Below are 115,343 nucleotides of genomic sequence, written 5' to 3'. Positions count from 1 at the left end.
CATGTGCGCGAGCAACCGGCAGACGTATTCGCACACCAGGTCGGCCTTCAGCGTCCAGGACGCGTTGGTGTAGCCGATGACGAACGCGAAGTTGGGCACCCCGCTGAGCATCATCCCCTTGTACGCCATGGTCTCGGTGAGGTCGATGTCGCGGCCGTCGACGGCGAGTGTCATCCCGCCGAACGCGAGCAGGTTCAAACCCGTTGCCGTGACGACGACGTCGGCGCGCAGCTCGTCGCCGGACTTCAGCGTGATCCCGGATTCGGTGAAGGTGTCGATGTGATCGGTCACGATCGACACTTCGTCGTTGCGGATGGAGCGGAACAGATCCCCGTTGGGCACGAGGCACAGTCGCTGATCCCATGGGTTGTACCGGGGCGTGAAGTGCTTGTCGATGTCGTAGCCCTTCGGCAGCCACTTCTCCTGCAGTTGCCGGATGCGGCCCTTCATGAATTCCGGGTACCGCTGGCACAGTTGGTAGATCGCCGTCGCCACCGACGCGTTCTTGAGTCGTGTCAGCGCGTAGGCGAGCCGCGTGGGCAGGTGGCGCCGCAACTTGTTGGCCAGCTTGTCCTTGGCCGGCATCGAGATGATGTACGTGGGCGAGCGCTGCAGCATGGTCACATGCGCGGCCTCGGCGGCCATCGACGGTGCCAGCGTCACCGCGGTGGCCCCGCTGCCGATGATGACCACCCGCTTGCCGGCGTAGTCGAGGTCCTCGGGCCACGTCTGCGGGTGCACGACCTGCCCGGCGAACCGGTCGATGCCCGGGAACTCGGGGGTGTAGCCCTCGTCGTAGCGGTAGTACCCGCTGCAGGACATCAGGAAATCGGCGGTCAACCGGACCGTCTCACCGGTGTCGGTGCGCTCGGCGTCGATCGTCCAACAGGCGTCCGGGGTCGACCACTCGGCGCGAACGACCCTGTGCCGGAACCGGATGTTCCGGTCGATCCCGTGCTCGGCCGCCGTGTCCTTGACGTACTCGAGGATCGAGGGACCGTCGGCGATCGACTTGTCGTTCTCCCACGGCCGGAAGCGGTAGCCCAGCGTGTACATGTCGGAATCGGACCGAATGCCGGGGTAGCGGAACAGGTCCCACGTGCCGCCGATCGACTCGCGGCTCTCCAGGATCGCGTAGGTCCGGGCGGGGAAGCTGACCTGCAGGTGGTACGCGGCACCGATCCCGGACAGTCCGGCCCCGATGATCAGCACGTCGAGATGTTCGACGGGAGCCTTCGCGCCGGTGGTGTCGGCGGCGGTATCGGTGTGTGACATAACTACTCTCTCGCTGGGTAGGACGGGGGCTACTTCGGGTCTACGGCGACGTCGTCGAGAGCGACATTACGTGCGCTGGTGGAGCGGCCGAGTTTCACGACCTCCTCGTCCATCAGCGGAAGGATCCGGGGGACCGGCGCCATCAGGGTGCGATCCCCGATCCGCGACGTCACCACTGCCTTCAGCCAGGCGAAGATCCCGACCCACCGCGGCACGTAGACCCGGCGCTTGCGCCCGGCCAGGCCGTCGACGAACGCGGCGGCACACGCGTCGACCGAGGTCGTCTTGCCGAGCGGTCCCGGCAGGGACGCGAGAAATTGGTTGAACGAGGTGAGGTCGTCTTTCGCGTCCTGCACGAGCGGGGTGTCGATCCACGACATGTGGGCCGAGCCGACGGTGACGCCGCGGTACGCGACCTCGAGACGCAGGGCGTTGGCGAAATGTTCGACCCCGGCCTTGCTGGCGTTGTAGGCGGTGAGACCGGCTGCGGGTGCGAACGCGGCGAGCGACGAGACGACCAGGATGTAGCCCTTCCGCTCGATCACGGACGGTAGCGCGGCCCGGACGGTGTGGAAGACGCCGAGAATGTTGATGTCGATGACCCGCTTGAACGTGGCGGGATCGACCTGCATCACCGAGCCGAAGCTGGCGATGCCGGCGTTCGCGAGAACGAAGTCGATGCCGCCGAACTTCGCGATTCCGGAGTCGACGGCCTTCTGCATGGCGGGCAGGTCGCAGACGTCCGCGGCCACGGCGAGCGCGACGCCGTCACCGAGTTCGGTGGCGAGGGCCTTCAGTGGTTCGGCGTCCAGGTCGATCAGGATCAGTTTGACGCCCTTGCGGGCCAGGGCGCGGGACGTTTCGGCTCCGATGCCACGCGCGGCGCCGGTGACGAGTGCGACTTTGTTCCTGAGCGTGGGCATGCGATCTCCTGGCGTGTGATCTGGCACCGTTCAGTGTCAGTTTGTATCTGGAACTGTGCGGTGTCAATATTGGGGAGTGAGTTCGCCCAGCCTCGACGAGACGGGCCGCACCTACCGCGGTGCGGGCCCTCGCCAGCGTCAGGAAGAGCGCCGCGCGCGCCTCGTCGACGCCGCGGTCGAAGTGTTCGGGACCAGCGGATACCGGTCCGCCACCGTCGAGAAGATCTGCGCGACCGCCGGGCTCACCAAGCGCTACTTCTACGAGTCGTTCGACGACAGCGAGGCCCTGCTGCTGGCGGCGTACGCGAGCGTGACCGACCGTCTCCGGGACAGCGTCCTGCGCGGCGCGGCGGACGGGGGCGCCGATCTGGACGCCAGGGTGCGCGGGGCGCTGACCGCGTTCTTCCGGTCCGTCGCGGACGACCCGCGGATCCCGCGGATCGCGTTCCAGGAGGTCCTCGGCATCGGTCCGGAGGTTGACAACGCCTATCGCCGCGTCACTCGGTCGTTCGTGGACGCCGTGCTCGTCGTCATCGGTCCGGCCGTCGACCGCACCGCGTTCCCCGACCCTCACCTCCGCACTCTCGCAACAGGCCTGGTCGGGGCGGTGCTGATGATCGCCCAGCAGTGGGTGCTGTCGGAGAATCCCCAGCCGATCGAGACGGTCATCGCCAGCGCGCACACCATTCTCTCGGCCGTCCTGGGTGAACTCGGCCCCACGTGAGTGGCGTCGTGTGCGGGGGCACTCTTTAGCACTCACGTGGGGGAATCCAGGCAAACCCCTGACGCCATCACATATATGTTGTTAAATACCTGACATGCCCGGTGCTGTGCACTGCCAATCACCTCGGGTCTGCCACACGACGATCCGCGGGGTGCTCGTCGCGTTGCTCGGGGTCCTCGCGTTGACCGGTCCGGCGCCGAATGTCGCGCACGCCGCCGGCTACGCGGACCTCCTCGACATCACGCCCGCGAACGCGGCGGCGGAGTCGATCGGCGGGCTTGACCCCCGGCTGCCCACCGACTCCACCGCACTCGGTGCCGCGCTGTCCGCCGCCCGCTCCGACGGCGTCGCACCGACCAGGTATTCAGCTCTGCTGCAGCAATATTGGCTGGCGCGAGGGTCCGAGGCGTCCGGCATCGACCTTGCCGGATGGGATCCGAACGCCGGGCTGATCGCCAACGCGGCGGTGGTCGACCGGGTCTACGAGAACTACGGCCGGTATCAACTCCAACGCACCGAGCTCTATTGGTCCGGTATGGCCGGGCTGGCGGGCGGCTCGTTCGCCGCCGGCTTCTGGGACCTCGACCTCGGCCGGACCGTGCTCGGAGTCGACGCCGTCCACACGCTCGGCAACGCCGTCGCGTCCACGGTCCGCGGACTGCCCGGCGAGGCGACGACGCTCCTGCCCCCGGACCCGAGAACTCTCGCCACCGTCGGTCCGGCGATGACGGCGGGCGACCTGGACTGGTATCAGAAGCGCCTGCTGATGATGCAGAAACACATCTACTTCGACATGGTGCCCATGCACGAGGCGTACCTGAACGACGGCAGGCGCGCCGTCGAGGAGATGGCCGCCGCGGGACTGCTCGACGAGAATGCCGAGATCGCCTGGAACGGCATCTTCTCCGGCACCCCGGCGGGATACGCGGACGCTCTGTTCCGGATGGCGTCGCGTGAGCAGAATCAGATCATCGCCGACCAGTGGGACGTCACGGCGGCGGCGCACGACGGTGTCGGCCGGGCGCTCACGTACGCCACCACCCTCGCGGCGCAACCCTCGGTCCCCGGCGCGCGGGCACCGGGGCACGTCGTGCCGATGTCGGTGACGGGGGACGTCAACGGCACGGACTACCGGCTGCGGGCACCCTTGCCCGGTTTCAACTGGGCCGACCGTGAACCGCGCTGGCAGTACATCGTCAGCGACATCGCGTCGTCCTACCAGCGGCTCGCCGAGGGTCGTCCGGGCGAATTGCGGGCTCTACTCGCCATCCCGTTCCGCGACTTCGTCGAAAGCCAGCGGGTGCTGCGGCGAGTGCCGGACCTCGCCCGCGACATGAGCACCGGCTGGGAGTTGTCCCCGGCGTAGCGGGGGGCGGGGCGGGGCGGGCCGGGGCGGGTGACCGGGTCTTCCTCAACGCCAGGGGTGTCTGGCTGATGACCAAACACGTGGTGCCCCACATGATCAGGAGGAAGAAGACACCGGCACCGAACTCGTCGTCGACGGTGGTTACACGGCGCACTGACGCCGTCAGCCGAAGTGCCGCGCCAGACGCCGGTGCCGGTGCCCGAAGAACGCGCCCAGGACGCGGGCGAGCACCGGCGTCAGCGGCACCAGCGGAAGCCTCGGCTCGAATGTGATCCGGTCGTGGACGCCGGTGCTGCCGTCGTCGAACGGCCGGAGCGTGCGTTCGTGCTCCCACCGGCGCATGCTGAGCATCGTCGACTTCTCGTGGAACCGCAGACCCGGTTCCAGTTCCGCGATGGTCAGGTCGTCGTAGTCGAACGGGACCAGCCCGAACAGTCGCAGCCACGCCCGCCCGAGCGGTTCACCGACCGCGACCGAGTCGATGCTGATCGACTCCTGACCGCGCGGGATGCTCATCGTCATCCACGGACGCATCTCGTCGTTGATCCCCTCCGGGTCGACGACCCTCGCCCACACCTGCCCGATCGGCGCGCCGACGACCGAGCTGCGTTCGATGATCACTGTCCCATCATCGTCGCGCCCCGCGACGGGGTGCAACGGGTTCAGTGCTGACGCAGGGCGCGCTTGCGGTCGGCGCGGGCCTGCATTTCGGCGAGGTCGAGGCGCTTGATCGGGCCGACGACGAAGATGTACGAGACGACGGTCAGCAGTGCGCACACACCCACGTAGACGAGGGCGAGTTCGAAGGAGCCGTAGCTGTCGACGATGTAGCCGATGACGATTGGTGTGGTGATGCTGGCGACCGATCCGAAGGTGTTGAAGACGCCGCCGCCGAGGCCGGAGATTTCCTTCGGCGAGATGTCGGCCATGACGGCCCAGCCGAGCGCGCCGAGGCCCTTGCCGAAGAAGGACACGCACATCAGGACGACGACGAGCCAGGAGGCGTCGACGAAGTTGCAGCCGATGATCGCGGTGGCGAGCAGCAAACCGGTGATGATCGGAGTTTTGCGAGCCCTGGTGAGGGACCAGCCCAGGCGCAGCAGCGCATCCGAGATCAGGCCACCGCTGATGCCGCCGACGAAACCGCAGATCGCGGGGAGGACGGCGATGAAGCCCGCCTCGAGGATGCTCATGCCTCGTTCCTGGACGAGGTAGACCGGGAACCAGGTGAGGAAGAACCAGGTGATGGTGGTGATGAAGAACTGGCCGACGAATACGCCGAGTGTCATCCGGTTGGTCAGCAGGAGTTTCATGTAGCGAAGCTGATCGGATCCGGCCTGCTGTTTCTGGCCGGGCTGGTCCATGTCGACCAGCGCGCCACCGGCTTCGATGTACTCGAATTCGGGCTTCTTCAGGCGCGGGTGCCTGCGGGGGCTGTAAATGACCTTCGTCCAGATCAATCCGAGGGCGATGCCGATGCCACCGATGACGGTGAAGACGTGCTCCCAGCCCATGGCGGTGACGAGCCACCCCATGATCGGGGCGAAGACGATGGTCGAGAAGTACTGCGCGGAGTTGAAGATCGAGGCGGCGGTCCCGCGCTCCTTGGCCGGGAACCAGGCGGAGACGATCTTGGAATTGCCGGGGAAGGCAGGGGATTCGGTGAGCCCGACAAGGAAGCGGAGGGCGACCAGCAGACCCACCGCGGTGCCCATGCTGAAGCTCCCGAGGAATCCTTGCAGGACGGTGAAGGTCGACCAGGTCACGATCGCCCAGCCGTACACCTTCTTCGCGCCGTAGCGGTCGAGAAGCCAGCCGCCCGGAATCTGCCCGATCAGGTACGCCCACCCGAAGGCGGAGAAGATGTACCCGAGGGTGACCGAGCTGATACCGAATTCGTCCTGGATCGAGTCGCCGGCAATCGAGATGGTCGCGCGGTCCGCGTAGTTGATCACGGTCACCGCGAAGATCATCGCCAGGATCGTGTATCGGACCTTGCCGATCTTCAAGGTCGAGGCGATGGTCGACTCTTCGACCGATCGACTGAGAGTCATGACTGAGGGCTCCTTCGGAGGGGCGTGAAGAATGGTGCCGGCGAATGGACCGTGTCGTGAGTCACATCCGCGAATGAACCGAATGTACAGACGCCGACGTATGCGCGTCCAAGCCCGAAATCGCATCAAGTCATCCAAGTTAGGTATCGGACGCGGCGGCTTGCGGAGCCGGGTCCGCGGGCGTCTCGGCAACCAACTTCGCGAGCAGGCGCGCCAAGGCCGGGTTCTCGTTGTCGATCCGCCACACCAGGTCCAACTCGACCTGGGCGGGACGCGGGGTGGTCAACGGTCGGTACGTGACACCGTCGAAGTGCATCTTGCTCGCCGATTCCGGCACGAGGGCGAGACCCCAGCCGAGATTGACCAGGGCGAGCATGCTGTGGAACTGGTGCATGTACTGGACGACGACGGGGGCAACCGAGGCCTCGTGGAACACCGAAGACAGCAGTTCGAAGAAGTACCGCGACTCGATGGGCGTGTACATCACTACGTCGACCCCGTGCAGGTCGGTGACGTCGACGGGCCTGGTCAGGCCGGCCAACTCGTGCTCGATGGGAATGGCGACGACGAGCGGTTCGCGCAGCAGCGGGTGTGAGGCCAGGTCGGGCCGCGTTAACGGTGGACGGACCAGGCCCAGGTCCAGCGAGCCCTCCGACAACGCCTCGAGCTGATCCATGGTCACCAATTCCCGCAGTTCGACCTCCACGTCTTCGATGGTCGCCTGGGCGGAAGTCAGCACCGTCTCGAGGCCCGAGTAGACGCTGCCGCCCGTGAATCCGACCCGGAGAATGCCCGTCCGGCCCTGGGACGTCTTGCGCACGGACAGCGCGACGCGTTCGGACTGTTGCAGCAGCCTGCGAGCATCGGCCAGGAACGCCTTGCCCGCAGGAGTGAGTTTGACCGCCCGGCTCGAGCGGTCGAAGAGCAGGACGTCGAGGTCCTTCTCGAGGAGCTGGATCTGCCGGCTCAGCGGTGGCTGAGTCATGCGCAGCCGATTCGCGGCCCGCCCGAAGTGCATTTCTTCGGCGACGGCCACGAATTGCGTCAGCTGATTGAGAGAAAACATCCGATACCTTTCCTGTATCAAATGATTCTAAAGAAGTGTTGGACTTGAATAGTACCTAGTTCCTAGCCTTGTGGATCAGTGCACACGAAGCGCACGATTGTCGATGAGGAGACCCACACGCCATGACCACCGCCTCGCCCCAGGAGATCGCCCGCAAGCTCGGCTCCGGTCTGTTGTCGTTCCCGGTCACGCACCTACACGAGGACGGGTCGTTCGACGAGGCGGCCTACCGCGAGAACATCGGCTGGCTCAGCCAGTTCGACGCGTCGGGACTGTTCGCGGCCGGCGGCACCGGTGAGTTCTTCTCCCTCACCCCGGTCGAAGTCGAGCAGGTCGTCACCGCCGCGGTCCGGGAGGCCCCCGAAGGCCTGCCGGTGATCGCCCCCGCCGGCTACGGCACCGCGACCGCGGTCGAGATGGCCCGGTCCGCCGAACGTGCAGGCGCGCACGGAATCCTGTTGCTTCCCCCGTATCTGACCGAAGCCAGTCAGGACGGTTTGGTCGCGCACGTCAAACAGGTCTGCGCCGCCACCGATCTCGGCGTCACCATCTACTCCCGCGCCAATGCCGTCTACACCGAGGCGGCCGTCGCCGAACTCGTCGACAGCTGCCCGAACCTGGTGGGGTTCAAGGACGGGGTCGGCAACATCGAGCAGATGACCCGCATCTACGCCGGCATCGGGGACCGCCTCACCTACGTCGGCGGGTTGCCGACCGCGGAGATGTTCGCTCTGCCGTATCTGGCGCTCGGTGTGACGACGTATTCGTCGGCGATCTACAACTTCGTCCCGCAGTTCGCACTCGACTTCTACAACGCCCTCCGCAGCGGCGACAACGCGTTCGTCATCAACGCCCTCAACGAGTTCGTGATTCCGTACTGCAACCTGCGCAACAAGAAGCAGGGATACGCGGTCAGCATCATCAAGGCAGGCATGAAGGTCATCGGCCGGCCCGCCGGCCCCGTCCGCAGCCCGCTCACCGACCTCGACGATGTCGAACTCGCCGAACTCGCCGACCTGATCAAGAAGGTGAGCTGATCGTGACCGCCTCGCACACAATAGAACTCACCGGCGCCTCTCTCATCGGCGCGGACGACATTCCCGGCACCCGGTCGCCGTTCCGGGCCACCGACCCGGCCACCGGCGCCGCACTGGAGCCGATCTACCACGAGGCCGACGAGGCCGCTGTCGAGAGGGCAGCCGAACTCGCCTGGGCGGCCTTCGGCAGCTACCGGCACACCAGCTTCGAGCAGCGGGCCGCGTTCCTCGACACGATCGCAGCCGAACTCGACGACCTGGGTTCGGTGCTGATCGACCGGGTTCACGCCGAAACCGGTATCCCGACCGCGCGGGTGCAGGGTGAACTCGCCCGCACGACCGGCCAGCTTCGACTGTTCGCGGCTGTGGTCCGAGAGGGCAGCTGGACCGGCGCCCGCCTCGACACCCCGAACCCAGACCGCACGCCGTTGCCGAAGCCGGACCTGCGTCAGCGCAAGGTGCCGCTCGGCCCTGTCGCCGTGTTCGCCGCCAGCAACTTCCCGCTCGCATTCTCGGTCGCCGGCGGCGACACCGCCTCCGCGCTTGCCGCCGGGGCACCGGTAATCGTGAAGGCGCACTCGGCGCACCCCGGCACCTCGGAACTGGTCGGGCGGGCGATCCGCAACGCGGTCCGCGCGCACAACCTGCCCGAGGGCACCTTCTCCCTCGTGTTCGGCTCGGGTCAAACCGTCGGCATCGCGCTCGTCACCGACCCGCGCATCCGTGCAGTCGGATTCACCGGGTCCCAGCAGGCCGGGATCGCCCTCACCGCCGCCGCGGCGGCGCGCCCGGTGCCCATCCCGGTGTACGCCGAGATGTCGAGCATCAACCCGGTCTTCGTCCTGCCCGGCGCCCTCGCCGACCGGGCCGAAGAACTCGGCTCGGGATTCATCGCATCGATGACGACCGGTGTCGGTCAGCTCTGCACCAGCCCCGGCCTCGTCTTCCTGGTCGATGCTCCCGGCGCTGACCGGTTCGTCCGGGCGGCGTCCGAGGCTGTGCGGGCCGCGACGCCGGCGCCGATGCTCTATCCCGGCATCGCGACGTCGTTCGCCGACGGCGCCCGCCGACTGACGGCGAACGAGAACATCGACACCGTGGCCGTTGCCGACACCGCTCCCGCTCCGGCCGGATGCTCCGGGGTGCCGCAACTGTTCGTCACCACCGGCGAGCAATTCCTCGACGATCACCAGCTCCAGGACGAGGTCTTCGGCCCGGCTTCGGTGATCGTCCGAGTCGCCGACGTGGCACAACTGACCGCGATCATCGACCGCCTGGAGGGGCAGCTGACCGCCACGATCCAGGCCGCCCCGACCGATCACGCGCACGCGCGGGTCCTGGTCGACCGGCTCGAACTCATCGCAGGCCGGGTGCTGTTCAACGGGTGGCCCACCGGTGTCGAGGTCGGCCACGCCATCGTGCACGGCGGGCCGTTCCCCGCCACCACCGCGCCGTCGACGACGTCCGTCGGCAGCCGTGCCATCGAGCGTTTCCTGCGCCCGGTCGCCTACCAGAACGTCCCCGAGGATCTCCTCGCCGACGAACTGCGCACCGACAATCCGCTCGGCATCTGGCGGCGCATCGACGGCGCCGTGACGCAGAGCTGACCGAACGCTCCCCACCCCCGGCCACGACGCCACCCCTTGAAGGAGAATCACCGATGTCCACCAATTCCCTCGCGAGCCGCCCGACCAGCGCGCTGGCAGCACCCGACGCCGCGATCACGGCACTGGCGGCCGGTGCGGCCACGCTCGACCGCATCGAGTCGGTGAAGCTGTCCTCGATCACCCTGCCGTTGAAGAACCCCATCAGTGATGCCAAAGTGCTTACGGGCCGGCAGAAGCCGATGACCGAGGTCGCGTTCCTGTTCGCCGAGATCCGCACCGAGCAGGGCCACGAGGGCATCGGATTCAGCTACTCCAAACGAGCCGGTGGCCCCGCCCAATTCGCCCACGCGCAGGAGATCGCGCCGGTCCTGATCGGTGAGGACCCCAACGACATCGCCAAGATCTGGACCAAACTGGTCTGGGCCGGAGCCTCCGTCGGGCGCAGCGGCGTCGCCACCCAGGCCATCGCCGCCGTCGACATCGCACTGTGGGACCTCAAGGCCAAGCGTGCCGGTCTGCCGATCGCCAAACTGCTCGGCTCCCATCGTGATTCGGTGCAGACCTACAACACGTCCGGTGGTTTCCTCCACACCCCGATCGAGCAGGTCCTCGAGAACGCCTCGGCGTCGCTGGCCAGCGGCATCGGCGGCATCAAGATCAAGGTCGGACAGCCCGACTGGAAGCAGGACATCGCCCGCCTGGAGAAGGTCCGCGAACACCTCGGCGACGAGGTCCCGCTGATGGTGGACGCGAACCAGCAGTGGGACCGCCCCACCGCGATGCGGATGGGTCGAATCTTCGACAAGTTCAACCTGATCTGGATCGAGGAACCCCTCGACGCCTACGACGCCGAAGGCCATGCGCACCTCGCACGCAGCCTCGACACGTCCATCGCCACCGGTGAGATGCTCGCCAGCGTCGGCGAGCACGTGCGCCTGATCGAGGCCGGTGCGGTCGACATCATCCAGCCCGACGCACCGCGTATCGGTGGCATCACCCAGTTCCTGAAGCTGGCCACCCTCGCCGAGCAGAAGCATTTGCAGCTCGCGCCGCACTTCGCGATGGAGATCCACCTGCACCTCGCCGCGGTCTACCCCTACGAGCCCTGGGTCGAGCACTTCGACTGGCTCGATCCGCTGTTCAACGAGCACCTCGAGATCCGTGACGGCCGCATGCACCTGTCCGACCGTCCCGGCCTCGGCTTCACCCTCAGCGACCAGGCCCACGCCTGGACCGTGGGATCCGCCGAATTCGGCAATTAAGCCCGGACCCGCCGGGCGGAGTGAACCATGTTTCCTTCGCCGTCCGGCGCCGCAACGGGGGTGACGTGCGACGAGATCGGTAGCGCCCGCATCCGATCAGCCGATCTCGCGCACGTCACGGTCGCTATTCGGCGGAGATCCGCGCACCCACGGTGTGGACGACGAGTAGCCGGGGGTGCCAGGGCACGAGGGCGTCGACGGAGTTCTCGAGTGCGCTGATCGGGGGCAGTTCGGCCGGGCCGAGGACGGAGACGGTCGCGGTATGACCCTGCCAGGACACGTCGGTCACCTGGGCGCCGGGTACGTCCTCGAGCCATTGCTGCGCCGCTGTCGTGATCTGCCCGGCCCACACCGACGCCAGTGAGTTGACCACCATCGGGATGGCTACGGCCACCAAGGCCGCCGCGAGCACCGTGTACGCCCGGACCCGACTGCTGCCGACTGTCGTCTCGACCTCGGCCGCGTACCCCGCGCCGACGAACACGACGCTGGCGGTGATGATCATCGCTAACACGTTCGACGCGAACAGCACCGCCGCGCCCGCCGCGAGGGCCGGTGCGCCGGAGCCCAGGCAGACCCCGACCACCGCCAGCGGAGGTACCAGGGAAATCGCGATGGCAACGCCGGGCAGTACGTCGCCGACGTCCCGCCTCGCCGCAGCGATGGCGCCGACGAGTCCCGTCGCGAGCGCGGCCGTCAGATCCATCAATGTCGGTGACGTACGCCCGAGCACCTGCGAGTTGGTAAGCACGTCGGTGGTGTTGGGCACCAGCTGGACGATCCCGGCCCCGAGGACGACGACGAGTACCGCGCCGAGCGCCACCACGAGGAGACTTTTCCCGATCAGCGAGGCCCGCCCGGTGGTGATGCCCAGCCCGACACCGAGTATCGGCGTCGACAGCGGCGCGACGATCATGGCACCGATGACCGTCGCGGTGGAGTCCGCGACGACGCCGGACACCGCGATGACCGCCGACAGGGTCAACATCACCCAGAACGCGGACCGTTTCGCCGCACGATCACCGGTGAACATGTTGAAACGCTCATCGAGCTCAGCCGACGTTCGACGTTGCGTATCCGGAATCAACATCTCGGATCCACTCCTGTCCGGAGCCGCCGGGCGACGGCAGGCACGTATGTTCGCCCTTCTCTGATACTGGCGGTCACCGACCGTCCGTGGCCTCACCCGACGCGGATGAACCCGCCGACGGCGAGAAACCCGATGATGACGGCACCGGCGGGACTTCACATGCGGCGGAGACGTTGGTGAGCGTCGGTGTATTCGCGATCGAGGCGTTCGACGATCTGTGCTGCCGGGACGACGGCGTCGACGGCGCCGATGCCCTGTCCGGCGCCCCAGATGTCGCGCCAGGGTTTGGCTTCGGACTTCGCGGCGGTGTCGGCGTCTTCGCCGACGCCGAAGTTCATGTTGGTGGGGTCGGAGACGGCGAGGTTGTCGGGGTCGAGTCCGGCGGCTTCGATGCTGCCGCGGAGGTAGTTGCCGTGTACTCCGGTGAAGAGGTTGGAGTAGACGATGTCGGATGCGGTGGAGTCGACGATCATCTGCTTGTAGCGCTGGTCGGCGGTGGCTTCNTCGGTGGCGATGAANGCGGAGCCGATGTAGGCGAGGTCGGCGCCNGCNGCCTGGGCGGCGAGGACGGAGCGGCCGTGGGCGATGGAGCCNGACAGCAGGACCGGNCCGTCGAACCATTCGCGGATTTCCTGGAGNAGTGCGAANGGGGANAGGGTGCCTGCGTGTCCGCCGGCGCCTGCGGCGACGGCGATGAGTCCGTCGGCGCCCTTCTCGACGGCTTTNTTGGCGAAGGTGTTGTTNATGACGTCGTGGAGGACGATGCCGCCGTAGCTGTGGACGGCGTCGTTGACGTCGGTGCGGGCGCCGAGGGAGGTGATGACGATGGGGACCTGGAATTCGACGATGGTGGCGAGGTCTTCGTCGAGGCGGTCGTTGCTCTTGTGGACGATGAGGTTGACTGCGTAGGGGGCGGAGGGTGTTTCGGGGTTGTTGGCGTCGTGTTTGGCGAGTTCTTCGGTGATGCGGGTGAGCCATTCGCGCAGNACGGGTTGGGGGCGGGCGTTGAGGGAGGGGAACGATCCGACGATGCCGGAGGTGGACTGGGCGATGACCAGGTCCGGGCCGGAGACGATGAACATCGGCGACGCGACCACGGGTAGGCGGAGCCGGTCTTGCAGGATCGGGGGCAGGGTCACAGGGAATTCTCCTCGAGTGTCGGGAAACGCGGGGCGGCGCCGTGCCATCGAGGACGGCGCCGCCCCGGGATGCGGTGCGTTGCCGGTTACGCCGGGAGAGATTCGAAGATGGTGGCATTGGCCATGCCACCGGCCTCGCACATGGTTTGCAGCCCGTATCGCAGGCCCTCGGTGTGCAGGTGGTGCACGAGCGTGGTGGCCAGCCGGGCACCGGAACCGCCGAGGGGATGCCCGAGGGCGATGGCGCCGCCGAGGGGGTTGACCCGTTCGCGGCGCGCGCCGGTCGCGGCGAGCCAGGCCTCGACCACGCTGGCGAAGGCCTCGTTGACCTCGAACGCGTCGATGTCGTCGAGATCCAGTCCGGCCATCTCCAGCACCTTCCGCGTGGCCGGGATGGGGCCGGCCAGCATGGTGACGGGGTCGTCGCCGACAGCGGTGGCGGTGTGCACGCGGGCCAGGGGAGTCAAACCGAGTTGTCGTGCTCGCTCACTGGTGGTGACCAGTAGTGCGGCGGCTCCGTCGGAGATCTGGGAAGCGTTGCCCGCGGTGATGCGGCCGTCGGCGGCGAAGGCGGGTGTGAGGGAGCCGAGTGCGTCGAGGGTGGAGTGCCGCCGGATGCCCTCGTCGACCGTGAGGGTGGTGCCGTCGGGTAGCCCGACCGGGGTGATCTGTTTGACGAATCGGCCGTCGTCGACGGCCTGCCCTGCGCGGCGGTGTGATTCGAGGCTGTACTCGTCGAGTCGGGTGCGGCTGAGGTCGTACCGCTTCGCCAGGATTTCGGCGCCCGTGCCCTGATTGAAATCGACGTTGTCGTAGCGACGGGATACCGCGGGGCCGAACGGGACACCCGGTCCGGCCTTCCGGGCCGAGCCCATCGGTATCCGGGACATCGATTCGACGCCGCCTGCGACGACCACGTCGGCGTGGCCCGCGATGACCGAGGCGGCCGCGAAGTGGAGCGCCTGCTGGCTCGAGCCGCACTGACGGTCGACGGTGGTGCCGGGAACGTGTTCCGGCCAGCCTGCGGCGAGGACCGCGCTGCGGGCGATGTTCGCCGATTGTTCCCCGACCTGGCCCACACATCCCCACACGACGTCGTCGACGGCAGCGACGTCGAGCCCGGTGCGTTCGGCCAGGGCGGTGAGCACCACCGCGGACAGGTCCACGGGATGGATGTCCTTCAAGGCGCCGTTGCGGCGTCCGACGGGTGTGCGTACGGCTTCGACGATGACTGCGTCACGCATGACAATTGCCCTTACTGGATGGTCGGTGGGTGGTCGGTCTCGCCGGACCGGTGTTCATCGCGGAGCCATTCGGATGGCGCCGTCGAGGCGAATGGTTTCTCCGTTGAGCATGCCGTTTTCGACGATGTGTGCGGCCAGGGCGGCGAACTCGGAGGGGTCGCCCAGCCGGCGCGGATGCGGTACCGAGGCCGCGAGCGACGCCCGGACATCGTCGCGTGCCCTCGCCAGCAGGGGAGTGTCGAACGTGCCGGGGGCGATGGTGCAGACCCGAATTCCCGCGCCGGCGAGGTCCCGTGCCGCGGGTAAGGTCATTCCCACGACGGCGGCCTTGGCTGCGGCGTAGTTGATCTGGCCGATCTGCCCCTCGAACGCCGCGACGGATGCGGTGAGTACGCACACGCCACGGTCACCGTCGAGAGGCTCGTTACCGGCCATGGCCTGGGCGGCGAACCGCAGCACGTTGAAACTGCCGATCACGTTCAGCCGGATCACCGATTCGAACGGCTCGAGTTCGGCGGCCGTGCCCGACTTGTCCAGCACCCGCATGGGACGGCCACGCCCGGCGCAGTGGACGACGGCACGCAGCGGTCCTTGTTCGGTGGCAGCGGCGAAGGCCGCGGACACGTTGTCGGCGTCCGTGACATCTGCCGCGACGAATCGGGCACAGGGGCCGAGGTCTTCGGCGCGGGCCGCACCGTCCGAGGTGGGCAGATCGACCACTGTGACGGTGGCGCCGCCGTCGATCAGGCGGGTGGCCGTGGCCAGTCCGAGACCGGAGGCTCCGCCGGTGACGACGGCATTGATTCCCTTGACGTCCACGGTCACAGGCCCAGGGATCGGGAGATGACGCTCTTCATCACTTCGCTGGTACCACCGAAGATTCGGGTGACCCGGGCGTCGGCGTAGAGCCGGGTGATCGGGTATTCGCGCATGTAGCCGTATCCGCCGTGCAGTTGCAGGCATCGATCGATCACGCGGGCCTGCATCTCCGTACAGAACAGCTTCACCTTCGCGGCGTCGGCCACCGACAGGGTGCCGTCGTCGAGGGCGACGAGGGCTCGGTCGACGAGGGCCTGCCCGGCTTCGAGTTCCGTCGCGCAGTCGGCGAGGACGAATTTGGTGTTCTGGAAGTCGGCGACCCGTTGCCCGAAGACCTTGCGGTCCTTGACGTAGTCGGAGCCGAGGTTCAGCGCGGCCGTCGCCGTGGCCTGTGCGTTCACGGCGATCGTCAGCCGCTCCTGGGGCAGGTTGCGGGCGAGCATCGAGAAGGCGGCGCCTTCCTCGCCCAGCAGGTTGCGGGCAGGAACCCGGACGTTGTCGAACAGCAGTTCGGCCGTGTCCTGGGCTTTGAGGCCGAGCTTGTCGAGGTTGCGGCCGCGGGTGAAACCATGCATACCGGCCTCGACCACGAGCAGCGACAGCCCGTCACGCCGGTTGGCGACGTCGCGGTTCGTTCGGGCCACGACGATGATCAGGTCGGCGTTGATGCCGCCGGTGATGAACGTCTTGGCTCCGTTGAGGATCCAGTCGTCACCGTCGCGCACGGCGCTGGTTGCCATGCCGGCCAGATCCGATCCGGTGCCGGGTTCCGTCATCGCGATCGACGACACGAGGGTGCCGTCCGCGAATCCCGGGAACCACCTGGACTTCTGATCGGCGTCGGCGTATTCGAAGAAGTACGGAAGCACGGTGCTGAGGTGGACCTGCAGTCCGCCGAGGGTGGCTGCGGCGTATCCGATTTCCTCGATGACGATCGCGTTGAACAGGAAGCTGTCGATTCCGCCGCCGCCGAACTCTTCGGGCACCTGGAGGCCGTTGATCCCGATTTCCGCCGTCTTGGTGAACAACTCGCGGGGGACGAGTCCGGCGGCCTCCCACTCCCCGATGTGGGGCACGACCTCCTTGCCGATGAATTGCCTCACCGTATCCCGGAATGCGTCGTGGTCGGAGTCGAAGATGTTGCGTTGCATGGTTGTACCAATCCTTTGCAGTGATCGAGCGGGCGCGTCCAGGCGCCGCGCATTGCCGTGTTCTAGCGGCAGTGAACGACACCCGCGTCGGTGAGGGCGTCGATGGTGGAGGTGGCATAGCCGAATTCGGTGAGCACTTCGGTGGTGTGCTGGCCCAGCGCGGGAGCGCCGGCGGTCGAGAATCGGGGGACGCTGCCGAGGTGCCAGGGCGAGCCGAGCGTGGTGTGCTCGACGCCGTCCGGGTCGATGACGTCGATGAAGATGCCGGTTGCCTCGACGTCCGGGTTCTTGCGGACCTCGCCGTAGGAGCTGATCCTGCCCGCGACCACCCCGTTCGGGGTCAGCAGTGCCATCGCGTCGTCGCTGGTCATCTCGGCGAACTCGGCTCGTAATTCGGCCAGGAGCGCCGGGCGGTGGTGAACCCGGCTTTCGTTGGTGGCGAATCGAGGGTCGGAGGCGAGTTCGGGTCGGCCGAGCAGGGTGCAGAGCCGGGCGAAATGTACCACCGAATAGGCGGATACGACGATGGCGCCGTCCCGGGTGGGCATCACGTCCGCGGCGGGCGCCACGGTGGGCTGTCCGTTGCCCTTGCGCATCGGTTCGTTGCCGGTGAGCAGGTACTCGCCCCAGTTCGGTCCCTGCAGGTGCACGGCGACCTCGAGGAGGGAGGTCTCCACGGTGTCGCCGTCACCCGTGCGGAGGCGTCGGATGTACGCGCCGAGGATGGCTTGGGCGAACACGTGCCCGGCAGCGGCATCGACGGCGGGGAAGCCGACTCGCTGCGGTTCTCCGTCCGCCTCGCCGGTGACCCACATGATGCCGCTCTCGGCCTGCGCTGCGATGTCGAGTCCTGGACGGTACTTCGATGGTCCCTGCAAGCCGAATCCGCTCACGGTGGCGTAGATGATGCTCGGATGCGCGGTGCGGACGTCCTCGGCTCCCAGTCCGAACGATTCCATCACTCCGGGGCGCAGGTTCTGCACGACGATGTCGGCCGACGCGATCAGATCCCGGGCGATCTGCTGTCCGCGCTCGTCTTTCAGGTCGAGTGCGATGCAGCGTTTGCTGCGGTTGTAATTCCGCAGGATCGCCTCGCCGTAGGTGCCGATCAGTCGCGACGATTCGCCGTGCACCGGTTCGACTTTGATCACGTCGGCGCCGAGGTCCACCAGAATCTGGGTGGCCGCCGGGGCGGCGATGAACTGTCCGAAATCGACGACGCGGACGCCGTCCAACGGTCCGGTCATGCTGCGTTCTCCTTCGTTCGAGCGCTGAGCCTGGCGGCGTCGCGTTCGGGACGCACCAGGAAGGTGGCGGCGGCGCCGCCGAGGGTCATGAGGATCCCGGTCAGTGCGAAGCCGTGGCCGTAGCCGGTGATCTTGTCGGTGGCGTTGCCGACGAAATAGCCGAGCACCAGGGGCGCGAGTACCCCGGCCATGCTGTAGAACGCCACCAGGAATCCGAGGATCGGTCCGCGCTTGCCCGGGTGCACGATGTCGGCGATCGCAGTGAACGCAACCGCGTAGGCGGCGGTGTTGAGGGAGAACGCCAGCGTGATGAACACCATCTGCGGCAGGCCCGCGGACAACAGCGTGAATGCGACCATCGAGACGCCGGCCGCGACGATCAACCCGCCCGCCAGAAATCCCCGGGAGACCCTCCGGGACACGCCCCGGACGGTGAGCCAGTTCGACAGAAACCCGGCGCCGATCGCGCCTGCAGCGGCAAAAGCATACGGCAGCATGATGAGCCGGCCCGCCGTGATCGTGTCGTATCCCAATCCGTCGGACAGGTAGACGGGGAGCCAGGCCACCTTCAACGTCGTCGACCAGTACGAGAAGAAGGTCAGGAGAGCAATGCCGACGACGGTTCCGGTGGTCAGCAGCGTTCGATACGACGCGTCGGCCAGTTCCACGGTGCCGTCGGCTGCGGCGGTGTGCGAGGGTGCATTCTTGCCGAAGATCATCCAGACCACGGCCCAGGCGCCGCCCAGGACGATGAGAACGCCGAACGCGGCGTGCCACGACCAGGTGACGATCACCCAGGTGAGGACCGGCGCCGCGAGGAGTGGCCCCACCGAGGCGCCCGCGGTCACGATCCCGCCCGGGAGGGCCCGCTTCTCGGGCGGGAACCAGGAGTGCACCGAGTGCGTGGCCAGCGCGTACGCCGGGCCCTCGGCGAAGCCGAGGACGACCCGGCACGCGAGCAGGACGCCGAAGCTGACCGGTCCGAGCAGGGGCACCATCGTCACGATCCAGATCAGCATCAGCACTGCCAGCAGCCAGCGCACCCCGATACGTGAGGAGAGGGCGCCGAGCACGATCGCGCCGACGGCGAACAGCCAGAAGAAGGCGCTCTGGACGAGTCCGAACTGCTGCGGGGTGATGCCCAGATCCTTCTGGATGTGGAGGCCCGCGAAGCCGAGCACGGCCTTGTCGGCGAAGTTGAGTACCAGGAACGCAAACAGCAGTGCGGTGACGAGCCAGGCGCGCGACCGAGACGGCGGTGCGACGGCCGTGGTGTTCCGCGTGAGTGTTTCAGACATGGGCGGGCTCCGAACGGACGAGGTGGACAGGGCAGGGCGGCGTCGGGTCAGCGGCCGGTGAACGACGGCACGCGCTTGTTCAGAAACGCGTCGGCGGCCTCGTGCGCGTCGCCGGAGTGGAAGCACTGCACCATTCGGTCCACCTCGGCGAGCAGATAATCGCTCAGCGATGTGGTGGACGCCTGGAGCAAATTCTGTTTCATCGCACGCAGGGCGAGGGGAGCCGACGACGCCAGCCGATGGGCCAGGTCCCGGGCTTCTGCATGCAGCGACTCCGTGCCGGTCACCGTGGTGACCAACCCGAGATCCAGCGCGGCCTGCGCCGTGAGTTTGCCTGGTGTCAAGAATAATTCGCGGGCCTTGGCCCCACCGAGCAGCTTGGTGATCAGCCAGACACCGCCGAGATCACCGGAGAGGGCGGCGTTCACGAAGGCCGTGTTGAAGACGGCACGATCGGAGGCGATCCGGAAGTCGGCGGCGGCCGCAAGCGACAACCCTGCTCCGGCGCAGGCGCCGTCGATCGCCGCGATGGTGACCTGCGGTAGATGGTGGAACCGGTGCAGGGTGGAACTGACCTGCCGCAGTCGCGCGGTGTCGGCAGCGATCGAGTCGCGGCGCAAGGTGCGGGAACCGGCGGGCGCGGCCAGATCGGCGCCGACGCTGAAGTCCGTGCCCTGCCCCGTCAGGATCACCACGCGCACGTCGGGTGCGCAGGACAGGTCGGTGATCGCCGAGCCGAGTTCGTCGAAGACGGTGTGGGACACCGCGTTGCGCCGACCGTGGTTGTCGATCACGACGTATGCGACGGCATTGTCGACGGTGACGTGGACACAACCGGTCATGAAGTCCTCCTCGAATGGGTTGCGCCTGTGAGGTGGCGCACTTCCATTGAAGGTGCGAGGAATGACTACGTCAAAGTCCAGAAATCACCCGAATTGAGTGCAATTGCCTATAGGTTCGGACGGACCTCGGTGTCGACGCGGCTGCGATCGCGGATTCGGTGATCGGCCGCCAGCGCCGCCATCGCGGCCGCTTCCACCAACGAGTGACCTTCGCTCCGGTGGCCGGCAATGGCACGGACCCAAGCACGGAGAGACCGCTTGGAGTAATTCAGGAACTCGGTGGTCGCCGGGGTGATGCGGCCCTCCCGGTACACCACTTCGAGGGGGCGAGCCAACCCCGGCACCAGTTCGCGCACGACCCCGCCGCGATGTCGCGCGTCGAGGCCGATCCGCAGTGGGACGATGGCCGCTCCGCCCCCGGCCAGCACGATCGGCAGGACGGCCCCGCGCTGGGGTACTTCCACCACGATGCGCGGTTCGACCCCGTGCGCGCGCAGTGACTTCTCGATGTAATCGCGGGTCGCGGTGCCGTGTTCACCCATCACGAATGGCACCTGGGACAGAGACTCGATCGGAACGAGGTCCGGCCAGTACGCCTCCGTTCCGGGTGGGCAGACCAGGACGAACTTCTGCTCGACCAGATGCTCGCTGATCAGATCCTCGCCGGGTGGTGGCGACGCGAGGAACCCGACCTCGCAGGAGCCGGATCGGACGAGGGTGACCACGTCCGAAGCGTCGTCGCGCTCCTCGATGTGGAACCGGACGTCGGGGAAACGTGTGCGGAACCTCGCCACCCACACCGACAGCGGGTCCATCGACATGTCCGACAGGGTGGCGATGTCGACCCGTCCGCCGCGCACCTGCCCGACGCTTCGGACGGCGTTCTCCGCGGCCTCCGTCTCCCGCAGGATCATGCGAGCCGGTCCGATCAGCGCCTCCCCGGCGGGAGCGAGGACGAGGCCGCGACCCACTCGGTGGAACAGTTCGGTGCCCAGATCCTTCTCGAGTTTGCGCACCGCCTGCGACAGCGAGGGCTGTGCAACCCGCAGTGCCGCCGCTGCGCGGTTGACGCCCCCGTGATCGACCACGGCGAGGAAATACTCCATCTGACGCAGGTCCATGAAGCAAAGCTAGCGGCCTGCCGCGGACGGGGAAGTCGGACCTGGGTGGGAACCCGCGTGTTGCTACGCGTGCAGCATCCCGGCGACGGAGACTCCGGCCGCGAGGAGGGCGGTGAACGCCACGACGGACGCGGTGCGCAGCAGCGTGGGCCAGGTGTCGTTCGTCGAGGTCTCCCGTGCGGTGCCCTTCGGGAAATGGCGGATGCCGAGATAGCCGACGATCGTGCTGTTGACGACGGCGCCGAGCGCGAGCATTGGTGCGCCCAGGCGGTACGCCGCGAACCCGATCGCCGCGGACGCCGCGAGCACCGACAGGCCGGTGCGCTGCCACGCCAGTGCGGTGCGCTGTGGTTGGAGACCCGGGTCGGGTGTCATCGCGAGTTGACGGTGGTGACGACGGCGAACACTGCCAACCCGATCGAGAGGACGACAAGTCCCCCCGCCAGCCAGGCGAGGGGGATCGGTGCGGGGAGGGGCTGCTGAAGTCGCAGGGCTCGCTCGTTGCGTTTCCACGACCACAGCGCGACGGCCGCGAGAATCCCCCCGGTGCCGCACGCGAGGATCGCGACCAGATGGACGACCAGGTCGGCACCGGTGACGCTGGCCAAGGTGGTGAGGGTGACGCCGCCGGCGACCAGTGCCAGGGCAGTGCGCACCCAGGCGAGTGCGGTGCGTTCGTTGGCCAGCGAGAATCGGACATCCGGTTCTTCGCCCACGGAGTAGACGGCGACCGGACGGCGTTGGGGAAGGTCTACGTCACTGTTCATGAGTGTTCCCTGCAGGTTGGGGTCGGTGTCGATGACATAATGTTCTGACACCAGATAGTTCTGTAACAGAAGTAGGTTAACGGATGGACGACAGTCGAGCGATTCCGCTCTCCGCCGGAGCGGCCGGGAGCGGGGAGGGATGGGCCCTCACCGAGGTCATCACGCGCTTGCGGAGGGCGTTGCGGTCGAGCGTCCGGGAGGAATTCGCCTGGGAGTCGTTGCCGATGGCGCAGGTCGAGTTCCTCCAGCGACTCTCCTCCGAATCAGGTTTGCGGATCGTCGAATTGGCACGCAAGCACCGAATGGCCACCAACACCGTCAGCACCCTCGTGCAGCAGATGGTCGAGACCGGTCTCGTTGTCCGCTCGCCCGATCCGCGGGATCGCCGGGCCGTGCAAGTGGAACTGACCGACGCAGGCCGCGAACGCCTGGACGCGTGGATGCGGGCGAACGAGCGGCGCATCTCTTCTGCGTTCGGGCGCCTCGATGCGGACCACCGTACTGCGATCGGCGCCGCATTACCGGCTCTCGCGGCGCTGGCGGAACTCCTCGACACCGAAGAAACACAGGCACCGGACCCGAAGGGGCGCGACCGTGACCTGGGGATATAGGCAAATCCGTACGGTCCGACCGCGTTCTGCTGGTTGATCGGCATCGGGCAAACCGGTCTGATGAGGGCATGCACCCTGTGGTTCCAGTCACTACCGGTGGTGCCCCTCAATCAGCCGAGACATTCCCGGAGGTCGTCATGGTGACTACGCAGTCCCGAGAACGCGGCATCGGTCAGCGCCCCAAGGGAGCCGTCGATCGGCGCGCCTGGGGCATCGTCCTCTTCCTGTTCCTCTTCTTCACTCTGAATTTCGCCGACAAGGCAGCAGTGGGATTGGCCAGCAAGCCGATTCGTGCCGATCTCGGTCTCACGGCCAGTCAGTACGGGTTGCTCAGCAGTGCCTTCTTCTGGCTCTTCGCGATCGGCGCGGTCACGCTCTCCGCCGTTCTGCGGAAGATCTCGTACACCTGGGGCGCCGCCCTGTTGATGGTGACGTGGATCGTGAGCATGGCCCCGCTGACGATTCCGACCTCGTTCGGAGTTCTCATCGCCTGCCGAATTGCGTTGGGGTTCTTCGAAGGACCCGCACATGCACTGTGCCAGTCGATCGTCGCCGATCGATTCGCCCCGGACAAGCGCGCGACGGCCGGCGCCGTCGTCAACGCCGGCTCCTCGGTCGGCCCGCTGATCGCCGCGCCCACGTTGACATGGGTGATCCTCACCTGGTCGTGGCACGCCGCCTTCGCCGTCCTCGTGGTGACCGGTGTGTTGTGGCTGATCGGCTGGCTCTGGTACTCGGACCGGTTGCCGTTCCGCAAGCCCGAGCCGAAGACCGGGGACGGCACGAAGGTCGATGACCCGAACGGTGACATCGTGGTGCCCTTCCAGCGCCTGCTGATGCTGCGAAGCTTCTGGGGACTGGTGCTGCTGTCGTTCGCCGGGTACCTGATCTCCTCGCTGAAGGTGTCCTGGTTGCCCGCCTACATGAACGAGGGGCTCGGATACTCCGCGAGCACGGTGGGAACGCTGGTGACGATTCCGTACGTCGTCGCGGTCGTGTTCCTGCTGAGCGCGGGCATGCTGTCGGGCCGGTTGCTGCGGGCAGGCCGCTCGTCGCGGGTGGCCCGCGGCTACCTCACGGGCGCGTTCCTGCTGTTCGGCGGTCTCTCCATGATCATCTTCAGTCAACTCGAGCCCGGACCGGTGCAGTTGGTGTTCGTGGTCTGCGCGTTCGCGGTCAACAGTGTGGCCTTCTCGGTGGCCTTCGCCGGCGCGTCGGACTTTCTCCCCGCACACCAGCGGGTGGCGTTCTTCGGGTGCATCATCGCTGCGTACAGCGTCGCGGGGATCGTCGCACCCTATGCGCTGGGGCTCATCGTGGAACGCGCGGCCACCGCCGCGGCCGGATATTCGACCGGCTTCATGTTCGTCGGCGCCGTGGTGTGCGTCCTCGGCGTCGCCGGCGGCGTGATGCTGAACCCGGAGAAGGCCCGCACCCAACTCGAGCGCATGACTGCCGAGTACGCGAGCAGGGAAGGGCGATGAGTGTGATGGGTGGACCGCTTTCGGGCATCCGGGTCCTCGACTTCGGCCAGTACATCGCCGGTCCCAGCGCGGCCCAGACCCTCGCGGATCTCGGTGCGGACGTGATCAAGGTCGAGAGCCTGCGCGGTGATCAGGCCCGCGGTATCGGAACGTTCGGCGAGGCGATGGTCCGCGCCTACAACCGCGACAAGCGCAGCATCGGACTCGATCTCGCCCGGCCCGAGGCGAAGACGATTCTGCATCGGTTGCTGGCGCAGACCGATGTCCTGGTGCAGAACTTCCGGACCGGCTCCGCCGACCGGATCGGCCTCGGACCCGACGACCTACGCGGCCGGTATCCGCGCCTGATCTACGCCAACGTGACCGGATTCGGATCCCGCGGACCGTCCCGGCACCGCCCCGGCCTCGACATTGCGGCCCAGGCGGAGTTCGGGTTGATGCACGCCACCGGCGAGACCGACAGCGAGCCACAGCGTCTCGGGCTTGCCGCCGCGGACGTCACCGCGGCCAATGCCCTCGCGACCGGGATTCTCGCAGCGCTCTACGAGCGGGAGTCGACCGGCCGCGGCGCGCACGTGGAGACCTCGCTGATGGAAGCGGTGCTGTCGATGCAGGCCGCGTCCTGGGGCGAGTACACGCTCACCGGTCGTGCGCCGCGGCGCAAGGGAAACGGCCAGGCACTCGCCGCCCCTGCGGCGGACGTCATCCGGGCAACCGACGGAATGATCGTGCTCTCCGCGTACACGGCCGAAAAGTGGTCCGCGCTCTGCAATCTCGTCGGAAGACCCGACATGATCGACGACCCACGGTTCGTCGACAATCCTGCGCGGGTAGCGCACCGGGCCGAGATGCTGACCGCCCTCGACGAGGCGTTGGGGAGTATGACCCGGGACGAGGCGGTCGTCCTCCTGCAGTCCGCGCACATCGTGTGCGGCGCGATCCGCTCGTTCGACGAGATCGCCGACGACAAGGACGTCCTCGCCTCCGAGATCCTCGTCGACGTCGCCGGCCCCGGCGGGGCGTCGTTCACCAGTCCCGGCCTGGCCTTCACCCTCGACGGCCACCGCCGCACCGTGTCCACGTCCGCGCCCGCGGTCGGACAGGACACCCTCTCGGTGCTTCGCGACCTCGACTTCCCGGAAGACGACATCACCGCCCTGATCGACAGCGGCGTCGTCACCGCCTCCCACACCACTCTCACCCCGGAAAGGGCTTCCTCATGATCGACCCGGACATCCTCGGCTACGACTTCCCGACCTACCTGAAGACGATCGCCGAGTTCACCGAGAACGAACTCGTCCCCGCCGAGAACGAGATGGTCGAGGCCGGCGAGGTCCCCGCTCGCCTCCTCGAACGAATGGCCGCTCTCGGACTGTTCGGCATCTCGATCCCACGCGCGTACGGCGGCCTGGAGTGGACGATGGAGCAGCAGGTTCAGCTCACATTCGAGTTCACGCGCGCCTCCTGCGTCTACCGGTCACGCTTCTCGACGGTGATCGGCCTCTGCTCGCAGGCGATCCTCGACCACGGCACCGACGAGCAGCGCCGGCGGATGCTGCCGGCCATGGCGGCAGGCGAACTGGTCACCGCATTCGCGCTCACCGAGGACCAGGCCGGGTCGGACGCCGCGCACCTGCAGACCACGGCCGAGCGCCGCGGCGACGTCTACGTGCTGAACGGGAGCAAGCGGTACATCACCAACGCGGCATGGGCCGACGCGTTCATCGTCTTCGCCCGCACCGACACCTCCGACCCCGGCGCGGGCGGAGTCTCGGCGCTCATCGTGGACACCGCCTCGCCGGGCGTGCGGACGGCGTTGCCGACCATCATGAACGGGCACGCGGAAGCGCCGGTGGGGGAGATCTACTTCGACGGCGTGGAGGTGCCCGCGGAGAATCTGCTCGGCGGGGTCGAGGGTCAGGGCCTGACGATGGCGTTGCGCGGCATCAACCACGCGCGCCTGCACGTCGCGGCGACCTGTGTCGGGCAGGCGACCCGCATGCTCGAGGAGACGGTGGCGCATGTCAACGGCCGCAAGCAGTTCGGCGCTCCTCTCGCCGAACTCGGTGCGGTGCAGGCCACGCTGGGCGAAAGCTTCGCGGAACTCGAGGCGGGGCGCGCCCTCACCGTCGACAGCGCACGGACCTTCGACAGCGGCGAGATCCCGCGCCACCGCATCGCCGCCGCCAAGCTGTACAACTCCGAGATGGCGAGCCGAGTCGCCGACCGCTGCGTCCAACTGCTCGGCGGCGAGGGAATCGTCGGACCACACCCGGTCCCGCGGATGTGGCGTGACGTGCGAGCCCTGCGCATCTACGAGGGCTCGTCGCCGGTGCACCAGCGAAACCTGGCCAAGGCGATGATCCGTCAGGTGGCGGCCGACGGCACGCTGCCGAACTCGTACCGGGTCTGACTCGGGGGCGGAGGCACTCGTACCGGCCGCCCGCCGGGGGAATGATGGGGACATGGACATCCGCCAGCTCGAGTATTTCCTCGCCGTCGTCGAGCACGGCGGAGTCAACCGGGCGGCAGGACACCTCCATGTGGCGCAGGCGTCGCTGTCGCAAGGCATTCGTCAGCTCGAACGGGAGCTGAAGCTGACCCTGTTCCACCGCACCGGCCGCAATCTCGTCCTCAACCCGGCCGGGCAGCTGCTGGTCGAACCCGCACGCAAGGTGCTCGACGACCTTCTCGCGGCCCAGGACATCATGCGGGGCGCTCGCGAACTCCACGTCGGGTCGATCACCATCGGAACGATGCCCGAGATGTCGAGCGAGGCGGTGGCGGCGTGGAGCGGAACCTTCACCCGTCTCCATCCCGACATCCGCATAGATCTGTCGGAGTACGCGAGTGCCGCGGACCTGTGCGACGAGGTGCTCACCGGTCAGTGCGAGTTGGGATTCACGACGTTCCCCGTGCCGACCGACAATCTCGAAAAGGTTCAGCTCGGTGTCCAGCGGCTGCTCCTGGTGAGGCCGCCGGGAACGCCGGCCGACGGCGAGGCGGCGCCGTTCGATCTCGCACGCCTCGAGCAGATCCCACTTGTGACGAGCAGCGCGGCACTGCGGGAAAACGACATCGTCGCAACGATATTGCGCCGCGAATCGGTGGTGCCCCGGATCAGCGCCCGGGTGCCCAACCGACATGCCCAGCTGACGCTGGTCCTCAACGGTTCGGCCAGCGCGTTCCTTCCCTTGAGGATGGCCACGGCAGCACACCGGTTGGGCGCCCACGTATCGGAGACACGGCCGGCGATCCGCACCCCGTTCGGTATCGTTCACCGCCCCGGAGCGCTGAATCCGGCGGCGAAGAGCTTCGTGATCCAGAGTCACGCAGACCTGGCGCAGTGGAACAGACTGATCGCCGAGCATCAAGAATCCGGCGCCTCGCTACTCGAGGCGGCGCTGCTCGCCGACGACGAAATCCACGCCCGAAGGGACAATCGAGAGGTCTGACCGTCTGCGTATTGACGTTTCAGGCCGGTGCACTCGACCGTGTGACGGCCGGGGGCTCCCACGTCCCGTCGAGAATTGCCTGATCCGGCCAGTACGCGCGCAGGTAGATCGTGAACTCGTCGTCCGGTGCCGGCAGCCAGTTCGCCAGCCGTGCCGGGTCGGTGGGTGCCGCGCCGCCCACGGTCAGGGTCAGGGTCAGCGAACCGTCGTCTCCGTAGGCGAGGTTCTGGTTCTTGGTGCCGAGTGAGAAACGGTCGAGGTCGTTCGGGTGGAAGAAGTGGTGCTTGTTGTAGACCGTCAATGACCAGAACCCGCGCACCGGCGGCAGCTGACCGGCCGGGAACGCCACGGTGTAGGTGCGCGAACCGTGGAGGCGGTCACCCGTGTCGTCGAGATCCTGGTAGTAGTAGACGGTTTCGTTCGGTGTGTTGACGAAGATGTTCGACTTGCCGATCGCGGTGCGCGACAGATAGTCGGTGCCGAACGCGGCACCGGTGCGTTGCGTGGTCCAGTTGTGCGCGACCGGGATTCCGATGTTGCGGAACTCGAACAGTTCCCCGACGACGGCGTCGGTGTCTACCGCCGACTGGCGCAGTGCTTCGGCGATACCCGGGTCGTTCCCGGCGGCGGCGAGCACCGAACGGAACCAGCCATACATCGCCTCCTCGCCGGGCAGCGCAGGCACCTCGTCGAGCACGTCGCCGAACACCTCGAAGTACTTCTCGGGGTCGACCCATTGGGTTTCGGCCTGATCGCCGGTGGCATCACCACCGCCGAAGGACGGGACTTCCGCCCAGTCCTTCACCTTGACCGTGCCGTCGAACTCCGACAACGGATACACGCTGATGCGGTCGACGAGCGGTGCGATCGCTTTCCGGTCCTCCGCGGTGTCGTCCATGAACACCCGCGGGATCACGACGCCGACGCGGGTGTCGTACCGGAACACGTCGGTGATGCCGTCGGGCACGTCACCGTCCCACGCGGTGGGTGCGAGGAGGTAGAAGCCGGGCGTCGTTCCATACATCTGTCCGAGCCGGACGAACGAGTCGGTGCGCTGGTCGACGACCTGGTACACCCAGAAGCGGTCACCGAAATCGGGAACCTGAACCACCGACGGCCCGCGAACGGAATCGAGGACGCCGAATCCGTAGGCGACGTCCTGGTTGGGGCACGCAACCACGCGCTCCTCCGGCCGGATGTAGTCCCGCAGCATCCCGATCGTTCCCGGCGGACCGGCCGGAACGATGCCCGCCAGCAGGCCGGGCTCCGGTAGCTGCTCCATCAGGGTTCGTCGATTGTGCATGTTCACCAGCGGCCAACCCCACAAATACGCGACTCTGCCGACCGACCGGGCGTACTCGGCAGTCATCTTCGAACGGCTGAACTGATCCATCCCAGACATACATCGCTCCGTCTCGCGCATCGACTACAGGCGAACAGTCACGACGCTACGGACGACCGCGCTCGGGCGATTCACCCAGAGGAGATGAGCTTCGACCAGCCGACCCATCGCCCGACGGCCGAGCGAAAGTGACCCTTGACACATCACGGAAAATGACCGAATGTGAATCCGTAGTAAGTGCGTTGGACCGCTTCTCCGTGTCAGCATTCCCGCCGGGAAACGTTAACTAGGAGTAAGTCCCGGCCCGGTCATCGAAACACCATCGCTGAATGCTGATTTTCAGATAACCCGAGCCTGGAGCGCCCGGGGCGATCCAGTTCCCTCGTTCGGCCCGATTCCGGGCCCAACCCCCTCACCATGCTCGTCAATGATCCGAAAGGGATTAACGGTGACAACACGCGAGAACACTTCTCGACACCCACTGCCGACACATTCGAGCACTTCCGATCGGCCGATGCGGGCGTGGGGTTTCACCTCCCTGCTCGTGTTGCTGACGGTGGTCAACTGGAGCGACAAGGCTGTTCTCGGAATCATTGCGCAGCCGCTCGCCAAGGAGTTGAACCTGACGGCGGCGCAGATCGGTCTCGTCGGCAGCCTGTTCTTCTTCACCTTCACCATCGGCGGCTTCTTCTCCGGCGCGGTGAACACGCTGCTGTCGCTGCGGTGGGCCCTTGCCGTGCTGGCGTTGGCCTGGTCGGCGGCGATGCTGCCGATGGTGTTCACTGCCAGTTTCACGGTGCTGCTGGCCAGTCGACTTCTCCTGGGACTGTCGGAAGGACCGAGCGGCCCGCTGACGCACACCGCGACCTTCTCGTGGCATCCACCCGCGAAGCGGGCCTTGCCGGGCGCCCTGCTCGCCGGGTCCGCCTCGCTGGCGAAGATCGTCGTCGCGCCGGCATTGGCCTTCGTCACCGTGTCCTGGGGCTGGCGCGCCGCGTTGGTCTGCCTCGCCGTCCTCGGAGTGCTGTGGTGTGTGCTGTGGTTGTCGACGTGGTCCGAGGGACCCCACATCCGAAGCGGGAAGGGGCATGCCGGCACCGAGTCCGGCACCGCGGCAGACGAGCCCGCGGTGCCGTGGATCCGCATCTTCCGGACCCCGACCTTCCTCAGTTGCATGCTGCTGATCATGGCCATCTACGCGTTGGTCGCGATCGTTCTGACGTGGCTCCCGTCGTATTTCGAGGTAGCCCTGGGCTACAGCAGGTTGCAGGCCGGGTCGATGTTCGCCTTCCCCAGCATCGCGGGTCTGACCCTCATGCTGCTGCTGGGCGCAACCGGTGACCGGCTGACCTCCCGCGGGGCGACGTCCCGGACGGTGCGGATCATCATTCCCGTGGCCGGCGTGATGATCAGCTCGGCGATTCTGGTGACACTGCCCTACGTCGGTGTTCCCGCACTGGCCGTTCTCATCGTGTCGGTCGGCTACGGCTTCCTCGCCTCGGGTTACCCGCTGATCATCGCCACCATCACGGAGTTGTGCCCGCCGCGCCAGACGGCAGGCACCCTCGGAGTGTTCATGGCGATGATGGGGATCGGCGGGCTGGTGGGGCCGTACATCACCGGACTGATCGTCGACGCGGCGGACAACCCGGCAGCGGGATACGCGACCGCGTTCCAGGTCTTCGGAGTGGTCGCGCTGGTCTTCGCGCTCGGCGCCCTCGTCTTCGCGAATCCGGAACGGGACAAGCGTGCCGTGCGGGGGTTGACAAGCGCGCACCGCCGAGGCAATGTGAATAACCAGTAACCGTTCACACCGAATCGATCCGCGCCGGCGCTCCTGTCGTAACCGCAGTAAGAGGCCAGTTTATGGGCGAACAGATCGAGTGTGATTCGGAATATTCAGACAGACTTCTTGGAAGGCAATGCGATGGGAACACTCAGCGGCAAGACCGCCCTCGTATCGGGTTCGGGACGCGGCATCGGACGTGAGATCGCCCTGAAGCTGGCCCGCGAGGGCGCGGCGGTGGTAGTCAACGACCTCGATCCGGAACCGGCCGCGCAGACGGTGGACGAGATCGCCGCGGCCGGCGGCCGTGCCGTTGCCTGCACCGGATCGGTGTCCGAGGACGGGTTCGCCGAGCGATTCGTCGAGACCGCGGTCGACACGTTCGGCGGTCTCGACATCATCGTGAACAACGCCGGCTACACGTGGGACTCGGTGATCCAGAAGATGACCGACGAACAGTGGGACACCATCCTGGACGTCAACCTGAAGGCGCCGTTCCGGATCCTGCGGGCGGCGCAGCCGTTCATCAAGTCCGCGCCCACCGACTATCACCGCAAGGTCGTCAACATCTCTTCGGTGTCCGGGTTCTACGGCAATGCGGGCCAAGCGAATTACGGCGCGGCAAAGGCCGGCCTGCTCGGGCTCACCAAGACCCTCGCCAAGGAGTGGGGCCGCTACAAGGTCAACGTGAACGCGGTGGCCTTCGGTCTCATCCTCACCCGGATGACCGAGGTCGCCGCCGACACCGACACCACCCTGAACATCGACGGCCGCGATATCCGCGTCGGCATCAACCCCGATCGAATGGCGATGTCGTCGAAGATGATCCCGTTCGGGCGCGGCGGCACCCCGACCGAAGCTGCCGGGGCGGTGTACCTGCTGTGCACCCCCGAATCCGACTACGTCAACAGCCAGTGCCTCGTGGTCGACGCCGGCCGCGTCTGACCCGCACCGAAGCAACAGCCCAACCCGTCAGGAGAGACGATGAAGCGCACCGTTTACACCGAAGAGCACGAAGCATTCCGCGACACCATCCGCACCTTCATCGCCAAGGAGGTGTCGCCGTACTACCCCGACTGGGAGAAGGCGAACCAGGCGCCGCGTGAACTGTTCCACAAACTCGGAGCCTTGGGCGCCATGAGCTTCGACATTCCCGAGGAGTACGGCGGGCCCGGACCCACGAGCTTCAAATTCCAGGCCGTCATGCAGGAGGAGACCGCCCGCGCCGCAGTCACTCTCGGGCATTTCACCGTGACCACCGGCATCGTGTTGCCCTACCTGCTGCGCCTGGCGAACGAGGAGCAGAAGAAGCGCTGGCTTCCCGGTGTCGCCACCGGTGAGACGGTGCTGTGCATCGCGATGACCGAACCGGGCACCGGTTCGGACCTGGCAGGCATCCGCACCACCGCCCGGCTGTCCGAGGACGGCACCCATTACGTCCTCAACGGCGCGAAGACGTTCATCACCGGTATCCGCAATTCCGAACTGTGCGTCGTCGCGGCCCGCACCTCCGCACCCAACGACGACCGCCGGTTCGGTCTGAGTCTGCTCGTCGTCCCGACGGACAGCCCCGGCTTCGAATTCGGACGCAAGCTCGACAAGATCGGCATGAAGGCCAGCGACACCAACGAGATCTCCTTCACCGACGTGTTGGTGCCCGTGGAAAATCTTCTCGGCAAGCAGGATCAGGGTTTCTCCTATCTGGGACAGAACTTGCCCCGCGAGCGGCTGTCGATCGGCGTCGGCGCCGTCTCCACCGCGACGGCGGCGATCGACTTCGCACGCGAGTACGTGCGGGAGCGGCAAGTGTTCGGCAAGCCGGTCGCGCATTTTCAGAACACCAAGTTCGTGCTCGCCGAGTGCGCCGCGGAGGTCGCCGCCGGGCAGGCCCTGGTGGACCGGGGACTCGATCTCGACGAGGCCGGTGCACTCACCCCGGCGGACGCCGCCCGCATCAAGCTGTTCTGCACCGAAATGAGCGGGCGTGTGATCGACAAGTGCCTGCAGTTGCACGGTGGCTACGGCTACATGCTCGAGTACCCGATCGCCCGTCTGTACGCCGACGCCCGGGTCAACCGCATCTTCGGCGGCACCAGCGAGGTCATGAAGACCATCATCGCCAAGGACCTGGGTCTGTAGACCCCGAACCATGCTCCCTGCAGGAGGTTTCATGCGTGATGCAGTGATCGTCGACGCGGTGCGCACACCGGTCGGCAAGCGTGACGGGGCCCTGTCGCGGATGCACGCGGTGGCGGTGTCCGCGCACGTGCTCGGCGCCCTCACCGAACGCACCGGACTGGAACCGGGTCTCGTCGACGACGTCATCTGGGGCTGTGTGGGAACACTCGGCATGCAGGCCGGATGCATCGCCCGCTCGGCCGTGCTGGCGGCAGGGTGGCCGGAGCACGTCCCCGGAGTCACCGTCGACCGGCAGTGCGGTTCCTCGCAGCAGGCCGTGCACCAGGCGGCCGCCGGGGTGATCTCGGGCCAGTACGACATCGCCGTCGCGGGCGGGGTCGAGATGATGAGCGTCGTTCCCCTCGGCGCCGCCGCCCGCGCCGGTGACTACGGACCCATCTACGGGCCGCAGGTCCTCGGCCGCTACAACATCGACCGCTACGACCAGGGCCGCGGCGCCCAGATGATCGCCGACAAATACGGCATCACCCGCACCGAGATGGACCGGCACGGCCTGGACTCGCATGCGCGGGCGGCCGCCGCGACCGACGCGGGCCGGTTCACCGGCCAGATCGCTCCGATCGAGGTCGTCGACGCCGACGGCAGCACGCGGATCTTCGACACCGACGAAGGGATCCGCCGCGGAGGCACCCTCGAGAAGCTCGCGACGCTGCCGTCCCCGTTCGCCGAAGACAGTGACATCACCGCGGGCAACGCGTCGCAGGTGTCCGACGGCTCGGCCGCACTGCTCGTCACCACCAGCGAGATCGCCCGCAGGCACGGCTGGCGTCCGATGGCCCGCATCCACACCGCGGTGGTCACCGGCACCGACCCGGTGACCATCCTCGAGGGCCCCATCCCCGCGACGGCCCTGGCACTGAAGAAGTCCGGGTTGACACTCGACGAGATCGGCACCTTCGAGATCAACGAAGCATTCGCGTCGGTGTCGCTGGCGTGGCTGCGTGAGACCGGCGCGGACTACGCCCGCATGAACCCCAACGGCGGGGCCATGGCCATCGGGCACCCGGTCGGCGGATCCGGTGCGCGGCTGATGACGACGATGGTCCACCACATGCGCGCCGAAGGCCTCCGTTACGGACTGCAGTCGATGTGTGAAGGCGGGGGCATGGCCAACGCCACCATCCTCGAACTGCTCTGACACGTGAAACCCCCACCTCCCCAACGAACTGGAGTACAGAAATGAGTCGCAGAGTCTTGGTCGCAGGCGTCGGTATGGTGCCGTTCGCCAAACCGGGAAAGAGTGAGGACTACTTCGACATGGGCGCGAAGGCGATCCGCGCCGCCCTGTCCGACGCCGGTCTCGGTTACGAGACGATCGAACAGGCCTTCGCCGGGTACGTCTACGGCGATTCGACCAGCGGGCAGCGCGCGATCTACAACGTCGGAATGACCGGCATCCCGATCGTCAACGTCAACAACAACTGTGCCAGTGGATCTTCGGCGCTGTGGCTGGCGCGGCAGGTCGTCGAGTCCGGCGCCGCCGAGTGCGTCCTGGCCGTCGGATTCGAACAGATGCGGCCCGGACCGCTACTCAATGCGTGGGGCGATCGGCCAGTCCCGATGGGCAGGCACCTCGAGGTGCTCGACCGCACGTACGGTGTCGACCGGGACAACCCGTCCAACGCCATGCAATTCTTCGGCGGCGCGACGCAGGAGTACTGCAAGCGCTACGGAGTGTCCCCGGACCTGTTCGCGAAGATTTCGGTCAAGTCCCGCAAACACGCCGCCAACAACCCGTACGCGGTGTTCCGGGACCCGGTCACCGAGCAGGAGGTCCTCGACTCGCCCGCACTGTACGGCGGGCTCACCCGTCTGCAGGCGTGCCCGCCCACGTGCGGGGCCGGCGCGGCGATCGTGTGCAGCGACGAGTTCGCCCGCAAGCACGGCATCACGCCGACCGTCGCGATCGCCGCGCAGGCCCTGTCGACGGACTTCCCCGACCTGTTCACCGCCGACGACATGCTCAAGGTCGTCGGTGCCGACATCACCAAGGCGGCAGCCGCCCAGGTGTACGAAACCGCGGGTGTCGATCCCCGCGACATCAAGGTGGTGGAACTGCACGACTGCTTCTCGATCAACGAGGTGCTCTGCTACGAGGCCCTGGGCCTGGTCGAGGAGGGCGGCTCGGAGAAGTTCATCCTCGACGGCGACAACACGTACGGCGGCCGCGTGGTGGTCAACCCCAGCGGCGGGCTGCTCTCGAAGGGTCATCCACTCGGTGCGACCGGGCTGGCGCAGTGCGCCGAATTGGTCTGGCAGCTGCGCGGTGCCGCCGACGCCAGGCAGGTCGACGACGTGACCGTGGCCCTGCAGCACAACCTCGGGCTCGGTGGGGCCGGGGTCGTCACCCTCTACGAAAAGGTTTCCTGACCAGCCCCGGTCAGTTTCCGCACCCTATTTTGAAAGGCAAGACAATGGGACAATTGGACGGACGCGTGGCGATCGTCACCGGCGCCGGTGCCGGCATCGGCCGCGAGCACGCCCTGCTGATGGCGGCCGAAGGAGCGAAGGTGGTCTGCAACGACCTCGCCGACGCCCACAGCACGGTCGCCGAAATTCTCGCGAACGGCGGTCAGGCCGTGGCGGTCGAAGGCAACATCGGCGAGATGGCCGTCGGTGCGGCGCTCACCGACGCCGCCGTCGACTCCTTCGGTGATCTGCACGTACTGGTCAACAACGCCGGAATCATTCGCGACGCGATGATCTGGAACATGACCGAACGCGACTTCGATGCCGTGGTCAACGTGCACTTGAAGGGCACGTTCTCGGCCACCCAGGCGGCCGCACGCTATTGGCGCGCCCGGTCGAAGGAAGGCGTCACGGCGGACCGCTCGATCGTCAACACCAGTTCCGGCTCCGGCCTGCACGGCAACTTCGGGCAGTGGAACTATTCGGCGTGCAAGGCCGGCCTCGCCATCCAGGTCGTGAACGCCTCCCGCGAGCTGGGCAAGTTCGGGGTTCGTGCCAACGCGATCGCACCGGTGGCGCGTACCGCCCCGGTCGCCGCCACTCCCGGCATCAGCGAACTCGTCGGTGAACCGGTCGACGACGACGTCTTCGACCGGTACAACCCGAAGAACATCTCCCCGCTGGTCGCCTACCTGGCCACCGAGTCCTGTGACTTCACCGGCCAGACGTTCGGCGTCTACGGCGGATACGTCGGGCTGTACGCCGGCTACTCGATCGCGCACGAAGTCCGCGCGGACCGGCAGTGGGACGTCGACGAATTCGCGACGGTCATGGGTTCGGACACGTTCCCCCGGTCCGTCGAAACCCGCCGCGCGGGAATCCCCCCGGTGCAAGGAGCAACCAAATGAGCTACGAATTTCCCCTCGACTACAGCAAGATCCGTGAGTTCGCGCGGGCGGTCAAGACCGACGACCCGGCCCACACCGGCACCGAACCGGTGATCCCGCCGACGATGCTGACCAGCGGGCGGATGATCTGGGAACCGGCCGAGCAGTCGGGCTTCGTCAAACTCGGATTCGACCGCCGCCGGATCCTCCACGGCGAGGAGGAGTACGTCTTCCACGGACCGCTGCCCCGCGCGGGACAGACGCTGACGGCCGACACCCGCATCGGTGAAAGCTTCGAAAAACCCGGCAAACGCGGTGGGGTGATGACGTTCGCGAAGATGATCACCGAGTTCCGGGACGACAGCGGCCGATTGGTGGCCACCCAGAACAGCACCATCATCCAGACCGCGACCACGGGCAACTCGGAAGGGAGCAAATGATGACGACCGTGACGACCACACCGGTGATCGGCCACGCGGCCCCGCCGCTGACGTACCCGCCGCTGACCCGCACCGACTTCGTCAAGTACCAGGGTGCGTCCGGTGACTTCCACCCGCTTCACCACGACGAGTCCTATGCACTGGAGACCGGCTTTCCGTCGGTGTTCTCGGTCGGCATGCTGCAGGCGGGCCTGCTCGCCAGCTACGTCACCGACTGGCTGGGGGTGGAGAACCTGCGCCGCTTCAAGGTTCGATTCGCCGAGAAGGTCTGGCCCGGTGACGAACTGACGTGCTCGGCGAAAATCGTCGACGTCTTCGATGCCGAGGACGGCCGCCGGGTGCGGATCGAGATGACCTGTGCACGTCAGACCGGGGTGAACGCACTGGTCGGTGACGCAGAGTTCCTGCTCGACTGACCACGGCTCGTGCTGCGCACCCGACCCCACCGACACAACTCCCGAGGAGTACGTGAGTCATGCACCTGACACACCTGTTGCACAAGGCGGTTCAGCAACAACCCCGTCAACCGCTGACCGTGTACGGTGCACGCGAACGCACCGCCGGTCAGGTCGCCGAGCGCGTGGCGCACCTGGCCGGTGCGTTGCGGGAGCAGGGGGTGCAACCGGGAGACCGGGTGTGCATTCTCGCATTCAACTCGGACCGCTACTTCGAGGCACTGATGGCCACTTGGTGGCTCGGTGGGGTGGTCACCCTCCTCAACTGCCGCTGGTCCCCGCGAGAGATCGCCGACGCCGTCGCCGACGCGGGCAGCCGTTGCATCCTCGTCGACGACGACTGCATGCCGCTGATCGCCGGCCTGGAAACAGGCCCCGTGATCGTCCACGTCGGTGACGGCCCGGCACCCGCGGGCACGGTCGGCTACGAGGATCTCGTCGCGGCCGGCCCGGCGGTGGACGACGTGCGGGCCGACGGCGACACCCTCGCCGCCCTCATCTACACGGGCGGCACCACCGGCACAGCGAAAGCGGCCATGCATTCCCACCGCTCACTGTCCACCGCCATCCTCGGCAGCATGGGGTACGCCCGATCCAGCGAACCGGACGGCTCCACCCTGGTGATGGCCCCGCTGTTCCACATCGCGGCGCTGCTCGGCATGATGGCGCAGGCCCTCGTCGGCGGCACGCTGGTGTTCGCGAATCGGTTCGAACCGGGCGAAGTGCTGCGTCTGCTCGGCAGGCACCGTGTCACGACCATGACCTCGACCCCGGGCATGCTGCAACTGCTGCACACCCACCCCGATTTCCCCACCGCCGACACGACGTCGATCTCCACGATCGTCTACGGGGCGGCCCCGATGCCCGAAGCCGTCCTCACCCGGGCGATGGCGGCCTTCCCGAACGCCCAGTTCGTGCAGGGCTACGGGATGACGGAAACCGCCGTCATCGCCTCACTCCTCGGTACCGACCACCGACTCGGGGGACCCCGCCTGAAGTCGGCCGGCCGCGCCACCCTGCACGCACAGATCATCATCGGCGACGAAGCGGGACACGAGGTTCCCCGCGGGACCGTCGGGGAGATCCTCGCCCGGGGCGACAACATCATGCTGGGGTATTGGAATCGGCCGGAGGAAACCGCGGCGGCGTTGCGCGGTGGATGGCTGCACACCGGCGACCTCGCCTACATGGACGACGAGGGTTACCTCTTCATCGTCGACCGTGCGAAGGACATGATCATCACCGGTGGCGAGAACGTCTACTCGACGGAGGTCGAGAACGCGATCTGTCACCACCCTGCGGTCCTGCGCTGCGCGGTGATCGGCGTTCCGGACGAGCAATGGGGGGAGCGCGTCCACGCGATCATCGTCCCGGCACCCGGGCAGAGCGTCACGATCGAGGGCATCCGCGCACACGTCAAGACCGGCCTCTCCGGCTTCAAAGCGCCGCGCACCATCGAACTCGTCGAGGCACTGGCCACCACCGCCACCGGCAAGGTCGACAAGCGCGCACTCCGCCACCACCACACCTGAGGAGCCGACGTCGTCGGCCGAGGAGCTTTCCCATGAAGCGCACAATTTTCAACGACGAGCATTACGTCTTCCGAAGAATGTTCCGGAACTTTCTGGACCGGGAGGTGGTGCCCGAGTTCCCCAAGTGGGAGGAGCAGGGTTACGCACCGCACGAGTTCTACCGCAAGCTTGGGGCATTGGGCGTGATGGGCTTCGACATCCCGGACGAGTACGGCGGAGCCGGGCCCACCAGCTACAAATACATCACGATCATGACCGAAGAAGCCGCCCTCGCCGGTGTCTCCCTCGGAAACTACGGCGTCACAACCGGAATCGTCCTGCCGTACCTGCTGACACTCGCCGACGACGAGCAGAAGCGGCGGTGGCTGCCCGGCTGCGCAGCCGGCGAGACGGTGCTGGCGGTGGCGATGACCGAGCCCGGCACCGGATCCGACCTCGCCGCCATCCGCACCACCGCCCGGCGCGACGGCGACCGCTACATCCTGAACGGTGCAAAAACGTTCATCACCAACGGATCCCAGTCCGACCTCATGGTCGTGGTGGCGCGCACCGCTCCCGTGGACGCCGACGATCGGCGGGGTGGTCTGTCCCTGTTCGTCGTCGACACCACTTCGGACGGCTTCGAGGTCGGCCGCCGACTCGACAAGATCGGCCTGAAATTCAGCGACACTTGTGAAGTGTCGTTCAGCGACGTCCGGGTTCCCGCGTCCGATCTGCTCGGCGAGGAAGGCGCCGCGTTCTCCTACCTCGGTAACAACCTGCCCCGCGAGCGTCTCGCCATCGCGGCAGGCGGGTGTGCCACCGCCCGCGCTGCGATCGGGCACACCGTCGCGTACACCCGCGACCGGCAGGTGTTCGGCAAACCCGTCGCCGCGTTCCAGAACACCAAGTTCGTGCTCGCCGAATGCGCGGCCGAACTCGAAGCAGCCCAGTCCATGGTCGACAAGGCGATCGAACTCGACGACGCGCACCAACTGTCCGCTGTCGACGCCGCCCACTGCAAACTGTTCAGCACCGAGATGGCCGGCCGTGTCATCGACAAGTGCCTGCAACTGCATGGCGGCTACGGATACATGCTCGAATACCCGATCGCTCGCCTGTATGCCGACACCCGGGTGTCGCGGATCTACGGCGGCACCAGCGAAGTGATGAAAACGATCATCGCCAAGTCCCTCGGACTGTAGGAGACGACACGTCATGCACGACGTCCTGCACCTCGACAATCCCCACCCGAACACGTTTCTCGGCATCTGTTCCACCGGCGGCCGCGGCCGAGCCTACGGCGGGCACATCGCGGCGCAGGCGTTGCTCGCCGCGCACCGCACCGTGGCACCCGAGCGGGCCGTGCACTCACTGCACGGCTACTTCCTCATGATGGGGCGCCCCGGCGAACCGGTGCAGTACGACGTGCACCCCGTGCGCGAAGGCGGCACCTACGCGTTGCGGCAGGTGAGCGCACACCAACACGGAAACGAAATATTCACGCTCACAGCATCCTTCAAGACGGCGGAGACAGACACGGACCGGCACGTGCGAATGCCACCGGCGCCCGACCCGACGACGCTGCCCCCGCACAGTGCGGCTGCGGACCGGTTGTGGTCCGGCATCGATCCCTCCTCACCGATCCGCCGGGTGGTGGACGTACGTCCCGTCCTGGGAGACATCGACGACGACATCGGTACCGTCGAACACGGCGGGCAACGCCGGCGCATGTGGTTCCGGATCCGCCCGGACCTGCCGGACGATCCCGCCCTGCATGCCGCGGCGTTGACGTACTGTTCCGACCTGACGGTGGCCCGCACGGCCGCGCTCGGGCACCTCCGCGCCACCGGGACGGCCGGAACCCCGGCACAGACCCTGTACCTCGCATCACTCGATCACGCGATTTGGTTTCATCGGCCCTGCCGCGCCGACGACTGGCTCCTGTTCGTCCACCACAGTCCGACCTCCGGTGACGGCCGGGGACTGACCACCGCTCAGGTGTGGACCCGCGACGGCGCCCTGGTCGCCACCGTCAACCAGGAGGTGCTTCTCCGTTCGCGTCGACCGACTACGTCGCCGGCACCTGTGCTGGTCCCGTAGCGGCGGCAAGGTCGTCCGGTGCCGAGGTGTCGAGCAACATGGCCGTGCCGATCTCGGTGAGTCGGTCCGCCAGATCGGCGCGGCTGCGGAAACGTCCGGTTCGGGCGGCGTTGGCCACGACGGTCATCACCGCACTGATCGTGATCAGCGCCTGCGCCTCGTCCAGTCCGGGGCGGACCGCGTCGAGGACCCGTGCCCACAGGTCGAGGTAGTCACGCTGCTCCTGCACGCACGCCCTGCGGACGTTGTCGGGGAGGTGGCTGAGTTCGGTGGCCATCACACCGATCAGATGACCGTCCTCGAGCACGAAGGCGATATGTGCGCCCAGTAGGTACGTGAGCGCCTGCCGTGGGTCACCGGCGCGCGTCAGGGCTTGGCGGGCGGCCAGCGCGCGGCGATCGAAACCGCGGGTGGTCGCCGTGACGAGGAGATCGATCTTCGCGTCGAAGTGGTTGTACACGTTGGGCCCGCTCATCCCGCAGGCCTCACCGATGTCCTCGTTGTTCACGGTGTGATAGCCGCGTTCGTCGAAGAGCCGGGTCGCTTCGGTCACCAGTTGTTCTCGGCGCGACAACGGAATCGCCATCCCCGCGTCCGGTCGGACCGCATCCGGTGCACCGGTGCCCAGGGGACACCGTGCGACGCGTTCGGACAGCCCGAGCAGGACCGCTTCCATGCGGCGCCGCGGCAACGTGAAGCGGTGAGCCGAAACGCTGCCGAACACCGCGAGAACCGACACCCCGAGCAACTCGCAATCGTTGGCGGACAAGTCCGTTCGGTCGCCGGCAACCAACCGGGACACCCGGGACGTCACCTCTCGCAGTCGGGTACGCAACTCCGCCCGCGGCTCGTCCCCCAGATAGCGAGCCTCACGCTGCCACAGCACGGCCAGACCCCGACGTCCTGTCGACGTCACCGATAGAGTCGACAACAGAGAATCCAGGTCCGTCGAACCGTCCACCGATTCCTGGAGGGAGTCCAGGCCGGCGAGAACGGCGTAATAGAGCAGGTCGTGCTTGTTCCGGTAATGGCGGTACAGGGCGGACGCCGCGATGTCGACCTTGGTGGTGACGTCGGCGACCGATACATTGTGGTAGCCCTGCTCGCGGAACAGTTCACTCGCGGCAGCGAGGATCTGCTGCTTGCGGTCGCGAGGCCGACGAGTAGCCACAATCGGTCCCTTTCCGAAATCCGCCGATACGATGTCATATCCATTATTGCACTTTCACAATCTCGGATGAACTACCATGTACGGTTCGGTGTACGAATTCGCCAATGGTTATGCACGGTTCGCTCGGTGTGATGAGAATGCGAGGGCACATGGAGATCCGATGGATGCGGAGCTTCCTGGCCGTGGCGGAGGAATTGAACTACAGCCGGGCCGCGGAGCGTCTGCACATCGTTCAACCCGCAGTGACGCAACATATTCGCCAGCTCGAGCGTTCGGTGGGGACGCCGTTGTTCGTCCGGACTACCCGCTCGGTGGCACTCACTTCGGCGGGTGAGGCCTTCCTGGAACCGTGTCGTCGCGCCTTGGCGCAGATCGAGACCGCGGAGCGGCTTGCTCGCGCCGCCGCGGACGGGCACGCCGGGCACGTCCGGATCGGCTTCGCCGGGATCTTCGCCAGCGCAGGCATCGCCAGGATCGCGCGTGAGGTGCGCGAGGCCGAACCGGACATCACGCTCGAGATCCGGCCGTCGTCGCACAACGCTCGACTGCTCGAAGAACTGCTCGACGGCAGCATCGACATCGGCCTGTATTCGGCACTGTTCACGAGCGAGGGGATTCGCCAGTGGGAGACCCCGCCCGTTCGACTCGGGGTCCTCGTCGCGCCCGCGCACCCGCTCACGCAACGGGCGAGCATCGACATCGGCGAACTTCGCACGGAGCCGTTCGTGCTCACCGACGCGTCTGCAGGTCTCGTCCTGCGCGACACCATCCTCGAAACCTGCCGCAGCGCCGGATTCATGCCGATCATCGCTCAGGAGAGCGGCGACGCGTACTCGGTCCTCACCCTCGTCGCGGCCGGGATCGGGATCAGCCTCGGACCGGATGTTCCCGAGGTGTACCCGTCCGGGGTTCGCTTCATCCCCCTCCTACAGGAGGGACCCTCGCTGACCAGCGCCCTCGGCACCGCCGCCGCAGGTCCGTCCGCGGCAGCAATCCGTGTGCTCGACATCGCCCGGGCGGCCCTCGGTATCGATGGGAACGATGACGCCCACCACACCGAGCATTGATCACGCAGCGTGATTACTTGATGGCAGATTGATATTTCCGTGAGCCCGGTCATGCCGGACACAATCGAGCGACCCGGAACACTCTCGCCCGAAATCGAGGAACGCCCACGATGTCCCCAACCATCTCCACGCCCGACGCGTCCAGAAGAGCGGCGCTGGCCAGCTTCCTAGGCAGCGCCGTCGAGTACTACGACTTCATGATCTACGGCACGGCCTCGGCGCTGGTGTTCAGCACGGTCTTCTTCCCGGACGTCGATCCGGTTCTCGGGACGCTGTCCTCGGTGGCCACGTTCGGTGTCGGCTACGTTGCCCGGCCGGTCGGGTCGATCATCCTCGGGCACTTCGGTGACCGCGTGGGCCGCCAGAAGATGCTGATGTTCACCATCGTGCTCATGGGCGTGGCGACGTTCCTCATCGGTTGCCTGCCCGGGTACGACCGGATCGGTGCGCTCGCCCCCGCCGCCCTCGTTCTTCTCCGGATCTGCCAGGGGTTGTCGGCGGCCGGCGAGCAGGCCGGTGCGAACGCGATGACCCTCGAGCACGCTCCCGAAAAGAAGCGGGCGCTCTACACGAGTTGGGCGATGGCGGGGACCCAGACGGGAATCCTGCTCGGAACACTCATGTTCATCCCGATCGCCGCACTGCCGGACGACGCGCTCTACAGTTGGGGCTGGCGTGTTCCGTTCCTCTTGAGTGCCGCGCTCGTGCTCGTCACGGTCTGGATTCGGCGCAATGTGCCGGAGCCCGAGATCTTCACCGCCTCGAAGGAATCCGGCGACATCGCACGCTTCCCCGTCGTCTCCCTCGTGAAAAATCACTGGGCCAGCATGATTCGCGTCATGCTGTGCAGCTTGCTCGCGGTCATCGGCACCGTCATGCAGGTGTTCGGTCTCGCCTACGCGACGAAGACCGTCGGGATTCCCGCCGGCGACATGCTGACCGTCACCGTCGTCACCTCGGTCGTATCTGTAGTCACGATTCCCCTATGGGCCACGGTGGCGGACCGGATCGGACGTAAGCCCGTCTTCGTCGGTGGGATGCTCGTCGCGGCGGTGATGATCTTCGGATATTTCTATGCCCTGAGCACCGCCAACATCTGGTTCGTCTTCGCCGCAGCACTTCTCATGAATGTCGGCGCCTCCGGTGCCGGGGCGCTGCAGCCCGCGCTGTACACCGAGATGTTCGAGGCGAAGGTCCGGTTCTCCGGCGTCGCAGTGTCCACCCAGTTCGGTGTTCTGCTCGCCGGCTTCGCACCCGCCATCGGCTACGCCATCCTGGGCTCGGGCCAGTGGGGTTGGATCCCCGTCGCGATCTTCACTGCGATCTGCTGCCTCGTCTCGGCCGCATCCGCGGCCACCGCCCGCGAGACGAAGTCCGTCGCCCTGCACGACCTCGGCAGCGCGCAGTCCCCGGTTCTGCGGGAGGCACACGCCCCCCTCGACCACGTCAACGTCACAGCAGGTGAACGATGAGCCGTCTCCATACCACTGCAGGCCCCCTCACCTGGGGCTCCGAGGCCTACCCGGTGCCCCGGCCGCGACGGAGCGAGACCGGCGAACTCGTCTACGACGGCCTCGCGTACGCGGTCCACGAAGGCTACCGGCCGCTGTTCCTCGATCTGCGTCTGCCCGCGGAGCAGACCGGCCCGACCCCCGTCGTCGTCTGGATCCACGGCGGCGGGTGGGTGCATGGCTCGCGCCGGCGGCAGTCACCCAACATCGACGACCACCGGGTGCTCGAGAGCATCACCGCAGCCGGATACGCGGTCGCCGTGATCGACTACCGCCTCATCCTCGAGGCCGCGTTCCCTGCCGCGCTGCTCGATGTGCGCGACGCCGTCGACTGGCTCCACCTGCACGCCGATCATTTCGGGCTCGACCGGACTCGCATCGCGCTCTGGGGTGAATCCGCCGGGGCACACCTCGCGATGATGGCCACCTGGTGTGACGACGCCACCCTCCTCGGCTCGAGCACCGTTCCTTCCGTCGCAGCCGTCGTCGAGTGGTACGGACCCTCCCGGATGGTCGGGCACAGCGGATTCGCAGACGACCGGTCGGGCGAAACTACCGGCTATGTCACCAATCCCATGGTCAACATCATCTCCGGCAGCGGCTGGTCAGCAGAGCAACTGTCACCGCTCACGTGGACCTCGGCCGCGCGCTGCCCGGTGTTCATCGCGCACGGGCGGCACGACGAACTGTCGGTCGCCGACAGTGTCGAGTTGCACGCGGCTCTCCGTACCTACGGAGTCGACACCGAACTCCTCGTGGTGGACGGTGGTCACGTGTTCGTCGGCTCCGACACCATCGACGACGTCGTCGCCTGCAGCATCGACTTCCTCGACCGCGTGATGCCGACGTCTACTGTGGCTCTCGACGCCACCGAAGTCGAGAGCGCTGATGGCATGGGTCCGACTCTGCGGGTGGCCGAATTCGCGATCGAAGGGCCGAATCGCCCCATCCGTGCCCGCATTACCGAACCCGAAACCTTCGGTGGCGGCGTAGTTCTCCACGTCTGCGGTTCACAACAGGAACACGCCGCGATGATCGCCGAGGGAACGTCGAGTGTCGTGGTCGAGCTCGATCTTTCATCGTCCGAGGACAACCCGGGCCTCGTGGCCGGGGACGTCGTCGCGGCCGCGGAATGGATCCGGACGCACGCGCACGAGTTCCTCGTCGACCCCGTGCAGCTGGTGCTCGCCGCAGATGGCGCGGGTGCTGCCCTCGCCGTCGCGGCCGCACTCGACTGCGCCGTCGAGGAGATTCCCGTGCAGGCACTGTTCCTGCTCTCCCCGATCACCGATCCGGCGCTCGCAGGTCCCCTCGAGTCCCTGCCCACCACGATCATGACCACCGGTGGGTGCGACCATCTCGACTTCCGTTTCGCGCGCCGGCTCCGAGAGGCAGGCGTGCCGGTCCTGCACCGAGTCGAGCGCCCGGGCTCGTCAGCGGCACAGGTGATCTCCGCGATCACGGACGACCTCGATCGCTTTCTGCGCCGGAGCCGGTCCCGATACGGCGAACCAGCCGCCCAAACGTGGTCGGAGCGAGAGGCGATGGTCGCCGAAAGTCGGAGGTGATCAAGCACTTTTGTCGCGGTCCCTACATCTCCAGCGGGATGTGCTCGGCGGCGGTGCCGTCCGGGTGGAGCAGCTGCCCCATGCGTTTGACGGTGCGCAGGGTCACGGTGCGTGCGGTGATGCTCAGGCCCGGGATCCGCTCACCGAAATGACCCTCGAGCCGGGCGGTCTCCTCCGCCGAGCGTGACCACACCGACACGAGAAGGTTGCAGTTGCCGGTCACCGCGGCGCACAGGCGCACGTCGGGGAGGGCGGAGAGTTCGCGGGCGGCGCCGTCGAGACGATCGGCAGGCACATTCATCCGGTAGGTGGCGAGGAGTCGCCAACCCGCAAGCTGCTGGGCGAAGTCGCAACGAAAGAGGATCTCGCCCTGGCGGATCATCCGCTGCAACCGGCGTCGCGCGGTCGGCTCGGCGATGCCGGTGGCGGCGGCGAGTTCGGCGTAACTGCGGCGGCCGTCACCACCGAGTGCCCGGAGCAGGACGAGGTCCGGGCTCGAGGATGCATCCGGGTGCGTCCACGCCGGACGCGTGCCCAGTTGAGCGCGCTGGTCCCTGTCCAATGCGCGCACGCGCCAACTGCTGCCCTCCCGGTAACCGCGCAGCGACACCCGGGTGTTCACCGACAGCGCCCCGTCGTGTGCGCCGAGGTCGTGGCTCAGGAAGCGCGCGAGCGCGGCAGGCCCGCGCGTCACGACGCTGAGGAACAGATCGAAGTCACCCGCCACCTGCTCGAGGCTGAACACCCGCGGATCGGCGACGAGCTGGTCGATCAGTGGCTCGATCGCGCCGGGACTGCAGCGGACTTCCACGTATGCGACGCAGTGATCGTCCGACGGCGTCGGATACGCGGTGACCCAGGACAGCCCGAGTTCCGTCAGGCGGTGCCAGCGGCGGGCCGCGGTGGTCGCCCCGATGCCCAGCGCGGTGCCGACCTGCGACCAGGGCGCACGTGGACTGGTCTGGAGGGCGTCGATCAGGGCCAGGTCCAGCTCGTCGAACGGTGGACGCCCACCCGTCGACGATGCCTCGTCGCCGCGTCGACTGTCGGTTTCCGGCATGCCCGACGGTGTGGTGACGGAATCCTGCGTATTCGTTCTCGCGACCCTCATGGTTCCTAGTCTTCACCCAGTGCGCGGCGGCAGTGTCGGAGGCGCCGTCCGCAGCATCGTCAGAACCGGCACGGCGAAGCCTGTGCCGAGGCGTCGACTTGGTGTGTCGGTGATCCGCCGACCCTGTCATCCGGGAGAAACTGTGAAACATCCAGCAGACGAACACCGCGCCACCGCCGGTCGGACCCCACTCGACCGGGCAGCGCGGATCACGGTGATCCTTCTGTTCGCCGCGTGGGTCGTCGACTACATCGATCGCCTCGCGATCAACCTCGCGCTGCCCTCGATCGGTGCCGAGTTCGGTCTCGGCCACACCCAGCAGGGCATGGTCATCTCCGCGTTCTTCCTCTCCTACGCGCTGTGCCAGATCCCCGGCGGACTGCTCGCCGACCGGTTCGGTTCGCGACGGGTGGTCTCCTGGTCGCTGCTGATCTGGTCGCTGTTCACCGCCTTGACCGGCACTGCCTGGGCGTTCGCCGTGCTGCTGGCGATCCGGTTCGTGTTCGGGGTGGGGCAGGGGGTGTATCCCGCGGCGGCCATGAAGGCGGTCGCCGAGCGCACCGCACCGGGCCAGCGCATGACGGCGACCGGATGGGCGCAGAGTTCCAACGCCTTCGGCGCGGTGCTAGCCCCACTTATCGCGGCGCCGATCATCGCCGTGTGGGGCTGGCGGATGTCGTTCTTTGCGGTCGCCGGACTCGGGGTACTGGTCTGGGCGGCGATCCAACTGTGGCTGCCCGCCACGTTGTCGCAGTCCGACGAAACCGAGGTCCGACCGGACGGACAGGGCGGATTGCGGACCGTTCTCGCTTCCGGGGTCATGTGGCGGTTCACCCTGATGTTCTTCGGCTACGGCATCATCGTGTGGGGCTTGAATTCCTGGATCCCGTCCTATCTCCAGACCGAACGCGGCATCTCGCTCACGGGTTCCGGGTTGCTGTCCGCGATCCCGGCCCTGGTCGGTGGCGTCGCGATCATCGTCGGCGGCAAGCTCATCGATCGTCTCGGCGGCCGGCATCGGGTGATCGTCCTCCCCGCGATGACGGTCTGCGCGGTGTGCATCCTCTTCCTGAACCGGGTGACGTCGCTGGCCGAATTCGTCGCGCTTCTGTCGCTGGCCACCGCGTCCGCCACGCTGTGCTACATGCCGATCTTCGCGATACCCATGCGCACGCTGCCTGCCGGGCTCGTCGGCACCGGGTCGGGGATGATCAACTTCGGCGGTCAGGCCGCGGGGTTCATCACCCCGATGGTGATGGGCGCGTTGGTCGATCGCTATTCCTACACCGCCGCGTTCGGCTTCCTCGTCGTCGGTGCCGTCCTCGCGGGCGCGTTCGCGTTCGGAACACCGCAGCGTCCCAACGCTTTCAGTGCATCCATTGCGCCCCGCGAGCCACAACGCCCGAACTCACCCAGCCATGACAATGTAAGGACCCCACGATGACCGAGTTCTCCCAGACCGTCGTTCTGCCCACCGGCACTCCCGCCAAGGCCGGGCTGGAGGTATTGCTGCCCGCGCTCACCGACCTCTACCGCGATCTGCACGCACACCCCGAATTGTCCATGCAGGAGAACAGGACCGCGGACATCGTCGCGGCGGTGCTGCGTGCGCAGGGCTGGGAGGTCACCGAGGGCGTCGGCCGGACCGGCGTCGTCGGTGTGCTCCACAACGGCGACGGGCCCGTGGTGCTGCTGCGCGCCGACATGGACGGACTGCCGGTCCGCGAGGACACCGGACTCGACTACGCCTCCACCGACACCGGGATCGATCCCGACGGGGTGACGGTGCCGGTCATGCATGCGTGCGGTCACGACGTGCACGTCACCTGTCTTCTCGGCGCCGCCGCGCTGTACGCCGCGGACCGCTCCCTGTGGCGCGGCACTCTCGTGGTGGTCTTCCAGCCCGGCGAGGAGACCGCGCAGGGAGCTCGGGCGATGGTCGACGACGGTTTCGTCGAGCGCTTCCCCCGACCGAATGTATGCCTGGGCCAGCACGTCGGACCGTTCCCGCCGGCACGATCGTCACCCGCCCCGGAACATTGATGGCTGCCGCCGACAGTTTCCGGATCCGGCTCTTCGGGCGCGGCGGGCACGGATCGGCGCCGGAGCACACCGTCGATCCCATCGTCATGGGCTCGGCCGTGGTGGGGCGGCTTCAGGCGGTCGTGTCGCGTGAGGTGGCCGCGGGTGATTCGGCAGTAGTCACCGTGGGTTCGTTCCACAGCGGCCACAAGGAAAACATCATCCCCGACGAGGCGGAACTGAAGATCAACGTCCGCACGTTCGATCCGCAGGTGCGGGACCGGGTACTGCCCGCGATCCGCCGCGTCGTCAACGCCGAGGCCGCCGCATCCGGTGCGCCGAAGGACCCGGAGTTCAGCCCGCTCAACGACTTTCCGCTGACGATCAACGACAAGGCTGCCACCGAGCGGGTCGTCGCCGCACTCGCCGGCGCCTTCGGTTCGGACCGGATACTGCCGATGCCACGTCCACTCGCCGGCAGCGAAGACTTCGGTCTGTTCGCCACGGCCGCCGGATGTCCCTCCGTCTTCTGGCATTTCGGGGGCGCCGACCCCGCGGCGTTCGCCCACCTGGACCTCACCGCCACGGCGTCCGTGGCACTGCCCGAGGGAGTGCCGACCAACCACTCGCCGCAGTTCGCCCCGGTGATAGACCCGACCCTCGACACCGGGGTGCGGGCCCTACTCGCCGCGGCGGCCGCCTGGAACGCAGCGAGCTGAGACGGTTCGGCTTCACCGCGGGACGGCGAGTGGTGGATCCGGGGCTCAGCCGACGGGGCTGTCCGCGAGCACCTCGATCGCCTCGACCACTTCGGGAACGGCGGTGATGTGGACGTCGTCGAGGCCGGGCACCGACCGGTAGCCGGCCCGGACGGCGCCGTCGGTGCAGTCGTACTCGACGATGCCGAGTTGGTGGAGCGGGCCGGCGAAGGTGTCGTCCTCGCCGGCGACGAAGGCGGTGGCCGGTGCCCATACCTCGATCGCCTCGCCGCGGCGGGTCTGCCGGTAGCAGTGCAGGTGTCCGCTGCCGACTGCGGCGAGTGACACCGTCTCGAGCAGTTCCAGCAGGCGGGCGCGGGAGTCACCGATGTCGAAGGCGTGCTCGCTCGGCTCCGGGATCGCCTGCCAGATCGGCTTGTGCAGGAACACGATCACCCGCTGCGTGGCCGGAATGTCGCGGATCGTGTTTTCGATCCACGTCCACTGTTCGGTCTCCCGGTCCAGTCCCGAGCCGAAGAGTTCACTGTCGAGGCCGAGGACGGTGAAGCCTTCGGTGTCGTGGCGCCAGTGGTCGGGGCCCCACACCTTCTCGAACGCGGAGATTCGCTCGTCGGTGACGCCGATGCCCTTCCAGGGGGTCGCGCCGGGCTCGCCGATGTCGTGGTTGCCCGGCACGACGAGGACCGGGGCGGTGAACTTCTGCATCAAGGTGTGGGCGTGGGTACGGTCGGCGTCGTCGTCGGGGTGGATGATCACGATGTCGCCGGAGTGCACGACGAGGTCGGGCCTGACCGTGTTGTTGACGTAGTCGACGACGCGGTCGAAATTCTCCTGGGTGCGGCCACCGCGCGCGGTCAGGTGGGTGTCGCTGATCTGGACGATCTTCACGGAAAGCTCCTTCGAAGGGGGAATGGTGAAACGAACGACTATTTGAGGCCGGAGCGCACGAACGCGTCGCGGACGTAGCGCTGCAGGAATAGGTAGATGAAGAAGATGGGCAGGCACGCCATGCCGGACGCGGCCATGACAGCGCCCCAGTTGTTGCCCTCCTCGCCGAGGAATCCGCGGATTCCGATCTGGACCACGGCATTGGACTGCCGCATCACCAGCGAGGGCCACAGGTACTCGTTCCAGGCGGAGATGAACAGCATGATGCCCAGTGCCGCGAGCGCCGGTCTCATGTTGGGCAGCACCACCTTCCACAGGGTGGCCCACGAGTTCTGTCCGTCGATGAGGCTGGCGTCCAGCAGTTCCCGCGGAAACGCCTCCATGTGCTGACGCATCAGCAGGACCCCGAACGCCGAGCACAGGTTGGGGATCACGATGCCCGCCACGGTGTTGAGCAGACCCATCTGTGAGATCAGCAGGTAGTTTGGGATCATCGTCACCTGGAACGGCACCAGCCACGATCCGACGAACAGCAGGAACAGCACCTGCTTGCCGAAGAACGTCCACCGCGAGAACGCGTAGGCGGCGAGGATCGCGACCACCAACTGGCTCGTTGCCATCGCGAATGCCATGACGAACGTGTTGCCGAGCATCGACACCATCGGCAGGGTTTCCCACACGTAGCGGACATTGGCGAGGGAGAACGGCGAGGGAACCGGATTGATGGACAACGCGTCCTCCGGCGCGCGGAACGCGGTGGCGAACATCCAGTACACCGGGAACACGCTGAAGAGGGTCACCACGGCGAGGACCACGTGACCGGTCGCAAGCCGGGGCAGCGAGCGAGTGGCGACGGGAGCGTCGCCGGGATCGCGAGCCGGGGGTGCCGCGGTCGTGGCGACCGCGGGGTTGGCCGGCCCGTCGACGAGTACAAATGTCATGAGTGGTCCTCGTTCTCGATCTCAGTTGTCGTAGAAACTCAGTCGGTCCGACAGGCGGACGAACACGATCGCGATGAGCCCGAAGCCGAGGAAGAACAGCGTTCCCGCGGCGGCGGACAGTCCGGCGTCGAAGTTCTGGAACCCGAACTGGTAGAGCAGGTAGTAGATGTTCGTGGAGGCGCCGCTGGGTCCGCCCTGGGTGACGATGTCGATGATCGGGTAGGCCCACTGCGCCCCGAGGAGGATCGTCATCAGTCCGAGGAACACCAACGTCGGCGACAACAGCGGAAGGATGATCCGGCGGGTGATCGTTGCCTGCGAGGCGCCGTCGAGAGCGGCCGCCGACGCGTAGTCGGGACTGATGCCGGCCAGCCCGGCGGAGACAACGAGAACACCGAATCCGAGCATCTGCCACCCGACGATGAGCACCACACCGGCCAGCGCCAGCGAGGGTTCACGGAAGACGTTCCCCAGTTCGAAGCCCAGCGTTGCTGCGACCCGGGGAATCGTGCCGCCGTCGGGATTGAACAGCCAGCGCCAGATCGCGCTCCCGGCAACCGGTGTGACCAGGAACGGGACGAAGATCAACGCCTGGTACACGGTCTTCGCCCGCCCCGACACCCGGTTCGAGAGCAGCGCCACGACCACGGGGAGCAGCAACGAGAACACCATGAACGCGAGCACGTACACGACGGTGTTGCGCAGTGCCTGATGGAGTTCGGGCAGCGCGAGCACCCGCGTGTAGTTGTCCAGGCCCACCGGTGTTTTCGGGCTGGTGGGGACCATGTTCCACTTGTAGAACGAGAGCCCGAAGGTTTCGGCGAGCGGCTTGTAGATCCAGACGATCAGCAGCACGACGGCGGGCAGCAGGTACAGGTACGGGGTGAGACCGCGGACCACGCGGCCGGTACGGGACGGGCGGACGGTGGCCGCGCGGTCCGTATCGGACGGCGTGACCGGCGCGGCCACGGCGGAGACTTCGACGAACATCGGACTACCGCACCGCGCCGGTGGTGAGTTGCTCGATCGACGCGCGCATCTCCTCGGCGGACATCTCGTAGACGGTCGGCGACACCTCCAGCGGAACAACGGTGTGCAGGACGCGGTCCCGGTAGACGTGCACCATGTTGAAACCCTGGGCGCCGTCCTGACCGCGGAGACCGCCTTGGTCGACGAGTAGGTCCTGGGTGTAGCAGGTCGCGGACGCCACCGAGACAGGGATCCCGGCGAACGTGCACGTCGTCGAATAGTGCAGGTGGCCGGCGAGGATGCCGCGGACGTCGGTCCCTGCGAGCACCGTCTCGAGTCGATGCTGATCCTGCAACTCCACCTGCTCGATGGCGTCGAGCAGGCTCGGCACCGGGGGGTGGTGCAACGCGAGCAGGGTGCCGTGCGGCGCGGGTTCCGCGAGCACCTCGGTGAGCCATGCGAGCTGCTCGTCGCTGATCAGACCGTGATGGAACCCCGGAACCGTGCTGTCCAGAACGATGATCCGCAGCCCGTTGACGTCGACGACGGCGTCGACGGAGTCCTGGGTGGGTTCGGAGTCGAGCAGGCCGCTCCGGAAGGCCGGGCGGGCGTCGTGATTGCCCATCACCCAGATCACCTTCGCGCCGAGACGTTCGGCGGCGGGCTCGACGATCCGGCGCAACCGTACGTACGCCTCGGGCTCGCCCATGTCGGCGAGGTCGCCGGTGAACACGATGGCCTCGGGGCGCTGGCCGGTCTTCTCGAGCCGCTCGAACAGCCGGGAGAGGTTGGCGTCGCTGTCGACGCAGTCGTGCAGCAGGTCACCGTCGGTGACGAAGTGGGTGTCGCTCAGATGCAGGATGTAGTGGTCGGGTGGGCCGTACTGGGACATGACGGTGGTACTCCTCGAAGAAGGTGGGGGGTCAGGCGACGAGCGCGGCGCGCAGGTCGTCGAGTTCGGCCGCGGTCATGCCGTGGGCGAGCAGGTACTCGCGGACGCCGCCGTGCGAGTCGGTGATCGACTCCAGCGTCGCCTGCATGAGTGCCGCCGGGCTGGCATTAATCATGTGGTGGTCGGTACCGTCGGGGAGACCGCGGGTGCGCATCTTCTCGAGCATCGTGGCGGTCCAGTCCCCGGCCAGCAAGATCTCCGTCATCGCGTAGTCCGCGACGATGTCCCGCTGGTCGACACCGACCGCGGCGAGGGTCAGCGCGACGACCAGACCGGTGCGGTCCTTGCCGGCGGTGCAGTGCACCACGGTGGGCTCGTCACCCGAGGTGGCGATCGCGCGGACCGCACGGGTCAGCCGGCCGCCGTGGCGTCCGATCATCTCCCGGTACACGACCGCCAGGTCCAGGTTGGGGCGGTCGGGGTCGAGTGCGCCGTCGAAGACGGGCAGGTGCAGGACGCGGTGCCCGACGCCGTCGAGCGCGCTCGGACTCTCGTCCAACTCCTGCTGTTCGCGCAGGTCGATCACGAGGGCGAGGCCGCGCGCACAGAGGGCGTCGCGGGCGTCCTGGTCGAGTCGGTGCAGCGCGTCCGAGCGGAACAGCTTGTTCCATCTGGTGATCGCGCCCTCCGCAGTGGCGAACCCACCGAGGTCGCGAAAGTTGTAGGTGCCGTTCAGGTTCAAGCGCCGATGGTGTCGGGGCGCCGGAAGAGTACTGGTCATGGGTCGCGTCTCGTTCGATCGGAGGGATAGGTGACTACTGGATGAGTTCCTGCACGCGCTGCTGCGCGGCCGCCATGGTGGGCGCGGGATCCTTGCCGTAGAAGACCGCGTCCTCGATGGCCTGGGCGAGGATGTCGTCGGCCTGCACGTAGCTGTTGCCGGGGTAGGACTTCCACGGCTCGAGCCGGTCGAGCTGGCTCAGGTTGGGGGCGAGGAGCGGGTTGCCGTCGGCCCACGATTTCAAGGTGGCGGGGTCCTGGGTCAGCGAGGTCCGCAGCGGCAGGTAGCCGATCTTGCTGGAGATCTCGGTGTAGGCGTGATCGCTGGTCATGAATTTGATGAACTCCCACGAGGCCCGCTGCTTCACCGGGTCCTGGGAGAAGGTGAACAGTGCCGACCCGGAGTTGGTGGGCACCGCCTGCCGTCCCTCGAACGCCGGCATCGGGGCTGCGCGCAACTCCCAGCCGCCCGTCGTCGCCGCTTTCATGAACATGCCCTGCACGGCCGACGTCTGCAACTGGATGGCGACGTCGCCCTTGGCGAAGCTTTCGGCTTGCGTCGCCGAGCTGATGTTGGCGAGCACGCCGTCGTCGTACATCTGACGCAGCGCGGTCACGGCCGAAACTGCCTCGGGTTCACCGAATTCGATGGTCTTGCGGTCCGGCGACAGCACGTCGCCGCCCGCCGAACGGAACAGGGCCTGCATGCACCAGTTGCCGCCCTTCACCGAGCACGACACCGACAGTGCGGGCTTGCCCGTCGCGGCGGTGACGGCCTTGGCGGCGGCCGCCACCTTCGGCCAGGTGGACAGGTCGGCGTCGGCGGGCAGTCCCGCCTTTGCCAGCGCCGTCGCGTTGTAGAACAGAGTGGGGGTGGAGAACACGTACGGAATACCGTACGTTTCGCCGTTCCAGTCGCCGAGGGTCGCCGCCCGCGGGTGGAACGGGTGCGCGCCGGCGAAGTTCGCCTGCACGGCATCCTTGCCTGCCACCGCGTCGAGGGACTTCGCACCGAGCTGGTTGACGGCGAAGTCGAGGGTGTCGAAGGTCAGCTGGGCGACGTCGGGCGGCGAGCCGGCCAGCATCTGGGTCTGGACGCTGCTCGCCGTGCCCGAACCCACGGCGCCGCCGCCCTGCGGCGGCTGTCCCTTCACGTGGATGTTCGGGTGCTCGGACTCGAAGTCGGCGATCAGCCCGTTGATGGTGTCGGACCACAGGCCTGCCTGTGCCAGGTTGTAGGACTCGAAGACGATGTCCACCTGCTGGTTCGGGTCGAGTTCGGGCACCGGCTGATCGCTGCCCCCCGGCCCGGCGGCAGCCCCGCCGGTGGCACAACCGGCCAGGGTGGCCATGGCCACGGCCGCCACCAGGACGGCCGAGAGTTTCGTTCTACGCATCACACTGCTCCTGTTGCGAAAGATTCGGTGGTGGAACGGTTCACCGCGGGGTGAACCGGAGACGGAAGGTCGGTGTGTTCGGGCAGATCCACCCATTCCAGGCGGCGACCGGTCGCGCGGTCGAACAGGTGCAGGTGCGCAGCGTCGGCGGTGAGGACGGCGGACCGGTGCGGGCGCAACGCGATCGGTCGCGGTGCCCGCACGCAGACGGTGGACCCACCCACCTCGCAGTAGGCGACCTGCTCGCTGCCGAGGTTCTCGACGGAGGTCACGTCCACCGACAGTCGCACCGGCAGGTCGGCGCCAGGCTCTGTGATCCGGAGGTGTTCGGGGCGGATCCCCAGGACGATGTCGCGGCCCTCGGTCTGTCCCGGCCACAGCGAAGCATGGACGCCGTCTGTGGCGGCCACGACGCTGCCGCCGACGGTGCGGACCCGGGCGTCGATCAGGTTCATGGCCGGGCTGCCGAGGAAGCCGGCGACGAACACCGACGCGGGCCTGTCGTAGACGTCCTCCGGGGTGCCGAGTTGTTCGAGGGCCCCGTTGTTCAGCAGCGCGATTCGCGTCGCCATCGTCATTGCCTCGACCTGGTCGTGGGTGACGTACACGAAGGTCGCGCCGAGACGCCGGTGGAGTTCGGTCAGTTCGCGGCGGGTCGCGGTCCGCAGTTTGGCGTCGAGGTTCGACAACGGCTCGTCCATGAGAAACGCCTTGGGATTGCGGACGATGGCGCGGCCGACGGCCACTCGCTGCCGCTGTCCGCCGGACAGTTCCTTCGGCTTGCGGCCGAGGAGGTGAGCGATGTCGAGTTGCTGCGCGACGGCGTCGACGCGTTCGGCGGCGTCCGCCTTGCGCATCTTCTTCACCCGCAGCGGGAACGCGAGGTTCTTCGCGACGCTCAGATGGGGGTACAGGGCGTAGTTCTGGAAGACCATCGCCACGTCCCGCCTCCGCGCCGGCGCGATCGTGATGTCCTCGTCGTCGAGGAGGATCCGGCCGCTGGTGGGTTCGAGCAGGCCCGCGAGCATGCGCAGCAGCGTGGTCTTCCCGCAGCCGCTCGGCCCGAGTAGGACCAGGAAGTCGCCGTCCCGGATGTCGAGGTCGATGTTGTCGACGGCGGTGACGCCTCCGAATGTGCGACTCAGGTTCTCGATTCGAATCCTGCCCATGGCCTTCTCCCGATGAAATGCTGTTACCCGATCACGTCGAATCGGGAATTTTGGTTTCAGCGGAAGTTAGCCAGGCTAAAGTGAACGCGGGCCGAACGGACCGCCAAGCATCGGTGATGCTTGGCGCAACGTCCCGGCCGATCACGGATTGATCAGCGGCACAATCTGCTTGAATGTCGCGGCCGCCGCCTCCGCCGAACCGCCCCTCGCCTCGCAAACTGCGATCTGCAGTCCGATCAGGAACGCGACCTGCACGACCGTCGCCGACGCACCGAGCCCGCCCCACGGCCCGGTTCCGCCCCCGACGACCAGCGCGATATCGGACAACTCCACCAGTGTCGACCTGGCGTAGCTCGTTACCCCGATCACCGTGGCCCCCGCCGTCCGCGCCGCCTCGACGGGGCGGATGGTGACGGAGTTGAGCCCGCTGTCGCTGACCGCGAGCAGCACGTCCCGCGAGGTGAGCTGCCCCGCGGTGAGCTGCTGGATCACGGCGTCACTCGGCGCCTCTACGGGCCGTCCGTTGAGCATGAACCGGACCGCGACGGCCGCCGCGGACGGGCCCGAGCCGCCGTTCCCGACAACAAGGACCCGCTCCGCCGCGGCCAGCGCGCGGACCGCCCGGTCGAACGCCTCCTCGTCGAGCGGTGCGAGTGCGCCGCCGAGGTCGGTGGCCAGTTCGGTGAACACGGCTCGTAGCAGCCCGGCGCCGACCTGTGCGCCCGGCTCCGCATCCGCCGCGGGCGTGTTCGCTGCCCCGAGGTCGCGCAGCAGCAGCATCCGCAGGTGCTGGAATCCCTTGAATCCGAGGTTCTGGCACGCCCGGACCACGGTGGCGTTCGACGTCCCCGCGTGTTCCGCGACGTCGGCTGCCGACCACCACGCCACGTCCCGGGGACGCTCCACGCACACGTCCGCCACTCGGCGCTCGCTCGGCGCGAGCTTGGGCGCGACGGCGCGGATGGCGGCCAGGGTGGCCCCGACGGGCGGATCGTCCAGTGACGTACTCATGCCCCTGAATAGCACACGGTGGTGAACACCGGGAGCGACCGGCTTGCCGTGGAGCACGCCGACGTGCCGCGCGACATGGTCGAGCAGATCGCGCGCGACCTTCGACGCGGGGCGGTGCGCGATTTCGTTCCACTGCTGGTCGAACGGTCCGCGAAGCCCGCTACCGGTCAGCGGGAGTTGCTGCGCGGCTGGTGGTTCCGTCCGCCCAGACGACCAGGTAGGAGCGTCCGGGCCGGGTGTCGAGCCAGTCGGCGGCGTGTTCGCCCAGTGCGTAGGCGGCGGTGGCGTCGATGTCTGCCCAGGTCAATGTGTCGGCGATGACGGTGACCGAGGCGACGCCGGTGGGAGGCTCGCCGGTGCGGGCATCGACGAGGTGGTTGCCGCGGTGCGCGGTGCCGGAGGTGGCGACCGCACTGGTGTGCACGGGCACGGTGGCAATGAGAGTTCGCGTGTCGAAGGGGTTCTCGATTCCGATGCGCCACGGCGCCGCGTCGGGGTCGAGGGTGCGGCAGGTCATGTCGCCGCCCGCGGAGAGGCAGAAGTCGGTGGCGTCCAGTGCCCGGAGGTGCTCGGCGGCCCGCTCGACCGCCCAGCCTTTCACGACTCCGTCGGGGTCGAGGAAGATCTCGCCGGTGGGTCCGGGTCGGCGGATCGCGAAGGCGCCACCGGATTCGCGTTCGGCGCGGTGGCCGAGCGCGAAGACCTCGGCCACCGCGGCGGGCAGTTGATCGGTTCCCTTCTCTCCTCGGATCATTGCGGAAAGGAAGGAGTCCGGTCGATACGTGCTGAAGAGCTGATCCGTCGCACGCAAGGAGGCGAGTGCGTCGGTCCAGGCCTGGCGGCCGCGGCGATCGGCGGCGTGCCGTCCCCGCATCGCCAGACTGATCGGCATCCCCATCACGTGCTGGACATAGCGCTGCGTGGCCTTGCAGCGCATCGAATCGGATGTGGACCCGGGCACGGTGTCGACGCTCACAGCCCCGCCTCGTCGAGAGCGGACTGCAGCGACTGCACATAGCCGGCGCTCGTGACGGTGGCACCGCTCACCATGTCGATGTCCGCACTTTGTTCGGCGAGGGTCTCGTCCACCAGCACGGGCAGGGCGCGGGCATTGATCTGCTGGTCCTTGCCGTTGCCGTCCGGATACTGCGGAACGGTCACGTCGGTGATCGTGCCGCCCGACACTACGATCTGCACTTGCACGGGACCCCAACGGGTCTGGGCTGTGGAACCGGTGATCGTGGACGAGGACTCCGGTGCAGGGTCGCCGTCCGCGGCAGTCGGTTCGGATGGTTCCGGGGGCTCGGAGGACCCTGTGGGTCCGAGATTTCCGGGTAGGGAGGTGGAGGCGACGACGGTGTCGGGCGTCGCGTCCATCGGGCCCTCGGTGGAGGTGTGGTACCCGAACAGCAGCACACCCGCGGTGATCGTGCTCAGCAGCCATGTGACGATGCGTTTCATCGAGAGGTCACCACCTGAAGGTTTCGGAGTGGACGCGGCTGTCGGGGACGCCGGCCGCGCGGGTTGTGCGGTGAACCGCGTCGGTCCACGGCTGCGGACCGCAGATGTAGACCTCGCGGGAGGCGACGTCGGGTATCCACTGGGTCAGTGCGGTGAGATCGTCGATCTCGTCCATGCCGCTGCCGAGCCACGACGTGGGGGACCGCCGTGGGCCGGGGAGCCACACGATCTGCAGACCTCGTCGCTCGGCCAGGTGCTGGAGCTCCCGGACGAACAACGGTTCGGAGGTGTAGCGCAGCAGGATGATCGCCTCCCTGGGCCGATAGTCGAGTTCTTCGGCCAGGGCACGTAGTGGGGCCGCGCCGACGCCGGCCCCGATCAGTGCAACCCGCCGCGTACCGTGGGTGCGGCGTGAGGACCGCCCGTAGGGGCCTTCGAACAGCACCGGTGTACCCGGCGCCAGGGTGTGGGCGCGGGAGCTGCCCTCGCCGAGTGCTTTGACGGAGATCCGTAGGCTGCGTCCGTCAGGGGCGGCCGAGAGTGAGTAGGGGTTGGCCCGGGTCCACCCGGGGCCGCTCAGGAATCGCCAGTGGAAGAACTGGCCCGCGGACGCGGGCAAACGGTCGAGTCGGCGTCCGGACAGGTGAACCGAGACGACACCGTCGCCTTCGGGAACGACGGCGGTGACGCGCAGCCGGTGTCGTGCATTGCGCCACAACGGAAGACCGACGCGCCATACGAGTACGGCCGCAACGGCGAGGGCCCACAGGGTCCACCAGTAGACCGTCGCCGCGGATGAGGTGAGGAACTCCTGACCGGTCCAGAGTTGGTGCGGAACAGCGAGTCCCACGCCCAGATACGCGTAGAGATGAAGCAGGTGCCAGCTCTCGTAGCGCAGCCGGTCCCGCACCCACCGGATGCTGGTGACCACGACCATCAACAACAGCGCAGTACCGGCAACGGCCAACAACATCCCGGGATAGTCGACGGTCAAGTCCCACAGCATCGCCGGACTCCGGGTGAGGTCGCCACCGGCGTATCCCCAGGTGATGATGCAGATATGCCCGACCATGACCGCGACGGACGTCGATCCGACGATGCGGTGTAACCCGATCAGCCGGTCCTGACCGAAGGCGCGCTCGAGGATCGGAATACGCGCGACGAGGAAGACCTGCGCGAGGAGAAGGTCGGCGGAAACCAGCCCGGCGAGGCGCCCAACGGACATCAGCGCGGTCTCGGGCACCACGAGATCCTCGATACCGCCGTCGGCCGTCCACCAGTAACAGACCACCAGGAGACTGAGCCAGAGCGAGACGCCGGCACCATAGCGGACGCCGGCATCGAACTGCCGAGCGGTGAACCGCTCCGCGGTGTGACGATCCGGGCGACTCCGATCGCTGTGCCGCGTATACGGCGCTACTGGCGATTCGATGGGGATCGGTTCGGTTCGCATGGGCTGTCCCTCGGGCGCGCGGTCGTGGAGTGCGGGCACGTCGCCCGGATACCCAGGATCGGCGACGGAACTGGGTACCCGGATCGAGGTAGCTGTGAGTTTCCTGCGAAGCGATTCGATGGCACCGTTACGGGTGCAGCGGTGCCTGCAAAATGGCGGTGTCGTCGCCGGGTGCGCTGACGCCGAGCGTGGTGGCGTCGGACATCGGTAGCGCCGCGGCGAGGTTCATCGACATCTTCCGGTCGCCGCCGGCGATGAAACTGCCTGCGTTCATGCGACTTCCGTCGGGTCGTTGCAGCCAGACGTTGTACGTGCTGCCCTGGGGGAGTCCGGTGACGTCGAGGCTGATCCCGGTTCCCCAGGCGCGGTTCTCCACCCGCGCGGACGCCTCCACGCCCGCGGCGGGCGCGGTGAAGGCCACCGGCTGTCCGGGCGGGGTGCTCGGGACGAGGGTGCGGAGGAAGAATCCGCCGGTGAGCAGTCCGAGAGCGGTGACGGCGGCCGCGGCGACGATCGCGACCCGGCGGTGCCGTTGCCGGCTGCGTTCGCGGTCGAGCGTCGCGAGGATCGTGCCGGGTAGTGCGGGGGACGGCGCCGGCGGCGGCTCGAGCAGTCGGTCGGGGTCTGCTTGCCCCAGGACCGAGGCCACCGGGGTCAGCTCGATCAACTCGGCCCGGCAGTCCGGGCATCCGTCCAGGTGGGCGCGTACCGCCACGGCTTCGTGGTCGTCGAGGCGCCCGAGCGCGTACATGCCCAGCAAGGTGTGCATCTGTCGGCAGCGATCACTGGTCACCGTGCCACCCCATTTCTTCCAGTACGAGTTTGAGCGCCTTCAGCCCGTAGTACACCCGACTGCGCACGGTGCCCACGGGGATGCCGAGTTCCGCCGCGACCTCGCTGGTGGACCGGTCGCGCAGATGAATCTCGACGAGTACGACGCGATGCTGTTCGGACAGTCGCCGCAGCGCCTCCTCGACCTGCAGTCCCACCAGCAACTGTTCCAGCGGGCGCTCGGGCACCGGAACGTCGGGCGGCTCGGTGTCGGCGAGCTGGGGCCGGGCGGCCCGCGCCCGGCTCGCGTCGATCACCACGTTGCGGCAGATGGCATACAGCCAGGTCCGGACGGTGGAACGCTGCGGGTCGTACCGGTCCGCGCCGCGCCAGGCGCGGAGGAACGTCTCCTGCACCACTTCCTCCGCGCGTCCCCGGTCTCCGAGCGAGCGGTAGGCGAGGGCGAACAGTTCGCCGGCGTGATCGTCGTAGACGGTCCTCAACACCGCGTTGTCGGCCAAATTCCCGACCGACTCCTCCGCCCGCTTGCGCGACATGCGTAGCCGCACGACCTCACCTCCTGCAACACCGGAAATGTCGTCGGCCCGCCCGACGTCCGCCAGGGTGTACGGACGTGAGTGCCGCGGCGTTCACCGTCGATTCTCCACCAGCGTCTTCGTGAAAGTTCGCGGCCGCCGTGAACGCGGCCGGCCCGCGGTCCGTACTCCCCGGCGTCGTCCGCGATCGGCGGGCGGCATCGAAGAGAGAACGGAGATCTGATGATCGCGAAGCGAGCGATTCTCGCGGTGGCCTGCGCGGGCGCTGCGGTTGCCCTGATGTCGGGCTGCAGCCAGGCGGCCGAGGCCCCGGCGGATGCGACGACCAGCATGCAAGGCGCAGCGCCGACGACCGGCGTAGCGGATGCAGCGGATGCAGCGCCGACGCTCGGCACGCGGGAGACCGCGCTGGGCACCGTGCTGACCGACGGCGACGGCTTCACGCTCTACCGTTTCGACGAGGACACCGCCGACCTGGTGAAGTGCGTGGGCCCGTGTGCCGAGATCTGGCCGCCGACACAAGGCACGCCGGTACCCAACCCGAACTCCATCCTGCCGGGCACGGTGGGCACGACGACGCGTCCCGATGGCGTCGAGCAGGCGACCTACGACGGTCATCCTCTCTACCGGTTCGCCAAGGACACGGCCCCCGGAGTGACGAGCGGAGACGGGGTCAAGGGGACGTGGCACGTGGTGACGGTCGATGCCGCGCAGGGGTGACGGTCACGAACCCTCGGTCGGTGGTCGGTCAGGGGCAAGCGTCACCCGGCGTAGCGCCCTGATCGGCATGGCGGCGGTCGGTGCGATCGCCGCGGTGGACGTCGGTGGGTTCCTGTTCGCCGGCGGCCGGCTGACCCCGCACAGCGTCACCCCGTCGCAGTTCGTCGATCGGTTCGAGCAGGTTTTCGGCCGGCACGAGGGGTTCCGGCGGAACCACGCGAAGGGCGTGAGTGCCACGGGGTGGTTCACGCCGACCGGCGCCGGGTCCGCGGTGTCCACGGCGAGCGTCTTCCGGGCCGGCGGCCGCCACCCCGTCACCGGGCGGTTCTCGTTGTCGGGCGGGCTGCCCGACGCCGTCGACGCCGCCGACACCGTGCGCGGTCTGGGATTGGTCTTCCGGTTGCCCGAGGGAGAGCAATGGCGGACCGCGATGATCGACAGTCCGGTGTTTCCCGACCGCACGCCGGACGGTTTCCGCGATCGGCTGCTCGCCTCGAAGAAGGTCCCGGACACGGGCAAGCCCGATCCGGCCGCGATGGCCTCGTTCCTGGCATGCCATCCCGAGACGGCGGCGGCGATGGACGTCATCCGGCAACAGCCTCGCACTTCCGGGTTCGGGGACAGCACATTTCACGGGCTCAATGCCTTCCGGTGCACCGACCGTTCCGGGGGCACGGTTCCGGTGCGCTGGAAGCTGGTGCCGCAGCAACCTGTCCGGCATCCCGGCGCCGAGGAGGAGTCCGGCCGCGACTACCTGTTCGACGCCCTCGTCCGGGACGTCACGCGAGGACCACTGCGCTGGCGGATGATCCTCACGATCGGGGAGGCGGGGGACTCGACGGACGATGCCACCCGACCGTGGCCGGCCGACAGGAAGACCCTCGACGTGGGCACGCTGACCGTCGATGCGATCGACACCGAAGCGCCGGACAATGCGCGGGACGTCAACTTCGATCCGCTCGTACTGCCGAACGGCATTGCGCCGTCGGATGATCCACTGCTCAGTGCACGGTCCGCGGTCTACGCGGAATCGTTCAACCGGCGGTCCGGTGAGCCGAAATCGCCGAGTCGAGTCAATGTTTCGGAGGTGCCCGATGAGCGATAGCCCGACACGGTATGCGTTCACGTCGCGGGTGCTGCACTGGGTGATGGCGATCCTGGTGATCGCACAACTCTTCCTCGGCGTCGCGATGGTGGCGTCGTTGGACGCCTACCATTTGTTGCGGACGGTGCATCAACCGCTGGGGTTCGCGATTCTCGTCCTCGCGGTCGTGCGCATCGGCAACCGGATCCTCCACCGTCCGCCGCCGTCCGCCGGGATGCGGCCCGCCGAGCGGATGGTCGCGACCGGGTCGGAATGCCTGCTCTACGGACTCCTGGTGCTGCAACCGGTCACCGGGTGGGCGATGCTGTCGGCGGGCGGGTTCCCGATCGCCCTCACCGCGCAGCTGAGTCTGCCCGCGATCGCTCCCCGCGATCCGGATCTGTACTCGGTGTTGCGGCAGTCCCACACGGTGCTCGGGTACCTACTGTTCGCAGCGTTCACCGCGCACCTGTGCGCCATCCTGTTCCACACGTTCGTCCTGCGTGACCGGATTCTCGGCCGGATGACGATGGGGCGCCGGCACCGGCCCGCCCAGCCGCCGCAACGACAGGATCAAGAGTTCAGGGTTTCCTGAATACAGGAATCGCTGTATCGTCGGGCCATGGAGATGGTGATCCACCGCGACGCGCTGGCCCGGTTCGGATACGCCTTGTCGGACACGACGCGCACGCAGATCCTGCTGAGCCTGCGGTCGGGGCCCGGGTATCCGTCCGAGCTGGCCGAACAGATCGGGGTATCGCGTCAGATCCTGTCGAATCACCTGGCCTGCCTGCGTGGTTGCGGCCTCGTCGTCGCGGCGCCGGAGGGGCGGCGGACGCGGTACGAACTGGCGGATCCGCGGATCGGGCGCGCGCTGGACGACCTGATCGGCCTGGTGCTGGCCGTCGATCCGTCCTGCTGCCCGGACGCCGAGACCGACGGCTGCTGCTGATGGCGTCGGAACTCGGAATGCCCGCCACGCGAACGGCTCTCACCGCGCAGCGGCGGCAGGTCCTGGGGCGGCGGATCCGGTGGTTCGTGGCCGCGACGATCAGCTACAACGTGCTCGAGGCGGTCATCGCGCTGAGCGAGGGCGCGCGGGTGTCGTCGACCGCGCTGATCGGATTCGGCCTCGACTCGGTCATCGAGGTGTCCTCCGCGGCGGCCGTGGCCTGGCAGTTCGCCGGGAAGGACCCGGAATCGCGGGAGCGGGTGACGCTGCGGATCATCGCGTTCTCGTTCTTCGCGTTGGCCGTGTATGTCACGGTCGACGCGATCCGTTCCCTCTTCGGCATCGGCGAAGCGGAGCACTCGATCGTCGGGATCGCCCTGGCGGCAGTCAGTCTCGCGATCATGCCCGTGCTGTCGTGGGCGCAGAGGCGCGCGGGACGCGAACTCGGCTCCCTCTCGGCGGTCGCCGATTCCAAACAGACCCTGCTGTGCACCTACCTGTCCGCCGTCCTGCTGGTGGGGCTGCTGCTCAACTCCCTGCTGGGGTGGTCCTGGGCCGACCCGATCGCGGCCCTGGTCATCGCCGCGATCGCGGTCAAGGAGGGCATCAACGCCTGGCAGGGCGACACCTGCTGCCCGGCGCCGGTCACCACCTCCGGTGCCGGCGCCGGTCCTGCCTGCGACTGCTGCGACGACTGAAAGGTCCCCCGACGGTCACTTCCCCCCGACGATGCCGCTGTCGAGGAGTTTGGCGACGTCGGAGTCGGAGCTGCCGAGGAGGTCGCGGAGGACGCTGCCGGTGTCGTCGCCGACGGCGGAGGCGGGTGCGACGGTGGCGTGGTGTCCGTCGAACGATGCCGGATGGCCGGAGGCGAGGTAGGTGCCGATCCGCGGCTGGTCGAGGGGGGTGAACATCGGGTTGTCCTCGAGTTCGCCGGATTTGACGAGTTCCTCGAACGTGCGGTAGCGCTCGGCGAGGACGGACGTCTTCGAGAGTGCCTCGGACACTTCGGCTGCGGTGTGTTCGCGGAACCAGCGGGTGAACAGTGCGGTGAGGACGTCGCGGTGGGTGAAGCGGTCGGCTTCGCGCGCGAAGTCGGCGTCGAGTGCGGTGGCGAGTGCCTCCACGGCGGCGGTGGTTCCGGTGACGGCAACGAGGTCGCGGAAGTGCCGTGGGGTGAGGGCCACGATCATGAAGCGGGCGCCGTCGCTGGTGGTGAAATCCGTTCCGTACGTGCCGTAGACGGAGTTTCCGGTCCCTTGCCTGCCGGTGCCGTTGATCTGCACCTCGGTGAGGTAGCCGAGGGTGCCGGCAGTGGCGAGCGCGACGTCCTCGAGCGGCAGGGAGATGCGGGTGCCCTCGCCGGTGGCGTCGCGGTGACGGGCGGCGGACGCGACGGCCAGCGCGGCGTACAGCCCGCACGCCACGTCCCAGGCGGGGAGGACGTGGTTGACGACGCCGGCGTGGTCGGCGGGACCGGTGATGGACGGGAAGCCGAGCCCGGCGTTGACGGTGTAGTCGACGCCGGGGGAACCGTCACGGCCACCCAGGATTTCGAGGGCAATGACGTCGGAGCGGAGCGCGCTCAGCGTGTCGTGGGAGAGCCAGTCACGACCTCCCGCGTTCGTGACGAGAATTCCGCCGCCCGTTCCGGGGGCCGCGACCAGTTGCTGGACGAGCCGCTGCCCCTCCGGGTTGCGCATGTCGACGGCCACGGACCGCTTGCCGCGGTTGAGTCCGGTCCAGTAGATGCTCTCGCCGTCGCCCGTGATCGGCCAGCGGTTGTAGTCGGCGGCGCCGCCGATGGGGTCGATCCGGATGACCTCGGCCCCCAGCTGGGAAAGGGTCAGTCCGCACAGGGGGGACGCGATGAAGCTGGAGACCTCGACGATCCGAAGTCCGGCAAGGGGAGTGTGGGCGGTCACGAGAGATGCTCCTTGATGGTGGAGGTCAGGCCATGAGGGCGGTGAAGCGCCAGTCGAGGACGGGGACGTCGGACGCTGTGGCGTTGTGCGCGAGCACCAGTGAACGCAGATGCAGTACTCCGCCGCCGCCGGGCAACTCCTCGGCGCTCTCGATTTCGAGTTCGCTGGTGAGGGTGTCGCCTTCGTGGACGGGACCGGTGTGGTCGCAGGACTTCCAGCCCAGGACGGTGACGAGATTCGGCAGGGCGCGCGTGGCCTGCCCGAGCGCGATGCCGATGGTGTGGCCGCCGTAGACGAGCCGTCCGTCGGCGCCGACCCGTTCGTCGTGGTGGGTGGCCGCGATGTTGAGGGTGAGGCGCGCCAGTTCGGGGGCGCTCGAGACCACGTCGCCGCTGCTCCGCAGCACGGATCCGGCGAGGTCGGCCGAGAAGTGCTGTCCGGGAACCTTGTCGCGGTAACGGGCGAGGTCCCAGCCCTCGGGGGCGGCGAACGATTGCTCGGACTGCGGCCCGATCGCGGACAGGTCGTCGGACTTACGGACGCGGTCCTCGTCGGGGTTCGCGCTCAACGGGAGCATCGCGCAGCGGTAGAAATCGAGGACGGTGCGGCCGTCCTGGTCGGTGGACGTCATCCGCAGCGCCGCCAGCCCGGTGAGTTTGCGCCCCGGTTTTGCCGAGTTCTCCCGCAGTCCCACCACTTCGGTGCGCGTGTAGAGCGTGTCGCCGAGATGGGGGAAGTGGTGGAAACGGAGGCCGCGGTAGAACAGGTTGGCCTTCACGTGGTGGGTGGCCAGCGTGGATTGTCCGATGGCGACGTCGGTGACGAGGCCGGGGTTCGCGACTGCCTCCGCGGACCCGGTGACGGCCCGGGACAGGTGCGCGTCGAGGGGCAGCCGCAGGCGGTCACCGAGGATGGCCTGATGGGCGGCGGCGAGACCGCTGGTGAGGGTGACGGCGGGGGCGGTGTCGAATGCCTGCCCGACCTCGAGTTCGTCGAAGTACGGTCCACCGACATAAGTCTGCGTGATCGTCACTGTGCACCTACCTGGGCGAGAACGCGGCGTGCCGCGACTGCGACGGCCTCGTCGAGCATCTGCCCGTCGAGTTGCGCCGCCCCGGCGCCCGCGGCCTCGGCGGCGGCGAGTGCGTCGATGACGCGTCGTGCGTCCTCGACCGCGGTGTCGGTGGGGGTGAAGGCCGTGGCAGCCGACTCGACCTGGGCGGGATGGATGACCCATTTTCCGTCGAAGCCGAGCGCGCTGGTCCATGCGGCCGAGTGGCGGAAGGCGTCGTCGTCGGCGATGCCGAGGAACGGGCCGTCGATCGCCTGGATTCCGGCGGCGCGGGCGGCGACGAGGATGCCGTCCTGGATCGCGAGCCAGTGCTCGGGGAGGGCGGAGCGGGACCGGCCCAGGGCAGCCCCGAGATCCGCGTAGCCGATGATGACGGACTCGAGCCGGTCGACGGCGCGGGTGATGTCGGCGATGTTCTGCACGCCGACCGGGGTTTCGACGAGAGCTTGCAACCCGATGCCGGTACCGGCGAGCGCCTGATCGGCGCGGACCAGATCCTGCGCCGTCTCCACCTTGGGAACCACGATGCTCGTGAGCGCGGCGCCGAGGGAGGCGCACAGGGCGAGGTCGTCCTCGGCCCACGGCGTGGTCAGCGCGTTGATGCGGACCGCGACGGCCCGGGAGCCGTCCGATTCGAGCACGAGGCGACGCACGAGGTCGCGGGCCTCGGCCTTCCTGGCGGAGGCGACGGCGTCTTCGAGGTCGAGGACCACCTCGTCGGCAGTCGACCGGAGCGCCTTGACGGCTTTGCGCTCGTCGGATCCGGGGGCCACCAGAACGGCGCGCCTGCGGGTGAGGGTCTGCACGATGCTTCATTCCTAGGGTCCGGGAGCCCGGGTCGGGCTGGATATGTACGGCCAGCCTGATGCGGCTGCGCTGCTGATGCTGGCAGCGACGCAGCGGTCATGTCAAGACCGATCGTTGACTTTAGGCAGACAATGTCGGATTATGGCCGTACAAATGTTGCGGAAAGTGTGAGGTGGATTCATGGCCAAGCTGAACGAGGAAGAGTCGTACCTGGTCGAGACGGTGCGCGCGTTCATCGATCGCGACGTGAAGCCGACCGTGCAGGCGGTGGAACACGCCAACGAGTACCCCGAGAAGTGGATCGAGCAGATGAAGCAGATCGGGATCTACGGTCTGGCGGTCCCGGAGGAGTACGGCGGATCACCGGTGTCGATGCCCTGCTACGCGCAGGTGACGCAGGAACTGGCCCGCGGCTGGATGAGCCTCGCCGGTGCGATGGGCGGGCACACCGTCGTCGCGAAACTGCTGTCGCTGTACGGCACGGAAGAGCAGAAGCAGCAGTACCTGCCGAAGATGGCGACCGGCGAGATCCGCGCGACGATGGCGTTGACCGAGCCCGGCGGTGGCTCGGATCTGCAGGCCATGTCCACCAACGCCAAGGCGGACGGCGACGATCTGGTGATCACCGGTTCCAAGACGTGGATCTCCAACGCGCGCCGGTCCGGGCTGATCGCGCTGCTGTGCAAGACCGACCCGCAGGCGACCCCCAAGCACAAGGGCATCTCCATCGTCCTGGTCGAGCACGGCCCCGGACTGACGGTGTCGCGGGATCTGCCGAAGCTCGGCTACAAGGGCGTCGAGACGTGTGAGCTGTCGTTCGACGGGTACCGCGCCCCCGCTACCGCGATCCTCGGCGGCACCCCGGGCAAGGGGTTCGGCCAGATGATGAAGGGCCTGGAGACCGGGCGCATCCAGGTGGCCTGCCGTGCGCTGGGTGTGGCCACGGCGGCGCTCGAGGATTCCCTCGCCTACGCGCAGCAGCGCGAGAGCTTCGGTCAGCCGATCTGGAAGCACCAGTCGATCGGCAACTACCTCGCCGACATGGCGACCAAGCTGACCGCGGCCCGGCAGCTCACCTGGCACGCGGCGGAGCAGTACGACAGCGGCGACCGGTGCGACATGGAAGCCGGGATGGCGAAGCTGTACGCGTCCGAGGTGGCGATGGACATCGCCCTCAACGCCGTCCGTATTCACGGTGGTTACGGCTATTCCACCGAGTACGACGTGGAGCGCTACTTCCGGGACGCCCCGCTGATGATCGTCGGCGAAGGCACCAACGAGATCCAGCGCAACGTCATCGTCTCGCAGTTGGTGTCGCGAGGCGGCATCTAGTCGGCAACCTGCACGTAGGATCGGTGCGCGATGAACGGTAGAGAACGAGACACGGAGCCGGCGTACCAACTGGTGTCGAGGCAGCTCCGCGAGCACATTGCTGCGGGCAAGTACAGCGGCGGGATCAAGCTGCCCACCGAATTCGAGCTCGCGGACCAGCACGGCGTCAGCCGGCAGACCGTTCGTCGCGCATTCCAGGACCTGGTGGCCGAGGGCATCGTCTACCGGGTCCCGGGCCGGGGAACGTTCGCCGCCGAGTCCGACGGCCGATACCTGCGGCAGCTGGGGTCGATCGAGGATCTGATGAACCTGTCCACGGACACCACCATGGAGGTGGTCACGCCGCTGCGCCGCCGGGTCGACATCGAGGCCGCGAGCAGGCTCCGCCTCGACACCGACCTCGTCAACACGGTCGTGTTCCGGCGACGCCACGACGACACCCCGTTTGTCCTGACCACCGTCTACCTGCCCGACGAGATCGCCCGGTTCGTCGCCGACGCACCCGAGATGTCCGAGGGTGCCGTCACCTCGCAGACGATCATCGGACTGCTCGAACCGCACCTGCGGAGCCCCATCACCGAGGCCGCGCAATCGATCACCGTCGCGCCGGCGCCGGCGGACGTGGCCCGCGAACTCGGCTGCTCCGAGGGGCACTCGATGCTGCGGGTGGACCGCCTCTACTCCGACTCGGACGGGCGGACGGTCGAGTTGGCGGTCAGCTACTTCCTGCCCGAGCACTACACCTATCGCGTCACCCTCCGCCGCGGCGGACGCTGACCGTCCGCGTCTTGGTCGCCTGAAACCCGTTCTCGCCGTGCGGTCGCCGTGTCCCCGGCCGGACTCCGCCCCCTGGGCTCGTTTGAGGTGTGGCCTACGTGGCGGCGGGCGCGGTGCCCGAACCCCAGCTCCCGAATTGCTCCATCACGCCCCACAGGGGGTCGGTGGGGCCGATGTCGTACGTGCACTCGGCGGGCCGGGGGTCCGGCACGAACGCCCACAGCAGCGCCCCGGCCGCGCCCGCGTCCCGCTGCCCCTGGATCTTGGCGCCGATGTGCGACGCCCGGTCCGTGGTGGCGGCGCATGATCCGGCGAGTTCGCCGATCTCGCCCACCAGGAGCGGTTTGCCGAGTGCCGCAGCCTGTTCGAGGCGCCGTCCGAGTCCGTTCCACTGATCGCCGGGCAGCGGAACCCCGTCGGCGCCGTAATCGTGGTACTGCACGACGTCGACATACGGTGATGCCGAGACGAATTGGTACTCGTCGCCCTGGGTTCCGCACTGGCCGCCGCCGGTGAATCCGGCCGTGATCAGCGTGCGTGGATCACGGGCCCGTACCTCGGCGCCGGCGGCGTCGAAGAAATCACGCAGCACCTGCGCCGCGCCGGGCTCACACGACCGGGTCCACCACGAGCAGTCGGCGTCGGTGCACGTGCTCGTCTCCGGCTCCCCGACGAGTTCCCACGCCGCGAGCGACGGCGAACCACGGAAGCGGTCGACGGCGGTCCGCGTCCAATCCTGAAAGCTCATCAGCGTGCGGGGCGCGCCCGGCGTCATCGTCGTCCAGCCGTCCACGTACCACTGCCGGCCCTTGAACACCCCGTCCTCGCACGCCCCGTCCTGGGGTGCGAGAACCGGGATCAGCATCTGGTCGTGCGCCTCGGCCGCCGCGAACACGGCGTCCATCGGCCCGAAGTCCAGTTGTCCGGTGAAGCGGTTGATCGCCAGCGCCTGGAAGAGGTTGAAACGGGTCAGTGAGTGCGGCGGCAGCGCGGAGAAGTAGGAGTCGAGATCGACCATCGCGCCGCAACCCCAATTGACCGACCAGTTCGTGGCCAACTGGTAGGCGTTGAACCCGGTCGGCCACCACGCCTGCCCGTCGAGCGCGAACCCGTCGGCCGAGGCCGTGACCCTGGCTCCGGGCGCGGGAGCGGCAGCCGACACGAGACCACCTCCCAGCACCGTCAGTGCGACGGTCGCGATCACCGCCGCCAGCTTCGTGATGCGCGTCACCGTCATGAATGAATAGTAGGGACCAGTCGGTACGAATGGAGGCTCGTTTCGCGCCTCGAGCGACCGTCCAGTCCCTCTGACAGGGGACGACGCCTCGAACTTCACCCCCTCGACCCGATAGTGTGCACGGCGGGGGCAAGCGCACGTCATTACCGAGAATTCGCAGAGGTTTACATTGTCGAGTCCCGAAAACGACGCCGAGCTCGCAGGCCGCGTCCAGCGCCTGCTGCAGTTCCTGCGTGAGATCGTCCGGGCTCGCACGAAGCCGGTTCTCCGCGTCGACCAGCACGAACAGGTCGAATGGCTGCATCAGGACGGCCGGACCATCCAACTCGATCCCGACGCAGTGCAGGGCGACATCGTCCTGCGCGTGCCCCTCATCGGCGTCGAGGATCCGCCGGACCTTCCCACCGTCCTGGCCGGCTGGGTGGACGCGTCGGCCCGCGCCGACAGCTCGCGGTCCGACCTCGAGCTGAACGCGTCCGACGCGTACGCCGAGGACTCCGACGAGGAATACGACGTGCGCCGCGCGTACGACGTCCGGCAGGCGTTCGACGCGTACGTGCCGCGGTGGCAGGCGTGGGCGAAGGCGGACCGGGAGCGTCGCCCGCACGCCGATCTGTACCAGTCGTTGCAGCGGATGCTGCAGGAGCTGAACGCCCGCCCCGAGTCGATCGAACTCGTGCTCGCGTCCGGTCTGCTGACCCTGGCGGGTGCGGGCCCGGATGACGGTGTCCAGACCCATCTGGTCACCCAGTCGGCGAGCATCCACCGCGATCCGCGGACCGGTGATCTGCTGGTGCGGCTGATCGCGGGCTCCCAGCCCCGGCTCGAGGACTCCCAGTTGTTCACCGGACTGGACGTCTACGACAGCGCGCACGCGATGCCGCTGCAGAAGCGACTGCAGGACACCGCCACATCGCCGCTGAGCGACGGCGTCCGCACACTGCTCGCGGAGTGGGCTCCGAAATCGCTCACCGCGTACGTGGACGTGCGCGACGACGTCCGGCAGCCGGCCGAAGACGCGAACGGCACCGTCACGCTGTCGCCCGCCCTGGTGTTGCGCAAGCGCAGCGCGTTCGCCCTGGTCGAGTACTACGAGCAGATGATCTCCCACCTCGACGGCGACGGCGCGACCGTCCCGCTCGGGCTCGCCCAGTTGGTCGAGGCGATCGAACCGGCGGACCGGCTGTCGTGGCTCGAGCGCACCGGCGCCGCCACCTCCTCCACTCTCGCCGAAGACCCGCTCTTCCCGCTTCCGGCCAACGCCGAGCAGTCGCAGATCATCGAGCGGCTCGGCGGCGACAGCGGAGTGGTGGTCGAGGGCCCGCCCGGGACGGGCAAGACCCACACGATCGCGAACCTGGTGTCGGCGCTGCTCGCCCGCGGCCAGCGGGTGCTCGTCACGAGCGAGAAGGCGCAGGCGCTCCGCGTCCTGAGGGACAAACTCCCGCCCGAAATGCAGGAACTGTGCGTCTCGATCACCGACCTGTCCCGCGGCGGCTCGGACGAGCTCACCCGCAGTGTGGCGACCATCGCCGAACGGAAGTCGTCGTTCAACCCGCACAGCGAGGGCCAGAAGATCGCCGACCTCCGCGCCCAGCGGGACGAGGCCGTGCAGAAGCGGGCCGATGTGCTCGAGCAGGTGAAGGCGCTGCGCGAGTCCGAGACCTACCAGCACGACGCCGTCGCCGACGGCTACGAGGGCACCGCCGCCACCATCGTCCGCAAGGTCATGGGCCTGCAGGACGCGTTCGAGTGGCTTCCCGGGCCACTGCTGACCGAGCAACCGCCCCTCACCGGCACCGAGGTCGAGACCCTGCGCCGGCTGTGCGTGACCGCATCCTCCGAGCGCGCGCAGCGTGCACGCCAGACGCTTCCCGCGCTGGACTCCCTGCTGCCGAACCGGGCCGAACTCGAACGGCTCTGCTCGCGGGCGTCGACCAGCATCCCCATCGACACCCCGCAGTCGGCGCATCTGCTCGAGGTCCTCGGCGGCGTCGAGCCCGAGACCGCCTACTCCATTCGCAGGCACTGCAAGGAACTGCAGGCCCGCGCGCACGACGTCCTCGACCTGGACGGCCAGTTCCAGAGCCTCGCCGACACCGTCCTGTCCGGCCGGGCAACCCACCTGTGGGGTCGGCTGGACGCTCTGCCCGCGATCGTCGAGGCGGCCGCCGCCGCCGACCGGTACATCGGTGCGCAGGACGTCCAGTGCGCCGTCATGACCCGACCCGCCCTGCAAGCGGTGGGTGCGCTCGCCGTCGCCCTGGAATCCGGCGCCGTCGAGTGGAAGGCCCGCTTCCGCCGCAGCGAGGAGCAGAAGGCCGTCGAGGAACTCGGCCTCGACGCCACCGTCGACGGCGTCCCTGCCACGACCGCCGCGACGGTGCGGCTGGTGACCGAGCACCTGCGCGCCCATGACGCCGCGCAGACCGCCGCGACCCTGCTGGCCGATCTGCGAATTCCGGTGGACATGAACGGGTCTCGTGCCGTTCAGGTCGACAGCCTCAACATGATCGTCGGCCGGGTGGCCCGCGTGCGCGCGCTCCTCGTCGCCCGCGACGCGCTGGCCCGTGAACTGTTCGCGCTGTCCCCGAATGCGCCGCGGATTCGCAACCTCGCGGACGCCGTCGCGGTCGCCGGGGCCGCGGAGGCCATCACTACCCGCGCCGACGTCGACAGTGCGCGTGCGGAACTCGACGCCATCGTCTCGGCCGTCTCCACCGAGGTCGACGCGGGACCGTCGCCGGAAGGCACCGCCCTGGTGGCGGCGCTCGACCAGGCGGACAACGCCGCCCTCTCGGAGGCTCTCACCCGGTACGCGATCGCCCGCGTCGAACAGCAGGATCAGCGGACCTTCGACGAACTGTCCGACCGGCTCTCACCCGTCGCCCCGGCACTGTACGACCTGGTGCGCAGGACGGCGGCGCTCACCGAGTGGGACGAGATGAGCTGGCAGATGTCGGAGGCCTGGGCCTGGCGCCGCGCCCGCCAATGGGTCACCGAACAGCACCGGGCCGGCCGTGAGCAGGAACTCGAAGCCGAACTCAACGCCGTCGACGCCGATCTCGCGCACCTCACGGCGCGGCTCGCGGCGGCGACCGCCTGGCGCGACTGCCTCGAACACCTCACCGCGGACCAGGTGCGGGCACTGCAGACGTACCGCGAGCACATCTCGAGCATCGGCGCAGGCGCCGGGAAGTACGCCGAGAAGTACCGCAGCGCAGCACGATCCGCGATGCGGGAGGCGCAGGGCTCCGTGCCCGCCTGGGTGATGCCGCTGCAGCAGGTCCTCGCGTCCATCCCGCCCGTGCCGGGCAGCTTCGACGTCGTCATCGTCGACGAGGCGAGCCAGGCCGACATCACCAACCTGTTCCTGCTGTGGCTGGCGCCGCGGGTCATCGTCGTCGGCGACGACAAGCAGTGCGCCCCCGCCGACATCCCCACCAGCGGCACCCTCGACGACGTGTTCACCCGCCTCGACGCGTACCTGCCCGACCTCCCCGAGTACGTACAGGCGACGCTCACGCCGCGGTCGAGTCTGTTCTCGATTCTGCGCACCAGCTTCGGGCAGGTGGTCCGGCTCCGCGAGCACTTCCGCTCGATGCCCGAGATCATCAACTGGTCGAGTACCCAGTTCTACGGCGAACTGCCGCTGGTCCCGGTGCGGCAGTTCGGCGCGGATCGGCTTCCGCCGCTGAAACATACGTACGTATCCGACGCCTTCGTGTCGGGCAAGGACGCGACGCTGGCCAACCACGTCGAGGCCGCCGCCCTCGTCGATCAGCTCATCGAATGCCTCGTCGACCCGCGCTACGACGGCAAGACGTTCGGAATCGTCGTGCTGCAGGGGCAGTCCCAGGTCGACGCCATCCGCACCGAACTCGTCAAACGCATCGGCATCGAACAGTGGGAGCAGCGGCGACTGCGCGTCGGGACACCGCCGGACTTCCAGGGCGACGAACGGAGCGTCGTCTTCCTGTCGATGGTCGTGGGACCGGAGCAGAACTTCGCACCGCTGACCGCGAACCAGTACAAGCGGCGGTTCAACGTCGCGGCGACACGGGCGCAGGATCAGCTGTGGCTGTTCCACTCCGTGACCGTCGACGAACTCAAGCGGGCCGACCTGCGCAACTCCCTGCTCAGCTACATGATGTCGACGTCGCCGGCGCCGGCCGACCCGATGCCGCAGGACGTCGACCGCGACGTGCGGATCCCCCCGTTCGACAACCTCCTCGAGCAGCGGGTGTTCAACGACATCGCCGAACGCGGCTACCACGTCAATTCCCAAGTCGAGGTGAACAATCGGCGCATCGACCTCGTCGTCACCGGCGGCACCATGAGACTCGCCGTCGAATGCGACGGCGACGCCTTCGCGACCACCCAGGAACAGCGGATCGCGGACCTCGAACGCGAGCAGGAACTCAAGCGGTGCGGCTGGACGTTCTGGCGCGTCCGGGAATCGGAGTACTACCTCGACCCGAAGGCCGCGCTGTCGAGCCTGTGGGACACGCTGGACAACCTGGGCATCGCGCCGCACGCGGTCGACCACGCGATGGCCATCGAGGCCGCCGCCACCGAACGCGCCGCGCGCGACGCGGCAGCAGCGACCGAGCGCGGGAAGCATGCTGCGCCCGTGAGTACTTACTAACCGCCGGACGTTAATAAGTACTCACGGCTGCGGTTACGGTGGCGGAGATGAATCCGAGAATTCAGGAGTTCCCCGTCGCCGACGAGAAGTCGGGTCCGTATGCGATCACGTGCGGACCCGACGGCGCCCTTTGGCTGACGCTCGTCCACGCCGGCCGAATCGCGCGCCTCACCGTCGACGGCGAAGTCGCCTCCTATCCGCTCGACACCGCCGATTGTGGACCCACGATCATCACACCTGGCCCCGACGGCGCCCTGTGGTTCACGCGATTCCGTGATCACCGGATCGGGCGGATCACGCTGGACGGCACCACTGAGTCCTTCCCGACCCCGACCGCCGGCAGCGGCCCGTTCGGCATCGTCACCGGCCCGGACGATGCCCTGTGGTTCACCGAGACCAGCGCCGACCGAATCGGGCGGATCACCACCGACGGACAGATCACCGAGTTTCCGCTACCTACGGACGGCGGATTCCCTTCCGCGATCACGTCGGGCCTGGACGACGCGCTGTGGTTCACCCTCAACCAGGCGAACGCGATCGGCCGTATCGACACCGACGGCAACGTCGCGGTGCATTCTCTGCCCACTCCCGCCGCCGGGCCCGTGGGGATCACCCGCGGAACCGACGGCGCACTCTGGTTCGTCGAGATCGGCGCCGGGCAAATCGGCCGGATCACCGTCGACGGCCGAATCGACGAGTTCCCGCTACCGGACCGCTCGGCCCGACCTCACGCCATCGTCGCCGACCTCGACGACGGTTGCTGGTTCACCGAATGGGGCGCGAACCGGATCGGGCACATCGGGTCGGGCGGCGCAATCACCGAATACGACCTGCCGACACCGTCTTCGGAACCACACGGGATCGCCGTCGGACCGGACGGTGCGGTCTGGGTTGCGCTGGAGATCGGGCGAGTATGCGCTTCGCACCCGTGAGTACTTATTAACCGCGGAACGTTAATAAGTACTCACGGGCCGCAGGCATCGACTGTCGCCACGGAACTCGGCGATGACGTCGTCGCCGCGGCGGACGGTGACGTCGTAGAGGCCGTTGCGCCCGTAGCGTGCGCGCTCGACGGCCTCGGCGACGAGGGTGTCGCCGAGGCGGGTGGAGGCGAGGAACCGGATGTCGGCGCGGGCGGCGACGGCGGCAGTGTCGTACCCGTTGCACGCCATCGCGAATGCGGTGTCGGCGAGGGTGAACACGAAGCCGCCGTGGGTGATGCCGTGACCGTTGACCATGGTCTCACCCACGACCATCGACGCGACCGCGTGACCGGGGCTGAGCTCGAGGATCTGGATGCCGAGCGCCCGGGACGCGTTGTCTGCCTCGAACATCTCCCGCGCGATACGGCATTCCGCGGACGCGTCGACAGTCATGTTTCTCCTACTGGTTGTAGACGGATTCTTCTTCTTGGACGTACATGGTGACGCCGCCGGTGGCGAAGTTGCGGACGTCCTTTCCTGCCTGCTTCATCTCCTCGGACTGCAGACCGGACTTCATGGTCTCGGCGTCGGGGAAGACGAGGCTCGCGACGGCGTAGTACGGCGGCTTCCCGCCGTCGAGGGCGCTGCATTTGCCCCACGTGAAGTCGGACAGGCCGGGGACCTTGCGTGCCAGCGGCATGTGGGTGTCGCGGTAGTAGGCGTCGAACGCGTCGGGGTCATCGGGCTGGCCGTAACAGACGGCGACCTTGAAGCTCATGCATCATCTCCTTTGGCGACGAGGGTGAGAACGTCGTACGTTGCGACGGGGTCGCCGTCCTGGTTGACGACGACTGCATCCCATCGGACTTCACCGTAGTCCGCGCTGCTGCGCGGGGTGATGAGCTTCGCGGTGAGGGTGACGGTGAGGCTGTCGTCGGCCTTGACGGGGGTGAGGAACCGCAGGTTGTCGACGCCGAAGTTGGCGAGGACGGGACCGGGGTTGGGTTCGACGAACAGGCCGGCGGCGAGGGAGACCACCAGGTACCCGTGGGCGACGATGCCACCGAACAGCGGGTTGGCGGCGGCGGCCTCGGGGTCGGTGTGCGCGTAGAACGTGTCGCCGGTGAACTCGGCGAAGTGGTCGATGTCGGCGAGGGTGACCTGACGGGGGCCGCCGACGATGGTGTCGCCGATCCGCAACTGCGCGAGGTTCTTCCGGAACGGGTGGACGCCGTCGTCGTTGCGCTTCGAGCCGGTCACCCACTTGTTCCCGACCGCGGTGAGGATGTCGGGCGTGGCCTGGACCGCGGTGCGCTGCATGTGGTGCAGGATGCCGCGGATGCCGCCGAGTTCCTCGCCGCCGCCTGCGCGTCCGGGTCCGCCGTGGACGAGGACCGGCAGGGGCGAGCCGTGGCCGGTGGATTCCTTGGCGTCGTCGCGGTTGAGGACGAGGACGCGGCCGTGGAACGGGGCGAGGCCCAGGATGATGTCGCGGGCGAGTGCGGAGTCGCGCGTGATGAGGGAGGCGACGAGGCTGCCCTTGCCGCGGGCGGCGAGTGCGATGACCTCGTCGGTGCCGTCGTATCCGATGACGGTGCTGACCGGGCCGAAGGCCTCGATGTCGTGGGGTTCGGTGGCGTCCTTGTCGTCGGAGCGCAGCAGGATCGGCGGCAGGAACGCGCCGGTCTTCTTGTCGGCGCCGACGACCTCGAAGCTGTCCGGGTCGCCGACGACGATCTGCGCCGACTTGGTGAGTCCGCGGAGCGACTTCAGCACCTCGTCGCGCTGTTCGAGGCTGGCGAGCGCACCCATGGTGACGCCGTCGGCGTCGGGGGCGCCGACGACGACGCGGGTCAGCCGGGCCTCGACCGCGGCGATGACGTCGTCCATCAGCACGGTGGGCACGAGGGCGCGCCGGATGGCGGTGCACTTCTGGCCGGCCTTCACCGTCATCTCGGTGACGAGTTGCTTGACGTACAGATCGAATTCTTCGCTGCCCGGTTCGACGTCGGCGCCGAGGATGGACGCGTTGAGCGAGTCGGCTTCGGCGTTGAAGTGGACGCCCTCAGCGACGACGTTCTGGTGTGCCCGCAGGGTGGCGGCGGTGTCGGCGGAGCCGGTGAACGCGACGGAGTCCTGTCCGCCGAGGTGGTCGAGCAGCCCGCGGGCGCTCCCGGACAGTAGCTGGACGGAACCCTCGGGCAGCAGCCCGGATTCGATGATGCGACGGAACACGAGTTCGGTGAGGTACGCCGACTGGCTCGCGGGCTTCACGATCGACGGGACGCCGGCGATGAACGCGGGGGCGAGCTTCTCGAGGAAGCCCCACACGGGGAAGTTGAACGCGTTGATCTGAACGGCGACCCCGCGGCGGGACGTGTAGACGTGCTGGCCGAGGAACGTGCCCTTCTTGCCCAGCTGTTCGAACGCTCCGTCGAGGTAGACGGTGTCGTTGGGGAGTTCGCGGCGGGCCTTGCTCGCGTAGCTGAGGAGGGTGCCGAAGCCGCCGTCGATGTCGACGCCGGAGTCGCGCTTGGTGGCGCCGGTCGAGGTGGACAGGGCGTAGAACTCGTCCTTGCCTGCCATGAGGGTGAGGGCGAGCGCCTTGAGGGCGGCGGCGCGCTCGTGGAAGGTCAGCTTCGCCAGGGCCGGTCCGCCCACCTCGCGGGCGTAGGTCACCATCTCGCCGAGGTCGAGACCGGTCGCGGAGATGCGCGCCACCTCGGAGCCGTCGACCGCGCTCAGCAGCGGGGTTCCCTCGTCCGGCGCGGTGTACCAGCGTCCGGCGGCGTAGCTTTCCAGTAACTTGCTCACGACAACTCCATTTCACCGTACGTTCGGTCGGTTAATAGAATCGTCGCTCTACCCACTGGTTGTCAAGGGAGGATGTGAAGTTTCCCATCGCGACCTGCCCTTGCGTACCGACCGAAGATTCGGTTATTAATAGACGGCACCCCCGTGAAGGAGAAGACTGTGGCCGAAGTGTTTCTGGTGGACGGAGCCCGTACCCCGCAGGGTCGGTACGGCGGAGCGCTCGCAGGAGTGCGCCCCGACGACCTTGCAGGTCTCGTCGTGGCCGAGGCCGCCCGCCGGGCCGGAATCCCGGGCGACGCCGTCGACGAGGTGATCCTCGGTGCCGCCAATCAGGCCGGCGAGGACAACCGTGACGTCGCACGCATGGCCGTGCTGCTCGCGGGCCTGCCCGACAGCGTCCCCGGCTACACGGTGAACCGGCTGTGCGCGAGCGGTCTGACCGCCGTCGCGTCGGCCGCGCACACCATCCGCAGCGGCGAGGCCGACATCGTGATCGCCGGCGGCGTCGAATCGATGACCCGCGCACCCTGGGTGATGGCCAAGCCCGGCACCCCGTGGGCGCGTCCGGGGGAGGTGGCGGACACCTCGCTCGGCTGGCGCTTCACGAACCCGCGGTTCACCGCGACCGACGCGGATGTTCCGGCCGGTGCCGGACCGGACGTCCGCAAGGTGACGTTGTCGATGGGCGAGACCGCCGAGGAGGTCGCCGCGCTCGAGGGCATCACCCGCGCCGAGAGCGACGCGTTCGCGCTGCGCAGCCAGGAGCGGGCCATCGCCGCCGTCGACGCCGGCCGGTTCGGCCGCGAGATCGTCCCGGTGCCGCTGCGCGACGGCGAACTGACCGCCGACGAGACCCCGCGCCGGGGAACCACCCTGGAGAAGCTGGACAAGCTGAAACCCGTCTTCCGCAAGGACGGCATCGTCACCGCCGGTTCCTCGTCTTCGCTGTCGGACGGCGCCGCGGCCCTCGTCGTCGCGAGCGAGGCCGCCGTGGAGCGGTACGGCCTGACCGTCCGCGGCCGCATCGTCACCAGCGCGAGCGCAGGCATCGCCCCCAACGTCATGGGACTCGGCCCGGTCCCGGCCACCCGGAAGGCGCTGGCCCGGGCCAACTGGTCGGTGTCCGACCTCGGCGCCGCCGAACTCAACGAGGCCTTCGCCGCGCAGTCGCTCGGCGTGATCCGGCAGCTGAAGCTGGACGAGTCGATCGTCAACGCCGACGGCGGTGCCATCGCCCTCGGCCACCCGCTGGGCTGCTCGGGTGCGCGGATCCTGCTGACGCTGCTCGGCCGGATGGAACGCGAAGGCGCCCGCCGCGGCCTGGCCACGCTGTGCGTGGGCGTCGGCCAGGGCGTCGCGATGCTGATCGAGGCGCCGTGAACACGCTGAAGGTCGAGGACCGCGACGACCGCATGGTGGTCACGCTGCACCGGCCGGCGCAGCGCAACGCGATCAACTCGGAGATGATCGCCGAACTGCACCAGGTGTGCGCGGTGCTGGAGGCGACGCCCAAGCCGATGCTGCTGACCGGCGAGGGCGACCACTTCGCCGGTGGCGCCGACATCGCCGAACTGCGCGAGCGCGGCCGCGACGAGGCGTTCGCCGGCATCAACCGCACGCTGTTCGACCGCATCGCGAAGCTGCCGATGCCCACCGTCGCCGCGGTCAGCGGATACGCGCTCGGCGGCGGCGCCGAACTGTCCTACGCCTGCGACCTGCGGATCGCCACCGAGACCGCGGTGTTCGGGAACCCCGAACCCGGGCTGGGCATCATGGCCGCGGCGGGCGCGAGCTACCGGCTGCCGGAACTGGTCGGCAAGTCCGTCGCCAAGCAGGTGCTGCTCGGGGGCCGGAACCTCGACGCCGACGCGGCGCTGCGGCACGGCCTCGTGATGGACGTCGTCCCCGCCGGCGAGCACGTCGCCGCCGCCGAGAAGGCGATCGACCGCATCGTCCGCTCGGCGCCGCTGGCCCTGAAGCTCACCAAGATCATCGTCGACGCACCGGGCTCGCACCCGTTCGCCGACGACATCGCCCAGGCGGTGCTGTTCGAGAGCAGTGACAAACACGACCGCATGACGGCCTTTCTGGAGAAGAAGAAATGACGAACACAGCACCGAAGAACGTCGGCGTCGTCGGCGGCGGCCGGATGGGCGCGGGCATCGCGCAGGTCTTCGCCACCCTCGGCTCCACCGTCACCATCGCCGAGAGTGGTAACCGGGAGGCCGCCCTGCAGCGGGTGTCCGACGGACTCGACCGGGCGCACGAGCGCGGCAAGCTCGGCGACGCCGCACCCGCGACGATCCTCGGACGGGTGTCGACGGTGGAGGCGCCCGACGCGCTCCCGCCCGCTCTCGATCTGGTGGTCGAGGCGGTGCCGGAACTGGTCGACCTCAAGCTCGGCGTCCTCTCGCTGGTCGAGAAGACCGTGTCTCCCAACACCGTCATCGCTACCAACACGAGCTCGATCTCCATCGCCGAACTCGGTGCCGTGCTGAACGATCCGGCCCGCCTGATCGGCATGCACTTCTTCAACCCGGTCCCGGCGTCGACGCTCGTGGAGATCGTGCGGGCCCCCGCCACCGATGCCGCGGTGGTCGAGACGGTGCGCGAGTGGGTGTCCCTGCTCGGCAAGACCGAGGTGCTCGTCAACGACTCCCCGGGCTTCGCCACCAGCCGGCTCGGGGTGTGCCTCGGGCTCGAGGCCATCCGCATGCTCGAGGAGGGCGTCGCCGACGCCGAGTCCATCGACCGGGCCATGGAGCTGGGATACCGGCATCCGATGGGGCCGCTGCGGTCCACCGACCTCGTCGGCCTCGACGTCCGGCTCGCGATCGCCGAACACCTCGCGAAGACCCTCGGCGAGCGGTTCGCCCCGCCCGCCCTGCTCCGCGAGAAGGTCGCCCGCGGCGAACTCGGCCGCAAGACCGGTCAAGGGTTCTACACCTGGTCCTGAGAGGCCACCCACCACAACCAGCAGGAGGCGCATTCTCATGAGCAGTAACGACGTGATCGGACTTTCCGTAGAAGCGGGACTGGCCACCATCACCCTGAGCCGGGCGGGCGCGTCCAACGCGCTGGACCGTGCGGTGAAGGAACAGTTGCTCGCCGCGGTCGAGAAGGTGGCCGGCGACGACAGTGTGCGTGCCTTGCTGCTGGCGGCGGAGGGGAAGAACTTCTGTGTCGGCCAGGACCTGGCCGAGCACGTGGCCGGACTCGAGGCCGATCCCGCGCACGCCATGGACACCGTCGCCGAGCACTACAACCCGCTGCTCCGGGCCCTGGCCGGGGTCCGGGTGCCGGTGGTCGTTGCGATCAACGGGGCGTGTGTCGGGGCGGGTCTCGGCATCGCCCTCGCCGGGGACATCCGGATCGCGGGGGAGGGCGCCAAGTTCGCCACCGCGTTCACCGGCATCGCCCTGGCCGGGGACTCCGGCCTCAGTCACACGCTCGTCGAGGCGCTCGGGGCGAGCCGTGCGACGGGGTTGATGATGCTCGGCGACCGGTTCACCGCGGCGCAGGCGCTGGACTGGGGGCTGGTGCACCGGGTGGTGCCCGACGCCGAACTCGGGGAGGCGGCCGCCGCGCTGGCGCGGCAGCTCGCCGACGGCCCCACGGCCGCGTATGCGCAGGTCAAGTCGCTGGTCTCGGCGGCGTCCACCGGGCTGTCAGAAGCGCTCGAGCGGGAGCGTGAGGCCGCGGAGGCGCTCGGACAGTCGAAGGATCACCGCAGTGCGGTCGACGCGTTCCTCGCGAAACGCACGCCCACCTTCGAAGGACACTGACGTAATTCGGCTCCCGCCCTTGTGTGGGCGGGGGCTGACATGCATACTTGATACCAACCGATCATTCGGTAATAGAGGTAGGACATATGACCACGTCACACGCTTCCGATGAGCTGCAAACGCTCTTCGACGACACCATCGCAGCCGACCAGAGGGTCGAGCCCCGGGACTGGATGCCCGACGGCTACCGCAAGACGCTGATCCGGCAGATCGCGCAGCACGCGCACTCGGAGATCATCGGCATGCAGCCGGAGGGCAACTGGCTCACCCGCGCGCCGTCGCTGCGTCGCAAGGCGATCCTCATGGCGAAGGTCCAGGACGAGGCCGGGCACGGCCTGTACCTGTACTCGGCCGCCGAGACACTCGGAGCCGACCGCGCCGACCTCACCGAGAAGCTGATCGAGGGCAAGCAGAAGTACTCCTCGATCTTCAACTACCCGACGCTCACCTACGCCGACGTGGGCGTCATCGGCTGGCTGGTCGACGGCGCCGCGATCTGCAACCAGGTGCCGTTGTGCCGCAGCTCCTTCGGGCCGTACGCCCGCGCGATGATCCGGGTCTGCAAGGAGGAGTCGTTCCACCAGCGGCAGGGCTTCGAACTGCTGATGACGATGATGCGCGGCAGCGACGCCCAGCGGGAGATGGTGCAGGAGTCGGTGAACCGGTGGTGGTGGCCGGCGCTGATGATGTTCGGACCGCCGGACGACCAGTCGCCGAACTCCGAGCAGTCCATGAAGTGGCGCATCAAGCGGCACACCAACGACGAACTCCGCCAGAGGTTCGTCGACATGTCCATCCCGCAGGCCGAGGTCCTCGGCGTGACGTTCCCGGATCCGGACCTGAAGTGGAATGCCGAACGCGGCGCCCACGACTTCGGGGAACCCGACTGGAGCGAATTCATGCAGGTGATCAAGGGCAACGGCGCCTCGAGCGTCGAGCGCGTCGCCAACCGGCGGGCAGCACACGAGAACGGGGCGTGGGTGCGGGAGGCCGCAACGGCCTTCGCCCGCCGCGAGAGCAACAAGGAGAACGCACGATGAGCACGGACGACACCGCGGTGCGCGCGGACTGGCCCCTGTACGAGGTGTTCCTGCGGGGCAAGCGCGGACTCAACCACGTCCACGTCGGATCCCTGCACGCCGCGGACGACGAGATGGCCGTCCGCCACGCGCGGGACGTCTACACCCGCCGCAACGAGGGTGTGAGCATCTGGGTGGTGCGGTCCAGTGCGATCGTGGCGTCCAGCCCGTCGGAGAAGGACCCGTTCTTCGCGCCGAGCGGCGACAAGGTGTACCGGCACCCCACGTTCTACGAGATCCCCGACAACGTTCCCCACATGTGATCCGGCCCAGACCGTTTCGCAGGCCGACGAGAATTCCGAGGATGTACCGATGACCGACCACGACAACGCCTACGACGGCCTCGTCGACGAAGACAGCCACGGCCAGTGGGCTTTCGGCACCAGCTTCGACGACCCCCTGGCCGGCGTCGACACCACGGTTCCGGGTGACGTCGACCTCGCCGCACTGGCCGGATACTGCCTGATGCTCGGCGACGACGCGCTGATCAGTTCGCAGCGGCTCGCCGAGTGGAGCACGCGCGCACCGGAACTCGAAGAAGAGGTGGCGCTCGCGAACGTCGGCCTCGACCTGCTCGGTCAGGCGCGACTGCTGCTCGCCCGGGCGGCCGCCGCGGACGCGTCGGTGGTGCCGTTCATTTCGGACACGAGCCCGATTCCCGCCGAAGACGCGCTCGCGTTCTTCCGCGACGAGAACCGGTTCCGCAACACCCGTCTCACCGAACTCGACAACGGCGACTTCGCGCAGACCGTCACGCGACTGCTGGTCTTCGCCACGTGGCGGCTGGCCCTGTTCGACCGCCTGCGCACCTCCCGCGACCCCGTTCTCGCGGCGGTCGCCGTGAAGGGCGTCAAGGAACTCACCTACCACCGCGACTACGCCGCCCGGTGGGTGGTGACGCTCGGTTGCGGTACGGCGGAGTCGAAGTCGCGCATGGGGGACGCCCTCGCCCGGGTGTGGCCGTACGTCGACGAACTCTTCACCCCGACCACCGAAGAACTCGCCCTCGCGGGCGTGGGTGTCGGCGTCGACCCGCGGGACCTTCGCGAGGAATTCGACACCGTGCTCGCTCAGGTGCTGAAGGCCGCGGAGCTCACCGCCCCCACGGGCCGGACCGTCGGCACCGTCGGTGGCCGGGCCGGACGCCAGGGCCTGCACACCGAGGCCCTCGGACTGCTGCTCGCCGAGATGCAGAGCGTGGCCCGGGCCCATCCGGAAGGAGTGTGGTGACATGACCACCGCAGTGCGCAGCGACGCCCGCCGCCTCGCCGAGTCCGTCCTGGACCCGGAGATGCCGATGCTCACGCTCGCCGATCTGGGAGTGCTCCGCGACGTCGAGGAGCACGCCGACGGATCGGTGGTCGTCACCATCACCCCCACCTACTCCGGGTGCCCCGCAATGGCCACGATGCGCGACGACATCGAGCACACCCTGCAGGACGCCGGCTTCGGCAGCGTCGAGGTCCGGACCGTCCTCACGCCGCCGTGGAGCACCGATTGGATCAGCGACGACGGCCGGCGCAAGCTGCGCGAGAACGGCTACTCGACGCCGGGGCCCGCGCCTCTGCGGACGTCCGGTCCCGTCCCGCTGACCCTCACCGTCAAGCCGCGGGCCGTCACGTGCCCGGTGTGCCACTCCGCCAACACCCGTCTCGACTCGGAATTCGGGGCGACGCTGTGCAAGGCCCTGTACCGGTGCCTCGACTGCCTCGAACCCTTCGATCACGTGAAGGAAATCTGATCATGACCACTGCGGTGTCCCCGAAGCCCGGTGCGGCGTTGCGCAACAGGGCATTCCACACGCTCACCGTCGCCGACGTCGAATCCCTCTGCGACGACGCGGTCGCGGTCACGTTCGACGTCCCCGCCGACCTCGCCGACGAGTTCGCGTTCGGCCCCGGCCAGTCGCTCACCCTGCGGCGCACGATCGACGGCGTCGAGCACCGCCGCTCGTACTCCATCTGTGCGCCTGCCGGTTCCGCGCCGCGGGTCGGTGTGCGCGAGGTGTCCGACGGCCTGTTCTCGACGTGGCTCGTCCGCGACGTCCGGCCCGGCGACCGGATCGAGGTGCAGGGCCCGAGCGGATCGTTCGTCGCCGACCCCGATGCCGGCGGTCGGCACGTGCTGATCGCCGCCGGATCGGGCATCACCCCGATGCTGTCGATCGCCGCGTCGATGCTCGCCAACCCCGAGGCCGAAGTCGTTCTCCTGTACGGAAACCGGCGCACCCGCTCGGTGATGTTCGCCGAGGAGATCGCGGACCTCAAGGACATGTACGGGTCGCGTTTCGACGTGGTGCACGTCCTGTCCCGCGAGCCCCGCGAGGTGGAACTGTTCACCGGGCGCCTCGACGCCGACCGGTTGCGTGCCCTGTTCACGTCCATCGTGCCGCTCGCCGACATCGACCACTTCTGGCTGTGCGGCCCATTCGGGATGGTCACCGACGCCGAGACGGTTCTCGGTGAACTGCAGATCGACAAGAGTCGCGTGCACCACGAACTGTTCTTCGTCGACGACGTCCCGCCGCCGATGGAGAAGCACCGCGAACCCGGTGTCACCGGACCGAGCAGCGAGGTGACCCTCGTCCTGGACGGCCGCTCGACCACGGCGACGCTGCCGCGGGACGAGTCGATCCTCGACGCCGCCGAGAAGTACCGCTCCGACCTTCCGTTCGCCTGCAAGGGCGGCGTCTGCGGAACGTGCCGCGCGAAGATCACGTGCGGTGACGTGGACATGCGACGCAACTACGCGCTCGAGGACTACGAGGTCGACTCCGGCTTCGTGCTGACGTGCCAGACCTTCCCGGTCAGCGACGACGTGACCGTCGATTTCGACGCCTGACCTTACCCAGCCCGCCCACCCCGGAGACTAGAATGACCAGTATCGCCACCCCCTCGCAGGACATCGAGTTCGCCACGCGCGACCGGATCTCGACGCTGCAACTCGAACGTCTGCAGTGGTCACTTCTCCACGCGTACAACAACGTTCCGCATTACCGGAAGGCGTTCGACGACGCGGGCGTTCACCCGAGCGACCTGAAGGACCTGTCCGATCTCGCGAAGTTCCCGTTCACCGCGAAGGCGGACCTGCGGGCCAACTACCCGTTCGGGATGTTCGCGGTGCCGCAGGAGAAGGTCTCCCGCATCCACGCCTCGTCCGGAACCACGGGCCGCCCGACGGTGGTCGGGTACACCGCCAACGACATCAGCAACTGGGCCGACCTGATCGCCCGGAGTCTGCGGGCCGGTGGCGTGAAGCCGTCCGACAAGGTGCACGTCGCGTACGGGTACGGCCTGTTCACGGGCGGCCTCGGCGCGCACTACGGCGCCGAACGGCTGGGCTGCACGGTGATCCCGATGTCCGGGGGCATGACCGACCGCCAGATCCAGCTGATCGAGGACTTCGAACCCGACGCGATCATGGTGACCCCGTCGTACATGCTCACGATCGTTGACGCGATGATCAAGAAGGGCATCGACCCGTCGAAGACGTCGCTACGGACCGGGGTGTTCGGGGCGGAGCCGTGGACCGAGGAGATGCGCACCGAACTCGAGAAGCAGCTGAACATGGACGCCGTGGACATCTACGGACTGTCCGAGGTGATGGGCCCCGGTGTGGCGATGGAATGCGTCGACACCAAGGACGGCCTGCACATCTGGGAAGACCACTTCTACCCGGAGATCATCGACCCGGTCACCGGAGAGGTGCTGCCCGACGGCGAGGAGGGCGAACTCGTCTTCACCTCGCTCACCAAGGAGGCCATGCCGATCATCCGTTACCGCACCCGCGACCTCACCCGGTTGCTGCCGGGCACGGCACGGTCGGTGCGGCGGATGCAGAAGGTCACCGGGCGCACCGACGACATGATCATCCTGCGCGGAGTGAATCTGTTCCCCACCCAGATCGAGGAACTGATCCTCACCGTCTCCGCGCTGGCCCCGCAGTTCCAGTGCATCCTCGACCGCCCCGGTAGGATGGACGAACTGACCGTACGAGTCGAAGCCCGCCCCGATGCGTCCGCCACCGATCATCCCCGTTCCGCCGCCGAACTCCAGAAGCTGGTCAAGAACCGCATCGGAGTGAGCGTGAAGGTGGATGTGGTGGCCCCCGGCGCACTGGAGCGGTCGCTCGGCAAGGCACGGCGACTGATCGACAACCGCTCCGCTCTGTGAGGTGATCGAAGGTGCGTCTCGGTGGTGAACACGCGCGTGACGACGACGGGCAGTTCGAGCACTGGCGGCAGGCCGTCTCCACGGCGTTCGTCCCGCTCGCCGTGGTGTCCACCGCCGAGGACGGCGAGACCAGGTTCACCGGGACCCTGCGCAGCACCGCGCTGGGCGGGTTGCAGCTGAGCGAGGTCGGGGGACGGGCGGTGGACGTCCGGCGGACCCGCACGTCCATCAAGCGATCCGACCCCGGCCTGGTGAAGGTGGGTCTGCAACTGTCGGGCCGCGGCGTCATCGTCCAGGACGACCGTGAGGCCGTGCTCGGGCCCGGCGATTTCGCGGTCTACGACACCAGCAAGCCGTACGACCTGCACTTCGCCGGCGACTTCAGCATGTTCGTGCTCATGTTTCCCCGCGAAATGCTGCGCATCGCCTCGCGGGAACTGGGCACCGCGTCGGCGCGCCGCATCCGCGGCAGCAGCGGGATGGGCGCGCTCGTCTCGCCGTTCCTGACCAACCTCCACCACTCCGTCGTGACCGGCACGATGCCGACGACCCCCCTCGTCGAGGACGCCGTCGTCGACCTGCTCAGTGCGGCGGTGCAGTCGGAGGCACCCGCCGACGCCACCGCTCCCGGCGCGACACTGCTGCTCCGGGTGAAGTCGTTCATCGACGCACACCTGCACGACCCCGCACTCGACACCGCCACGGTGGCATCCCACCACCACGTGTCGACGCGGCACCTGCAGAAGATGTTCGAGGCGGACGGGCACACGGTGGCCGGGTGGATCCGTCACCGCCGGCTCGAGAAGAGCCGCCGCGATCTCAAGGACGCGCGCTTCCGCGGCGACAGCATCGGAACCATCTGTGCCCGGTACGGTCTCGTCAACTCTTCGCACTTCTCACGGCTGTTCAAGGACACGTACGGGGTATCGCCGCGAGCGTTCCGCGAACAGGAACTCCTGCCGATCAGCGTGTGAGGTCGGCGCAAAATTCGGTCGCGCGCCGCGGCCCCGCAGGTCACACTGGATCGGTCGTCGCGACCTGAGGAGTGGGACCGCTGGAATTGCACGAATACGCCCGGCTCGACGCCGTCGGTCTGCGTGCGCTGATCCGCGCGGGCGACGTCACGGCGGCGGAGGTCGAATCCGTTGCGCGAACGGCGATCGCACAGGCGGACGCCGACCTCGGCGCACTGACCCTGCCGCCCTTCGATCCGGCGCTGGATCACCGACCCGACGGCCTGCTGGCGGGGGTGCCGTTCGTCGTCAAGGACAGCGGCCCGTTCGCGAAGGGTGTGCCGTTCACCCTCGGCAGCCGCAGCATCCGCGGCGCCGTCGCCGCTGTGGATCACGAACTGATGTCCAGGTTCCGGGCCGCCGGCCTCGTGGCGCTCGGTCAGACCACCGCACCCGAATTCGGGCTGAACTTCGCGACGGAACCGGTGCGGTACGGGCCGACGCGCAATCCGTGGGCGCTCGATCGCGGCACCGGCGGGTCCAGCGGTGGCTCCGCGGCGCTCGTCGCCGCCGGGGCGGTTCCGCTGGCGCACGGCAACGACGGCGCCGGGTCGCTGCGGGTGCCTGCCTCGTGCTGCGGGCTCGTCGGTCTGAAACCGAGCCGCGGCCGAATCCCCTGCGGCCCACTGGTCGGTGAGGCCGGGTTCGGGCACATCTACGAGTTCGCCCTCACCCGGACGGTCCGCGACACGGCCCATCTGCTGGACGCCGTCGCGGCCCCGCCGATCGGTGAAAAGTACACCGCCCCGGCGCAGTCCGGTCGCTACGGCGACGCGATGCACGCCGATCCCGGCCGGCTGCGGGTGGCCCTGACGGCCGAGCCGTGGGGCGGAGGTCCGGTCGACCCGCAGGTGTCGGCGGCCACGGTCGCCGCCGGCAAGACCCTCGAATGGATCGGCCACACCGTGACCGAGACTTGCCCGCAGTTCGACGCGGAGGATGTCGTCGAGGCGTCGACCCTCACCGCCGTCGCCACCGGTGCGGCGATCCTCCGCGCCCCGCGAAGACCCGATCCTGCTCTGCTCGAGGCGGTCTCGCGGGCGGTGCTGCAGGAGACCCAGGCGTTCACGGCTCTCGACGTCGCGGCCGCACTCGACGCGCAGCACCGGGTGACCCGTGCCATCGGGCTGTTCTTCACCCGATTCGACCTGCTGGTGACCCCGACCGTCGCGTGGCTGCCGGTGCTGCACGGCACCCTCGACTACGACGACCCCGGGCACAGTGTGCGCTCGTGGCTGCGCCGGATCTTCGAGTTCGGTCCGTTCACCGCCGCGTTCAACGTGTCCGGAAACCCCGCGATCAGCGTGCCGCTCGCGCTGAGCCGTGAGGGCCTCCCCATCGGGATCCAACTCGTCGCGGCCACCGGCAGGGAAGATCTGCTGCTGCAGGTGGCCGCGCAGTTGGAGCAGGCGGCGCCGTGGAGGGATCGCCAACCGTCGATCTTCGTCGGCTGACGCCGCCCGTGCGCGGTGTCAGAGCACGGATTCCAGCCACGCCGCCGTCTCGAACAGGCGTTGCTCGGCGCCGGGGCGCCCGATCAGCTGCAATCCGAGGGGCAGGCCCGCGCTGTCGCGCTTGCCGGGGATCGTGACCACGGGCAGGCCCATCGCCTGCCACGGTCGGCTCAGCACCGGCGTCCCCGTCGCGTCGTGACCGCGGGGAGCGCCGCCGAGCGCCGCGGGTCCGAGGACGGCCTCGTCCTCGTCCAGCGACGCGAGCAGCAACCGTCGGGTCTCGGCGATTCCGGACAGGGCGGCACGGTACTGCGCCTCGGTGGTCTGGGCTCCCGCGGCGAACAATTCGGCGAGGGGTGCACTGATCTCGCCTGGCTGCGCCGCCTCGGCGACGCGTTCCCGGGCCGCGTCGTACGCCATCACCGTGTGGTGGTGTTCCGTCAGCGCCACGACGGCCGCGGCGGCGTCGACCTCCCGGCACCGGACACCCGCGGACTGCGCGGCACCCGCGGTGGTCCTGAGCGCCGCCGTCATGTCCGGGGACACCTCGCCGAGTTCGAACCCACTCCACAGGCGGAGCCGGCGCGGCGCGGAAGGCTCGAGAGCGGGCGCCCGGGTGCCGTCGCGCAGCGCCGTCCACGCGAAGTGGAGATCGGACACGGTGCGTGCCAGCAGCCCGACCGTGTCGAGTCGGGGACTCAATCCGGTGATGCCGGCGGTCGGGAGTTCGCCGTGGGCGGTGACGAAACCCGCGACTCCGCAGAACGACGCGGGCCGGGTCAGCGATCCCGCGGTCTGCGTGCCGAACGCCAGCGGCACCATGCCCGCGGCCACCGCTGCCGCCGAACCGCTCGACGACCCGCCGGGGGTGTGGTCCACGGCGCGCGGATTGCGGGTCGGGCCGGGCTTGAAGTACCCGAACTCGGTGGTTACAGTCTTGCCGACCGGGAGCGCACCGAGAGCACGCGCACGGGCCACACAGTCGGCGTCCGTCGACGCCGTTTCCGCGCTCCGCAGCTCACTGCCGCAGCGCGTCGGCATACCGGCGACGTCGATCAGATCCTTGACGCCGACGGGAATACCCCACAGCACGCCGCCGGGGTCGCTGGACTGGATCCGGGCGGCCGCAGACCGCACCGCGTCGGGATCGAGGTGGGCCCAGGCGTGGATTGCCGGGTCCAGGTCCGCGATCCGCGCGAGCGCCGCCTCCGCCACGTCGATCGGTGTCGTTCCGCCCGACGACAGTTGCTCGGTCAGGTCCCGGAGTGGGCCGGGAGACTGCACTTCCGTCTTCATTGCATCGCCGCCATCGTGTCGTCGTTCTTCGTCTCGGTCTGTCCGGTGAGCGCCCGGGTGCGCATCACCGAGAAGAGGCGGTCGGCCTGTGCCTTGGTCTCCCCGGACGGCGCCGACAGCAGCGCGACGACGACGGACACCGCCAGCGAGAGGGGCGCCACGGCGAGTGCCGGGTTCGAGAATCCGAGGATGGAGTCCGGCCCCTGGACGACGGGGCTGAGCAGGATGACGGTGATCGACAGCGCCAGCCCGACGACGATGCCGGAGATGACGGCACGGGCCGTCATGCGCTTCCAGTACATGGTCAGCAGCAGGGCAGGCAGGTTCGCGCATGCGGCGATGGACATTCCCAGCGACGCGAGGAACGCGACGTTCTGCTTCTGCGCCGCGAACGCGATGGCGACACCGATGACGCAGGTCGCCACGGTCGCCACCCGGGCCGCGCGGTGCTGAGCCTTCGCCGACACCGATCCGTTGCAAATCACCTGCCCGTACAGATCGTGTGCGATCGCACCCGACGTCGCGATCACCAGGCCGGACAGCGCGGCCAGAATGGTCACGAACGCCACGGCCGCGACGAACGCCAGCAGCACGCCGCCGCCGACGGTTTCCGCGAGCTGCGCGACCGCGAGGTTGCCGCCGCGGTTCTCGGACTTGATCACCTCGACCCCGACCAGCTTGGCGGCGCCGTAACCGAGCACGGGAACGAGCAGGTAGAACGCGAAGAAGATCCAGATCGCTGTGTAGGCGGACGTTCTCGCCTGCTTCGCGTTCGGGACGGTGAGGAATCGGATCATGACGTGCGGCAGGCCGAGCACGCCGAGAACGAGTCCGACGGTCTGCGACAACTGGTCGAACGACGCCGCGCCCGACGTCCGCTGCGGTGCGACGAACGACTGACCGAATTCGGCGAGCGCGGTGCTGAACGGGCCGAAGGGGTTGAAATCGAAGCGCACCAGCACGAGAACGAACAGCACGACGGCGCACACCATGAGCAGACCGGTCTTGATGATCTGGATCCAGCTGGTGGCGAGCATGCCACCGACGAGCGTGTATGCGGTGGTGAGTGTTCCGATGATCAGCACGGCCACCGCGTAGTCGAGGTCGAACAGCAGCGACACGAGCAGTGCGGCGCCGACCAGCTGCGACACGAGGTAGACCACGCTGATCACCACCGTGCTGAGCGCCATCATCGAGCGCACGTCCTTGCCGGGAAAGCGGGTGGCGAGGACATCCGCCAGGGTGAAGCGGCCGAGGTTGCGCAGCGGCTCGGCGATCAGCAGCATCGCGAGAACGAACGCGACGGGCACGAAGACCGCGAGATAGAACCCGTTGAAACCGGTCAGGGCGATCGCACCGGTGACACCGAGAAACGAGGCGGCAGAGATGAAGTCGCCGGCGATCGCGACACCGTTCTGGCGACCGGTGAGGCTGCCGCCCGCGACGTAGTGATCGGCCGCCGACTTGTTCCGCTTGGACGCCCACGCGGTGATCATCAGGGTGACGGCGACGAGCGCCGCGAAGAGTGACGCAGAGACGAGGTTCACGGCGCGTTATCCTTTCGCCAGGGAGGCGGTTCGAGCGTCGAGTTCGGCGGCACGCGCCATGTAATACCGGGCCACGACGATGGCGACGGCGAATTGCGCGACGGCGTAGAGCCACGCCACGGTGACGCCGCTGAACACGACGCCGTCCAGCAACGAGGTAAACCCGCCGAGAATCGGCAGTGGCAGGAACAGGGCGAGGACCAGGGCGCTGAGACGAAACGTCAGGGCGGCGCGGGTATCTGCGAGCTCCTGCAGGTCGAGGTCCTGGGGGAGGCGTTCGGGCGGTGACGAGGTGTCCATGTCTATCTACCTCCGGCTGCGGCGGGAACGAGGGCGGGTGTCACGGTGATCGGATCGGACCACTCGTCGTAGAACAACCAGTCGGGAGACTCGACCGGGACCGACAAACGGTGGAACTTGCGCTGGAAGTAGACGAGGCTGTCGCCCTGTTCGCGCGTCCGGACGCGGTCGAGTTCGATGAACATCACCGAATGCGATCCCATTGTCTTGACGTCGGCGATCCGGCCCGCGAGCACCACATGGGCGGCGCGCAGGATCGGGACACCGTCGCCGGTGTCCTCCTCCCAGATGTCCCACTGGAAGCGGTCCGCCATCGCCACCTTCGTCGCGCCCGCGAAATGCATGGCCAGTTCTTCGTCGTCGCCGGACAGCACGTTGATGCCGACTCGGCCGTTCTCCCGGAACACGTTGTGCATCGCGCTGTTCTGGTTCACGCACACGAGCGCCGTGGGCGGGGAGTCGGTGACCGAGCAGACGGCGGTGACGGTCATTCCGCAGCGCCCGGCGGGGCCGTCGGTCGTCACGACGTTGACCGCGGCTGGCAGATTCGCCATGGCGGTGCGGAAGTTCAATTGCATGGGAGTGAGTTCGGGCATTTTCAGCCTCCGTGAGTCGGAACGGGAATTCGTGTCACCACGTGGCGCCGGCGATCCTGAAGAAAAGGATATGACGCGCTCGTGCGCTGGAACATTGGCGGCGACGCTACTTTCTCGCAGTAAGTCGCGTACCCGGGTAGGGGATTTCTTCAGTTGGCTGTCGCTTCCGTTACGGTCGGTGTTGACTGGACGGGGAAGCAAGTCATCTGTGCGAGGCAGGATTCGATGGAGCAGCAGGAAACGCGGGTTTACATCGTCGACGACGATCAGGAGTTGTGCGCATCGCTTGCGTGGCTGCTCGATTCGGTCAACATCACGTCGGAGTACTACTTGTCGGTGCAGTCGTTCCTCGACGAGTACCGCCGCGACATCCCGGCCTGCCTCGTCCTGGACGTCCGGATGCCGGAAGTCGGAGGATTCCAGCTCCAGGAGACACTCCTCGCCGACGAATCCCCGATTCCGATCATCTTCGTGTCGGCGCACGGTGACATCAAGATGTCGGTGCGGGCACTGCAGCGGGGTGCGCTGACGTTCATCGAGAAGCCCTACGATCCGCAGCACATGCTCGACGTGATCCAGGATGCGCTCCGGGTCGCGCGGCAACGATTCGGTGAGCGCCGCAACCGAACGGAATTGCAGGGGCGAATCGACGCGCTGACGGTGCGGGAACGGGAAATTCTCGCACTCGTGCTCGACGGTCTGCCGAGCAAGAACATCGCCAAAGAGCTGGGCATCAGCGTGAAAACGGTCGACGTGCATCGCACTCGGATCAAGGAGAAGACCGGAGCAGAAAGCATTGCGGTTCTCGTGCGCGACATTCTGCAGGCCGGACTCTCCGTGACCTGACAGTGTTCAGGGAAGCTCGACGACGAGTCGCGCGGATTTCGCGCGCGACACGCACGCGGCAATTCTGTCTCCCGCCTTTCTCTCACTCTTGGTGAGGCAATTGTCGCGGTGGTCGGGTTCGCCCTCGAGGACGTCCAGGACGCACGTGCCGCAGATCCCTTCCCGGCACGAGGTGTCGATCTCGATGTCGTTCTCTTCGAGTACGTCGGCGATGGATTTTCCGGCCGGTACGTCGAACACTTCGCCCGTGTCGAGTTCCACCTCGAACGCCGTGTCCGATTCGGTCGCGGCAGGCGTCGCCGCCTCGAAGTGTTCGACGTGGACCGCATCCTCGCCGACCGCCGGTTCGGCCAGCAGGCGCACCCGATCCATGAAACCTTCGGGACCGCACGTGTAGACGTGGGTGGCGGCGGACGCGTCCGCCAGGATCTTCTCGAGCGCCGAGAACTGGGCGTCCCGCGTGAGGCCGAAGTGCTGGTGCACGTCCTGCCGGAAATCCGAATTCTCCAACAGGTCGACGAACGCGGCCTGCGCCCTCGTCCGCGCGAAGTAGTGCAGGTCGAATCGCTGCCCCTGCCGATGCAACGCGAACGCCAGACTCAGCATCGGCGTCAGCCCGATCCCCGCCGCAACGAGGATGTGCCGATCGGCGTCCTCGGCAAGCGTGAGCAGTGTCCGCGGCCCGCTGATCCGCAACTCGCTGCCGGTCGTCACGTGATCGTGCAGGGCGGCCGAGCCACCGCGCGGGCCGGTCTCGCGTTTGACGGCGACGACATACGAGTCGGACTCGTGCGGCGGGCTGCACAACGAGTACTGGGTGAGGACCTCGGTGGGTCCGAGAATGTCGATGTGGGCGCCCGCAGGGTACGGATCGAACGGTGCACCATCCGCCCGGACCAGCCGGAACGACTTGATGTCCGGCGTTTCCTCGACGACTTCCGCGACAGTGACAGTGAACATGCTCATGGTGATTCTTCCTCCGGTGCTGCGACCCGTCGCCCTCGAGCGGGGGTCAGCGCATGTACAGGCCGCCGTTGACGTCCCAGCAGGCTCCGGTCACCGACGCGGCGGCCGGAGATGCGAGGAGGGCCACCGTCTCGGCGATGAATTCGGGCGACCCCAGTGTGCCCACCGGGATGGTGGTGAGAATGGCCGCCAGTTTGTCCGCGGGCACCGTCTCGCGCACCACCGGCAGGTCCAGCGGTCCGGGCGACACCGCGTTGACGGTGACACCCGACGGTGCGAGTTCCCGGGCGAAGACCTTGGTCAGCGTTCCGACACCGCCCTTCGCGGCCGCGTAGTGGGCCCCGGTCGCCGTGCCGCCGTTCTGGCCGGCGAGCGAGGCGATGTTGACGATGCGGCCGTAGCCGCGTTCGGCGAAGTGACTCCCGAACACCTGGCAGCCGAGGAACGCGCCGTTGAGGTTGATCTCGACGATGTCCGAGAACTCCTCCGGCGCAATGTTCATCAACGAGCCGGTCTGGGAACGGCCGGCATTGTTGACGAGAACGTCCGCCCCACCCCAGAGGTCGACGACCCGGTCGCGCAGGGACTCGAAGTCGGGCTTCTTCCGGACGTCGAGGACCGCGGCGACGGCGGTGTTCCCGGAGGAATCCAGGTTCACCGCAGTCTCTTTCGCGGCGGCCTCGTCGATGTCTGCGACCAGTACGCGATATCCGCGGTCGTGCAACACTCGGGCGATGGCGGCGCCGAGTCCGCGTCCGGCGCCCGTGACTACTGCGACGTGATCCATGTCGAACTCCTATTTCTGGATGGGAAGGTCAGAGGAGGTAGCCGGAGGCGTTGACCGCGGCCTGCGAGTTGACGAGCCGGATGACCTTCAGGTCCAGCCTCGGCCCGGCCTCGGTTTCGCGGATGCGATGCGTGACGTCGGCGGCGAGGGTTTGCTGGTCGTCGCGTTTGAAGCCCACGAGGATCTGCGCGGACTTCAGCGTGATCGAGTCCTCGGTGCGGTCCTCGACGGTGAAGCGGGAGACGGTGCGAACGGTGCGGGCCGCGGCGAGCGCGGACATCGAGTACCCCGAGGTCAACCGTTCGATCCGCATGCGCCGCATCCGGGTGTCGTCGTTGACCATGTTCAGCGATCCGTCGAAGTCGTCGGTGTCGGGGTCGATGGGAATGACGTACCGGCCTTCGTCGGTCCACAGGGCGTCCCAGGTCTGGTAGTCCTTGGCGTCGAGCAGGGCCGCTTCGTGCCAGACGAGTTCGATCGCCTGCAGTACCCGGGTGTCGGACAGTGCGATCGTCAGGAGGTCAGTGCTCATCGGTCATCATCTTCTTCCACATTGCGTAGGCCTCGCGCATTCCGGTTTCGTCGGTGACGTGCGAGGTGCGGTGCCCGTCGCTGTCGAGTGCTTCGCGGTTCAGGCCGCGGTTGACCATGATCGGCATTCCGGGTGCGCCGCGGGAGCCGCGCTGCACCCGGTCCCAGGCCTCGGAGTCGTCGGGGCTGCCGAATCCGAACGGGCCCTGGAAATGTTCGTGGATGCGGAGACGTTCGCGGTTGACGATCTCGGGTCCGCCGTCCATGCCGAGGGCGATGTGCCGGATCTCGGTCTCGTCGACCGCGATCGGGCGCAGTACCCGGAAGAACGACATCGACATCGCGACGTTGGGGAAGAGGTTGAGGTTGAACCCGGCGCCGTGCATGGACCGGACGATGCGGCGCACCTGGTCGGCGGGCATCGTCTTCGACAGTTCCTCGACGATGTGGTCGAAGCGGGCCTGAATCTTCTCGGTGCCGTCGTCGTGGTCCAGGTCGACATGTTCGGGGACCATGATGGCGACGCTGTGACCGTTGCCGAGCGCGTGCGTGACGGCGTTGTCGTCGGTCATGAAGGAGAGCATGTCGGCGGTTTCGGCGTCCACGGACGACATCCACGATCGGTGCACGATCGGGAAGTGGTAGCCGTCGGTGGTGTTCTCCAACTGGATCTTCCAGTTGCCGCGGAACCGGAAGCAGTGCTCGCCCTGGGTCTTGATCGGGTAGCCGGCACCCTGCTTCATGAACAGGTCGATCCACACCTTCGCGTCGCCGAGGAAGTCGTCGAGGGGTTCGATGTCGGGGTTGAAGCTGGCGAAGATCATGCCCGCGTACGACTCCACCCGCAGGCTCTGCAGCGGGAGATCCTTCTTGTCGAGGTCCTCGTCGTAGCCGTCGGGGTAGGGGATTCCGCGCAGCCGCCCGTCGAGGGCGTACGACCAGCTGTGATAGGGGCAGGTGAACCCGTTTGCCTTGCCCTTGGGGACCTCGCAGACGCTGGCCCCGCGGTGGCGGCACCGGTTGAGCAGGACGTTGAAGTTGCCCTTGCGGTCGCGGTTGACGATCACCGGCTGCCTGCCGATGGTCGCCATCTTGAAGCTTCCGGCCTCGGGGATCTCGCTCTCGTGGGCGACCCACACCCAGGTGCGGTAGAAGATCCGCTCGAGTTCGGCCTCGAACATGTCGGGGTCGGTGTACAGCGATCCGTCCACGCGGTCGTCGGTGGCGAGGTCCGCGAAGTTGGTTGCGGTGAAACCGGCGTCTGTGGGATCCAGCGAAGTGGTCATCACATTCTCTTTCAATTCGATTCGAGCAGTCGCGGTGCCTCGTCGAGGCGGGTGGCGAACAGCTTCTCGGTCGTGAAGTGGCGGATCCGGGCTGTGCCGTCCCGGACTTCGCACTCGGCGGTGATGCGGGCGACGAGCAGTTCGGCCGATTCGTCCTCGTACCGCGACAGCTGTTGCATGACCCACCGCCCCTGCGCGGTGGGTCCGTCCACGTCGATCTGCTCGTTGCCGAGCAGGTGCGCATTTCCCCGGAAATGGGAGTTCGGTGGCAGGTACGCGGTGAGCATTCCGACGATCTCCCGGCGGCCCTGCCGCTTGCCGAACTTGTGCGCGTAGTCGCTGCCGACGCCTTCCCACACCGCGTCGGCGGTGAAGAGGGAGCCGAGTTCTTCGGCCGAGAACTGCACGGACGGAACGTCACACAGTTCCATGTAGCGGCACATCACCCGGTGAACGGCCTCACGCGTCTCGATGCGCTCGGTCGCGTCCGCACGGTGCATGTCGCTCACACGCCGAGGTCGACGTCTTCGCGGACGGTGAGCGCGCGGCCGATGCGGGCCTCGATCTTCGCGTATCGCCACAGCGTGTACTCGCCGACCGTGGTGGTGCGGAAGAGGTTGCAGACGTCCTTCACGGTCTCCTGGGTGTCGACGTCGGCGAGGATGTAGCACGTCCACGGCCAGCCGTCCGACGGTCCCACCATGTGGCTGTCGTCGTCGATGTCTCCGATCACCCGGACGCCGGGCGTCTCGGCCAGCGCGTCCATCATCCCGGAGAACGCCTTCCACACCAGGCCGCCCTGGCCGGTCGGGAGGTCGAAGAAGTTCTGGTTGATGCCGATGCAGAACAGCACTCTCAGTGGTGCGGTCATGGTTGTACTCCTGAAGGGTCGGTGGTGGTCGGGGTGCGTCCGGTGCTCAGATGAAGCCGGGGAACGGCGGGATGTCCATGAGCACCGCACCGGCGCTGTCGTAGATGCCGTCGCCGAGGAAGGCGTGCTGCGGCGGGACCAGTGCCTCGCGCATGTACCGCTGCATCGCGTTGCCGTCGTAGATCGCGCCGGTGCCCGACAACTGGAATGCGGTGTGCACGGCGGACGCTCCCGCCTTGGCGACGTGGGTCGAGGACAGGCGGAGAAGTGCCGCAAGCTTTTCCGGGACGGGATCGCCCGCGACCACCGTGGCGTACGCCTCGTCCGTGACCTCGTAGAAGAAGGCGCGGGCGGACCGCAGCGTCGCCTCCGCCTTGGCCAGGTCGATGCGGTAGTAGGCGCGGTCGGCGAGCTTGGGCGCCCCGGTGATGCCGGTGCGTCCCGCACCGACCTTGATCGCGTAGTCGAGCGCGGCACGTCCCACTCCGAGATTGACGACGGCCAGCACCTGGGCGGCGTATGCGATGGAGGGATAGCGGTAGAGGGGTTCGTCGACGGTGGGGGTTCCGCCCCGGATGAACGTCCAGTCCTCGGGCACGACGACGCCGTCGACCTTCAGTTCGTGGCTTCCGGTACCGGAGAGGCCGACCACGTCCCAGTTCTCGACGATCTCGACGTCCTTCGGCCACAGCAGGGCGGTGCGGGGCTTGCCCGCGGTGGAGTCGCCGCCCCGGATGCCCACACCGAGGATGTCGGCGCCCTTGCATCCGCTGGCGAACTTCCACTGCCCGCTGATCTTCAGGCCGCCCGGCACCTGTTCGGCGGGTTGCACCGGGAACAGACCGCCGGCGAAGACGAGGTCGGGGCTGTCCTTGTACAACTCGGCCTGCGTCGCGAGGGGCAGCGCCGCCAAGTAGACGAGGGCGGAGCCGAAACTCGCGACCCAGCCCGCCGACGCGTCCACCGCGGAGATTCGTTCGATCATCCGCAGGAACTCGCTCGGGGGCAGTGCGTCGCCGCCGAATTGCCGGGGGGTCGCGGCGCGGTAGATGCCGACCTGCTTGAACTCGTCGATCATGTCGCGCGGCACGAACTTCTGGCGTGCGAACTCTTCCCGCCGCAGGGCGACGTGCTCGAGGACGTCCTCGAACGACAGCGTCCCGTTCGCGGCGGTGTCCGTCGTGTCGAGGGTCGGTGCGGTGGTGGTCATCAAATACTCCGATCGACGCGAAGTAGAAGGGGTGTGGCGTGTTTCGTGTCGAGTTCGACGCTATTGCGGTGGCGGGCATCACTCAATCGGTGCTTCCTCCCGCAGACATGCAGAGATGTCGCCTCGGAGTAAAGGATTTCCCTATCGTGTCCGCGGTCTGCACTCTCAGTAGACTCGACCTGAGCCCAAGGAGGCCGCATTGTCCGATCTCGCGCCGTCCGACTACGAACAACTCGTCGAGTCGCTCCGCTACTGCGTCCTGGTCCACGATGCGGCGACCAAGGACATCCTCTGGGCCAACAGGGCCGCGTCGGAACTGCTCGAGTTCACGGTCGAGGAACTCAAACCGCTCAAGGCCCCCGACATGAGTTCCCCGGCGAAGCGCTACCGCCGGTCGGTGGGACGGCGGTGGTTGCAGGAGGCCGTCGACAACGGGGCGGCGGTCACCGAATGGGCGTATCGCGCGAAGAGCGGGCGGGAAGTCCTGACGGAGGCGATCGCGATCCGGGTCGAGTTGAGCGCCCGGACCGTGGTGATGGTGCAGTTCCGCGACATCGAGCAGGAAACGTCGATGCGTCGCGACCTCACGCGCACCGAGGCCGACCTCAGCCGCACCGAGGCCCGCCTGGCCGCGTTCCTGCGGAACATGGCCGAAGGCATCCTGGTCCTCGACGACGACAGCCGCATCACGTATGCGAGCGAGGCGGCCTCGGAACTCCTGAAGGTCCCGGTGGCATCGCTTGTCGGCGAACGTTTCACGGAGTTCTGCCGGGCGGGGCAGTCACGAGAGAGCGTGCGCCGGGCCCTGTATCTCACGACCGCCGACGGGGGTTCCCAGAGCCTGCGCTACGAGGTGGAACTGACAGCCGAGGAGCGCCGCTGGCACGCGGGAAGCTGCCAGCACATTGCGATCGAGAATGATCTGAGCGGGCACCTGCTGCTCTTCCACGACGTCACCGAGCACGTCCGCACCGAGCAGGAGCACGAGCGGGACTCGCAGTACCTCAACTACCTGGCCCGTTACAACGCGATGGGCGACATGGCCATGGCCATCGCACACGAGTTGGCCCAGCCGCTCGCGGCCGCCACCAATTTCATCGCCGGAACGCAGAGCCGGCTCGGTGACGGGCAGAGCAGTCGCGACGAGGTGAGCTGGGGCCTCGGAGAGGCGCGCAAGCAGATCGACCGGGCCAATCAGATCGTCCGGAGCCTGCGCGAATACGTGACGCAACTCGAGGAGTCCCAGCAGATCGTCGACCTCAACGACATCGTGGACGAGTGCGCGTATTTCGTCGACATCCGCGCGCGGCAGAAGGGCGTTCACGTCGAGTACCTCCGCGCGCCCGGACCGGTCGCCGTCGTGTGCGAGCGGGTGCTCACCGGGCAGGTCATCCTCAACCTGTGTTTCAACGCGATCGACGAGATGGCGGAGTGGCCGGCGGCCGACCGCATCGTGACGGTCCGCACCGAGGCCACCGCGACGGAGGGCGTCGTGAGCGTCGAGGACCACGGCAAGGGTCTCGCGCACGTCCCGGACGGCCGAATCTTCGACGGCGCGTTCACGTCGAAGTCCACGGGCCACGGCATCGGACTTGCGCTGAGCCACCGCATCATCACCCGCCAGGGCGGGACGATCACCGCGCGCGAGAACGATCCGCACGGGGCGGTCTTCACGTTCACGCTGCCGGTCGACCCAACCGCTGAGCGACCAAATGCACAGGGGTAAAGGTTTCTTGGATTCCGTTGAGCACGATCCGGTTCTAGCGTTATGGGAAAACCACCGCGGCCCCGGAGGTACCTCGTGGACTATTCGCATCACCATCGCACATTCCTGACCTGTTACGCCGACACCCACCGCTACGGCTGGCATCACGTCGACCTGTTCGTGCACGACGAGCACGGCAACGAAGTGAACTGGGTGCACTGGCAGGTGCGGGAGGACGGACCGGACGGCGCCGACGTGGCCACCGCGCGCGTCGAGCCGAACCTACGGCGGACCACCGATTGGCAACGCGGAATCAGCGCCGACGGAAGCGAGTACTGGATCGCGGAGGCCGCCTGGACGCAGTGACATGCCGGACGCCGAACGGCCGGTTCACCGCAGAAGTGGTGAACCGGCCGTTCGGATTTCGTCGGTGTCCGGCCTACACGACACTCTCCGTGACGCGCTCGAACACGACCTTCCCGCCCAGCACGGTGGTGACGACCTGCATCGCGGGGATGTCGTGCGGGTCGATGGTCTCGAGGTCGCCGTCGAGGATGCACAGGTCGGCCACCTTGCCGGCCTCGAGTGACCCCTTCCAGTCCTCGGCGAAGTCCTGCCAGGCCGCGTTGATCGTGTAGGTCCGGACGGCGTCGGCGAGCCCGATGGTCTGGTCGGGTCCGCTCACCGCGCCGCTGGCCTTGCTCTCCCGCAGGATCATCGTCGAGATGCCCTGTCGCCAGTCGGGCGGTGTGACCGGTGCATCGGAACTGCTCATCAGGTGCACCCCGGATTCGACGGCGCTGCGGTACGGCCATTCGTAGGCGGCACGTTCGGTCCCGACCACCCCGACCTCGAGGTCGGCGATGGTCCACTTGATCGTCGGGTTCATGTTGACGCCGATGTCGTTCTCGGCCAGCCGCTTCAGGGTGGCTTCGCTGATGAAATCGCCGTGGATCAGGTAGTGCCTGGCATCGTCGCGGGGGTGGGCGTTCTGTGCGGCGATGATCGCCTCGGCGACGGTGTCGATGGCACGGTCGCCGGTGACGTGCACACCGATCTGGTAGCCGGCCTCGTGGCCGATGCGGACCATCTCGGTCACCTCGTACACCTGCCGCTCGTCGGTGTCGCCGCCGACGCACAGGGAACCGCAGCCGCCGCCGACGTACTCCTCGTGCATCCACGCGGTCTTGCTCGGCGGGATGCCGTCGGCGAACACCTTCACCCCGAGAACCTGGAACATCCGCGGGTCCACCGTGTCCGGGACCTCGATGTCGGCGAGGTTCTTCCCGAAATCCTCGGCGGACCCGGACATTCCGGTGGGCAGGAGGAGAAGATTGACGCGGGCGCCCAGTTCTCCGCGGCGGGCGAGGTCGGCGTACACCGACAGGCCCTCGGCGCCCATCGCGCCGCCGGCGAGGGCTTCGCCACCGGGGCCGATCGCCGGGTCGGTGAAGCTGGTGATCCCCTCGCTCTGCAGGATCGAGATCGCCGAGCGGAGTGCTTCCTCCCGGCGCTCCCGGGTAAGGGCCGGCAGAACCCGCTGCACGAGGGCCTGCGCTCCCTCCATGACGATGCCGGTCAGCAGGCCGTCCTCGCCGGTGGGCATGAGACTGCCGGGCGGTAGCGGGGTCGTCTCGTCGACCCCGGCGAGGGCGAGCGCCGCGCTGTTCACCCACGACGTGTGCCGGGAGAAGTCCTGCAGGAACACGGGATTGTTCGGGGACACGTCGTCGAGGTCCCAGCGGGTCGGCGTCCGCCCGTCCTCGGCGAGGCATTCGTCGAGATAGCCGTCGTCCCAGCCCGTTCCGATGATCCAGGTGCCGTCCTCGGCCGCCGAGGCGGCCTCCCGCACGCGTTCGCGGACGTCGGCGATCGACCGGACGGCCGGGAACGACACGTCGAGCGACAACGGCGGCGTGTCCAGTCCGTAGGCGATGGCGTGCAGGTGTGAATCGTTGATTCCGGGGAGGATCGTCTTCCCACCGAGATCCGTGACCACGGTGTCCGGTCCGATCAGGGCTTCGATCTCCGCGTCGGTGCCCACCGCGTGGACGAGTCCGTCGCGGACCGCGAGGGCGGTGGCGATCGTGAAGTCCTCGTCGACGGTGAAGACCTTGCCGCGGGTGTAGACGGCATCGGCGTAACTCATCGGTTCCTCCAGGGTGCTGTCGGTGGGAGGGCGGTCAGACGGCCATCGGAGCCATGCCCAGGATCATCAGTGCGGAACCCGACGCCGCGGTCTTGACGCCGGAACGCTCGCGGCGCGGGGTGGAGCGGTAGAGATACAAGGTCGACAGTGCCCAGCACACGAGCACGACGAGGGGAAGCCAGCCGGTCGAGATTCCTGCGCCACCGTGGTGGTGGCCGGAGGGTGCGGGCGCCGACGCCGCCGGGGTGGCAGCGGACATCGGCGCCAGGAGCAGCAGCACACCCATGGCCGTGAGGTCGACCGCGCAGGGAACCGCGGTCCGGCGGTGCATCTTCTCGCCGGTGACGAACACGGCGAGGCCGACGAGGACGGCACCCTCGAGCAGGTGAATCCCTGTCGGCACACCGGGGATCATCATCGCGACCATGGACAGCGCCATCGCGGCGTGCGCGATCCGGACCCGGCAGTCGGTTCCGTGTGCCCGCCACATCGGGACGAGGGCACCGACCGCTCCGACGAACATCGCCGCGTGCACGGCAGGGATCTCGAACATCGTCGGACTCAGATCGTGGGAGTGAGTTCGCGGTGCTGCGCGACGTCGGCGCGGCTCTGCCGGGTGACCCGGGCGACGACCAGTCCGGCGACGAAGAACAGTGCGATGACGGCGAGCAGGATGTCCGCGAGCAGTGCCGACCCGCCGATCAGAGTGGTGAAGTTGTCGAGCACCAACCAGGTGACGGCCACCAGGCCCACACATCCGAGCACGGGGGCGATACGGGTGTGCCAGAGCCGGGTGTCCAGCCGGGTACGGGCGAAGAACGCGATGATCGCGACGCTGGTGAGCACCATCAGCACGAGGATGCTCACGGTGGCCAGACCCGCCATCCAGGTGAACAGTTGCAACACCGGGTCTGCGCCGGCGAGTGCGAACACCCCTACGACCACGGTCGCGGAGATCGTCTGGGCGATCGAGCCGACGTGCGGGGAACCGTGCTTGGGGTGGGTGCGGGCCAGTGCCCGCGGGGCCGCACCCTTGCGGGCCAGGGCGAACACGTACCGGGAGATGGCGTTGTGGAACGCGAGCAGCGCGGCGAACAGGCTCGTGACGAGCATGATCGCCATGACGTCGGCGGCGGGTCCGCCCAGGAACTGCGCGGCCGCGGCGAACGTCAACCCGGCAGGGTCGGCGGCAGCGGCCGCGGAGACGTTGTCGCTGCCGAACGCGAGCACCACGGCCCAGCTGGCCAGGGCGTACACCAGCCCGATGACGATGACGGCGGCGTACGTCGCGATCGGGATCGTGCGCCGGGGGTTGCGGGCCTCCTCGCCGTAGATCGCGGTCGCCTCGAAGCCGATGAACGACGCGATCGCGAACATCAATGCGACACCGGGGGATCCGCTGAAGAACGACGTCGGGGTGAACGACGCGAAGTCGATACCCGCGGCCCCGCCCCGCACCAGGACACCGAACGACAGCGCCAGGATGATGCCGATCTCGAGGACGAGGAGGACACCGAGCACCTTGGCGCCCAGATCGATGCTGCGGTATCCGAGCACGGCCACCAGCGCGATGAGGACCAGCGCCCACATCCACCAGGGCAGGTCGGGTCCGCCGTACTGGACCACCAGTCCCTGGATGGTCGCGGCGGCCAGGCCGTACACGGCGGCCTGGATGGCGGTGTAGGTCAGCAACGCGAGGCCGGCGGCCCCGAGCCCGCAGGATTCGCCGAGACCCTTGGCGACGTAGGCGTAGAACGCGCCGGTGTCGACCATGTGGCTGCTCATCGCCGCGTATCCGACGCTGAAGACGAGCAGTACCAGCGCGGCGATGAGATAGGCGGTCGGGGCACCCGCGCCGTTGCCGATCGCGATCATGACGGGCAGGGCGCCGCCGATCGCCGTGAGGGGAGCGGCGGCGGCGATGACGAGGAAGACGATCCCGACGACGCCGATGGATCCGCGCAGCTTGCCGGCTCCGGAACCCGTGGTGGTGTCAGACATGAGTGCCTCCGTCCGAGTGGCAGCTGCTGCCTCCGGTCGAGCAGTGCTTCGACGTCGTGCGGGGCACGTCGAGGGAGGGGTTGCGGTCGAAGAAGCCGTTGGGCTTCAACGTGAATCCGGTGTAGTCGACGGGCATGATCGGCCAGTCCTCCGGTCGCGGGAAGTGGGTGAGACCGAACGTGTGCCACACGACGAGGTCCTCGTTCTCCAGATCGCGGTCGCCGGCCACGAAGCTGGGCAGTCCGGCGCCACCGGAGTGCTGGTTCACGAAATCGCCTGCCGCGTAACGTTCCTTCTCGTCGAACTGCGTGACCCACAGGTGCTTGGTGGCGAACGTCGCCCGCGCCGCGATCGACGAGTCGTCGTCGGCCAGCAGGATCGGCTGCCCTTCCGGGTGCAGCGCGTACGCCACCGGCTTGCCCAGACGGTTCAGCTTGTTCGGGTTGCTGATGTGCCACACCCGTCCGACGCTGTTGTCCGCGAGGCGCTGCGCCTCGGATTCCTTCGTCAGGGGTGTGCGCTCGAGGGTGAACGCATTGCCGTGCACGTTCCCGGGGCCCATCTTCACCCGCTTGGTCTGCACCTCCTCGACGGAGTTGCGGTCGCCGTCGATCATCATGTCGAGGCGGGCGCTGAACAGGTGCTGGTGGTACGGGGCGCCGAGGCCGGGGGCGATCTCCGAGGCGTACGGGTAGTCGCCGCCCGGGTGACCCGACGTGAAGACGACGCCGGTGGCCTTGACCTCGAACTCGATGGTGCCGTCGAGGTAGAGGTACCAGAAGAAGCCGTAGTCGTAGTTGCCGATCGTGGTGAAGAAGGAGACGACCAGGCGGCGCTGGCGGCGCGTCTCGGCCGAGCCGGCCCACAGGTCGGTGTGCTTCCACAGCACGCCGAAGTCCTCCTCGTGCATGCACACCGCGTTCTTCAGCGTCTTGGGACTGCCGAACTCGTCGGCGATGACGGCGTCGAAGTAGGTGATGTCGCCGACGCAGTCGCAGCCGAGTTCGAGGGCGTTCGCGTAGCGGCCCACCATGTACTCGCCGGTGTCGAAGTAGTTCTGCCACGACCGGACCGGTGAGGGGTCGCCGTAGGGCACGACCATCTCGGCGATGGACGCGCGGTGGATGATCGGGCGGATGTGGTCGCCGTCGGCGAATCCGAGCTGATGGAGGACCAGTCCCTCGCGGGCGTCGAAGCCGACGCGGAACGACCACTTCTCCCAGTCGACGCGGTTGCCGTCGACGACGAAGCTGGGGCCCTCGGGCTGGGTGATCTCGATGGGCTTCTGAGTGGTGCGCAGCGGGCCGGTGACGGCGAGGTCGTCGAAGTTGCCCGACTCCTCGGGGATCGGGACGGCGCCGAGGTCGAGAACGTCGGTGACGGTCCGGTTCATGACGTCGACGAAGCCGACGAGCCCGTCGATCGGGTGGGCCCAGGCGTGGTCCTTCGGGTGGTCCTGGCGGAACGCGAGCCCGCGGAGGATCCGCTTGCCGGTCTCGCCGGGGTAGTCGAAGACGCCGGCCGAGAGGGGAGCGACCCGGACGTCGGCGACGTCGAGTCCGCGGGCGGCCAGTGCGGCGAGCCAGCGTTCGTCGGCGGACAGAACCTGCTCGACGAGCTCGAACTCCTCGTCCAGGACCGGCATCTGACCGTCGCGGGTGGCGTCGAGGGTGACCGAGCTGATGACCGACCGCTGGGTCACGGACACCACGACGTCCACGGCATTGGGGGACGAGATGTCGTGCAGCAGAACGCGGAATCGGCGATCGGTCTCGCCCGTCTCGGCCGGGTACAGCGTCGACTTGTCCGGTTCCTCGAGACCGACGTAGACGAATCGCGTCTGCTCGGTCAGCGCGTCGGCGGCCTCGAGGATCTCGCGGAGCGATGCGATCTCTTCGACGGTCGGCAGCGACAGCGGGTGGTCGATACGCGCAGGGGAAAGGGTGGGCATGTCGCGATCCTTTGGTTCTACGGGTGTTGAATAAAAAGCTTAGTGACGTACGTTACAGCCGAGGTGCCCTCGTGTAAACAGTGAATTTCGGATCCGGACATACTGGGCGTCCGGTCAAAGGTGCGCTATCGGACTCCGCAGCAACGGAATTGGACGAGCGTACGAAAAATCAGAGAGTGGTGACGAACCGCTCGAGCATCTCCAGCTGACGCTCCGACGACGTCTCGCCCGGCGTGAGGACACCCAGAATCTGCATGCCCATCATCATGTTGAGCAGTTGTTCGACCACGATGGTGACGTCGATGTCGCCGACGGTGCCCTCCTCGCGGGCCTGTTCGAGGAAGATCGCCATCTGCTCACGCCAGCGGTCCATCGTCCGCCGGTTGGTCGCGGCCATCTGCTCGTCGTACATGGCCCGCGGCCACAGGGAGGCGGCGATCCGGGCCTCGAGGAGTTTCTCCTCGTTGATCGGCATCACCTCGCGGCACAGGATGCGCAGGGCGTCCAGGCCGGTCGCGTCGCCGAGCGCCTCGGTGATCCGGCGATCGGTGGCCTCGGAGATGTGCTCGTACGACGTCCGGAGGATCTCGTCCTTGCCGGCGAAGTAGTGGCTCAGCGCGCCGTTGGTGTACCCGGCCTCGGTGGCGATGTCGCGCATGTTCGCGGCCTCGATACCGCGGGCAGCGATCAGCCGCCAGGCGGCGGCGGTGATGCTTCGCCGACGTTCGTCGTGATCCACGAGCTTAGGCACGACGTGTTCCTGCCCCACCAGCGATCATGCGACCACGGTATCAATGAGCTCCGCCGAGATTGAGAACGACCACTCCGGAGACGACGAGACCCAGTCCGAAGATCTTCGTCGCGGTCAGCGGTTCACCGAGGAAGGCGGCCCCGATCGCGACGATCGCCGCCGTCCCGAGCCCCGACCACATTGCGTAGGCGATCCCGACCGGCACCGTCTTGACCGCCTGCGACAGGAACAGGAACGCGACGACGTACCCGGCCAGGCACCCGACCGTCGGCCACAGCCGGGTGAAACCCTCGGTGGACTTCAGCAGGCTCGTGCCGAACACCTCGGCGGCGATCGCGGCGAGCAGGAACACGTACGGCATGGCACTCCATCACGAATCAACGGACATATCGGGCGTCCGTGACAGAGAACCACGCCGGGAGCGGCGGCGCGCACGCCGCCCCACCGCCCCCGGTGCGAGCACCTACGAGTACATGATGACGCCGCGGACGTTCTCGGCCTTCCGCATGGCCTCGTAGCCGTCGTTGATCTGATCGAGTGTGTATGTCCTCGTGATCATCTCGTCCAGCTTCAGCTGACCCTCCATGTACAGGCGGAGCAGGTGCGGGATGTCGAACCGGATGTTCGCGTTCCCGAACCACGCGCCCTTGAGGGTCTTGCGCATCGCCGTCAGATCGAACAGGTTCAGATCGACGTCGTTCTGGGTGACGTCGCCGACCGACACGTGGACGCACGTGCCACCCTTCGCCACCAGGCTCATCGCCGGAGCGATGATGCGGCCACTCGCATTCGCGACGGTGATGAGCACCTTGTCTGCGAGCTGGCCCCACGTCAGGTCCTGGAGGAGGGGGAGTGCCTCGTCGATGCTCGCCGCGGTGTGGGTCGCGCCGAAGATCTTGGCCTGCTCCCGCTTGAACTCCGAGGGGTCGACGACCACGACGTGCCGGGCACCGGCGATCGCGGCGCCCTGAACCGCCCCGCACCCGACGCCGCCCATGCCGATCACCACGACGGTCTCACCGGCCTGGACGCCGGCGGCGTACACCGACGACCCCCAGCCGGTCGTGACACCGCAGCCGACCAGCGCCGCCTTGTCGAGCGGGATGTCCTTCGTGATCTTGACGCAGGACGCCTCGTTGACCACCGTGTACGGCGAAAACGTTCCGATCAGGCACTGGATGGCAGCGTCCTTGCCGCGAACGTGATGCCGCGCCGTGCCGTCCGAGATCTGCCACCCTTCGAGCAGATGGGCACCCAGGTCGCAGATGCTGGACTGTCCGGTCGCGCACTGCCGGCACCGCCCGCACGCGGGGATGAATCCGAGTGCGACGTGATCGCCCTTCTCGACGCTGGTGACCCCCGGTCCGGCCTCGAGCACGACACCGGCGCCCTCGTGCCCACCGATGAACGGGTAGTACTCGAGCGGCAGGCTGCCGTCCCGGACATGTTCGTCCGAATGGCACATCCCCGACGCCGCCAACTGCAGCAGCACCTCCCCGTGCTTCGGCGGGTCGAGTTCCAGTTCTTCGATCTGCCACGGCTGACCGGGTTCCCACAACACTGCGGCCTGGGTCTTCATGTTTGCTGCTCCTGTCCGACGACGTCGATGCTGTACGGGATCAGAGAATGATGGTGACGACCTTCTCCTCGGTGTTGGCTTCGATTCCGGCCCAGCCGAGTTCGCGTCCCGTGCCGCTGGTCTTCATGCCTCCCCAGGGGAGGGCGGGATCGATCGGTGCCCAGCCGTTCACGGCCACCGCTCCGGCCCGGACCTTGCCGGCGAGGATGTGGGCGTGGGACACGTCGCGCGTCCAGATCGAGGCGGCGAGCCCGTAGTCGGTGGCGTTGGCGATTGCGATCGCCTCGTCGGTGGTGTCGAACGCGATGACGGTGCCGACGGGTCCGAAGATCTCCTCCCGCGCGATCTTCATGTCGTTGTTCGCGTCCGCGAAGATGGTCGGCTGGACGAAGAACCCGTCCCCGTCCGGACGGCCACCGCCGGCGGCGACGCGGGCGCCCTCGCTGCGTCCGGCCGCGATGTAGTCGAGGACGGTGTCGCGCTGCTTCGCGTTGACCAGGGCGCCCATCGTGGTGGCCGGGTCGAACGGGTCGCCGAGAACCTGCGCGGACGCGGCGGCGGCGAGACCGTCGACGACCTGCGAGTACAGCGAGCGGTGCACCAGGATGCGGGTGCCCGCGGCGCACACCTCGCCCTGGTTGAAGAACAGTCCCATCGCGGTGCCGTTGATGGCGGCCTCGAGGTCGGCGTCCGGGAGGATGATCTGCGGCGACTTACCGCCCAGTTCGAGGGTGGTGCGCTTGAACGTGTCCGCGGCGCGCTTGGCGATGATCCGGCCGACGCGGGGGCTGCCGGTGAAGCTGATCTTGTCGACGCCGGGGTGGGCGGCGAGTGCGTCGCCGGCGATCTCCCCGAGGCCGGGCACGATGTTGACGGTGCCTGCGGGCAGTCCGGCCTCCTCGAGCAACGTCGCGAGGTGCAGGATCGACAGCGGTGCGTCCTCCGGCGGCTTCACCACCAGGGTGTTCCCGGCGGCCAGCGCCGGGGCGATCTTCCATGCCGAGATCATCAGCGGGGTGTTCCACGGGACGATCGCGCCGATCACGCCGACCGGTTCACGGACCGTGTACGAGTGGGTGGGCTGGCCGAAGTAGCCGGCGGTCGGGATGGACTGGCCGGTGATCTTGTCGGCCCAGCCGGCGAAGTGCCGGAACGTGCCCGCCGCCATCGGGATGTCGAGCATGGTGGGCTGGCCGACGGGCTTGCCGACGTCGAGGGCCTCGAGCCGGGCAAGGATCTCGGCGTCGCGCTCGATGAGATCGGCGACCTTGTTGAGGACCCGTCCGCGGGCGGCGCCGGGCAGTGATCCCCATTCACCGTTCAGCTGGGCGCGAGCGGCCCGGACGGCGTCGTCGATGTCCTGCCCGGTTCCGGCGGCCACGTCGACGAGGGGGCGGCCGGTGGCCGGGTTCAGGTCCGTGAACGTTCCGCCGTCCGACGCCGGACGCCACTGCCCGCCGATGAACAGCTGCGTGGCGGTTCCATCAGGAAGCCCTGTGGCACTGACGTTCTCGTGTACTGCGGTCATGGCGTCAACTCTCCCGGTGGTGTTGTGATGGCTGTCACAAGCATGCGGGCGAGGGGGCGGCGTCGTCTTGCACGCACGCGCATGGTTGTTGCTCGTATGCGCACCGATTCGCCGTCCGAGGGCCGCTGAGTCGCGGTTTCCTGACAGTAAACAGCGCTGTTACGATGCGGACGTGACGACTCGACCCGAGACCGAGGTTCACCGTGACACGGGAGACCCCGCGCCCGTCGAGCGGGAGGTGCCGTCCGATACGCCGACCGGGCCCGATCTGGAGAAGGTGATCGCACGGCAGGTCCGGGCGCTCCGCAAGGCCAGCGGGCTGTCCGTCGGCGACATGGCGGCCAAGGTCGGGATCTCCAAGGCGATGCTGTCGAAGATCGAGAACTCGCAGACCTCGTGCAGTCTGTCGACGCTGGCGCGTCTCGCCGCCGGACTCGACGTGCCGGTGACCTCCCTGTTCCGGGGTGCCGACACCGCCCGCGACGCCGTCTACGTCGAGGCGGGCCACGGCGCGGTCATCGTCGGGCGCGGCACCCGGGTAGGGCACCACTACGAACTCCTCGGCGCCCTGCGCGGGCAGCACAAGCGACTCGAGCCGGTGCTGGTCACGCTCACCGACGCCAGCGAGACGTTTCCGCTGTTCCAGCACGCGGGCACCGAACTGCTCTACATGCTCGAGGGCGTCATGGTCTACGGGCACGGCGAGGCCGAGTACACGCTGCGGCCGGGCGACTCGCTGCTCCTCGACGGCGAAGGCCTGCACGGTCCCAACGACCTCGTGCGGTTGCCCATCCGGTTCCTCGCCGTCACGGCGTACCCGGACCATCACGAGGAGTGACTCCGCCGACCGCGATGTCGTCCTTCCGTCCGATGGACGACTCCGTGCCGTCGAGGACCTCAGGCATGGCGCTGTTGCCGATGAACGGGATCCAATAGGTCATCCAGGCGGTAGTGACGAGGATCACACGTCGGCGAGACTTCGAGTGCTGTTTCGACGGGCGAGCCGGTACGGCCGACGAGCGGCACGCCGCTTGCGACGAACGGTCGAGCGTCGACGACGTCGGCGCGTTCTAGCCTATGACCTGGCGAACATCCCCCTTTTGGGGGTGTCGGCATCACATTCCGCGCTCCTACACTGGCCGCCGTGAGCATCCAGATCAGTGCCCCCGCGTCGCAGTCGAGCCGGATTCGAAACTCGGTATTCCGGCGGAAGGTGACCGTGGCGGAAGAGGCGGTGAAGGTCATCGGTCACGGCGACACCGTCGCGGTCAGCGGCTTCGCCAGTGCGGGCACACCGAAGGCGATCATCCCGGCACTGGTCGGCCGAATTCACGCTGCCCGCGCAGCCGGCTCGAACTTCACCATCGACCTGCTGACCGGGGCGTCCGTCTCGCCCGAAACCGAGCGAATGCTCGCCGAGGTCGACGGAATCGCGCTGCGGATGCCCTACCAAGCGGAATCCACGGCTCGGCAGAAG

At 67.8% G+C, this 115,343-nt stretch carries 108 protein-coding genes and 3 pseudogenes (1 of these 111 running past the window's edge); 53 read left to right on the top strand and 58 right to left on the bottom strand.

Annotation, left to right across the window (positions count from 1 at the left end):
* A protein-coding gene (locus tag CA951_RS27925) for an NAD(P)/FAD-dependent oxidoreductase (protein ID WP_087559924.1) crosses the window boundary here: on the bottom strand, nt 1–1,275 show its 5' portion. Its footprint begins 219 nt before the window's first position; only the first 1,275 of its 1,494 coding nucleotides appear in the window; its start codon is at nt 1,273–1,275; the stop codon falls past the left edge of the window.
* A gap of 29 nt (nt 1,276–1,304) precedes the next feature.
* Nucleotides 1,305–2,198, bottom strand: coding sequence for an SDR family oxidoreductase (locus tag CA951_RS27920; protein WP_087559923.1), 894 nt, complete (start codon nt 2,196–2,198; stop codon nt 1,305–1,307).
* Nucleotides 2,199–2,274: 76 nt separating this feature from the next.
* Here CA951_RS27920 and CA951_RS27915 point away from each other — a divergent pair, with 76 nt between their 5' ends.
* The gene (locus CA951_RS27915) at nt 2,275–2,922 is read left to right on the top strand and encodes a TetR/AcrR family transcriptional regulator (protein ID WP_087559922.1); all 648 of its coding nucleotides are present in this window, start codon (nt 2,275–2,277) and stop codon (nt 2,920–2,922) included.
* Between the two features lie 94 nt (nt 2,923–3,016).
* Nucleotides 3,017–4,288 carry a hypothetical protein gene (locus CA951_RS27910; protein ID WP_087559921.1) on the top strand — a complete coding sequence of 424 codons (1,272 nt, stop codon included), beginning with the start codon at nt 3,017–3,019 and terminating at the stop codon, nt 4,286–4,288.
* Between the two features lie 162 nt (nt 4,289–4,450).
* Here the strand turns inward: CA951_RS27910 and CA951_RS27905 are convergent, their stop codons facing one another.
* From CA951_RS27905 to CA951_RS27895, 3 genes are all read right to left on the bottom strand, one after another.
* Entirely contained in the window at nt 4,451–4,909 is a 459-nt protein-coding gene (locus CA951_RS27905) for a hypothetical protein (protein WP_087559920.1), read from the bottom strand.
* A 41-nt stretch (nt 4,910–4,950) separates the two neighbouring features.
* A complete protein-coding gene (locus CA951_RS27900) occupies nt 4,951–6,342 on the bottom strand; it encodes an MFS transporter (protein WP_087559919.1) in 1,392 nt (463 codons plus the stop codon).
* 139 nt (nt 6,343–6,481) lie between these two features.
* Nucleotides 6,482–7,408: a LysR family transcriptional regulator gene (locus CA951_RS27895; protein WP_087559918.1), complete on the bottom strand. Its 927-nt coding sequence runs from the start codon at nt 7,406–7,408 to the stop codon at nt 6,482–6,484.
* Between the two features lie 122 nt (nt 7,409–7,530).
* Between CA951_RS27895 and kdgD the strand changes: the two genes are divergently transcribed.
* From kdgD to CA951_RS27880, 3 genes are read left to right on the top strand one after another with little or no spacing between them, the layout of a single operon-like run.
* Entirely contained in the window at nt 7,531–8,445 is a 915-nt protein-coding gene (gene kdgD, locus CA951_RS27890; RefSeq protein WP_087559917.1) for a 5-dehydro-4-deoxyglucarate dehydratase, read from the top strand.
* A gap of 2 nt (nt 8,446–8,447) precedes the next feature.
* Nucleotides 8,448–10,052 carry an aldehyde dehydrogenase (NADP(+)) gene (locus CA951_RS27885; protein ID WP_087559916.1) on the top strand — a complete coding sequence of 535 codons (1,605 nt, stop codon included), beginning with the start codon at nt 8,448–8,450 and terminating at the stop codon, nt 10,050–10,052.
* A gap of 53 nt (nt 10,053–10,105) precedes the next feature.
* Nucleotides 10,106–11,314, top strand: a complete 1,209-nt coding sequence (locus tag CA951_RS27880; protein ID WP_087559915.1) for a mandelate racemase/muconate lactonizing enzyme family protein — start codon at nt 10,106–10,108, stop codon at nt 11,312–11,314.
* A 124-nt stretch (nt 11,315–11,438) separates the two neighbouring features.
* Here CA951_RS27880 and CA951_RS27875 read toward each other — a convergent pair whose 3' ends face one another.
* The 11 genes from CA951_RS27875 to CA951_RS27825 form a co-directional block, all read right to left on the bottom strand.
* Nucleotides 11,439–12,347 (bottom strand): DUF389 domain-containing protein, encoded by a 909-nt coding sequence (locus tag CA951_RS27875; protein ID WP_256974111.1) that lies wholly within the window; start codon nt 12,345–12,347, stop codon nt 11,439–11,441.
* A 212-nt stretch (nt 12,348–12,559) separates the two neighbouring features.
* Nucleotides 12,560–13,543: a nitronate monooxygenase family protein gene (locus CA951_RS27870; protein ID WP_087559913.1), complete on the bottom strand. Its 984-nt coding sequence runs from the start codon at nt 13,541–13,543 to the stop codon at nt 12,560–12,562.
* An 86-nt stretch (nt 13,544–13,629) separates the two neighbouring features.
* Nucleotides 13,630–14,787 (bottom strand): acetyl-CoA C-acyltransferase, encoded by a 1,158-nt coding sequence (locus CA951_RS27865; RefSeq protein WP_087559912.1) that lies wholly within the window; start codon nt 14,785–14,787, stop codon nt 13,630–13,632.
* A gap of 54 nt (nt 14,788–14,841) precedes the next feature.
* The gene (locus CA951_RS27860) at nt 14,842–15,606 is read right to left on the bottom strand and encodes an SDR family NAD(P)-dependent oxidoreductase (protein WP_087559972.1); all 765 of its coding nucleotides are present in this window, start codon (nt 15,604–15,606) and stop codon (nt 14,842–14,844) included.
* Between the two features lie 2 nt (nt 15,607–15,608).
* Nucleotides 15,609–16,757: an acyl-CoA dehydrogenase family protein gene (locus tag CA951_RS27855; RefSeq protein ID WP_087559911.1), complete on the bottom strand. Its 1,149-nt coding sequence runs from the start codon at nt 16,755–16,757 to the stop codon at nt 15,609–15,611.
* A gap of 62 nt (nt 16,758–16,819) precedes the next feature.
* A complete protein-coding gene (locus CA951_RS27850; protein WP_087559910.1) occupies nt 16,820–18,004 on the bottom strand; it encodes a CaiB/BaiF CoA-transferase family protein in 1,185 nt (394 codons plus the stop codon).
* The gene (locus CA951_RS27845) at nt 18,001–19,302 is read right to left on the bottom strand and encodes an MFS transporter (RefSeq protein WP_087559909.1); all 1,302 of its coding nucleotides are present in this window, start codon (nt 19,300–19,302) and stop codon (nt 18,001–18,003) included. The genes CA951_RS27850 and CA951_RS27845 overlap by 4 nt, the downstream gene beginning before the upstream one ends.
* A gap of 47 nt (nt 19,303–19,349) precedes the next feature.
* Complete coding sequence (locus tag CA951_RS27840) at nt 19,350–20,144, bottom strand: enoyl-CoA hydratase/isomerase family protein (RefSeq protein ID WP_087559908.1); 795 nt, start codon at nt 20,142–20,144, stop codon at nt 19,350–19,352.
* A gap of 107 nt (nt 20,145–20,251) precedes the next feature.
* Nucleotides 20,252–21,265 carry a LysR family transcriptional regulator gene (locus CA951_RS27835; RefSeq protein WP_241032382.1) on the bottom strand — a complete coding sequence of 338 codons (1,014 nt, stop codon included), beginning with the start codon at nt 21,263–21,265 and terminating at the stop codon, nt 20,252–20,254.
* Between the two features lie 63 nt (nt 21,266–21,328).
* Nucleotides 21,329–21,640, bottom strand: a complete 312-nt coding sequence (locus CA951_RS27830; protein WP_087559907.1) for a DUF202 domain-containing protein — start codon at nt 21,638–21,640, stop codon at nt 21,329–21,331.
* Complete coding sequence (locus CA951_RS27825; protein WP_087559970.1) at nt 21,637–22,032, bottom strand: YidH family protein; 396 nt, start codon at nt 22,030–22,032, stop codon at nt 21,637–21,639. Before CA951_RS27825 ends, CA951_RS27830 begins: the two co-directional genes overlap by 4 nt.
* Before the next feature lie 83 nt (nt 22,033–22,115).
* Between CA951_RS27825 and CA951_RS27820 the strand changes: the two genes are divergently transcribed.
* From CA951_RS27820 to CA951_RS27800, 5 genes are all read left to right on the top strand, one after another.
* Nucleotides 22,116–22,643, top strand: coding sequence for a MarR family winged helix-turn-helix transcriptional regulator (locus tag CA951_RS27820; protein WP_256974109.1), 528 nt, complete (start codon nt 22,116–22,118; stop codon nt 22,641–22,643).
* Nucleotides 22,644–22,780: 137 nt separating this feature from the next.
* Entirely contained in the window at nt 22,781–24,127 is a 1,347-nt protein-coding gene (locus CA951_RS27815) for an MFS transporter (RefSeq protein ID WP_087559906.1), read from the top strand.
* On the top strand, nt 24,124–25,350 hold the full coding sequence (locus CA951_RS27810) for a CaiB/BaiF CoA-transferase family protein (protein ID WP_087559905.1): 1,227 nt from the start codon (nt 24,124–24,126) through the stop codon (nt 25,348–25,350). The genes CA951_RS27815 and CA951_RS27810 overlap by 4 nt, the downstream gene beginning before the upstream one ends.
* Nucleotides 25,347–26,540, top strand: coding sequence for an acyl-CoA dehydrogenase family protein (locus tag CA951_RS27805; RefSeq protein ID WP_087559904.1), 1,194 nt, complete (start codon nt 25,347–25,349; stop codon nt 26,538–26,540). The genes CA951_RS27810 and CA951_RS27805 overlap by 4 nt, the downstream gene beginning before the upstream one ends.
* 52 nt (nt 26,541–26,592) lie before the next feature.
* On the top strand, nt 26,593–27,582 hold the full coding sequence (locus CA951_RS27800; protein ID WP_087559903.1) for a LysR family transcriptional regulator: 990 nt from the start codon (nt 26,593–26,595) through the stop codon (nt 27,580–27,582).
* A 19-nt stretch (nt 27,583–27,601) separates the two neighbouring features.
* Here the strand turns inward: CA951_RS27800 and CA951_RS27795 are convergent, their stop codons facing one another.
* Complete coding sequence (locus tag CA951_RS27795; protein WP_087559902.1) at nt 27,602–28,984, bottom strand: DUF1254 domain-containing protein; 1,383 nt, start codon at nt 28,982–28,984, stop codon at nt 27,602–27,604.
* Between the two features lie 454 nt (nt 28,985–29,438).
* On the opposite strand from CA951_RS27795, the gene CA951_RS27790 reads away from it, so the two are divergent.
* From CA951_RS27790 to CA951_RS27740, 11 genes are all read left to right on the top strand, one after another.
* Entirely contained in the window at nt 29,439–30,728 is a 1,290-nt protein-coding gene (locus CA951_RS27790; protein ID WP_087559901.1) for an MFS transporter, read from the top strand.
* Nucleotides 30,729–30,851: 123 nt separating this feature from the next.
* Nucleotides 30,852–31,655, top strand: a complete 804-nt coding sequence (locus tag CA951_RS27785; RefSeq protein ID WP_087559900.1) for an SDR family NAD(P)-dependent oxidoreductase — start codon at nt 30,852–30,854, stop codon at nt 31,653–31,655.
* A gap of 39 nt (nt 31,656–31,694) precedes the next feature.
* Complete coding sequence (locus CA951_RS27780; RefSeq protein ID WP_087559899.1) at nt 31,695–32,849, top strand: acyl-CoA dehydrogenase family protein; 1,155 nt, start codon at nt 31,695–31,697, stop codon at nt 32,847–32,849.
* A gap of 31 nt (nt 32,850–32,880) precedes the next feature.
* Nucleotides 32,881–34,047: an acetyl-CoA C-acyltransferase gene (locus CA951_RS27775; protein ID WP_087559898.1), complete on the top strand. Its 1,167-nt coding sequence runs from the start codon at nt 32,881–32,883 to the stop codon at nt 34,045–34,047.
* A gap of 41 nt (nt 34,048–34,088) precedes the next feature.
* Complete coding sequence (locus CA951_RS27770) at nt 34,089–35,279, top strand: lipid-transfer protein (RefSeq protein ID WP_087559897.1); 1,191 nt, start codon at nt 34,089–34,091, stop codon at nt 35,277–35,279.
* Nucleotides 35,280–35,323: 44 nt separating this feature from the next.
* Entirely contained in the window at nt 35,324–36,226 is a 903-nt protein-coding gene (locus tag CA951_RS27765; RefSeq protein WP_087559896.1) for an SDR family NAD(P)-dependent oxidoreductase, read from the top strand.
* Complete coding sequence (locus CA951_RS27760) at nt 36,223–36,645, top strand: MaoC family dehydratase N-terminal domain-containing protein (RefSeq protein WP_087559895.1); 423 nt, start codon at nt 36,223–36,225, stop codon at nt 36,643–36,645. Before CA951_RS27765 ends, CA951_RS27760 begins: the two co-directional genes overlap by 4 nt.
* Nucleotides 36,645–37,061, top strand: a complete 417-nt coding sequence (locus CA951_RS27755) for a MaoC/PaaZ C-terminal domain-containing protein (RefSeq protein WP_087559968.1) — start codon at nt 36,645–36,647, stop codon at nt 37,059–37,061. Before CA951_RS27760 ends, CA951_RS27755 begins: the two co-directional genes overlap by 1 nt.
* A 59-nt stretch (nt 37,062–37,120) precedes the next feature.
* Nucleotides 37,121–38,632, top strand: a complete 1,512-nt coding sequence (locus tag CA951_RS27750) for a long-chain-fatty-acid--CoA ligase (protein ID WP_087559894.1) — start codon at nt 37,121–37,123, stop codon at nt 38,630–38,632.
* A 32-nt stretch (nt 38,633–38,664) separates the two neighbouring features.
* Entirely contained in the window at nt 38,665–39,816 is a 1,152-nt protein-coding gene (locus CA951_RS27745; protein WP_087559893.1) for an acyl-CoA dehydrogenase family protein, read from the top strand.
* 13 nt (nt 39,817–39,829) lie between these two features.
* A complete protein-coding gene (locus tag CA951_RS27740) occupies nt 39,830–40,714 on the top strand; it encodes an acyl-CoA thioesterase II (protein WP_087559892.1) in 885 nt (294 codons plus the stop codon).
* Here CA951_RS27740 and CA951_RS27735 read toward each other — a convergent pair.
* Nucleotides 40,683–41,885, bottom strand: a complete 1,203-nt coding sequence (locus tag CA951_RS27735; protein WP_256974106.1) for a TetR/AcrR family transcriptional regulator — start codon at nt 41,883–41,885, stop codon at nt 40,683–40,685. The genes CA951_RS27740 and CA951_RS27735 overlap by 32 nt on opposite strands.
* Nucleotides 41,886–42,034: 149 nt before the next feature.
* Here CA951_RS27735 and CA951_RS27730 point away from each other — a divergent pair, with 149 nt between their 5' ends.
* From CA951_RS27730 to CA951_RS27720, 3 genes are all read left to right on the top strand, one after another.
* On the top strand, nt 42,035–42,952 hold the full coding sequence (locus tag CA951_RS27730) for a LysR substrate-binding domain-containing protein (RefSeq protein ID WP_179220323.1): 918 nt from the start codon (nt 42,035–42,037) through the stop codon (nt 42,950–42,952).
* A 110-nt stretch (nt 42,953–43,062) separates the two neighbouring features.
* A complete protein-coding gene (locus CA951_RS27725) occupies nt 43,063–44,424 on the top strand; it encodes an MFS transporter (RefSeq protein ID WP_087559889.1) in 1,362 nt (453 codons plus the stop codon).
* On the top strand, nt 44,421–46,031 hold the full coding sequence (locus tag CA951_RS27720) for an alpha/beta hydrolase (protein WP_087559888.1): 1,611 nt from the start codon (nt 44,421–44,423) through the stop codon (nt 46,029–46,031). Before CA951_RS27725 ends, CA951_RS27720 begins: the two co-directional genes overlap by 4 nt.
* Nucleotides 46,032–46,053: 22 nt before the next feature.
* On the opposite strand, the gene CA951_RS27715 is transcribed toward CA951_RS27720, so the two are convergent.
* On the bottom strand, nt 46,054–47,142 hold the full coding sequence (locus tag CA951_RS27715; protein ID WP_218780520.1) for an Lrp/AsnC family transcriptional regulator: 1,089 nt from the start codon (nt 47,140–47,142) through the stop codon (nt 46,054–46,056).
* Between the two features lie 142 nt (nt 47,143–47,284).
* Here CA951_RS27715 and CA951_RS27710 point away from each other — a divergent pair, with 142 nt between their 5' ends.
* Nucleotides 47,285–48,586 (top strand): MFS transporter, encoded by a 1,302-nt coding sequence (locus tag CA951_RS27710; RefSeq protein ID WP_087559886.1) that lies wholly within the window; start codon nt 47,285–47,287, stop codon nt 48,584–48,586.
* Nucleotides 48,587–48,705: 119 nt separating this feature from the next.
* Nucleotides 48,706–49,883, top strand: a pseudogene (locus tag CA951_RS27705) (amidohydrolase).
* A 45-nt stretch (nt 49,884–49,928) separates the two neighbouring features.
* On the opposite strand, the gene CA951_RS27700 reads toward CA951_RS27705, so the two are convergent.
* The 8 genes from CA951_RS27700 to CA951_RS27665 form a co-directional block, all read right to left on the bottom strand.
* The gene (locus CA951_RS27700) at nt 49,929–50,771 is read right to left on the bottom strand and encodes a metallophosphoesterase (protein ID WP_087559885.1); all 843 of its coding nucleotides are present in this window, start codon (nt 50,769–50,771) and stop codon (nt 49,929–49,931) included.
* A gap of 38 nt (nt 50,772–50,809) precedes the next feature.
* The gene (locus CA951_RS27695; protein WP_087559884.1) at nt 50,810–51,712 is read right to left on the bottom strand and encodes a carbohydrate ABC transporter permease; all 903 of its coding nucleotides are present in this window, start codon (nt 51,710–51,712) and stop codon (nt 50,810–50,812) included.
* Between the two features lie 21 nt (nt 51,713–51,733).
* Nucleotides 51,734–52,702 (bottom strand): carbohydrate ABC transporter permease, encoded by a 969-nt coding sequence (locus CA951_RS27690; protein WP_087559883.1) that lies wholly within the window; start codon nt 52,700–52,702, stop codon nt 51,734–51,736.
* A gap of 4 nt (nt 52,703–52,706) precedes the next feature.
* Nucleotides 52,707–53,573, bottom strand: coding sequence for a phosphodiesterase (locus tag CA951_RS27685; RefSeq protein WP_087559882.1), 867 nt, complete (start codon nt 53,571–53,573; stop codon nt 52,707–52,709).
* 31 nt (nt 53,574–53,604) lie between these two features.
* On the bottom strand, nt 53,605–54,315 hold the full coding sequence (locus CA951_RS27680) for a tyrosine-protein phosphatase (RefSeq protein ID WP_256974105.1): 711 nt from the start codon (nt 54,313–54,315) through the stop codon (nt 53,605–53,607).
* Between the two features lie 73 nt (nt 54,316–54,388).
* Nucleotides 54,389–55,750: an extracellular solute-binding protein gene (locus CA951_RS27675; protein WP_087559880.1), complete on the bottom strand. Its 1,362-nt coding sequence runs from the start codon at nt 55,748–55,750 to the stop codon at nt 54,389–54,391.
* Nucleotides 55,750–56,919 (bottom strand): ABC transporter ATP-binding protein, encoded by a 1,170-nt coding sequence (locus CA951_RS27670; protein WP_087559879.1) that lies wholly within the window; start codon nt 56,917–56,919, stop codon nt 55,750–55,752. Before CA951_RS27670 ends, CA951_RS27675 begins: the two co-directional genes overlap by 1 nt.
* A gap of 141 nt (nt 56,920–57,060) precedes the next feature.
* On the bottom strand, nt 57,061–57,930 hold the full coding sequence (locus CA951_RS27665; RefSeq protein WP_087559878.1) for a MurR/RpiR family transcriptional regulator: 870 nt from the start codon (nt 57,928–57,930) through the stop codon (nt 57,061–57,063).
* Between the two features lie 18 nt (nt 57,931–57,948).
* Here CA951_RS27665 and CA951_RS45210 point away from each other — a divergent pair.
* Nucleotides 57,949–58,074 (top strand): annotated as a pseudogene (locus tag CA951_RS45210) (three-helix bundle dimerization domain-containing protein); the annotation flags it as partial.
* A gap of 16 nt (nt 58,075–58,090) precedes the next feature.
* Here CA951_RS45210 and CA951_RS27660 read toward each other — a convergent pair.
* The 5 genes from CA951_RS27660 to CA951_RS27640 all read right to left on the bottom strand — a co-directional run bounded on the left by CA951_RS27660 (nt 58,091) and on the right by CA951_RS27640 (nt 62,172).
* On the bottom strand, nt 58,091–58,906 hold the full coding sequence (locus CA951_RS27660) for an FAD:protein FMN transferase (RefSeq protein ID WP_256974104.1): 816 nt from the start codon (nt 58,904–58,906) through the stop codon (nt 58,091–58,093).
* Entirely contained in the window at nt 58,903–59,391 is a 489-nt protein-coding gene (locus tag CA951_RS27655) for an FMN-binding protein (RefSeq protein WP_087559877.1), read from the bottom strand. The genes CA951_RS27660 and CA951_RS27655 overlap by 4 nt, the downstream gene beginning before the upstream one ends.
* Nucleotides 59,392–59,398: 7 nt before the next feature.
* Nucleotides 59,399–60,844: a ferric reductase-like transmembrane domain-containing protein gene (locus CA951_RS27650; protein ID WP_087559876.1), complete on the bottom strand. Its 1,446-nt coding sequence runs from the start codon at nt 60,842–60,844 to the stop codon at nt 59,399–59,401.
* A 127-nt stretch (nt 60,845–60,971) separates the two neighbouring features.
* Nucleotides 60,972–61,637 (bottom strand): zf-HC2 domain-containing protein, encoded by a 666-nt coding sequence (locus tag CA951_RS27645; protein WP_256974103.1) that lies wholly within the window; start codon nt 61,635–61,637, stop codon nt 60,972–60,974.
* Nucleotides 61,627–62,172 carry a sigma-70 family RNA polymerase sigma factor gene (locus CA951_RS27640; protein ID WP_179220322.1) on the bottom strand — a complete coding sequence of 182 codons (546 nt, stop codon included), beginning with the start codon at nt 62,170–62,172 and terminating at the stop codon, nt 61,627–61,629. The genes CA951_RS27645 and CA951_RS27640 overlap by 11 nt, the downstream gene beginning before the upstream one ends.
* A gap of 222 nt (nt 62,173–62,394) precedes the next feature.
* On the opposite strand from CA951_RS27640, the gene CA951_RS27635 reads away from it, so the two are divergent.
* From CA951_RS27635 to CA951_RS27615, 5 genes are read left to right on the top strand one after another with little or no spacing between them, the layout of a single operon-like run.
* Complete coding sequence (locus CA951_RS27635) at nt 62,395–62,892, top strand: hypothetical protein (RefSeq protein ID WP_256974102.1); 498 nt, start codon at nt 62,395–62,397, stop codon at nt 62,890–62,892.
* Complete coding sequence (locus CA951_RS27630) at nt 62,876–63,997, top strand: catalase family peroxidase (protein WP_087559873.1); 1,122 nt, start codon at nt 62,876–62,878, stop codon at nt 63,995–63,997. Before CA951_RS27635 ends, CA951_RS27630 begins: the two co-directional genes overlap by 17 nt.
* Nucleotides 63,987–64,571, top strand: coding sequence for a cytochrome b (locus CA951_RS27625; protein WP_087559872.1), 585 nt, complete (start codon nt 63,987–63,989; stop codon nt 64,569–64,571). Before CA951_RS27630 ends, CA951_RS27625 begins: the two co-directional genes overlap by 11 nt.
* A 27-nt stretch (nt 64,572–64,598) precedes the next feature.
* Nucleotides 64,599–64,928, top strand: a complete 330-nt coding sequence (locus CA951_RS27620) for a helix-turn-helix transcriptional regulator (RefSeq protein WP_087559871.1) — start codon at nt 64,599–64,601, stop codon at nt 64,926–64,928.
* Nucleotides 64,928–65,626, top strand: coding sequence for a cation transporter (locus CA951_RS27615; protein WP_087559870.1), 699 nt, complete (start codon nt 64,928–64,930; stop codon nt 65,624–65,626). Before CA951_RS27620 ends, CA951_RS27615 begins: the two co-directional genes overlap by 1 nt.
* Nucleotides 65,627–65,641: 15 nt before the next feature.
* Here the strand turns inward: CA951_RS27615 and CA951_RS27610 are convergent, their stop codons facing one another.
* The 3 genes from CA951_RS27610 to CA951_RS27600 are packed head-to-tail and all read right to left on the bottom strand — an operon-like array spanning nt 65,642 to nt 68,731.
* The gene (locus tag CA951_RS27610) at nt 65,642–66,853 is read right to left on the bottom strand and encodes a CoA transferase (RefSeq protein WP_087559869.1); all 1,212 of its coding nucleotides are present in this window, start codon (nt 66,851–66,853) and stop codon (nt 65,642–65,644) included.
* A 25-nt stretch (nt 66,854–66,878) separates the two neighbouring features.
* Nucleotides 66,879–67,886, bottom strand: a complete 1,008-nt coding sequence (locus tag CA951_RS27605; RefSeq protein WP_087559868.1) for a MaoC family dehydratase — start codon at nt 67,884–67,886, stop codon at nt 66,879–66,881.
* Entirely contained in the window at nt 67,883–68,731 is an 849-nt protein-coding gene (locus CA951_RS27600) for a CoA ester lyase (RefSeq protein ID WP_087559867.1), read from the bottom strand. Before CA951_RS27600 ends, CA951_RS27605 begins: the two co-directional genes overlap by 4 nt.
* 181 nt (nt 68,732–68,912) lie before the next feature.
* Between CA951_RS27600 and CA951_RS27595 the strand changes: the two genes are divergently transcribed.
* A complete protein-coding gene (locus CA951_RS27595; RefSeq protein WP_087559866.1) occupies nt 68,913–70,064 on the top strand; it encodes an acyl-CoA dehydrogenase family protein in 1,152 nt (383 codons plus the stop codon).
* A gap of 30 nt (nt 70,065–70,094) precedes the next feature.
* Nucleotides 70,095–70,841 (top strand): GntR family transcriptional regulator, encoded by a 747-nt coding sequence (locus CA951_RS27590; protein ID WP_087559865.1) that lies wholly within the window; start codon nt 70,095–70,097, stop codon nt 70,839–70,841.
* Between the two features lie 94 nt (nt 70,842–70,935).
* Here CA951_RS27590 and CA951_RS27585 read toward each other — a convergent pair whose 3' ends face one another.
* Nucleotides 70,936–72,078 carry a beta-mannosidase gene (locus CA951_RS27585; RefSeq protein WP_087559864.1) on the bottom strand — a complete coding sequence of 381 codons (1,143 nt, stop codon included), beginning with the start codon at nt 72,076–72,078 and terminating at the stop codon, nt 70,936–70,938.
* Nucleotides 72,079–72,247: 169 nt separating this feature from the next.
* Between CA951_RS27585 and CA951_RS27580 the strand changes: the two genes are divergently transcribed.
* Nucleotides 72,248–76,726 carry an AAA domain-containing protein gene (locus CA951_RS27580; protein ID WP_087559863.1) on the top strand — a complete coding sequence of 1,493 codons (4,479 nt, stop codon included), beginning with the start codon at nt 72,248–72,250 and terminating at the stop codon, nt 76,724–76,726.
* A 47-nt stretch (nt 76,727–76,773) separates the two neighbouring features.
* Nucleotides 76,774–77,658, top strand: a complete 885-nt coding sequence (locus CA951_RS27575) for a virginiamycin B lyase (protein WP_087559965.1) — start codon at nt 76,774–76,776, stop codon at nt 77,656–77,658.
* Between the two features lie 21 nt (nt 77,659–77,679).
* On the opposite strand, the gene paaI is transcribed toward CA951_RS27575, so the two are convergent.
* The 3 genes from paaI to paaZ are packed head-to-tail and all read right to left on the bottom strand — an operon-like array spanning nt 77,680 to nt 80,463.
* Nucleotides 77,680–78,102 carry a hydroxyphenylacetyl-CoA thioesterase PaaI gene (paaI, locus tag CA951_RS27570; RefSeq protein ID WP_087559862.1) on the bottom strand — a complete coding sequence of 141 codons (423 nt, stop codon included), beginning with the start codon at nt 78,100–78,102 and terminating at the stop codon, nt 77,680–77,682.
* Nucleotides 78,103–78,109: 7 nt separating this feature from the next.
* The gene (locus tag CA951_RS27565) at nt 78,110–78,427 is read right to left on the bottom strand and encodes an EthD family reductase (RefSeq protein ID WP_072936983.1); all 318 of its coding nucleotides are present in this window, start codon (nt 78,425–78,427) and stop codon (nt 78,110–78,112) included.
* Nucleotides 78,424–80,463 (bottom strand): phenylacetic acid degradation bifunctional protein PaaZ, encoded by a 2,040-nt coding sequence (gene paaZ, locus CA951_RS27560; RefSeq protein WP_087559861.1) that lies wholly within the window; start codon nt 80,461–80,463, stop codon nt 78,424–78,426. The genes CA951_RS27565 and paaZ overlap by 4 nt, the downstream gene beginning before the upstream one ends.
* 159 nt (nt 80,464–80,622) lie before the next feature.
* Here paaZ and CA951_RS27555 point away from each other — a divergent pair, with 159 nt between their 5' ends.
* The 12 genes from CA951_RS27555 (at nt 80,623) to CA951_RS27500 (ending at nt 91,966) form a co-directional block, all read left to right on the top strand.
* Nucleotides 80,623–81,843: a thiolase family protein gene (locus tag CA951_RS27555; protein WP_087559860.1), complete on the top strand. Its 1,221-nt coding sequence runs from the start codon at nt 80,623–80,625 to the stop codon at nt 81,841–81,843.
* Nucleotides 81,840–82,568, top strand: a complete 729-nt coding sequence (locus CA951_RS27550) for an enoyl-CoA hydratase/isomerase family protein (protein WP_087559859.1) — start codon at nt 81,840–81,842, stop codon at nt 82,566–82,568. The genes CA951_RS27555 and CA951_RS27550 overlap by 4 nt, the downstream gene beginning before the upstream one ends.
* Nucleotides 82,565–83,419, top strand: a complete 855-nt coding sequence (locus tag CA951_RS27545) for a 3-hydroxyacyl-CoA dehydrogenase family protein (protein ID WP_087559858.1) — start codon at nt 82,565–82,567, stop codon at nt 83,417–83,419. The genes CA951_RS27550 and CA951_RS27545 overlap by 4 nt, the downstream gene beginning before the upstream one ends.
* 37 nt (nt 83,420–83,456) lie before the next feature.
* Nucleotides 83,457–84,248 (top strand): enoyl-CoA hydratase-related protein, encoded by a 792-nt coding sequence (locus tag CA951_RS27540; RefSeq protein WP_087559857.1) that lies wholly within the window; start codon nt 83,457–83,459, stop codon nt 84,246–84,248.
* An 86-nt stretch (nt 84,249–84,334) separates the two neighbouring features.
* Nucleotides 84,335–85,288 (top strand): 1,2-phenylacetyl-CoA epoxidase subunit PaaA, encoded by a 954-nt coding sequence (paaA, locus tag CA951_RS27535; RefSeq protein ID WP_087559856.1) that lies wholly within the window; start codon nt 84,335–84,337, stop codon nt 85,286–85,288.
* Nucleotides 85,285–85,590: a 1,2-phenylacetyl-CoA epoxidase subunit PaaB gene (gene paaB, locus CA951_RS27530; RefSeq protein ID WP_073362060.1), complete on the top strand. Its 306-nt coding sequence runs from the start codon at nt 85,285–85,287 to the stop codon at nt 85,588–85,590. The genes paaA and paaB overlap by 4 nt, the downstream gene beginning before the upstream one ends.
* Before the next feature lie 49 nt (nt 85,591–85,639).
* On the top strand, nt 85,640–86,557 hold the full coding sequence (gene paaC / locus CA951_RS27525; RefSeq protein ID WP_087559855.1) for a 1,2-phenylacetyl-CoA epoxidase subunit PaaC: 918 nt from the start codon (nt 85,640–85,642) through the stop codon (nt 86,555–86,557).
* 1 nt (nt 86,558) lies between these two features.
* Nucleotides 86,559–87,068, top strand: coding sequence for a 1,2-phenylacetyl-CoA epoxidase subunit PaaD (gene paaD / locus CA951_RS27520; RefSeq protein WP_087559854.1), 510 nt, complete (start codon nt 86,559–86,561; stop codon nt 87,066–87,068).
* A gap of 2 nt (nt 87,069–87,070) precedes the next feature.
* Nucleotides 87,071–88,168 carry a 1,2-phenylacetyl-CoA epoxidase subunit PaaE gene (gene paaE / locus CA951_RS27515; protein ID WP_087559853.1) on the top strand — a complete coding sequence of 366 codons (1,098 nt, stop codon included), beginning with the start codon at nt 87,071–87,073 and terminating at the stop codon, nt 88,166–88,168.
* Nucleotides 88,169–88,200: 32 nt separating this feature from the next.
* Nucleotides 88,201–89,499 carry a phenylacetate--CoA ligase PaaK gene (gene paaK / locus CA951_RS27510; protein WP_087559852.1) on the top strand — a complete coding sequence of 433 codons (1,299 nt, stop codon included), beginning with the start codon at nt 88,201–88,203 and terminating at the stop codon, nt 89,497–89,499.
* Between the two features lie 11 nt (nt 89,500–89,510).
* Entirely contained in the window at nt 89,511–90,473 is a 963-nt protein-coding gene (locus CA951_RS27505; RefSeq protein ID WP_087559851.1) for a helix-turn-helix domain-containing protein, read from the top strand.
* Between the two features lie 86 nt (nt 90,474–90,559).
* The gene (locus CA951_RS27500; protein ID WP_256974101.1) at nt 90,560–91,966 is read left to right on the top strand and encodes an amidase; all 1,407 of its coding nucleotides are present in this window, start codon (nt 90,560–90,562) and stop codon (nt 91,964–91,966) included.
* Nucleotides 91,967–91,984: 18 nt separating this feature from the next.
* Here CA951_RS27500 and CA951_RS27495 read toward each other — a convergent pair whose 3' ends face one another.
* The 4 genes from CA951_RS27495 to CA951_RS27480 are packed head-to-tail and all read right to left on the bottom strand — an operon-like array spanning nt 91,985 to nt 95,705.
* A complete protein-coding gene (locus CA951_RS27495) occupies nt 91,985–93,262 on the bottom strand; it encodes an amidase (RefSeq protein WP_087559849.1) in 1,278 nt (425 codons plus the stop codon).
* Complete coding sequence (locus CA951_RS27490; protein ID WP_087559848.1) at nt 93,259–94,809, bottom strand: cation acetate symporter; 1,551 nt, start codon at nt 94,807–94,809, stop codon at nt 93,259–93,261. The genes CA951_RS27495 and CA951_RS27490 overlap by 4 nt, the downstream gene beginning before the upstream one ends.
* Nucleotides 94,810–94,815: 6 nt before the next feature.
* Nucleotides 94,816–95,109 carry a DUF485 domain-containing protein gene (locus CA951_RS27485; RefSeq protein ID WP_087559847.1) on the bottom strand — a complete coding sequence of 98 codons (294 nt, stop codon included), beginning with the start codon at nt 95,107–95,109 and terminating at the stop codon, nt 94,816–94,818.
* A gap of 2 nt (nt 95,110–95,111) precedes the next feature.
* Nucleotides 95,112–95,705, bottom strand: a complete 594-nt coding sequence (locus CA951_RS27480) for a flavin reductase (RefSeq protein WP_087559846.1) — start codon at nt 95,703–95,705, stop codon at nt 95,112–95,114.
* A gap of 225 nt (nt 95,706–95,930) precedes the next feature.
* Here CA951_RS27480 and CA951_RS27475 point away from each other — a divergent pair, with 225 nt between their 5' ends.
* Nucleotides 95,931–96,551 (top strand): response regulator transcription factor, encoded by a 621-nt coding sequence (locus CA951_RS27475; RefSeq protein WP_087559845.1) that lies wholly within the window; start codon nt 95,931–95,933, stop codon nt 96,549–96,551.
* 6 nt (nt 96,552–96,557) lie between these two features.
* Here the strand turns inward: CA951_RS27475 and CA951_RS27470 are convergent, their stop codons facing one another.
* The 7 genes from CA951_RS27470 to CA951_RS27440 are packed head-to-tail and all read right to left on the bottom strand — an operon-like array spanning nt 96,558 to nt 102,202.
* Nucleotides 96,558–97,517, bottom strand: coding sequence for a PDR/VanB family oxidoreductase (locus CA951_RS27470; protein ID WP_087559844.1), 960 nt, complete (start codon nt 97,515–97,517; stop codon nt 96,558–96,560).
* Between the two features lie 46 nt (nt 97,518–97,563).
* Nucleotides 97,564–98,304, bottom strand: a complete 741-nt coding sequence (locus CA951_RS27465) for an SDR family NAD(P)-dependent oxidoreductase (RefSeq protein ID WP_087559843.1) — start codon at nt 98,302–98,304, stop codon at nt 97,564–97,566.
* Between the two features lie 28 nt (nt 98,305–98,332).
* Nucleotides 98,333–98,836, bottom strand: a complete 504-nt coding sequence (locus tag CA951_RS27460) for an aromatic-ring-hydroxylating dioxygenase subunit beta (protein WP_087559842.1) — start codon at nt 98,834–98,836, stop codon at nt 98,333–98,335.
* Nucleotides 98,826–100,121, bottom strand: coding sequence for a Rieske 2Fe-2S domain-containing protein (locus tag CA951_RS27455; RefSeq protein ID WP_087559841.1), 1,296 nt, complete (start codon nt 100,119–100,121; stop codon nt 98,826–98,828). Before CA951_RS27455 ends, CA951_RS27460 begins: the two co-directional genes overlap by 11 nt.
* Nucleotides 100,122–100,132: 11 nt before the next feature.
* Nucleotides 100,133–100,621, bottom strand: coding sequence for a nuclear transport factor 2 family protein (locus tag CA951_RS27450; protein ID WP_087559964.1), 489 nt, complete (start codon nt 100,619–100,621; stop codon nt 100,133–100,135).
* Nucleotides 100,622–100,626: 5 nt separating this feature from the next.
* Nucleotides 100,627–100,992 carry a hypothetical protein gene (locus tag CA951_RS27445; protein WP_087559840.1) on the bottom strand — a complete coding sequence of 122 codons (366 nt, stop codon included), beginning with the start codon at nt 100,990–100,992 and terminating at the stop codon, nt 100,627–100,629.
* Between the two features lie 46 nt (nt 100,993–101,038).
* Entirely contained in the window at nt 101,039–102,202 is a 1,164-nt protein-coding gene (locus tag CA951_RS27440) for an acyl-CoA dehydrogenase family protein (protein WP_087559839.1), read from the bottom strand.
* 199 nt (nt 102,203–102,401) lie between these two features.
* Between CA951_RS27440 and CA951_RS27435 the strand changes: the two genes are divergently transcribed.
* Complete coding sequence (locus tag CA951_RS27435; protein WP_087559838.1) at nt 102,402–103,928, top strand: PAS domain-containing sensor histidine kinase; 1,527 nt, start codon at nt 102,402–102,404, stop codon at nt 103,926–103,928.
* Nucleotides 103,929–104,003: 75 nt separating this feature from the next.
* The gene (locus tag CA951_RS27430; protein WP_087559837.1) at nt 104,004–104,273 is read left to right on the top strand and encodes a hypothetical protein; all 270 of its coding nucleotides are present in this window, start codon (nt 104,004–104,006) and stop codon (nt 104,271–104,273) included.
* A gap of 73 nt (nt 104,274–104,346) precedes the next feature.
* On the opposite strand, the gene CA951_RS27425 is transcribed toward CA951_RS27430, so the two are convergent.
* From CA951_RS27425 to styD, 8 genes are all read right to left on the bottom strand, one after another.
* Nucleotides 104,347–106,056, bottom strand: a complete 1,710-nt coding sequence (locus CA951_RS27425; RefSeq protein WP_087559836.1) for an amidohydrolase — start codon at nt 106,054–106,056, stop codon at nt 104,347–104,349.
* Nucleotides 106,057–106,090: 34 nt separating this feature from the next.
* Entirely contained in the window at nt 106,091–106,609 is a 519-nt protein-coding gene (locus tag CA951_RS27420; RefSeq protein WP_087559835.1) for a DUF5134 domain-containing protein, read from the bottom strand.
* A gap of 8 nt (nt 106,610–106,617) precedes the next feature.
* Complete coding sequence (locus CA951_RS27415; RefSeq protein WP_087559834.1) at nt 106,618–108,057, bottom strand: APC family permease; 1,440 nt, start codon at nt 108,055–108,057, stop codon at nt 106,618–106,620.
* Nucleotides 108,050–110,008: a primary-amine oxidase gene (locus CA951_RS27410; RefSeq protein ID WP_087559833.1), complete on the bottom strand. Its 1,959-nt coding sequence runs from the start codon at nt 110,006–110,008 to the stop codon at nt 108,050–108,052. The genes CA951_RS27415 and CA951_RS27410 overlap by 8 nt, the downstream gene beginning before the upstream one ends.
* Before the next feature lie 169 nt (nt 110,009–110,177).
* Entirely contained in the window at nt 110,178–110,747 is a 570-nt protein-coding gene (locus CA951_RS27405; protein WP_087559832.1) for a TetR/AcrR family transcriptional regulator, read from the bottom strand.
* 52 nt (nt 110,748–110,799) lie between these two features.
* The gene (locus CA951_RS27400; protein ID WP_072937012.1) at nt 110,800–111,120 is read right to left on the bottom strand and encodes a multidrug efflux SMR transporter; all 321 of its coding nucleotides are present in this window, start codon (nt 111,118–111,120) and stop codon (nt 110,800–110,802) included.
* A 102-nt stretch (nt 111,121–111,222) separates the two neighbouring features.
* Nucleotides 111,223–112,338, bottom strand: a complete 1,116-nt coding sequence (locus CA951_RS27395; protein ID WP_087559831.1) for an NDMA-dependent alcohol dehydrogenase — start codon at nt 112,336–112,338, stop codon at nt 111,223–111,225.
* Between the two features lie 40 nt (nt 112,339–112,378).
* Nucleotides 112,379–113,866, bottom strand: a complete 1,488-nt coding sequence (styD, locus tag CA951_RS27390) for a phenylacetaldehyde dehydrogenase StyD (RefSeq protein ID WP_087559830.1) — start codon at nt 113,864–113,866, stop codon at nt 112,379–112,381.
* A 172-nt stretch (nt 113,867–114,038) separates the two neighbouring features.
* Here styD and CA951_RS27385 point away from each other — a divergent pair, with 172 nt between their 5' ends.
* Both CA951_RS27385 and CA951_RS27380 read left to right on the top strand, forming a co-directional pair.
* Entirely contained in the window at nt 114,039–114,704 is a 666-nt protein-coding gene (locus CA951_RS27385; protein ID WP_012689757.1) for an XRE family transcriptional regulator, read from the top strand.
* Nucleotides 114,705–115,010: 306 nt separating this feature from the next.
* Nucleotides 115,011–115,343, top strand: a pseudogene (locus CA951_RS27380) (hypothetical protein); the annotation flags it as partial.

It is taken from the genome of Rhodococcus sp. NCIMB 12038 (assembly GCF_002165735.1).
In the GTDB taxonomy this organism is placed as follows: domain Bacteria; phylum Actinomycetota; class Actinomycetes; order Mycobacteriales; family Mycobacteriaceae; genus Rhodococcus_F.
The sequence above is the reverse complement of the archived record's forward strand: the minus strand, read 5'-3'. Positions and strand labels throughout refer to the sequence as shown.

Coding starts and splice junctions, on each gene's coding strand:
- CA951_RS27920 (WP_087559923.1), bottom strand. CDS start 2,198: ATGCCCACGCTCAGGAACAAAGTCGCACTCGTCACCGGCGCCGCGCGT.
- CA951_RS27910 (WP_087559921.1), top strand. CDS start 3,017: ATGCCCGGTGCTGTGCACTGCCAATCACCTCGGGTCTGCCACACGACG.
- CA951_RS27900 (WP_087559919.1), bottom strand. CDS start 6,342: ATGACTCTCAGTCGATCGGTCGAAGAGTCGACCATCGCCTCGACCTTG.
- CA951_RS27895 (WP_087559918.1), bottom strand. CDS start 7,408: ATGTTTTCTCTCAATCAGCTGACGCAATTCGTGGCCGTCGCCGAAGAA.
- kdgD (WP_087559917.1), top strand. CDS start 7,531: ATGACCACCGCCTCGCCCCAGGAGATCGCCCGCAAGCTCGGCTCCGGT.
- CA951_RS27880 (WP_087559915.1), top strand. CDS start 10,106: ATGTCCACCAATTCCCTCGCGAGCCGCCCGACCAGCGCGCTGGCAGCA.
- CA951_RS27875 (WP_256974111.1), bottom strand. CDS start 12,347: ATGTTCACCGGTGATCGTGCGGCGAAACGGTCCGCGTTCTGGGTGATG.
- CA951_RS27865 (WP_087559912.1), bottom strand. CDS start 14,787: ATGCGTGACGCAGTCATCGTCGAAGCCGTACGCACACCCGTCGGACGC.
- CA951_RS27855 (WP_087559911.1), bottom strand. CDS start 16,757: ATGCAACGCAACATCTTCGACTCCGACCACGACGCATTCCGGGATACG.
- CA951_RS27850 (WP_087559910.1), bottom strand. CDS start 18,004: ATGACCGGACCGTTGGACGGCGTCCGCGTCGTCGATTTCGGACAGTTC.
- CA951_RS27845 (WP_087559909.1), bottom strand. CDS start 19,302: ATGTCTGAAACACTCACGCGGAACACCACGGCCGTCGCACCGCCGTCT.
- CA951_RS27840 (WP_087559908.1), bottom strand. CDS start 20,144: ATGACCGGTTGTGTCCACGTCACCGTCGACAATGCCGTCGCATACGTC.
- CA951_RS27835 (WP_241032382.1), bottom strand. CDS start 21,265: ATGGACCTGCGTCAGATGGAGTATTTCCTCGCCGTGGTCGATCACGGG.
- CA951_RS27830 (WP_087559907.1), bottom strand. CDS start 21,640: ATGACACCCGACCCGGGTCTCCAACCACAGCGCACCGCACTGGCGTGG.
- CA951_RS27825 (WP_087559970.1), bottom strand. CDS start 22,032: ATGAACAGTGACGTAGACCTTCCCCAACGCCGTCCGGTCGCCGTCTAC.
- CA951_RS27820 (WP_256974109.1), top strand. CDS start 22,116: ATGGACGACAGTCGAGCGATTCCGCTCTCCGCCGGAGCGGCCGGGAGC.
- CA951_RS27815 (WP_087559906.1), top strand. CDS start 22,781: ATGGTGACTACGCAGTCCCGAGAACGCGGCATCGGTCAGCGCCCCAAG.
- CA951_RS27810 (WP_087559905.1), top strand. CDS start 24,124: ATGAGTGTGATGGGTGGACCGCTTTCGGGCATCCGGGTCCTCGACTTC.
- CA951_RS27805 (WP_087559904.1), top strand. CDS start 25,347: ATGATCGACCCGGACATCCTCGGCTACGACTTCCCGACCTACCTGAAG.
- CA951_RS27800 (WP_087559903.1), top strand. CDS start 26,593: ATGGACATCCGCCAGCTCGAGTATTTCCTCGCCGTCGTCGAGCACGGC.
- CA951_RS27795 (WP_087559902.1), bottom strand. CDS start 28,984: ATGTCTGGGATGGATCAGTTCAGCCGTTCGAAGATGACTGCCGAGTAC.
- CA951_RS27790 (WP_087559901.1), top strand. CDS start 29,439: ATGCGGGCGTGGGGTTTCACCTCCCTGCTCGTGTTGCTGACGGTGGTC.
- CA951_RS27785 (WP_087559900.1), top strand. CDS start 30,852: ATGGGAACACTCAGCGGCAAGACCGCCCTCGTATCGGGTTCGGGACGC.
- CA951_RS27780 (WP_087559899.1), top strand. CDS start 31,695: ATGAAGCGCACCGTTTACACCGAAGAGCACGAAGCATTCCGCGACACC.
- CA951_RS27775 (WP_087559898.1), top strand. CDS start 32,881: ATGCGTGATGCAGTGATCGTCGACGCGGTGCGCACACCGGTCGGCAAG.
- CA951_RS27770 (WP_087559897.1), top strand. CDS start 34,089: ATGAGTCGCAGAGTCTTGGTCGCAGGCGTCGGTATGGTGCCGTTCGCC.
- CA951_RS27765 (WP_087559896.1), top strand. CDS start 35,324: ATGGGACAATTGGACGGACGCGTGGCGATCGTCACCGGCGCCGGTGCC.
- CA951_RS27760 (WP_087559895.1), top strand. CDS start 36,223: ATGAGCTACGAATTTCCCCTCGACTACAGCAAGATCCGTGAGTTCGCG.
- CA951_RS27755 (WP_087559968.1), top strand. CDS start 36,645: ATGACGACCGTGACGACCACACCGGTGATCGGCCACGCGGCCCCGCCG.
- CA951_RS27750 (WP_087559894.1), top strand. CDS start 37,121: ATGCACCTGACACACCTGTTGCACAAGGCGGTTCAGCAACAACCCCGT.
- CA951_RS27745 (WP_087559893.1), top strand. CDS start 38,665: ATGAAGCGCACAATTTTCAACGACGAGCATTACGTCTTCCGAAGAATG.
- CA951_RS27740 (WP_087559892.1), top strand. CDS start 39,830: ATGCACGACGTCCTGCACCTCGACAATCCCCACCCGAACACGTTTCTC.
- CA951_RS27730 (WP_179220323.1), top strand. CDS start 42,035: ATGGAGATCCGATGGATGCGGAGCTTCCTGGCCGTGGCGGAGGAATTG.
- CA951_RS27725 (WP_087559889.1), top strand. CDS start 43,063: ATGTCCCCAACCATCTCCACGCCCGACGCGTCCAGAAGAGCGGCGCTG.
- CA951_RS27720 (WP_087559888.1), top strand. CDS start 44,421: ATGAGCCGTCTCCATACCACTGCAGGCCCCCTCACCTGGGGCTCCGAG.
- CA951_RS27715 (WP_218780520.1), bottom strand. CDS start 47,142: ATGAGGGTCGCGAGAACGAATACGCAGGATTCCGTCACCACACCGTCG.
- CA951_RS27695 (WP_087559884.1), bottom strand. CDS start 51,712: ATGACATTTGTACTCGTCGACGGGCCGGCCAACCCCGCGGTCGCCACG.
- CA951_RS27690 (WP_087559883.1), bottom strand. CDS start 52,702: ATGTTCGTCGAAGTCTCCGCCGTGGCCGCGCCGGTCACGCCGTCCGAT.
- CA951_RS27685 (WP_087559882.1), bottom strand. CDS start 53,573: ATGTCCCAGTACGGCCCACCCGACCACTACATCCTGCATCTGAGCGAC.
- CA951_RS27675 (WP_087559880.1), bottom strand. CDS start 55,750: ATGCGTAGAACGAAACTCTCGGCCGTCCTGGTGGCGGCCGTGGCCATG.
- CA951_RS27670 (WP_087559879.1), bottom strand. CDS start 56,919: ATGGGCAGGATTCGAATCGAGAACCTGAGTCGCACATTCGGAGGCGTC.
- CA951_RS27665 (WP_087559878.1), bottom strand. CDS start 57,930: ATGAGTACGTCACTGGACGATCCGCCCGTCGGGGCCACCCTGGCCGCC.
- CA951_RS27655 (WP_087559877.1), bottom strand. CDS start 59,391: ATGAAACGCATCGTCACATGGCTGCTGAGCACGATCACCGCGGGTGTG.
- CA951_RS27650 (WP_087559876.1), bottom strand. CDS start 60,844: ATGCGAACCGAACCGATCCCCATCGAATCGCCAGTAGCGCCGTATACG.
- CA951_RS27640 (WP_179220322.1), bottom strand. CDS start 62,172: ATGTCGCGCAAGCGGGCGGAGGAGTCGGTCGGGAATTTGGCCGACAAC.
- CA951_RS27635 (WP_256974102.1), top strand. CDS start 62,395: ATGATCGCGAAGCGAGCGATTCTCGCGGTGGCCTGCGCGGGCGCTGCG.
- CA951_RS27630 (WP_087559873.1), top strand. CDS start 62,876: ATGCCGCGCAGGGGTGACGGTCACGAACCCTCGGTCGGTGGTCGGTCA.
- CA951_RS27625 (WP_087559872.1), top strand. CDS start 63,987: ATGAGCGATAGCCCGACACGGTATGCGTTCACGTCGCGGGTGCTGCAC.
- CA951_RS27620 (WP_087559871.1), top strand. CDS start 64,599: ATGGAGATGGTGATCCACCGCGACGCGCTGGCCCGGTTCGGATACGCC.
- CA951_RS27615 (WP_087559870.1), top strand. CDS start 64,928: ATGGCGTCGGAACTCGGAATGCCCGCCACGCGAACGGCTCTCACCGCG.
- CA951_RS27595 (WP_087559866.1), top strand. CDS start 68,913: ATGGCCAAGCTGAACGAGGAAGAGTCGTACCTGGTCGAGACGGTGCGC.
- CA951_RS27590 (WP_087559865.1), top strand. CDS start 70,095: ATGAACGGTAGAGAACGAGACACGGAGCCGGCGTACCAACTGGTGTCG.
- CA951_RS27585 (WP_087559864.1), bottom strand. CDS start 72,078: ATGACGGTGACGCGCATCACGAAGCTGGCGGCGGTGATCGCGACCGTC.
- CA951_RS27575 (WP_087559965.1), top strand. CDS start 76,774: ATGAATCCGAGAATTCAGGAGTTCCCCGTCGCCGACGAGAAGTCGGGT.
- paaI (WP_087559862.1), bottom strand. CDS start 78,102: ATGACTGTCGACGCGTCCGCGGAATGCCGTATCGCGCGGGAGATGTTC.
- CA951_RS27565 (WP_072936983.1), bottom strand. CDS start 78,427: ATGAGCTTCAAGGTCGCCGTCTGTTACGGCCAGCCCGATGACCCCGAC.
- CA951_RS27545 (WP_087559858.1), top strand. CDS start 82,565: ATGACGAACACAGCACCGAAGAACGTCGGCGTCGTCGGCGGCGGCCGG.
- CA951_RS27540 (WP_087559857.1), top strand. CDS start 83,457: ATGAGCAGTAACGACGTGATCGGACTTTCCGTAGAAGCGGGACTGGCC.
- paaA (WP_087559856.1), top strand. CDS start 84,335: ATGACCACGTCACACGCTTCCGATGAGCTGCAAACGCTCTTCGACGAC.
- paaB (WP_073362060.1), top strand. CDS start 85,285: ATGAGCACGGACGACACCGCGGTGCGCGCGGACTGGCCCCTGTACGAG.
- paaC (WP_087559855.1), top strand. CDS start 85,640: ATGACCGACCACGACAACGCCTACGACGGCCTCGTCGACGAAGACAGC.
- paaD (WP_087559854.1), top strand. CDS start 86,559: ATGACCACCGCAGTGCGCAGCGACGCCCGCCGCCTCGCCGAGTCCGTC.
- paaE (WP_087559853.1), top strand. CDS start 87,071: ATGACCACTGCGGTGTCCCCGAAGCCCGGTGCGGCGTTGCGCAACAGG.
- paaK (WP_087559852.1), top strand. CDS start 88,201: ATGACCAGTATCGCCACCCCCTCGCAGGACATCGAGTTCGCCACGCGC.
- CA951_RS27495 (WP_087559849.1), bottom strand. CDS start 93,262: ATGAAGACGGAAGTGCAGTCTCCCGGCCCACTCCGGGACCTGACCGAG.
- CA951_RS27485 (WP_087559847.1), bottom strand. CDS start 95,109: ATGGACACCTCGTCACCGCCCGAACGCCTCCCCCAGGACCTCGACCTG.
- CA951_RS27480 (WP_087559846.1), bottom strand. CDS start 95,705: ATGCCCGAACTCACTCCCATGCAATTGAACTTCCGCACCGCCATGGCG.
- CA951_RS27475 (WP_087559845.1), top strand. CDS start 95,931: ATGGAGCAGCAGGAAACGCGGGTTTACATCGTCGACGACGATCAGGAG.
- CA951_RS27470 (WP_087559844.1), bottom strand. CDS start 97,517: ATGAGCATGTTCACTGTCACTGTCGCGGAAGTCGTCGAGGAAACGCCG.
- CA951_RS27465 (WP_087559843.1), bottom strand. CDS start 98,304: ATGGATCACGTCGCAGTAGTCACGGGCGCCGGACGCGGACTCGGCGCC.
- CA951_RS27460 (WP_087559842.1), bottom strand. CDS start 98,836: ATGAGCACTGACCTCCTGACGATCGCACTGTCCGACACCCGGGTACTG.
- CA951_RS27455 (WP_087559841.1), bottom strand. CDS start 100,121: ATGACCACTTCGCTGGATCCCACAGACGCCGGTTTCACCGCAACCAAC.
- CA951_RS27450 (WP_087559964.1), bottom strand. CDS start 100,621: ATGCACCGTGCGGACGCGACCGAGCGCATCGAGACGCGTGAGGCCGTT.
- CA951_RS27445 (WP_087559840.1), bottom strand. CDS start 100,992: ATGACCGCACCACTGAGAGTGCTGTTCTGCATCGGCATCAACCAGAAC.
- CA951_RS27440 (WP_087559839.1), bottom strand. CDS start 102,202: ATGACCACCACCGCACCGACCCTCGACACGACGGACACCGCCGCGAAC.
- CA951_RS27425 (WP_087559836.1), bottom strand. CDS start 106,056: ATGAGTTACGCCGATGCCGTCTACACCCGCGGCAAGGTCTTCACCGTC.
- CA951_RS27420 (WP_087559835.1), bottom strand. CDS start 106,609: ATGTTCGAGATCCCTGCCGTGCACGCGGCGATGTTCGTCGGAGCGGTC.
- CA951_RS27415 (WP_087559834.1), bottom strand. CDS start 108,057: ATGTCTGACACCACCACGGGTTCCGGAGCCGGCAAGCTGCGCGGATCC.
- CA951_RS27410 (WP_087559833.1), bottom strand. CDS start 110,008: ATGCCCACCCTTTCCCCTGCGCGTATCGACCACCCGCTGTCGCTGCCG.
- CA951_RS27400 (WP_072937012.1), bottom strand. CDS start 111,120: ATGCCGTACGTGTTCCTGCTCGCCGCGATCGCCGCCGAGGTGTTCGGC.
- CA951_RS27395 (WP_087559831.1), bottom strand. CDS start 112,338: ATGAAGACCCAGGCCGCAGTGTTGTGGGAACCCGGTCAGCCGTGGCAG.
- styD (WP_087559830.1), bottom strand. CDS start 113,866: ATGACCGCAGTACACGAGAACGTCAGTGCCACAGGGCTTCCTGATGGA.